Here is a 111,871-nt window from a genome sequence, read left to right as displayed (position 1 = left end):
CGTCGCGATGACCGCGGCGGCGACCGGGGTGGCTTCTCCCGTGACGACCGTGCTCCCCGTCGGGACGACCGTGGTGGCTTCCAGCGTGACGACCGCGGTGGTGACCGTGGTGGCTTCCGTCGCGATGACCGCGGCGGCGACCGGGGTGGCTTCTCCCGTGACGACCGTGCTCCCCGTCGGGACGACCGTGGTGGCTTCCAGCGTGACGACCGTGGCGGTGACCGCGGTGGCTTCCGTCGCGATGACCGTCGCGATGACCGGCCGGCGTTCCGTCGGGACGACCGTGACCGTGACCGGGGGCCGCGTCGCGACGACGACCGTCGCGGTGGCTTCCGCGGTGGCCGCGACGACCGCCGCGACGACCGCGGGCGCGGTGGTTTCCGCGGACGCGACGACCGGCGGGACGACCGCCGCGAGGACCGGCGCGACCGCGAGCCCATCAAGCGGCTGCCCATCCCCGACGACGTCACCGGCGACGAGATCGACAAGGACGTGCGGCAGGAGCTGATGAGCCTGCCCAAGACCCTCGCCGAGGACGTCGCGCGCAACCTCGTCATGGTCGCCAACCTCATCGACGAGGACCCCGAGAAGGCGTACGCCTACTCCCGTATCGCCCTGCGGCTCGCGTCCCGCGTGGCCGCCGTCCGCGAGGCGGCCGGTTTTGCCGCCTACGCGACGCAGAAGTTCGCCGAGGCCCTCGCCGAGTTCCGCGCTGCCCGCCGTATGACCGGGAGCGTCGAACTGTGGCCCGTCATGGCCGACTGCGAGCGCGGCCTCGGCCGTCCCGAGCGGGCGCTCGCCATGGCCGGCGAGCCCGAGGTGCAGAAGCTCGACAAGGCCGGCCAGGTCGAGATGCGGCTCGTCGTCGCCGGTGCCCGCCGCGACATGGGGCAGATCGACGCCGCGATCGTCACCCTCCAGTCGCCCGAGCTGGCCTCCCACTCGGTGCAGCCGTGGACCGCCCGACTTCGGTACGCCTACGCCGACGCGCTCCTCGCCGCCGGACGCGAGGACGAGGCCCGCGAGTGGTTCGCCAAGGCCCTCGAAGCCGACAAGGACGGCAGCACCGACGCCTCCGACCGGCTCGCCGAGCTCGACGGTGTCGAGTTCGTCGACGCCTTCGAGGAGACCGAGGACGCGGAGGAGATCGAGGACGCCGAGGACAGCGGTCGGGTCACCGAGGTCGTCGAGGCCGACGAAGAGGACGAGCCGGTCCCCGCCGACGAGGCCGAGACCGCCGACGAGGCCGACGCCCGGGACGAGGCCGACGTAGAGGACGAGCCGGTCCCCGCCGACGAGGGCGCCACCGCCACCGAGGGGGCCACCGAGGCCCCCGCCGGCGAGCGTGACGGCGACGAGGGCGTGGCCGGGCGCTGACCGCTCGGGTCAATCGGCGAACAGGTCGTACGACACAGGAAGGGCGGCACCCCCACCGGGGGTGCCGCCCTTCCGTGTTCGGTGGGTGCGGTGCTGGACGTCAGTCGAGGGCCAGGCTCCGCAGCACCAGGCCCGTCGCCGGCTTCGGGCCGAACGACGTCGACTTGCGCGGCATCGTCACCCCCTGGCGCGCCAGGTCCCGGACGACCTCCTCGCGCACCGGGTGCATCAGCACCGCCGTCGTGCCGTGCCGCTCCGCCTGCTCGACGACGGCCCCCGCGTCATGGATGTAGCCGATGTGCTCCGGGCCGTCCGGGACGCGCCACACGTGCTCCAGCAGCGTCGCGTGCAGCACCGTCGCGTCGAGCGTGCGCCACGCCTCCGGACGGTCGTCCCGTACCGTGCGGGACAGCAGCTCCGGATCCGGCCGGTCCACCAGGTGGAAGCGGCCGTCGCCCGCGAGCAGGAACGCGTTGCCGTCGGCGACCGCCCCGGCCAGGGCGTCCAGGGCCGCCGGCAGGGGAACGTCCAGGGTCCGTACGCGGAAGGCGCCCTCCAGTGCCGCCACGGCCCGTGCGACCGGCAGGCGGTGCAGCAGCCGGTGGATGGCCCGCACCTGGAGCGGGTAGCGGGCCGTGTCGACCAGCAGCACCAGACCGGAGTCCCACGGGCCCGGCGCCGACCGCTCCTCGCGCAGGCGCAGGTACGTCGCCCAGCGGTGGTGGCCGTCCGCGATCAGCGCCTGGTGGTGCGCCAGGTCGTCGGCGGCGGCTGCCAGCTCCGCAGGGTCCGTCACCGCCCACAGCCGGTGGCCGAAGCCGTCCTCCGTCGTCGTCGCCAGGAGCGGGACGCCGGCCGTGGCACGCTCGATGACGGCCGTCGCGCCCGTCGCGCGGCCGTCGCCCCGGTAGGTCAGGAGCAGCGGCTCCAGGTGCGCGGCCGTGGTGCGCATCAGGTCGGCGCGCTCCTCCACCACGTCCGGCATGACGTCCTCGTGGGGCAGGACCACGCCCTCCGACGGGGCGGACAGCTCCAGGGAGCCGATCAGGCCCCGCTGGAGCAGGTCGCCCTTGCGCTGCTCGTACACGTACAGGGCGGGCTGCGGGTCGGCGGCCAGGACGCCCTCCGCGAGCCAGTCCGCGAGGGTGTCCGCCGCCCGGCGGGGACGCGCGTCCGCGGTGGGGGCCTGCGGCAGGATGAGCCGCACGATGTTGTACGGGTCGGACGACTCCAGATGGTGCAGTCCGTCCGGCCGCACGACGACGTCGTACGGGGGAGAGGTGACCGCCGCGAGGCTGCGCACCTTTTCGGGTACGTACCGCACGCCGCGGAACGGTTTCAGGTGCAGACCCTCTTTGGCCGCAGGACCTCTCGTGTTCATCCTTGCATCGTAAGTGGACGCACGGATGAGCGATGATCGGGGGACGGGATCGTCCGGACGAGTGAGGAGTGCGGTTGATGGGGCAGCAGGGGCGGAACCTGCCGAGTGGCAGCGACACCGCGTTGCACGCGGCGTACGACACGGCGCTGCTGGACCTGGACGGGGTCGTGTACGCGGGCGGCGAGGCCATCCCGTACGCCGTCGAGGCGCTGGGCGCGGCCCGCGACGCGGGGATGCGCCTGGCCTACGTCACCAACAACGCGCTGCGCACCCCGGACGCCGTCGCCGCCCACCTGACCGAGCTGGGCGTGCCCGCGGAGCCGGGCGACGTCGTCACGTCGGCGCAGGCGGTGGCGCGGCTGATGGCCGGGCAGCTGCCGCCGGGTGCGCGGGTCCTCGCCATCGGCGGGGAGGGGCTGCGGGTGGCGCTGTGCGAGCGGGGTCTCGAACCGGTCGAGTCGGCCGACGACGACCCGGCGGCCGTCGTGCAGGGGTACGGCGGGCCCGACCTGCCGTGGGGGCGGTTCGCGGAGGCGTCGTACGCCGTCGCGCGCGGTGTGCCCTGGTTCGCGTCCAACACCGACCTGACGATCCCCGGGGCGCGGGGCATCGCCCCGGGCAACGGGGCGGCGGTGGAGGTCGTGCGGATCGCCACGGGCGCCGAACCGCAGGTGGCGGGGAAGCCGCTGCCGCCCATGCACCGCGAGACGATCCTGCGGACCGGGGCGCGGCGGCCGCTCGTCGTCGGGGACCGGCTCGACACGGACATCGAGGGGGCGTCGAACGGCGGCGTCGACTCGCTGCTCGTGCTCACCGGCGTGACCGACCCGGCGCGGCTCCTCGCGGCCGTGCCGGAGCACCGGCCCACGTACGTCGACGCCGACCTGCGCGGTCTGCTGACGGGGCAGCCGGCGGTGTCCGCCGCGGGCGGCGGGTTCCGCTGCGGGGGCTGGACCGCGTCCGTGGACGGCGGGGCGTTCGTCCTCGACGGGACGGGCGAGCAGATGGACGGGCTCCGGGCGCTGTGCGCGGCGGCCTGGACCGACGCCGGCGCGGGGTCGTGCGGGCGGGACGCGACGGCGGCGCTGGCCGGGCTCGGCTGGTGACACCCTGACGATCATCGCGCGGAGGGTAGGCTAACCTAACCGCGTGTTGGTCGAACGTTCTCCCGAACCGAGCGCGGAGCCCCGGGCTGCCGCCGAGCCCCGGGCTGCCGCCGAGCCCCGGGCCGCCGCGGACCCCCGGTCCGCTGCCGAGCCCCGGGCCGCCGTGCAGCCGTCCGGGCGGCGCCGTACCCTGCGCGCCGCCGGGCTGGTGCTGTCCCTCGGCGTGCTGGCGCTCGTGTGCGTCGCGAGCATCGTCATCGGCGCGAAACCCGTCCCACTGGGCGACGTCTGGCACGGCCTGTTCCAGAACTCCGGCACCGGCCACGACGTCCTCATCGCCGACGTCCGGCTGCCCCGCACCGGGCTCGGACTCCTCGCGGGCGTCGCGCTCGGCCTCTCCGGCGCCGTGATGCAGGCCCTCACCCGCAACCCGCTGGCCGAGCCCGGCCTCATGGGCGTCAACGCGGGCGCGGCGGCCGCCGTCGTCACCGCGACGAGCTTCCTCGGCACCACCTCCTTCATGGGGTACGTCTGGTTCGCCTTCGCGGGCGCCGCCGTCGTCTCCGTCCTCGTGTACGTGCTCGGTGGCGGGCGCGGCGCCACGCCGGTACGGCTCGCGCTCGCCGGCACCGCGGCGACGGCCGCGCTGTACGGGTACGTCAACGCCGTCCAACTGCTCGACTCGGCCGCGCTGGACCGGCTGCGGTTCTGGACCGTCGGCTCGCTCGCCGGCGCCGACGCGGCCACCCTCGGGGCCGTCGCGCCGTTCATCGCGGCCGGCGTCGTCCTCGCCGCGCTGGTCGCCCGCCCGCTCAACGCCATGGAGATGGGCGACGACGCCGCCCGCGCGCTCGGCGCGCACCTCAACCGGACCCGCCTCCTGGCCATGCTCGCCGTGACGCTGCTGTGCGGGGGCGCCACCGCGGCCTGCGGGCCCATCGTGTTCGTCGGGCTGATGGTGCCGTACCTGGTCCGTGCGATCACCGGACCCGACGTGCGGTGGATCCTGCCGTACGCGGCCGTCCTCTCGCCCGTGCTGCTGCTCGGCTCCGACATCGTCGGCCGGGTCGTCGCCCGGCCCTCGGAGCTCCAGGTGGGCATCGTCACGGCCCTCGTCGGCGGGCCCGTCTTCATCCACCTCGTACGCCGCAAGAGGATGGCCCAGCTGTGACCGCGACCCCCGCACCCCCTTCCGCGCCCGCCGCCCCCGCGCCCACTGCCGTCCCCGGTGCGCCGGCCGCCGCGACGCGGACCGTCCGGGCCGTGCGCACCCGCGGCGGGCTGTCCGTGCGCGTCGAGCCGCGCGCCCTGGCCGTCTGCGTCCTGCTGCTCGCCCTGATCCTGGCCGCCGCGGTCGTCCTCATCGGCAGCGGTGACTTCCCCGTCGCCCCCGCCGACGTCGTCGCCACCCTGCTCGGCGACGGCACGCCCGCCCAGGAGTTCGTCGTCCGGGACCTGCGCCTGCCCCGCGCCCTGGTGGCGGTCCTCGTCGGCGCGGGGCTCGCGATCGGCGGCGCGGTCTTCCAGACCATCACCCGCAACCCGCTCGGCAGCCCCGACATGCTCGGCATCAGCCAGGGCTCCATCGTCGGCGCCCTCGGCGTGATCGTGCTCTTCCAGGGCGACGCCACCGCCGTCGCCGCCGGCGGCCTCGTCGGCGGCGTCCTCACCGGCGCCGCCGTGTACCTCTTCGCGTACAAGCGGGGCGTGCACGGCTTCCGCCTGGTGCTGATCGGCATCGGCGCCGCCGCGATGCTCACCGCCGTCATCCACTACCTGATCACCAAGGCGAACCTGGTCGACGCCACCCGCGCCGTGGTGTGGATGACCGGCTCCCTGGAGGGCCGGGACTGGACCCAGTTCTGGCCTCTCCTCGCGGTCAGCGCCGTCCTCGTGCCCGTCGTCCTCGCGTACGGGCGGCCGCTGCGGATGCTGGAGATGGGCGACGACGCGGCGTACGCGCTGGGCGTGCGGGTCGAGCGGGTGCGCATGGTGCTGCTGGTCTCGGCGGTGCTGCTCGTCGCGTCGGCGACGGCCGCGGCCGGTCCGATCGTCTTCGTCGCGCTCAGCGCGCCGCAGCTGGCCCGCCGACTCACCCGGTCGCCCGGCCCCAACCTGGCGGCGTCCGCCCTCATGGGCGCGGCGGTGCTGCTCGTCGCCGACCTCGTCGCGACCAACGCCTTCGGCGAGCGCCGGCTGCCCGTCGGCGTCGTCACCGGCGTCGTCGGCGGCGGCTACCTGCTGTGGCTCCTGGTCTCCGAGCGCCGGGCAGGCCGGATATGACCCCCTCGAACGACCAGAACGCCAGGAGTACCCCCATGGAGCGCCAGCGCCTCAGCGCGGAGTCGGTCACCCTCGCCTACGAGCAGCGGACCATCGCCCGCGACCTGTCCGTCGAGATCCCCGACAACTCCTTCACGGTGATCGTCGGCCCGAACGCCTGCGGCAAGTCCACGCTCCTGCGTGCCCTGGCGCGGATGCTGAAGCCCACCAGCGGGCGGGTGCTGCTGGACGGGCAGGCCATCCACTCCATGCCCGCGAAGAAGGTGGCGCGGACGCTGGGACTGCTCCCGCAGTCGTCGATCGCGCCCGACGGCATCACCGTCGCCGACCTCGTCGCCCGCGGCCGCTACCCGCACCAGGGGTTGCTGCGGCAGTGGTCCCCCGAGGACGAGCGGATCGTCCGCGAGTCGATGGACGCCACCGGCGTGGGCGAGCTGGGCGACCGGTACGTCGACGAGCTGTCCGGCGGGCAGCGCCAGCGCGTGTGGATCGCTATGGCCCTCGCCCAGCAGACGCCGCTGCTGCTGCTGGACGAGCCGACCACCTACCTCGACATCCAGCACCAGATCGACGTCCTCGACCTGTGCGCCGAACTCCACGAGACGCAGGGCCGCACCCTGGTCGCGGTCCTCCACGACCTCAACCACGCCGCCCGGTACGCCACGCACCTCATCGCGGTGCGCGGGGGTGAGGTCGTGGCCGAGGGACCGCCGTCCGAGATCGTCACCGCCGAGCTCGTCGAGCGGGTCTTCGGGCTGCGCTGCCAGGTCATCGACGACCCGGAGACGGGCACGCCCCTCGTGGTGCCGGCGGCCCGCAAGGCGCGGGCACTCGCCCGGAGCTGACTCCGCAGCAGGCCGGGAGCCAGCCGCGGGGTGTGCCCGGGAGCCGGCCGCCCGGCCGGACCCGGAGCGCGCGCCCCACCGGCCGGTGGGGCACCGGCCGGTGGGGCGGGAGCGTCCGCCGGCCCCCGCCACCGGCTGGCTGCCGGCGCTTCGCGGTAGCGTCGGGGCATGGACGACGCCAGTGCCGCCGAGCCGCAGACCCCCGTGGCCCCCGAGCCACCCGCCGGCCCCGGCGGGGAGCCCGCCGGGCCCGCGCCGCTCGGCGTGGGCCGGACCGCCACCGGACACGCGGCGGTGGACGCCCTCCTGGAGCGGCTCGGTGACGCCGACCACCTCCCGGCGGACGGACACCTGGAGGTGTACGAGGATGTACACCGGGGACTGCGCGACACGCTGACCGCGCTGGACGCGCACCCCCGGCCGGGATCGCCGAACGAGCACAGGAGCTGAACCGAACGTGGCAGGAGTGGCACGCCGCCGACTCGACGCCGAGCTTGTGCGCCGCAAGCTCGCCCGCTCGCGCGAACACGCGAGCCAGCTGATCGCCGCGGGGCGGGTGACCGTCGGCGGCGCCACCGCGTCCAAGCCCGCCACCCAGGTCGAGACGGCCGCGGCGATCGTGGTCGCCGCCGACGACTCCGACCCGGAGTACGTGTCCCGCGGCGGCCACAAGCTCGCCGGGGCGTTCGCGGCGTTCGTCCCGCTCGGGCTGCGCGTCGAGGGCCGGCGGGCGCTCGACGCCGGCGCGTCCACCGGCGGCTTCACCGACGTGCTGTTGCGCGCCGGCGCCGCGCACGTCGTCGCCGTCGACGTCGGCTACGGCCAACTCGCCTGGTCCCTCCAGAGCGATGAACGCGTCACCGTCAAGGACCGTACGAACGTGCGGGAGCTGACGCTCGACACGATCGGGGGCGAGGCGGTGGACCTGGTGGTCGGAGACCTGTCCTTCATCCCGCTCGGCCTCGTCCTGCCCGCGCTCGCCGGCGTCAGCGCGCCCGACGCCGACCTCGTCCTGATGGTCAAGCCGCAGTTCGAGGTCGGCAAGGAGCGCCTCGGCAGCGGCGGCGTGGTGCGCAGCCCCGAGCTGCGCGCCGAGGCCGTGCGGAACGTCGCCCGGCAGGCCGCCGGACTCGGGCTCGGCGTCCTCGGCGTCACCGCGAGCCCCCTGCCCGGCCCGTCGGGCAACGTCGAGTACTTCCTGTGGCTGCGGGCCGGCGCGCCCGCGCTCGATCCGGCGGACGTCGACCGCGCCGTGGCGGAGGGACCCCGTTGAACACCCGACCGAACACTCCGCCGAGCACCTCACCGAGCGCCGCGCCCCGCACGGTCTTCCTGCTCGCCCACACCGGCCGCCCGGCCGCCGTGCGCAGCGCGGAGCTCGTCGTCCTGGGCCTCATGCGCAGCGGCATCGACGTGCGGGTGCTGGCCGCCGAGGCGGCCGACCTGCCGCTCCCGCCGTCCGTGGAGACCGTCCCGGAGGCCACCCCCGACGTCCTGGACGGCTGTGAGCTGCTGATCGTCCTCGGCGGTGACGGGACGCTGCTCCGGGGCGCCGAGTTCGCCCGGGCGTCCGGCGTGCCGATGCTCGGCGTCAACCTCGGGCGCGTCGGGTTCCTCGCCGAGGCCGAGCGCGACGACCTCGACAAGGTCGTGGACCGCGTCGTCACCCGCGCCTACGAGGTCGAGGAGCGCATGACCCTCGACGTCGCCGTCTACAACAACGGCGACCTCCTGCACACCAACTGGGCGCTGAACGAGGCCGCCGTCCAGAAGGTCGCGCCCGAGCGGATGCTGGAGGTCGTCCTCGCCATCGACGGGCGTCCCGTCACCGGCTTCGGGTGCGACGGCGTGATCTGCGCGACCCCCACGGGCTCCACGGCGTACGCCTTCTCCGCGGGCGGGCCGGTGATCTGGCCCGAGGTGGAGGCGCTGCTGATGGTCCCGATCGGCGCGCACGCCCTGTTCGCCAAGCCGCTCGTCACGACGCCGGACTCGGTGCTCGCGGTCGAGGTCGAGCCGCACACCCCGGACGGCGTGCTGTGGTGCGACGGGCGGCGCACCGTCACGCTCCCCGCCGGGGCGCGCGTCGAGGTCCGGCGGGGATCCGTGCCGGTGCGGCTCGCCCGCCTCCACCACGCGTCGTTCTCGGACCGGCTCGTCGCCAAGTTCGCCCTGCCCGTCTCCGGCTGGCGCGGGGCCCCGCGCTAGGGCCCGGCGCTCCCTCCCGGTGGCCCCGACGGCCCCGGGCGGCCCCCGGCGGCCCCGCGCCGGGTCAACGCCCCGCCGCCCCCGTGCGGCCCGTCACGCCCCCGCCGACCAGTGGCTTCGCCCGGCCGACCGGGGTGGCGTCGCACGGGACCGGGAAAACCTCGTATGGTCAGGGGCGTGTTGGAGGAGATGCGCATACGGTCGCTCGGGGTCATCGACGACGCGGTGGTCGAGCTGTCGCCCGGGTTCACCGCGGTGACCGGTGAGACGGGCGCGGGCAAGACCATGGTCGTCACGAGCCTCGGGTTGCTGCTCGGCGGCCGCGCCGATCCGGCCCTGGTACGGATCGGCGCCGGGTCCGCCGTCGTCGAGGGACGCGTCGGCGTCGCCCCGGGCACCGCCGTGGCCCGGCGGGCCGAGGAGGCGGGCGCCGAGCTGGACGACGGCGCGCTGCTCATCAGCCGCACCGTGTCGGCCGAGGGCCGCTCCCGGGCGCACCTCGGCGGCCGCAGCGTGCCCGTCGGCCTCCTCGCGGAGCTCGCCGACGACCTCGTCGCCGTCCACGGCCAGACCGACCAGCAGGGACTGCTCAAGCCCGCTCGCCAGCGCGGCGCGCTCGACCGGTACGCCGGGGAGGCCGTCGCCGCCCCGCTCGCCGCGTACACCGGCGCGTACCGGCGGCTGCGGGCCCTCGACGCCGAGCTGGACGAGCTGACCACCCGGGCCCGGGAACGCGCCCAGGAGGCCGACCTGCTGCGGTTCGGGCTCGCCGAGATCGAGGCCGTCGCGCCCCGCCCCGGCGAGGACAGCGAACTCTCCGCCGAGGCCGAGCGCCTCGGACACGCCGAGGCACTCGCCTCCGCGGCCGCGCTCGCGCACCGCGCCCTCGCCGGCGACCCCGAGGACCCGGAGGCGGTCGACGCGACGACCCTCGTCGGTGGTGCGGGGCGCGCCCTGGAGGCCGTGCGCGCCCACGACCCGGCGCTCGCCGCGCTCGCCGACCGGATCGGGGAGATCGCGATCCTCGTCGCCGACGTCGCCGGCGAGCTCGCCGGCTACGCCGACGACCTGGACGCCGACCCGCGGCGGCTGGCCGCCGTCGAGGAGCGGCGCGCCGCGCTGACCGCCCTCACCCGCAAGTACGGCGAGGACGTCGCCGCCGTGCTGACGTGGGCGGAGGAGGGCGCCGCCCGGCTCACCGAGCTGGACGGCGACGACGACCGGATCGGCGAGCTGACGGCCGAGCGGGACGCCCTGCGCGACGAGCTGTCCCGGCTCGCCCAGACCCTCACCGACGCCCGGACGGAGGCGGCCGCGCGGTTCGCCGACGCCGTCACCGCCGAGCTGGCCTCCCTCGCCATGCCGCACGCGCGCGTGTCGTTCGCCATCCGGCAGACCGAGGACCCCGAGGGGATCGAGGTCGGCGGGCGCCGCGTCGCGTACGGGCCGTCCGGCGCCGACGAGGTCGAGCTGCTGCTCGCCCCGCACCCGGGCGCCCCGCCGCGGCCCATCGCCAAGGGCGCCTCGGGCGGTGAGCTGTCCCGGGTCATGCTCGCCGTCGAGGTCGTCTTCGCCGGGACCGACCCGGTGCCGACCTACCTGTTCGACGAGGTCGACGCGGGCGTCGGCGGCAAGGCGGCCGTCGAGATCGGGCGGCGCCTGGCCAAGCTCGCCCGGTCGGCGCAGGTCGTCGTGGTCACCCACCTGCCGCAGGTCGCGGCCTTCGCCGACCGGCAGCTGCTGGTGGAGAAGACCCACGACGGGACGGTCACCCGCTCCGGCGTCACCGTCCTGGAGGGCGAGGACCGGGTGCGCGAGCTGTCGCGGATGCTCGCCGGGCAGGAGGACTCCCAGACGGCCCGGGCCCACGCCGAGGAGCTCCTCGCGACGGCGCGGGCGGACGTCTGACACCCGCCGGCGGACGTCCCGGGTCCCCCGGGGCCCCGAGGGCGGCGGCCCCGTAAGGTGCCGGTCATGATCGGGAACCTCACGAGGGCCGCCGTCGCGTGCGGGACGGCCGCCACCGCGGCCCGGGCCGTCGGTGCGGTGCTGCGGCGCCGGCGCCGGCCCGCCTGGGAGCGGACCAACCACGCCGGCCGCACCGTCGACCTGTACGCCGGTCCCGCCGTGGCCGTCGGCACCGCCCTCGGTGGCGCCCTCGGCGCGGCGACGCGCCGAGAGCGGGGTGCCGTCCTGCTGGCGACACTGGCCGGCGCGGCCTGCGGGGCGTACGACGACGTCCGCGGCGACCACCGGCGCGGGTTCCGCGCCCACCTCGGCGCGCTGCGCGACGGCGAGGTCACCAGCGGGGCCGTCAAATTGTTCGGGATCGGCGCCGCCGGACTCGCCGCGGGCGCGTTGCTGAAGGACCGTCCGTTCGACAAGGTCCTCGCCGGTGTCGTCGTCGCGGGCAGTGCACATCTGGTCAACCTCGTGGACGTCCGCCCCGGGCGGGCCGTGCTCACCGCCATCGCCCTCGGGGCGCCCGGAGTGGCGCGCGGCCTGCCGTTCGCCGCCGCCCCGCTGGGCGCCGCCGCCGCGGTGCTCGCCGACGACCTGGGGGAGCGCACGATGCTCGGGGACGCCGGCGCGCACGCGCTGGGCGCCGCCCTGGGCACGGCCGTGGCCGCCGCCAACGGGCGGTCCGGGCTGGTCCTGCACGCGGCCGCGCTCATCGCGGCCGCTGCCGACGGCGATGCCGTCAGCCGGCGCGCACGCTCACCCATGTGAGTGAACCCGAGGGGCGGGCTCACGCCGTCGTGCGCCGGAAAGTGGCGCGATGCGGCGGGCCCCCTCCGAGCGCCGGTGCCGGAACGTGCGTACGGACTGGCATCCTGGGCGCGTGACACAGCTGCGTACGGTCCAAGTGCTGGGCGGCGGCAGCGCGGGCAGCAGCGCTCATGTCCGATCACTGGCCGCCGGGCTGGTGGCCAGGGGCGTGCGGGTGACCGTGTGCGCCCCCGCGGAGCTGGACCACGACTACGACTTCCTCGGCGCGGGGGCGCACTTCGTCCCCGTGCCGCGCCGCAGCGACCCCCTCGCCGTCGGTGCGCTGCGGGCCGCCTGCGCGGGCGCCGACGTCGTCCACGCGCACGGGGTCCACGCGGCGGTACGGACCGGGATGGCCCTCGCCGCCCAGCCGGTGCCGCTCGTCGTCACCTGGCACTCCCGACCGCGGGCCGAGGGGGCCCGTGCGCAGCTCGTCGGGTTCATGGAACGCAAGGCCGTCCGCGCGGCTGCCGTGGTGCTGGCCACGTCGTCGGAGCTGGTCGACCGGGCGCGGCGCAGGGGCGCCCGCGACGCCCGCCTGGGGCCGGTCACCCTGCCGCCGCCGAGCGGGCTCGCGGACCTGCCGGGGGAGAAGGCGCGGGCCGAACTGGGCGCCCTGGACCGGCCGCTGGTCCTGACCGCCGGGCCGCTGGAGCCGTACCGCGGCCACGACACGCTGTTCGACGCGTCGCGGCGGTGGCTCGGCCACGATCCCGTGCCGCTCGTGGCCGTCGCCGGCGACGGCTCCCGGCGGCCCGCGCTCCAGCGCCGCGTCGACGTGGAGGGCCTGCCCGTGCGGCTCCTCGGCCGCCGCGAGGACGTCACCGCGCTGCTGGCCGGGTCGGACGTCGCCGTACTGGCCGGGCGCTGGGAGGCGCGGGCACCGCTGGCCCAGGAGGCGCTGCGGCTCGGCGTGCCCCTGGTGGCGACGGCGGTGGGCGGCGTACCGGAACTGGTCGGCGACGCGGCGGAACTGGTCCCGTACGCGGACGCCGTGGCGCTCGCCGCGGCCGTGTCCCGCCTGCTCACCGACCCGGCGCGGCACGCCGCGCTCGCGGCGGCGGGCCCCCGCCAGGCCGCGACGTGGCCCACCGAGGACGAGACGATCGCCCAGGTCCTCAGCGTCTACGACGAACTCTGTCCCCGCCGGACGCCCCGCGGACACGGGAGCGGCCACGGCGGCGGCCACGGGTACGGCGACGGCGACGCCTGACCGCCGTACGGGCACACCCCGGGCGGACAGGGCCCTCCGCCCGGGGCAGCCGGGGCCGCCGGGGCAGCGGGCGGCCGGGGCGGCCGGGGCGGCCGGGGCAGCGGGCAGCCGGGGCGGCCGGGGCGGCCGGGGCAGCCGGGGCGGACGGGTCCGGCGAGGCCGGGCCTGGGCCCGGGGCGGCCGGGGGCCGGGGCAGGGTCGGTCAGGGGGCGTGGCGGCGGGCCCGCAGGGCGAGCGAGAGGGCCAGGACGGTCTGCGGGTCGTCCAGGTCCGTACCGAGCAGCTCCGCGATGCGGGCGAGGCGGTTGTACAGCGTCTGGCGGTTCAGGTGCAGTTCCCGTGCCGTCTCCGCCTTGCGCCCGGCGTGCGCCAGGTACGTCTCCAGCGTCGGCAGCAGCGGGCTGCGGGAGCCCGCGTCGTGGGCCCGCAGCGGCCCGATCGCCCGGTCCACGAACGCCGCCAGCGCCGCCCCGTCGTGCCGGTGCAGCCGCCACAGCAGCAGATCGATGTCGAGGCGCCGCGCGTCGTGCCAGGGCCGCTCGGGCAGTCCCTGCGCGGCGGCGGCCGTCTCCGCGGCGTGCCGCAGTCCGGCGGAAGCCGCCGCCCAGCCGCCCGCCACGCCCACCACCACGGCCGGGGGCCGGCCGTCGGAGCGGTCCAGTCCGGCGCGCTCCGCACCGGCGCGCAGCGCGGCGGCCACCCGGTCGGCCACCGCCGTGCGCTCGGCCTCGTCCCGCAGACCCAGCAGCAGCGGCACCCGCCCCTCCACCGGGCGCACCCCCACCAGGACCGGCACCCCGACCTGCGACAGCTCCTCGGTCACCGCCCGGGCCAGCAGCGCCCAGCCACCGGCGGGGGAGTGCCCGGCGGTCAGCCGCATGACGACCGGAAGCAGCGGCCCGTCACCCGGCCGGAACCCGAGCACCCGGGCCTGTGCCGGCGCGTCCTCCGCCGGGACCCGTCCCTCCGCCAGGTCCGTCAGGAAGTCCCCGCGTCCCCGGGCGGCCAGCTCCTCCTCCTGCCGGGCCTGCATCAGCACGACGGCGAGGATGCCCGCCGCGCGCTCCGCCGCCATCCGGTGGACCGGCAGCAGCAGCCCCGCCACGGGCAGCAGCACCAGCCGGGCCCGCACCCCGCCCGGCCCCGGGGCGCCGCCCGGTCCGCCACCCGGCACGTCGACCAGCACCGAACCGGCGGGCAGCTCCCCGCCGCGCTGTCCGCGCAACCCCTCCCACACCTGCAACGGGTCGGCGCACGGCGTGCCCCCGTCGCCCTCGGCGGCGTACAGCAGCCGGCCGTCGGCGGCCTCCAGGAACACCGGGTTGCCCGCGAACGCGGCCAGGATGCGCAGGACGTGCGGTACGCCGCCACCCGCGAGGAGCGCCTCCGTGCAGCGCCGGTGCACCTCCTCGGCCCGCCGCAGCAGCGCGTAGTGGCCGTTGACGATCTCGGTGTGGACCTCCTCCGTCACCGAGACGAACGGCACCTCGCGGTGCAGCTGGACCAGCGGCATCCCGGCCGCCCGCGCGGTCTCCACGACCGCCCCGGGCAGCCGGGGGAAGCGCGCTCCGAGCTCCACGACCAGCGCGGCGATCCCGCGTTCCGCCAGCCGCCGCACGAACGCCCGCTGGTCGGCCGGGCGCGTCCCGATGCCGATGCCGGTCGTCAACAGCAGTTCGCCGCCCTTGAGCAGCGACGCGATGTTCGGCACCTCGCCGGCGTGCACCCACCGGACCGTGCGGTGCAGCCGGTCGGCGCCCGCGACGACCTCGGGGAGCCCGCCGCGCAGCACCGGCAGCTCCAGCGCCCGGCGCACGGTGATACCGCCCTGTTCCTCCATGGGGCCGGACGCTACCCGCGCCCGTGCCGCCACGGCAGCACCGGCGGGTGACGTCCCGTACCGGCCGCGGCAACTCACCGCGGGCGCCCGCCCCTTGACGGGGCCGGCCGGATGTGGCGTACGTCACTCCCGGAGCGTGCCGGCGGCTCGCCCCCGGAGCGGGAACCGCACCGGAGCGGGCCGTGTCCGGAGCGGGCCGGCCGCCGCACGGGCCGGCGCCCCGTCGTACCGTGCGGCGGTCGGCGCCCGCCCTGCCGGCCCCTGGGCGCCCCACGCGTCCGCCGTGCGGGCGCCGTGCGGACCCGTCAGCCGCCGTACGCGCCGCTCGCGGTCAGCCGCAGCGCCGTGTCGATCAGCGGCACGTGGCTGAACGCCTGCGGGAAGTTCCCGACCTGGCGCTGGAGCCGCGGGTCCCACTCCTCCGCGAGCAGCCCGAGGTCGTTGCGCAGGGCGAGCAGCTTCTCGAAGAGCTTGCGGGCCTCGTCGACCCGGCCGATCATCGCCAGGTCGTCCGCCATCCAGAACGAGCAGGCGAGGAACGCGCCCTCGTCGCCCGGCAGGCCGTCCACGCCCTCGTCGGAGCCCTGCGTCGGGTAGCGCAGGATGAAGCCGTCCTCCGTGGACAGCTCCCGCTGGATCGCCTCGATCGTGCCGATGACCCGCTTGTCGTCCGGCGGCAGGAAGCCCACCTGGGGGATGAGCAGCAGCGACGCGTCCAGCTCCTTGGAGCCGTACGACTGGGTGAAGGTGTTGCGCTCCGGGTCGTAGCCCCTCTCGCACACGTCCCGGTGGATCTCGTCGCGCAGCTCGCGCCAGCGGTCCAGCGGCCCGTCGGCGTCGCCCGACTCGATGAGCTTGATCGTGCGGTCGACGGCGACCCACGCCATGACCTTGGAGTGGACGAAGTGGCGGCGCGGGCCGCGCACCTCCCAGATGCCCTCGTCGGGCTCGGTCCAGTGCTTCTCCAGGTAGTTGATCAGCTTCAGCTGAAGGAGCGAGGCGTAGTCGTTGCGGGCCAGGCCGGTCATGTGCGCCAGGTGCAGGGCCTCGGTGACCTCGCCGTACACGTCCAGCTGGAGCTGGGCGGCGGCGCCGTTGCCGACGCGGACCGGGGCGGAGCCCTCGTAGCCGGGCAGCCAGTCCAGCTCGGCCTCGCCGAGCTCCCGCTCGCCCGCGATGCCGTACATGATCTGGAGGTTCTCGGGGTCGCCGGCGACCGCGCGCAGCAGCCACTCGCGCCAGGCGCGGGCCTCCTCGCGGTAGCCGGTGCGCAGCAGCGAGGAGAGCGTGATGGCGGCGTCCCGCAGCCAGGTGTAGCGGTAGTCCCAGTTCCGCACGCCGCCGATGTCCTCCGGCAAGGAGGTCGTCGGCGCCGCGACGATGCCGCCGGTCGGGGCGTACGTCAGGGCCTTCAGCGTGATCAGCGAGCGGATCACGGCCTCGCGGTAGGGGCCGCGGTAGGTGCAGTGGTCGACCCACTCCCGCCAGAAGTCGCTCGTCGCCGCCAGGGCCGCCTCGGGGTCCGGCAGCGGCGGCTGCGCGTGGTGCGAGGGCTGCCAGCTGATGGTGAAGGCGACCCGCTCACCGGGCGTGATGGTGAAGTCGGAGTACGTCGTGAGGTTCTCGCCGTGCGTCTCGCAGGCCGTGTCCAGCCACACCGAGTCCGGGCCGGCGACGGCGACCGTGCGGTTGTCGACCTTGTGGACCCACGGCACGATGCGGCCGTAGCTGAACCGCATCCGCAGCGACGAGCGCATCTTCACGCGGCCGCTGACGCCCTCGACGATCCGCACCAGCTGCGGCGCGCCGTCGCGGGGCGGCATGAAGTCCGTGATGCGGACGGTGCCGCGCGGTGTGTCCCACTCGGACTCGAGGATGAGCGAGTCGCCGCGGTAGTGGCGGCGGTCGGCGGCCGGGGGCTCGGCGCCCTCGGCGGGCACCGGACCGATCCGCCAGAATCCGTGCTCCTCGGTCCCGAGGATTCCTGCGAAGACGGCATGCGAGTCGAAGCGGGGCAGGCACAGCCAGTCGGCCGTGCCGTCCCGGCAGACCAGGGCAGCGGTCTGCATGTCTCCGATGAGTGCGTAGTCCTCGATGCGCCCGGCCACGTGCAATCTCCAGTCGAACGGCCACGTTCGCCCCGCGGGGCGCTTACTGGGGTCAGGGTCAAGGATCGTTGGCGCGAGGGTTCCCGGGCGACGGGCGGGGGTGGTGCCGTATGCGGGCCTGACTCGGCAACGGGTGTCCGAGCAGGATACGACGCGCCCGGGATCTCCGTGTGATCTTCCTGGTTGTGGGTGGTGGGACGGATGCCTGAACGAATGAGCCAGTACCCCGCTGTGCGCATCCATGCGGATCGGCGCGTGTCATCTGGCCGCCATCCGTTCCGCACACACCCGCACCCAGCCGAACGGTACCGAACAATGGCCGGTTCATGGGTGCCGCGTGGCCGGAACGCGGTCCTCCTTCGGCGCTGATACCCTGGTAGCCCGTGGACCGGTGGGCGCCGCAGAACCAATCGGCGGCCCCCGATACCGCAGCGACGGCACCCCCGGAGACCTCGGGTTTCTTCCCTCGGTCCTCCGGATCGGACGCCGGTACGCACCTCCAGACCGCGACCACGGGAGCCCCCTCTTGGCCATGCCGCCCAAATCCACGACGACCAAGCACATCTTCGTCACCGGGGGTGTCGCGTCCTCCCTCGGCAAGGGCCTGACCGCCTCCAGCCTGGGTGCGCTCCTCAAGGCCCGGGGCCTTCGGGTCACGATGCAGAAGCTCGACCCGTACCTCAACGTCGACCCGGGCACGATGAACCCCTTCCAGCACGGTGAGGTGTTCGTCACCAACGACGGCGCCGAGACCGACCTGGACATCGGCCACTACGAGCGGTTCCTCGACGTCGACCTCGACGGCTCGGCCAACGTCACCACCGGCCAGGTCTACAGCCAGGTCATCGCCAAGGAGCGGCGCGGCGAGTACCTCGGCGACACCGTCCAGGTCATCCCGCACATCACCAACGAGATCAAGCACCGCATCCGCCGCATGGCGGCCGACGACGTCGACGTCGTCATCACGGAGGTCGGCGGCACCGTCGGCGACATCGAGTCGCTGCCGTTCCTGGAGACCGTCCGCCAGGTCCGCCACGAGGTCGGCCGGGACAACGTCTTCGTGGTGCACATCTCGCTGCTGCCCTACATCGGCCCCTCGGGCGAGCTGAAGACCAAGCCCACCCAGCACTCCGTGGCCGCCCTGCGCAACATCGGCATCCAGCCCGACGCGATCGTGCTGCGCGCCGACCGCGACGTGCCGACGGCCATCAAGCGCAAGATCTCGCTCATGTGCGACGTCGACGAGGCGGCCGTGGTCGCGGCCATCGACGCCAAGTCGATCTACGACATCCCGAAGGTGCTGCACACCGAGGGCCTCGACGCGTACGTCGTGCGCAAGCTCGACCTGCCGTTCCGCGACGTCGACTGGACGACGTGGGACGACCTGCTGGACCGCGTGCACAACCCGGACCACGAGGTCACGGTCGCGCTCGTCGGCAAGTACATCGACCTGCCCGACGCCTACCTGTCGGTGACGGAGGCCATGCGCGCCGGCGGCTTCGCCAACAAGGCCCGCGTCAAGGTCAAGTGGGTCACCTCCGACGACTGCAAGACCGAGGCCGGCGCCGCCCAGCAGCTCGGCGACGTCGACGCGATCGTCATCCCCGGCGGCTTCGGCGAGCGGGGCGTCAACGGCAAGGTCGGCGCGATCCGGTACGCCCGCGAGAACCGCGTCCCGCTGCTCGGCCTCTGCCTCGGCCTGCAGTGCATCGTCATCGAGGCCGCGCGCAACCTCGCCGGCATCCCCGACGCGAACTCCACCGAGTTCGACGCCGCGACCTCCCACCCCGTCATCTCGACGATGGAGGAGCAGCTGGCGTACGTCGAGGGTGCGGGCGACCTCGGCGGCACCATGCGCCTGGGCCTGTACCCGGCGAAGCTCGCCGAGGGCTCCGTCGTCCGCGAGGCCTACGGCGACCAGCCGTACGTCGACGAGCGCCACCGCCACCGCTACGAGGTGAACAACGCCTACCGCGCGGAGCTGGAGAAGAAGGCCGGCATCGTCTTCTCCGGCACCTCCCCGGACAACAAGCTCGTCGAGTACGTCGAGTACCCGCGCGAGGTGCACCCCTACCTCGTCGCCACGCAGGCCCACCCCGAGCTGCGGTCCCGGCCGACCCGGCCGCACCCGCTCTTCGCGGGCCTGGTGAAGGCGGCCGTGGAGCGCAAGACGGGCAAGTGACGCGCTAGCGATACGGTGACCGGGGTACGGGCCTGATCAGGGCACGTGCCCCGGTTTTTCGTGTACGCCCGTGTAAGAGGGAGGACGTCTTCCATGACCATCCAGGACACGCCCGAGGAGTGGCAGGTCACCGCGACCTCGACCCCCTTCCGGGGGAACAAGACCAGTGTCCGCACCGACGACGTGGTCATGCCGGACGGCACGGTCGTGGGCCGCGACTACCAGGTCCACCCCGGTTCGGTCGCGGTCCTCGCCCTCGACGACGAGGACCGCGTCCTCGTGCTGCGCCAGTACCGCCACCCCGTCCGCCACAAGCTCTGGGAGATCCCGGCGGGCCTGCTGGACGTCCCCGGGGAGAACCCCCTGCACGCCGCCCAGCGCGAGCTGTACGAGGAGGCCCACGTCAAGGCGGAGGAGTGGCACGTCCTCACCGACGTGTACACCACGCCGGGCGGCTGCGACGAGGCGGTACGGATCTTCCTCGCCCGCGGGCTGTCCGAGGCGGAGGGCGTCCGCTTCGAGGTAGCCGAGGAGGAGGCCGACATGGAGCTGGCCCGCGTACCGCTGACCGAGCTCGCGCGCGGGGTGCTCGCGGGCGAACTCCACAACAACTGCCTCGTCGTCGGTGTCCTGTCGGTCCTGGCCGCCCGTGCGGGTGACGGCTTCGAGGCGCTGCGGCCCGCCGAGGCCCCGTGGCCGGCCCGGCCCTTCCCCGCGTGACGCGTGGCACCGGTGTGACGATCAGCTGATCCGATCGGGCGATGTACGGGCCGTGCCCAGCACCGCGGGCGCCCGGCGCTGAACTACGCTCGGAGCACCCGCTCGGGGACCCGGCGGGACCAGCTCGTGCGCAGGCGGACGGGAGCGTGACCCGTGACGGATCAGGCGGTGAACATCGGCGGAGCCGAGCGGCCCGGGAAGGCCGGCGCCACGCCGGCGGACGCCGGACGCCGCGCCCTCCCCGACGCACCGCCCGCCCCCGCGGCCCCCGTGACCCGGGGCGAGCCCGCGCCACGGGCCGACGCCACGGGTCCGTCCGGGTCCACCGGGCCGTCCCGGGCCTCCGGGGCTCCCGGCGTCTCCGGGCCGTCCGGTGCCTCCAGTGCTTCCGGGGTCTCCGGTGCCACGGGCCAGACCGCCCCCTCCGGGCCCACCGGACAGTGTGGTCCCGCAGGTCCCTCCGACCCCACCGACTCCTCCCGGTCCGGGGTCTCCGGTCCAGCCCGCGCCCCCCGTTCCGCCACGCGTGACGTCACCCCCCTCCCCGAGCCGGCCCGCCCCGGCGCCGACCGCCCGGAGCCGGGGCGTCCGGAGTCGGACCGTCCGGAGTCGGCGTCGGGGAGGTCGGGCGCCGGCCGCCCCGATCGGGGCCGTCCCGCCGTGGCACCGGAGCCCGGCCGTCCGGGCAGCGGGCGGCCCGAGGAGGGTCGCCCCGGTACGGCCCTCCCCGAGCCGGGCCGCCCTGTGAAGGGTCGCCCCGAAGCCCCCCGTCCCCGGAACGACCGGTCGGAGCCGCCCCGCCCTGGCGCCGGCCGCTCCGAGTCGGACCGTCCTGGCGCCGGTCGGCGGGAGTCGCCCCGTTCCGGCGCTGACCGCTCCGAGCCGCTCCGTCCCGGCGTCGACCGCCTGGAGTCGGACCGTCCGGGCGCCGATCGCCTGGAGCCGCCCCGTTCCGGCGCCGGCCGCTCCGAGCCGCTCCGTCCCGGCGTCGACCGCCTGGAGTCGGACCGTCCGGGCGCCGATCGCCTGGAGCCGCCCCGCACTGGCGCCGGCCGCTCCGAGCCGGCCCGCCCCGGCGTCGGCCGCCCGGAGCCGGGGCGTCCGGAGTCGGACCGTCCCGACATCGGCCGCTCGGAGTCGGAGCGCTCCGAGAGGGGTCGTCCCCGGGGCGGCCGCGTCGAGTCAGGTGGTTTCGCGGCCGGGCGCTCCGAGCCGGGCCGTCCGGGCGCCGGGGGCTTCGAGCCGTCGCGCCCCGACGGCGGGCCCTGCGAGCCCGGCCGCCCGGGTGCCGGGCCCGCCCCGGCCGGCCCGGCACCCGGGCGGGCCGGGGCGGGGCAGACCGGGGCGCCGCGGTTCCTCGGGCGGGAGCTGGAGATGAAGGCGCTGCGGGCGGACATCTCGCGCGCGGGCCTCGACACGCTGGCCGGGCGCAAGGTGCCCCGCGCCCGGATCCTGCTCATCGCCGGGCGGCCCGGCTCCGGCCGTACCGCGCTCGCCGAGGAGCTGGCGCGGGACCTCGCGCGCGGTTACCCCGACGGCGTCCTGCGGGCCCGGCTGAGCGAGCCGGGCGGGGAGCCCGTGCCGGTGGAGCGCGTCGCCCGGGGCCTGCTGGAGGACGTGGGCGTCGTCGCGCCCGCCGGGGCCGACGAGGACGAGGTCGGGGGCCTGCTGCGGGCGACCCTGAGGGACCGCCGCGTCCTGCTCCTGCTGGACGACGCGGCCGACGCCGAGCAGGTGGACGCGCTGCTGCCGGAGAACCCCCGCTGCCTCGTCGTCGCCGTCGCCCGGGGCCCCCTCACCGGCATCCCGGACGTCCGCCCCTGCACCGTGGGCGGACTGGACGTGAAGGCCGCCGTGGAACTGCTCGACGGGTACGCGGGCTCCGTCCGCATCACCGTCGACCCGCAGGCCGCCGAGACGCTCACCGAGCTGTGCGCGGGCCAGCCCGCCGCCCTCCTCCTGGCGGGCGGCTGGCTCGCCGCCCACCCGGGCGCCTCCGTCGCGGACCTCGCCAAGCGGCTGCGGTCCGTCCCGCACGACGACGGCCGCCCCGTGGCCCTCCGCCCCCTCGCCGGGGCCTTCCGCCTCGCCTACGAGGCGCTGCCCGCGTCGGGTGCCCGCGGCCTGCGCCTGCTCGCCCTGGCGCCGCTGGGCCTGGCCGACCCGCAGACCCTGTCGGCGCTGGCGGGGTGCTCGGTGTCGAGCGCCGCGTCGATGCTGGAGGGGTTCACGGCGCGCGGCCTCGTGCGGCGGGCGCACGACGGGCAGTACGAGCTGCCCGGCTGCCTGGTGCCCTTCCTACGGGAGCGGCTCGACGCCGAGGACCGGCCCGCCGAGGTGCAGCTGGCCCGCGCGCGCATGCTGGAGCGGACCGTACGGCTCCTCCACTCCTGCCGTGCGGTCACCGAGCCGGAGGGGTCGCCCGCCCGCCGCCGCCTTGCCGGGCTGCCCCGCGCCCTGCGCTTCCCCCACCGCGCGGCCGCCGCCGAGTGGCTGGGCCTGCGCGAACCGGTCCTGATGGCCTCCGCGCGCGCCGCCGTCGCCGACGGCGAGCTGGACACCCTGGCCAGGCGCCTGATCGCCGCCCTGGTCCGGGCCCTTGCCGCGCACCGGGGCACCGAGGACGCGGCGCCCCGGCTGTACGGCCTGCACCAGCTGGTCCTGGGGGTGGCCGAGCGGCGGGGCCTGCACCGGGAGCGCGCCGCCGCCCTGCTGAACCTCGCAGACCTGGACGCCGGCACGGGCCGCACCCGGGACGCGCTGGTCCGCTACCGGGAGGCGCTGGACGCCGGCCGGCTGGCGAACGACCCGTACGCGACCGGTCGCGCCATGGAATCCGTAGGCGGCGCCCACCAGGAGCTGGGCGACTGGCAGCGGGCCGCCGACTGGTACGGCCGGGCACTCGCCCAGCGTCTCGCCCGCGACGAGCGGGCCGACCAGGCGCGGCTGTACGGCAGGCTCGGCGCCGTCCACACGTACGCCGGCCGGTACGGCGAGGCGCTGCGCAACTGGCGCGCGGCGGCGGCCGGTTACCGGAGGCTGGGCGATGTCCCGGGCCACGCGCGGGCGTTGAGCGAGGCGGCCAGGGTGCAGGAGTACGCGGGCCGGCCCCAGGAGTCCCTGCGCACCTGCGAGGAGGCGGTGGAGTGGGCGCGCCGCGCCGGCGACGTCCGGCTCCACGCGGCGCTGCGGTTGCGGCTGGCCGACACCCTCGACCGGCTCGGCGACCCGGCCGCGGCCCGGCTGCACCGCACGGCGGCCGAGAGGCTCCTCGGGCCGGGCGGACTCGCCGCCCCGACGGGTCCCGCAGGTCAGGGCGGTCCTGGCAACCTCCGGGAGCCCGCACCCCCAGCCTGCGAAATCCGTAGTCGTTCCGAAAAAAATTAATGCTTTGTAAGGCTAGACACGGGGAAGTCCTTCATTAGACTGGGTCCGCTGCGATTAACCGCGGTGTGCCCCGCTGCGTCCCGGTACGCACGGGTATGTATCGCTGTAGAGCGCTTCACCCCCAATACCCCTGAGTCAAGGACCGTGATCGACGATGAAGGTCGGCATCCCCCGCGAGGTCAAGAACAACGAGTTCCGCGTGGCCATCACCCCCGCCGGCGTGCACGAGCTCGTCCGCAACGGCCATGAGGTCGTCGTCGAGCAGAACGCCGGCGCCGGCTCGTCGATCACGGACGCCGAGTACGTGGCCGCCGGCGCGCGGATCCTCCCCACCGCCGACGAGGTCTGGGCCACCGCCGACCTGCTGCTGAAGGTCAAGGAGCCCATCGCCGAGGAGTACCACCGCCTCCGCAAGGACCAGACCCTCTTCACCTACCTGCACCTCGCCGCGTCCCGCGAGTGCACGGACGCCCTGCTGGAGTCCGGCACCACCGCCATCGCGTACGAGACGGTCGAGCTCGCCAACCGCGCGCTGCCGCTGCTCGCCCCGATGTCCGAGGTCGCGGGCCGGCTGGCCCCGCAGGTCGGCGCCTACCACCTGATGCGCGCGGCCGGGGGCCGCGGTGTGCTGCCGGGCGGCGTCCCGGGCGTCACCCCCGCCAAGGCCGTCGTCATCGGCGGCGGCGTCTCCGGCTGGAACGCCACGCAGATCGCCGTCGGCATGGGCTTCGACGTCACCCTGCTCGACCGCGACATCAACAAGCTGCGCGAGGCCGACAAGATCTTCGGTACGAAGGTCAAGGCCGTGATGTCCAACTCCTTCGAGCTGGAGAAGGCCGTCCTCGACGCCGACCTCGTCATCGGCGCCGTCCTCATCCCGGGCGCCAAGGCCCCGAAGCTGGTCACCAACGAGCTGGTGTCCCGGATGAAGCCCGGAAGTGTCCTTGTCGACATCGCGATCGACCAGGGCGGCTGCTTCGAGGACTCCCGCCCCACCACGCACGCCGAGCCGACCTTCCCGGTGCACGGCTCGGTCTTCTACTGCGTCGCCAACATGCCGGGCGCGGTGCCCAACACCTCCACCAACGCCCTGACGAACGCCACGCTGCCGTACATCGTCTCGCTCGCCAACAACGGCTGGGTCGAGGCGCTGCGCCGCGACCCCGCGCTGGCCAGGGGCCTCAACACCCACGACGGCAAGGTCGTCTACCGGGAGGTCGCCGAGGCGCACGGCCTCGACCACGTCGAGATCGACACCCTCATCGGCTGACGTCCCGCCCGACCGTCCCCGCTGTCCCCGCCGCCCCGCCCGGCGGACCCGGCGCGGCGGGGTCAACGGAGGTCGTCAACCTCACGCACCCGGCCGGACCTCGCCCGACGAGGTCCGGCCGGACGTGTGTCCGCTCGCACGCACGACCCGGTGCAACTCGCCTCGAACGTAACCCTTGAACCGATTCGCGCCCCCGCGAAACGCGCGGATCGGCGGTCGCGCGCCCTTGACAGAAGGGGGTTCGCCCGCCGACACATCCCGCCGCGTCCGGCCGATTGTGTTGCTGCGGAGCGGTGACACGCCATAGAGTCGCCAACCGTCGGCATGGTGCCACGCTGACCTATCGATAAGTTTCCTGGTCACGTCCAAGGAGGTAAGACGACTTGTGAATGAGTCGACATTTACTCCCGGGGCCGCCCAACCAGGGACGCCTGCGGCGGCCCACGGTGGCCCGCCGTCCGGATTCGAGGCCGTCGGCTCCGTCGCTGTCCGAACCTTCGCGACGCACCAGCACATGACGACACCCCACACGATGAAGATGATGGACGGCCAACACGTGAACGCCATGGCCGGCAACGAGAGTGGCCGAGAGTCCACCCACTTCGCCGCCTACGACGAGCTGCCCGAGGGGCACTTCTACGACCCCGACGCCGAGTACGAGCCGGACCCGGAGTACGCGGCCACACTCGCGCCCGACGCCGCCCGGCAGCGCCGCGAGCGGATCGGCCCGACCGGGCGGCCCCTGCCGTACTTCCCGATCCCGGGCCCCCTCACCGAGCACGGCCCCGCGAAGATCATCGCGATGTGCAACCAGAAGGGCGGCGTGGGCAAGACCACGTCGACCATCAACCTGGGCGCAGCGCTGGCGGAGTACGGCCGGCGGGTGCTGCTCGTCGACTTCGACCCGCAGGGCGCGCTCTCGGTCGGCCTCGGGGTCAACCCGATGGAACTCGACCTGACGGTCTACAACCTGCTCATGGAGCGGGGCATGTCGGCGGACGAGGTCCTCCTCAAGACCGCCGTGCCCAACATGGACCTGCTGCCGAGCAACATCGACCTCTCGGCCGCCGAGGTGCAGCTGGTCAGCGAGGTCGCGCGCGAGTCCACGCTCCAGCGCGCCCTGAAGCCGCTGCTCCAGGACTACGACTACATCGTGATCGACTGTCAGCCCTCGCTCGGCCTGCTCACGGTCAACGCGCTGACGGCGGCGCACAAGGTGATAGTGCCGCTCGAGTGCGAGTTCTTCGCGCTGCGCGGCGTCGCGCTGCTGACCGAGACCATCGAGAAGGTCCAGGAGCGCCTGAACCCCGAGTTGGAGCTCGACGGCATCCTCGCCACCATGTACGACTCGCGGACGGTGCACAGCCGCGAGGTCCTCGCGCGGGTGGTGGAGGCCTTCGACGACCACGTCTACCACACCGTCATCGGCCGTACCGTGCGCTTCCCGGAGACCACGGTCGCCGGCGAGCCGATCACCACGTACGCCTCGAACTCGGTCGGCGCGGCCGCCTACCGCCAGCTCGCCAGGGAGGTGCTCGCCCGGTGTCACGCCGAGTGAGTCTTCCCGGTGCCGACGAGCTGTTCCGTACGACCGGGGGCATGGCGCTGCAGGCGTCGACCCCCCGGCGCCAGACCCCGGGGGAGCCCCGGGTGCCCGGCCAGGCCGGCGAGCAGACCCCGCCCTCCGACGAGCACGCCGCGACGGCGGCGGGCGAGCCCGAGCCCGACCGGCCGCCGCGCGCCCGGGCGTCGGCGGACGAGCCGGAGGGCGGCCCCGGAGCCGCGGCCAAGGCGGCGAAGGCCGCGGCCGCGCCGGCCGCCCGGCGGGGGCGCCGCTCCCCGAGCCGCCGGCCGAGCGGGCGGGAACGCCACGACGAGAAGATCACCGTCTACGTCTCCGCCGAGGAACTGATGGACCTGGAGCACGCGCGCCTGGTTTTGCGCGGCGAGCACGGGCTGGCCGTGGACCGCGGGCGCATCGTCCGCGAGGCCGTCGCGGTCGTCCTGGCGGACCTGGAGTCCCGGGGGGACGCGAGCATCCTGGTACGCCGCCTGCGCGGCCGCTGAGCCCCGCCCCGCGCGCGTACGGCGCCGTCCGGCGCCCGCGCCGGGGTAGCCTTCGGGCCGCTGCCCCCGCTCGTCCCTGGACCACGATGCCCCCGAACGATCCGCCCGACGCGCCCCGCCGGCGCCGCCTCCTCGGCCGCGGCCCGGGCGCGCCGCCCCCGGCCGACGCCGCCGGGCCCCTCGCGGGCCCCCGGTCCGGCGCGGGCGGCGCGGGTCCGTCGGGCGCGGACGCGGGGCCTGCCACCGGCCCCGGGGAGGCCGGCGAGGCGGGGGAGGGCTCCACCACGTCGTCCGACACGCCGCAGGGGCCGCCCGTCACTTCCCGGGACACGCCGCCCTCGCGGCCCGTCGCGCCCCGGCCCGCGCCCGACACGCCGCACCACCCCGCCACCCCGCCCCGCAACGCGCCGGGAACGCCCGCAGAGACGCCGGAAACGCCCTCAGGCGCGTCGGAGACGCCCGCAAACGGGCCGGCCGCCCCTGACGGGGTCACGGCCGCTACCGAGGTGCCCACGGCCGCTTCCCGCGCGTCCACCGCGGCTCGGGACGCGTCCACGGGCGCGCCGGGCGCGCCCGTGACAGCCGTTGGTACGTCCGCGACGGCGCCGGGCACGTCCGCGACGGCGCCGGGCACGTCCGCGACGGCGCCGGGTACGTCCGCGGCGGCGCCTCTCGTCTCCTCCGACGCGACCACCGCCCCCACCGCCGCCGCGCCCCTCGACGCCCCCGCCGCACCCCCCGCGTCTTCGGACGCGGCCCCCTCCGACGCGTCCGTCCCGCCCGCCGCGCCCCCGCCCCCCTCCGCGCCCCCCGCGGCGGCGCCCGCCCCGCCCGGCGGGCGCACGGAGGCAGGGGCCGCCGAGGCGGGCGGGCGGTTCACCGTGCGGCTGGCCAACTTCGAGGGGCCCTTCGACCTGCTGCTCCAGCTGATCTCCCGGCACCGGCTGGACGTCACCGAGGTCGCCCTGTCGAAGGTCACCGACGAGTTCATGGCGCACATCCGCGCCATGGGGCCCGACTGGGACCTCGACCAGACCACCGAGTTCCTCGTCGTGGCCGCCACGCTGCTCGACCTCAAGGCCGCCCGGCTGCTGCCCGCCGCCGAGGTGGAGGACGAGGCCGACCTCGCCCTGCTGGAGGCGCGGGACCTGCTCTTCGCGCGCCTCCTCCAGTACCGCGCGTACAAGCGGGTCGCCGAGATCTTCAGCGAGCGGCTGGAGAGCGAGGGGCGGCGGTACCCCCGCACCGTCGGACTGGAGCCGCACCACGCGGAGCTGCTGCCGGAGGTGGTCATCAGCGTGGGCGCCGAGCGGTTCGCCCGGCTGGCCGTCAAGGCGATGCAGCCGAAGCCCAGGCCGCAGGTGTACGTCGAGCACATCCACGCCCCGCTGGTCAGCGTCCGGGAGCAGGCCGGCGTGGTCGTCGCCCGGCTGCGGGAGCGCGGTGAGGTCAGCTTCCGGGAGCTGGCCGAGGACGCCCCGGACACCCTCACCGTCGTCGCCCGGTTCCTCGCCCTGCTGGAGCTGTACCGGGAGAAGGCCGTCGCCCTGGAGCAGGAGGACGCCCTCGGGGAGCTCACCGTGCGGTGGACGGGCGGGGACGGTGTCGCCGTGACCGACGAGTTCGACCAGGAGGAGACGTGACGGAGCTCAAGCCGGCCCTGGAGGCCGTCCTCATGGTCGTGGACGAGCCCGCGACCGAGGAGCACCTCGCGAAGGTGCTGGACCGCCCGCGCCGCGAGGTCGCCGACGCGCTGCGGGAGCTGGCCGACGAGTACGACGTCCAGCGGCGCGGCTTCGAGCTGCGGCTCGTCGCCGGGGGGTGGCGGTACTACACCCGGCCCGAGTACGCGGAGGCCGTCGAGGACTTCGTCCTGGACGGGCAGCAGGCCCGGCTCACCCAGGCCGCGCTGGAGACCCTGGCGGTCGTCGCGTACCGCCAGCCGGTGAGCCGGTCGAGGGTCTCGGCGGTGCGCGGGGTGAACTGCGACGGCGTGATGCGGACCCTCCTCCAGCGGGGCCTGGTCGAGGAGGCGGGCACGGAACCCGAAACAGGTGCGATCCTGTACAGGACGACGAACCACTTCCTGGAGCGGATGGGCCTGCGCGGCCTGGACGAGCTCCCCGAGCTCGCGCCCTTCCTCCCCGAGGCGGACGCGATCGAGGCGGAGACGCAGGAGGGGGTCCCGTCGTTCGATCCGGACGCACCGGACTCCGAGCACGCAGACGACAAGACGGAACTTTGATGCGAAGCAGCAGCGGCAGGAACAGCAGCGGAAACAACGGCGGGAGCCGTGGTGGCAACAGCGGCGGCCGCGGCAGCAGCGGCGGCCGTGGCGCCTCCGGCGGCGGTGGCGGCGGTGGCCGTCCCGGTGGCGGTGGCCGCGGCGGCAGTGGCGGCGGTGGCGGCTACCGGGGTGCCGGTGGCGGCCGCGACGACCGGAGCAAGGGCGCGAGCAACCCCCGCCGCCCCCGCCCCGAGGAGCGGACCTACGACGTGGGCGCCCCCGGCGAGGCCGGCCCCAAGCGCGGGCGCGGCGCGGCGGCCCGGGGCGGCGCCAAGGGCGGCCCGCGCCAGTCGCCGCAGCGCGGTGGCGGCCGCACCGTACCGGCCCGCCCGCGCGAGCTCGACGCGCGGATCGAGGAGCGCAACCGCGAGCGGTACGCGAACAAGCCCCAGATCAAGACGCCCAAGACGTTCGGTGACGAGGAGGGGGAGCGCCTGCAGAAGGTGCTCGCCCGCGCCGGCGTGGGTTCGCGGCGGGCCTGCGAGGAGCTGATCGACGCCGGCCGCGTCGAGGTCAACGGCGAGATCGTCATCGAACAGGGCACGCGCGTCGACCCGGAGAAGGACGAGATCAAGGTCGACGGCCTCACGGTCGCCACCCAGTCGTACCTTTTCTTCGCGCTGAACAAGCCCGCCGGTGTCGTCTCCACGATGGAGGACCCCGACGGCCGGCAGTGCCTCGGCGACTACGTCACCAACCGCGAGACGCGCCTCTTCCACGTCGGGCGGCTCGACACCGAGACCGAGGGCATCATCCTGCTCACCAACCACGGTGAGCTGGCCCACCGCCTCACGCACCCCAAGTACGGCGTGAAGAAGACGTACCTGGCCGCCATCACCGGCCCCCTCCCGCGCGACGTGGGCAAGCGGCTCAAGGACGGCATCCAGCTGGAGGACGGCTACGCCCGCGCCGACCACTTCCGGGTCGTCGAGCAGACCGGCAAGAACTACCTGGTCGAGGTGGTGCTGCACGAGGGCCGCAAGCACATCGTGCGCCGCATGCTCGCCGAGGCGGGCTTCCCGGTCGAGAAGCTGGTGCGGACCGCGTTCGGCCCGATCCAGCTCGGCGACCAGAAGTCGGGCTGGCTGCGCCGTCTGACCAACACCGAGGTCGGCATGCTCATGAAGGAGGTCGGCCTCTGATCCGGTGGCGCCGAGCCACCTGACCCTGCGGTCCACCACCCCGTCGAAGCCCGCGGCCCCCGGCCGCGGGCTTCCGCGTTCCCGTGGCGAGGCGCTTGTGGGCCGCACGCCCACGCTTTATAGTCATGCTGACTCTTAAGGGGTCGGTGGTCACCGCTCCCCCGGGAGTCGGCAGAGCACCACCCGCGCACCCACCCGTCCGGAGCGGAGATGCAGGACCAGCAGCCCGAGGGATACGACCCGCGCGCCTTCGCGCCGTTCGCCGTCACCGTCGACCTCGCCGTCTTCACCGTCCGGGACGGACGGCTCCACGTCCTGCTCGTCCGGCGCGGGCAGGAGCCCCACGCCGGTCGCTGGGCCCTTCCCGGCGGCTTCGTCCTGCCCCACGAGTCCGCCGAGCAGGCCGCCCGACGCGAACTCGCCGAGGAGACCGGGCTGTCCGACGCCACCGCCGCCGGCCTCCACCTGGAACAGCTGGCCACCTACAGCGACCCCCACCGCGACCCCCGGATGCGGGTCGTCTCCGTCGCGTACACCGCCCTCGTCCCCGACCTGCCCGAGCCGCGCGGCGGCGGCGACGCCGCGCACGCCCAGTGGCTGCCCCACGGCGCGCACGGGCCCTCCCCGGCCCCCGGCCCGGTGGACCGCCCGCCGGCCGCGCTCGCCTTCGACCACGACACGATCCTCGCCGACGCCCACCGACGCGTGGGCGCCAAGCTGGAGTACACCTGTCTCGCCACCGCCTTCTGCCCGCCCGAGTTCACCCTCGGCGAGCTGCGGCAGGTGTACGAGACGGTCTGGGGCGTCACGCTCGACCGCCCCAACTTCCGGCGCAAGGTCCTCGCCACCCCCGGCTTCGTCCGGGCCGTGGACGGGCCGCCGCGCCTCACCGGCGGACGGGGGAAGCCGGCCGCCCTCTACCGGGCGGGGCCGGCCACCGTGCTCCACCCGCCACTGCTGCGACCGGAAGGACGGACCGGATGACCACCCCGAGGACCCTCACCAAGCAGGCCGCCACCGGCTCCCTCGTCGGGCTCGCGCTCGGCGACGCGCTGGGCTTCCCGACCGAGTTCGACGACGTCCCCGCGATCCTCGCGACGTACGGCCCCTGGCGGGAGATGGCCCTGCCGGCGCCCGCGTTGGTCACCGACGACACGCAGATGACCCTCGCCGTGGCCCGCGCCGTCCGCACGGCCCTCGACCGCGGCGCGCTCGCCCCGCAGTCGCTGACCGGCCCGCTGCGCGAGGAGTTCGTCACCTGGTACCACGCGCCGGACAACGACCGCGCCCCCGGCCGCACCTGCCTCGTCGCCTGCGAACTGCTCGACGGCGACCGGCCCTGGCAGGAGGCGAGCCGGATCGACTCCAAGGGATGCGGAGCCAACATGCGCGTCGCCCCGATCGGCCTCGTCCCGGGGATCGACGAGGAGCAACGCGCCGGCGCCGCCCAGCTGCAGGCCGCCCTCACCCACGGCCACCCCACCGCGCTCGCCGCCGCCGACCTCACCGCGCACGCCGTGCACCTGCTGTCCCGCGGCACCGAACCACTCGGGCTCGTCGGACGGCTGCGTTCGTACGCGTACGACAACCGCTCCCGCTACCACCACCGGTGGCTCGGCGACCTGTGGACCCGGTCCCGGGACCGGACGCCGCAGGCGTACGCCGAACGCGGCTGGGACGAGTGCCTCGCCGCCCTGACCCGGCTCGACACGGCCCTGCGCGACGCCCATCCCGAGACCGACCCCTGCCTGCTCACCGGCGACGGCTGGATCGCCGAGGAGGCGCTCGCCACCGCCCTGCTGTGCTTCCTGCTCTTCCCCCAGGAGCCGCTCGCCGCCCTGCGCCGCGCCGCCTGCACCCGCGGCGATTCCGACTCCCTCGCCTGCCTGGCGGGCGCCTTCGCCGGCGCGCACCTGGGCGCCGGGGCGTGGCCGCGGGAGTGGGCGGACCGGATCGAGCACGGAAGTGAACTGCTGAGCCTGGGCAGTCTCTGGGACGCTTAGGCCATGACCGATCTCCTGCAACTCCCCGACCTGGCCCCCGTCGTGGCCGAGCAGCCCGACCCGCTGCTCTTCGCCACCGTCTCCGGCGCCCACCTCTACGGATTCCCCTCCCGTGACTCGGACGTGGACCTGCGCGGCGTGCACCTGCTGCCGGTGGACGCGCTGATAGGGCTGCGCGAGCCGGAGGAGACCCGCTCCAGGACCTGGGACCGGGACGGCGTGGAGATGGACCTCGTCACGCACGACCTGCGCAAGTTCGTCCGGCTGATGCTGCGCCGCAACGGCTACGTGCTCGAACAGCTCCTGTCGCCGCTGGTGGTGCACACCACCGCGCTGCACGCCGAACTCGCCGCCCTCGCGCCCGACGTGGTCACCACCCACCACGCCCACCACTACCGGGGCTTCGCCTGCACCCAGTGGCGGCTGTTCGAGAAGAACGCCGAACTCAAACCGTTGCTGTACACCTTCCGCACCCTGCTCACCGGCATCCACCTGATGCGGTCCGGCGAGGTCGTGGCGCACCTGCCCACGCTCCTCGACACGGTGGGGGAGGCCCCCGCCTACCTGCCGGAGCTGATCGCCGCCAAGGCGGAGGCCGAGCACGGGCCGGCGACCGGTGTCGACCAGGCCCGCCTCGCCGAGGACGTCGAGGTGCTCCACGGCGCCCTCGACGCCGCGCAGCGGGCGTCGCGGCTACCGGACTCCCCGTCCGGGGCCCACGACGCGCTGCACGCCCTCGTCGTACGGGCCCGCCTCCACGGCCCGCAGGGCTGAACGCAGCCGCACCCGGTAGAGGAAGTCCCCGATCCGGGCCCGGTCCGGCTCGGGCGGGAGCGGTGACGACGGGAGCGCGGCGTCCGCCTCGCTCCCGAGGCGGGTCATCCACGACTCCACCTCGGGCCAGGGGACCTCGCCGCGCTTCACCGCGAGGAGCCGTTCGCGCAGGTCCCCGGCGTCCACGACGAGCTGACCGGTGCGCAGCAGGTCGCGGCAGCTGCCGAGCAGCCGCAGCAGGTGCATGGCGTGCTTCCAGCGGGGCGCGCCGTGCTGCCGGACGTCCGCGTCGATCTTGCGGCGCTGGGCCAGCGCGTACCGGGCGAAGCTGTCGTACGCCCGCCGGGACAGGAAGGCGTCGCGCAGCGACAGCAGCTCCCGTCCCGTGTCGTCGGCGTACTCGACCAGGGGCGAGTGCAGGCACTCCAGGACGTTGGGGTTGCTGCGCAGGGCGAGCTCGCAGAACCTCTCCAGTTCCCAGCTGAACTGCTCCGGCGCCGGGCCGTCCACGTGCGTGGGCGGCTTGTCCAGGCGCCACTGGAGCGGCGTGGGTGCCACGAACACGCCTCGGCGGTCCGTGTCGCTCCCCGCGGTGGCCAGGCCGAAGGCCCGCGACCCCATGACGCAGGAGTAGACGGTGTGGTCGCGTACCAGTTCTTCCGGCGTGACGGGCTGCCCAGACATGGCCATGACCCTACGGGGTCCCCGCCCGGGGTACCGCCGCCCCGTGGTCAGCCCGGCCGGACGTCGCCCCCGGCCACGGTGATCCGGCGGGCCGGCGGCGGCCGCTTCGCCGGGCCGGCGGCGACGGACCCGTCGGTGACGCGGAACCGGCCGGCGTGGCACGGGCAGACGATCAGCCCGTCGGCCACGGACCCGACCGTGCAGCCCTGGTGGGCGCCGCAGACCGCGGAGAAGGCCCGGAACCCGTCCTCGACCGGCTGCGTCACCACGACCTTCTCGGCCGCGACGACCGTGCCGCCGACGACCGTGCCGCCGCCGACCGGGACGTCGGCGGTCGAGGCGACCACCTTCCCGGCCGGCCCGCCGTCGTCACCGCAGGCCGCCGCGAGGGCGGGGGTCGCCGCCGGGGTGAGCGTGCCGGTGAGGACCGTGCGGCGGCGGAGCGCGGAGGCGCGCGACGGCTCAGGAGGAGAGGGGTGCATACGGGCATCCCGGGACGTACCGCACGGGACCCGGAGCCGACACCCCTACGCCCGGGGAACGAGTTCCCGCGCCTCCCCGTCCGTGCCCCGCCGCACCTCCAGGACCGCCGTGACGGCCGCCCGCTCCAGCGGACCGTACACGTGCGGGAACACACCCGTCCCCGACTCCTCCCAGCGGACCTCGGCCGTCAGCCGCTCCTCGTCGACGGCCAGCGCCAGCAGCGTGCCCGGCACGTCCCGGTAGTGCGCGCCGGCCACGGCCAGCGCCCCGGCGGCGTCGGCGGAGCAGTGCACGAAGCCCTCCCGGGCCAGGGACGCGGGTCGGTACGGCAGGCCGGGGTCGGCGGCCCACTCCGCCAGGGGCACGACGTGGAAGATCATGCGGACAGTCTCGCCCCTCGGCGGGGCCCGGCGGCACCGGACGACCTTGACTAGGCTGAACGCGCAGCCGTCCACGCGACCGTCCCTCCCGCAGCCGTACCCGCGCGGCCCCACCCGGAGCCGCCGCACCCCCGGCGGCTCCGCCGCCGTCGCCCACTCCGTCCCCGCCGCCACCTCCGTCACAAGGACACCGCCCAGTGAGAACCGCAGTCGTCATCGGAACCGGGCTGATCGGCACCTCGGTCGCCCTCGCCCTCACCGACCGGGGCGTGACCGTCCACCTCGTCGACCACGACCCGTCCCGGGCCCGCACCGCGGCCGCCCGCGGCGCGGGTACGGACGCCCCGCCCGAGGGCCCCGTCGACCTCGCCGTGGTGGCCGTGCCGCCGGCCCGCGTGGCGGGCACGCTCGCCGACGCCATGCGCGCCGGCACGGCCCGCGGCTACCTCGACGTGGCCAGCGTCAAGGGCGGCCCGCTGCGCGAGCTGGAGGCCCTGGGCGCCGACCTCTCCGCCTACATCGGGACGCACCCCATGTCCGGCAAGGAGCAGTCCGGTCCGCTGGCCGGCAGCGGCGACCTCTTCGAGGGCCGCCCCTGGGTCCTCACCCCCACCCGGGACACCGACACCGAGGTGCTCAACCTCGCCCTGGAGCTGGTCGCGCTCTGCCGGGCCGTCCCCGTCGTGATGGACGCCGACGCCCACGACCGGGCCGTCGCCCTGGTGTCGCACACGCCGCAGCTGGTCTCCTCGATGGTCGCCGCCCGCCTGGAGGAGGCCGAGGAGACGGCCGTGCGCCTCTGTGGGCAGGGCATCCGCGACGTCACCCGCATCGCCGGGTCCGACCCGCGCATGTGGGTCGACATCCTCTCGGCGAACCCCGGCCCGGTCGCCGACGTCCTCGCGGCGCTCGCCGCCGACCTGGACGGGGCCGTCCGCGCGCTGCGCGCCCTGCAGTCCCCGGACGGCGACGAGCGCCGCAAGGGCGTCACCGGCGTCGAGGACGTCCTGCGCCGGGGCAACACCGGCCGCGACCGCGTCCCCGGCAAGCACGGCACGGCCCCGGCCGCGTACGAGACGGTGGCCGTCCTCATCAGCGACCAGCCCGGCGAGCTGGCCCGCATCTTCGCCGACGCCGGCAAGGCCGGCGTCAACGTCGAGGACGTCCGCATCGAGCACGCCACCGGGCAGCAGGCGGGCGTGGTGCAGCTGATGGTCGCCCCGGCCGCCGCGCCGCCCCTCGCGGCGGCCCTGCGGGAGCGCGGCTGGGCCCTGCGCCAGTAGCGCCGCACGGGGACGGCCCCGCGGCGGCCCCGGCGCCCGGGCCGCCGCGCACGGCCGCCGCAACGTCGCACGGCTCGCGCGGGCCGCCGCGGGGCCGCCGCGGAGGCGGCCGGCAGCGGGTGCGAGGAGTGGCGGGGACAGTCGGTAACCTTGTGGCGGGCCCTCGGCAACCGGCCGGCCCCGCTCCCCGCACCCAGGAAGGTGTCCGACACCGTGGAATCCGTGATCGTCGCCATCGACGGCCCCTCCGGCACGGGCAAGTCGAGCACCTCGAAGGCCGTCGCGGCCAAGCTCGGCCTCAGCTACCTGGACACCGGCGCCCAGTACCGGGCGATCACCTGGTGGATGATCTCCAACGGGATCGACGTGAACGACGCCGCCGCCGTGGCCGACGCCTCCGGCAAGCCGGTCATCCTCTCCGGTACGGACCCGTCGCACCCGACGATCACCGTCGACGGCGTGGACGCCTCGGGCCCGATCCGCACCCAGGAGGTCACCTCGGCCGTGAGCGCCGTGAGCGCCGTCCCCGAGGTGCGCTCCCGGATCACCGAGCTCCAGCGGTCCATCGCGGCCTCCGCCCCCCTCGGCATCGTCGTCGAGGGCCGCGACATCGGCACCACCGTCCTCCCCGACGCCGACCTGAAGATCTTCCTCACCGCGTCCGCGGAGGCCCGCGCGGCCCGCCGCGCCGGCGAGCTGAAGGGCGCGGACGTCGCCGCCACCCGGGAGGCGCTCGTCAGGCGGGACGCCGCCGACTCCAGCCGCAAGACCTCCCCCCTCGCCAAGGCCGACGACGCTGTCGAGGTGGACACCACTGACCTGACGCTCCAGCAGGTCGTCGAGTGCGTCGTCACCCTCGTGGACGAGCGGAGGGCGGGCGCCCAGTGACCCCGTCGGCCAAGGGCGCCGCCGTCGGGCGGGGCATCGGCATCGGCCTGATGTACGGGCTGTGGAAGCCCCGCGTGCTGGGCGCCTGGCGCGTGCCGGCCGCGGGCCCCGTCATCCTCGCCGTCAACCACGCCCACGCCCTCGACGGCCCCATGCTCATGGGCACCGCCCCCCGGCCCGTCCACTTCCTGATCAAGCAGGAGGCGTTCGTCGGGCCGCTCGGCCCGTTCCTGGAGCGCATCGGGCAGCTGAAGGTGGACCGCTCGTCCGCCGACCGCACCGCCATCACCGGCGCCCTGGACGTCCTGGCCGCCGGCGGCGTCCTCGGCATCTTCCCGGAGGGCACCCGCGGCGAGGGGGACTTCGCCTCGCTGCGCGCCGGCCTCGCCTACTTCGCCGTACGCTCCGGAGCGCCGATCGTCCCGGTCGCCGTCCTGGGAAGCAGCGAGCGGCGGGGACGGTTGGTGAAGGGGCTGCCCCCGCTGCGCGGCCGCGTCGACGTCGTCTTCGGCGACCCCTTCGAGGCCGGCGACGGCAGCGGACGCCGCACCCGCCGGGCCCTGGACGAGGCCACCGTACGCATCCAGGATCGGCTCACCGCCCACCTGGAAAACGCCAGGCGCCTCACCGGGCGCCGAGCGACACTCGAGTAGTGAGCCGGGGGCCCACCGCCTCCCCTCACCGACCACCACGAACGCACGAGGAACGGACTTCATGAACGACCAGCACGACCACGGGGCACTTGGCGACGCCGAGTACGCGGAGTTCATGGAGCTCGCCGCCGACGAGGGCTTCGACATCGAGGAGGTCGAGGGCGCGATCGAGGAGGCCGGGCACGGACCGCTGCCCGTCCTCGCCGTCGTCGGCCGGCCGAACGTCGGCAAGTCGACCCTCGTGAACCGGATCATCGGCCGCCGCGAGGCCGTCGTCGAGGACAAGCCCGGCGTCACCCGCGACCGCGTCACGTACGAGGCGGAGTGGGCCGGCCGCCGCTTCAAGGTGGTCGACACCGGCGGTTGGGAGCAGGACGTCCTCGGCATCGACGCCTCCGTCGCCGCGCAGGCCGAGTACGCCATCGAGGCCGCCGACGCGGTCGTCTTCGTCGTGGACGCCACCGTCGGCGCCACCGACACCGACGAGGCCGTCGTCAGGCTGCTGCGCCGCGCCGGCAAGCCCGTCGTCCTCGCCGCGAACAAGGTCGACGGCCCGTCCGCCGAGGCCGACGCCGCCATGCTCTGGTCGCTGGGCCTGGGCGAGCCGTACCCGGTCTCCGCCCTCCACGGCCGCGGCACCGGCGACCTCCTCGACGAGGTGCTCAAGGCCCTGCCCGAGGCCCCGGAGCAGACCTTCGGCACGCCCGTCGGCGGCCCGCGCCGCATCGCGCTCATCGGCCGCCCGAACGTCGGCAAGTCCTCCCTCCTCAACAAGGTCGCCGGCGAGGACCGCGTCGTCGTCAACGAGCTCGCGGGCACCACCCGCGACCCGGTCGACGAGCTGATCGAACTGGGCGGCACCACCTGGAAGTTCGTCGACACGGCGGGCATCCGCAAGAAGGTCCACCTCCAGGAGGGCGCGGACTACTACGCCTCGCTGCGCACCGCCGCCGCCGTCGAGAAGGCGGAGGTGGCCGTCGTCCTCATCGACACCACCGAGTCCATCTCGGTCCAGGACCAGCGGATCATCACCATGGCCGTCGAGGCGGGCCGCGCGCTCGTGATCGCGTACAACAAGTGGGACGAGCTCGACGAGGAGCGCCGCTACTACCTGGAGCGCGAGATCGAGACGGAGATGCAGCAGGTCTCCTGGGCCCCGCGCGTCAACGTCTCCGCCCTCACCGGCCGCCACATGGAGAAGCTGGTCCCGGCGATCGAGACGGCGCTCGCCGGCTGGGAGACCCGTGTGCCGACCGGGCGGCTGAACGCCTTCCTCGGCGAGCTGGTCGCCGCGCACCCGCACCCGATCCGCGGCGGCAAGCAGCCCCGCATCCTCTTCGGCACGCAGGCGGGCACCAAGCCGCCCCGGTTCGTGCTGTTCGCCTCCGGCTTCCTGGAGCACGGCTACCGCCGGTTCGTGGAGCGGCGGCTGCGCGAGGAGTTCGGCTTCGAGGGCACCCCGATCCACATGTCGGTGCGGGTGCGCGAGAAGCGCGGCCGGAAGAAGTGACGCGGGCGCGATGACGGCGGCGGGGGGGGGGGGGGGGGGGGCGCGCCCCCCCCCCCCCCCCCCCGGGCCCCCGCCCGCCCCCCGCCCGCGGGGGCGGGGCTCCCCGGGGGGCCCCACGCCGGGGGGGGGGGGCCGGCGGGGGGGGGGGGGGCCCCACCCCCCCCCCCCCCCCCCCCCCGCCGCCGTCTCACAGTCCTCTGCGGGGCGCCGGCGGCAGCGCCGCCTGCGCGGGGCCACCGTAGGGGCGGGGGGCCGCGTACCCGCCGTACGACGGCGCCTGGGGGCCCTGGCCGTAGCCGTGCGCACCGGCGGCGTGGGCCCCGGTGGCGAGCCCGGTGCCGTGAGACGCCGAGCCGTGCGCCGTGGCCGCCTGTGCCGCGGCGAGCGCGCCGAACCCCTTGAACCCGAGGTCCTCCTCCCCGCTGCGGTCACCGGGGAGCGCCCGGAACGACCGGCGGTACTCGGAGTACAGCGCGTCGTAGATCGGCGTGGTCGAGTAGCCCGACTCCGCGTCCTGCGCGGGGCGCATGGCGGGGATGGGCTGGTACGACGGGCGGGACGGCTCGTATGAGTGCTGCACGTAGGTGCCAACGAACCCGCCGCCCGTCGGATGCGGCCCGTGCGGCGAAATCGCGGGCCGTATGGCGGGGCGCCGGGAGCCGCCCATCAGGAGGTGCCGGCCAGCGGCATGGCGGCGGCGACCAGGCGGCCGTCGGCGGCGGCCTTCTCCAGTGCGTCGCGCAGCAGGTCCTCGCGCGGCTGCTGGCCGATGGAGCCCGCCGGGGCGGCGAAGACCAGCACCGTGTGCGACTTGTTCGCCGCGGCCCGCCACCCCTCGGTGACCTGGAGCGCCTGGTGCGCCTGCCACCAGGCGACCTGCTGGCCGCCGCCCGTGCCGGGCTGGAGGATGGCGTGCAGCTGGCCCATGGCGAGCAGCACGGACCAGCCGCCGAGGAGGGAGGGCTTGCGGTGCAGGTCGGCCACCGGGTGGAAGCCCTGCTCGATGAGGAGCGGCAGGAACTCGTCCGTCGTGCCGGCGGAGCCGGGGCGGGCGATGGGCTCCGTCGGCTCCACGACGAGCGCCGGGTGGAGGTCGCCGTCGATCAGGACCAGCCCGCTCGTCACACCGAGCACGGCCTGCCGGGCGCCGCCCGGCAACTGCGCCGGCACCGGGGCGGGCCGCTCGTCGGCGGTGATCGACCGGACCGCCCCCTGGAGCTGCTCCTCGGCCACCCGGACGACCTGGGAGGGGATGCAGGTGGCGTGGGCGAAGGCGAGGACCGCCGTCTCCTCGCCGACGAACAGCACGGTGCTGGTGTGCTCCTGCTCGGAATCGCCCGGGGTGCGGCAGGAGGTGCAGTCGTAGCTGCCCGGGGCGTTCTCGCCGGCGAGCAGCCGGTCGGCTTCTTCGTCACCGATCTCGGCGCGTACGTCCTCGCTGACGTCGAGCATGCGCGGCACGGGGGGCTCCTCGGACTCGTTCGTACTGTGGTGCCGGGCGTGTCCCGGCACATCCATGACGGGTTCAACGGGTGAGTCACGGCCGGGGTCACGCGCGCGCGGCGCCGAATCGGCGGGCGCGGCCGGTTCGACGGCGGCGCCGCGTCCTCCGGCGCGTGTATGCCGACCGGGTGGGCCGGCCGGTGGGCCGACCGGGTGGCCGTGCGGCGCGGCGGCGGGGCACGCCGTGCGGCACGCGGCCGGGGCGGGGCGGGGCGCCTAGCGTGGCCCGATGCCGATGCCGATGCCGATGCCGATGCCGATGCCGTCGAAGCCGGCGGGGTCCGCTGCCGTCGTCCCACCGCGCGCCCCGGCCGCTGCCCGCTCCGCCCCCGCCATCCGCTCCGCCCCCGTTCTCGGCGGCCTCCTCCTGGGGCTCGTCGCCTTCCTCCTCGGCTTCGCCCCGGCACCGGCGTTCGGCGCGGCGGGGCCCGGCGCGGTGGCCGGTGACGCGGGCGACCCGCCGGTTCCCGGCGGGTCGCCCGCGCCGGGGCCGCCCGCCCCCGGGCCCGAGCAGGGCCACGCCCACGGACACCCGCCCGCCGGGAAGGGCACGCCCGCCGACTGTCCCGGGGACTGGCCCTGGGGGTGCGTCGCGCTCTGCGAGAGCGGCGGGCGCTGGGACGTGAACACCGGCAACGGCTACTACGGCGGGCTGCAGTTCCGCCAGTCGACCTGGGAGGCGTACGGCGGGACGGCGTACGCGCCCCGCGCCGACCTGGCCGGACGTGCGCAGCAGGTGGCCGTCGCGCAGGAGGTGCTGCGCTGGCAGGGCTGGCGCGCCTGGCCCGAGTGCTCCGCGCGGTACGGGCTGTCCGGCCGCGCCCACACCGTGCGGCCGGGCGACACGCTCAGCGCGGTCGCGCGGCTCTTCCGCGTCGAGGGCGGGTGGCGGGCGGTGTACGCGGTGAACCGGGACCTCGTGGGCGACGACCCCGACCTGATCAGACCCGGGGTGATGCTGCGCGTCCCGGAGGGCGCGGCGGGCTCTCCGCCCCCTTCGACGCCCTCGACCCCGGCGCCGGCTCCCACCCCGGCGCCCGTGCCGGCCCCGATCCCGACCGCGGACGCCGGCGTCACCCCGGCCCCGATCCCGACGGCGGCCCCGGCCCCGGACGCGCCGGCGAGCCCGGCCCCGTCCGCGGCCCCGGTCCCGGACGCGCCGGCGAGCCCGGCCCCGTCCGCGGCCCCGGCTCCGGTGGCCACTCCGCCGCCTCCCCGCTGAACACGACGGCGCCCCGCCGCAGTTCGTGGACGAGCGTGCCGGGCGGCAGGCCGCCGGGGAGCCGCTGCTCGGCCGTGACGAGCGCCGCGCCGCCCGCGCACACCCGGCCCAGCAGGGCGTACGTGCGCGTCGCCACCGCCGGGGACATGCCGAGGGCGGGCTCGTCGACGAGGACGACGCGCGCGGGCCGGGACAGCGCCCGCGACACGGCGAGCATCCGCCGCTCGCCGCCCGAGAGGGAGCCGGCGCGACGGGCGAGCAGCGGCCGCAGCTCCGGGTAGGCGTCGAGGGCGGCGGTGAGGTCCCCGCCGTCCGCGGCGAGGCGGAGGTTCTCGGCGACGGTGAGGGTCGCGTGCACGGCGCGCAGGTCCGGTACGAAGCACAGTCCCCGGCGCGCCCGCCGGTGGGCCGGTACGCGCGTCACGTCCTCGCCGCGCCACAGCACCCGGCCGGACGCCGGGCGGACGGTGCCGGCGAACGCGCGCAGCACGGTGGTGCGGCCCGAGCCGTTGCGGCCGAGCAGTACGGTGGCGGTCCCGGCGGGCACGGGCAGGTCGACGCCGTGCAGCGCCTCCAGTGGCCCGTAGCGGACGCGGACGCCGCGCAGCTCCATCTCGACGCTCACGCCACGATCCTCCCGGCCTCCAGCACATGGACGGTGTGCGCGATGCCGGCCACCAGGTCCGGGTCGTGTGCGACGACGAGGACGGCCGTGCCGTCGGCGGCGAGGGCCGCGAGGACACGGGCGAGCGCGGCGGTCTCGGCGTCGTCCAGGCCCGCGGTGGGCTCGTCGAGCAGCAGTGTGTGCGGCCGGCCCGCGAGCGCCCGGCCCAACTCGATCCGGCGCAGGGTGCCCGTCGGCAGTCCGGCGGCGGGCCGGTGTCTGACCGGCCCGTCCAGGCCCAGCAGCCGCAGCGCCTGTTCGGCGGCGGTGCGCGGGGCGTCGCGCACCCGGCCCTGCTCGGCCCCGAGCAGGACGTTCTCCTCGACGGTCAGGGTGGGGAAGACGGCAGGTTCCTGGAACGTCCGGGCGATCCCCAGACGGGCCCGGGCGTGCGCGGGGCGCCGGGTGATGTCGGTGCCGTCGAGCGTGACGCGCCCGGCGGCGGGCCGCACGGCCCCGGCGAGGCAGTGGAACAGGGTGCTCTTCCCGGCACCGTTGGGACCCACGAGCGCCGTGACCCGGCCCGGGCCCGGCGCGAGGTCGACCCCGTCGAGCGCCGTGGCCCCGGCGTACCGCACGGTGAGCCCGTGCGCGCGCAGCCGGGGCGCCGTACCGGACGCGCCCGCCACGGGCGGCCCCGGGGGAGGGGTGCGCCGCCACGGGGCGCGGCGCCGGACGGGGGTCGGCCGGTGCGCCGGGGGAGGACCGTCCGCCCCGGCCCGGGCGTCCGGCGGGGCCGGACCGCGTTTCGGGGCCCGAGCCGAGTCGTGTTGCGGACCCGGGCCGCCGGCACGGGCGGGGGCCGCCTCCCGGCCCGGGATGGCCTCTCGGCCCGGGATGGCCTCTCGGCCCGGGGTGGCCGTGGGGCCCGGGCCGGGTGCCGGGGCCGGGGCGTCCGGTGAGGGCCGGTCGGCGGCCCGGGCCCGTGTCGGTCTGCGGGTGCGGGCCGGCAGCAGGGACGTCAGGGGTGGTACCCGCCCCGCGAAGGCCGCCAGCAGGCCGACGAGGGCGGCCGCCGCGCCACCCCGCGCGCCCGCGTCCAGGCCCACCAGCAGTGCCGCGCCCACCAGGGGCGCCAGCAGGCTGTCGGCGCCCAGCACCACCACGACGGCGAACCACAGCAGCGCCCGCACCGGGTCGAACGCCGCCGCGTCGAAGGCACGCGCCCCCATGCCGAGCAACCCCCCGCCCAGCGCCGCCAGCGCCGCGCCCGCCACGAACGCGAGCAGCTTGAGCCCCGGCACCGGTACGCCCGCCGCGGCAGCGCCCGGTTCGTGGTCGCGCAGCGCCGCCAGGGCCCGTCCCGTACGGCCCCGGCGCAGCGCCCCGACGGCGGCCAGCGCGCCCGCCAGGACGAGCAGCTCCAGGACGTAGAAGCGGCGGTCCGTCAGGAAACCGGCCGGGCGCTCGACGACCAGGCCCGCCGTCGCGTACGGCTGCGCCAGGACGAACCGGCTCACCACGACGCCCACCGCCAGCGTCACGAGGGCGAGGGCGGGCCCGCGCCGCCGGATCGCGGGGCGACCGACCAGCAGCCCCAGCGGTGCGACCAGCAGCACCGCCACGGCCAGCGCGGCCGGTTCGGGCAGACGGGGCAGACCGGGCAGCCGGCCCGCCGCCAGCCAGGCCGTGAAGAGCGCGCCGAGGCCCGCGTACGCCGCCTGCCCGAGGGAGATCTGCCCGGCCCGGCCCGTCACCACGACGAGCGACAGCAGGGCGACCGCGAGGGCCGGCACCTGGACCGCCGTCCGCAGGTCCGGCCCGGCGAGGCCGAGCGGCAGCGCGAACAGCACCGCCACGGCCGGCCACACGGCGGGAGGCACCCGTGTGCCCGCCGCACCGCGCGCCCCGGGGCCGTACCCGCGCGGCCCGTACCCGGTCGGTCCGCGTCCCGCCCCCGCGTACCCGGCCGGTCCGTGGTCCCTCGGTCCACGTCCCGGCGCGTCCGATCCGTCCGGGCCCACCGCGGGCACCACCAGCGCCGCGACCAGCAGCGCCACCGCGAACAGGTTCGCGGCCACCGCCCCCACCAGCGGCCCCGCCCAGCCCTCCGGGTGAAGCCGCGTCAGCTGCGCCTGCGCCACGCCCACCGCGAGGGCCACCGCCACGGCCACCGGCAGGCTGCGCATGCGGGCCGCGACGGCGACCGCGACGACCTCCAGCACGAGCAGCGGCAGCCCGTACGGGTCGAGCCGCACGTACGGGGCGAGCAGCACCCCCGTGAGGCCCGCCGTGAACGAGCCGAACGCCCAGCCCGCCGCCGCCACCCGGTCGGCGGCGATCCCGCCCAGCGACGCCAGCTCCCGGTCGTCCACCACCGCCCGCAACTCCCGCCCCGGCCCGGTCCAGCGGGTCGCGGCGCCCACTGCGAGGGCCACCGCCACGGCCACCGCGGGCCACGTCCACGGGGCGTCACCCAGCAGCACCGGTACGTCCGCCCGCGCGCCACCGCCCCACACGAGCGCGGCGCCGCCCACGAGGAGGACGAACACGCCGATCGACGCCACCAGCGCGCGTGCCGGGTCGTCACCGCCCCCCGACGCCACCGGACGGAACACCGCCCGGTCGAGCAGCAGCCCGATGCCGGGCGCGACGACGAGCAGGGTGAGGCAGGCGGCCGGGCCGAGCGGCCACCCCCACTCGACCGTCAACTGGCGCAGCACGTAGGCGCAGACCATCGCGACCGCCCCGTGGGCGAGGTTCAGCACGCCGGTCGCGCGGTGCGTGACGACCAGCCCGACGCCCGAGAGGGCCGCCGCGCCGCCGACCGCCAGCCCGGCGAGGAGGAGCTCGTACGTCAGGGTGTTCACGGCGGCCCGGCCCCGGGGGCCGCCGTCCCGCCCGCCGACGCGTCGCCGGGCGGCCGGTCGCCGTCCCTCGGGCCCGGTTCGCACACCGGGCAGGGCCGCAGCGGGGCGTCCCCCGCGGGGACCGCCTCGGGCCTGCCCGCCACCAACGGGCAGTCCGGGCGGTGGGCCAGCGTGCCGCGCGGGACCCGCACGGGGGGCGCGTCGGACGACGGGCGGACGGCACCGCCGCCCTCCCCGCCCTCGGCGTCCGGATTCTGGGCGGTGGGGCCCGGGGCGGCCGGGGTACGGGCCGCCGCGGCGATCCACACCGCGCCGACCACGAGGAGCGCCGCCCCGGGGACCGTGCCGGACGCCAGATAGGGGAGCTGCCGTTCCGCGGACCGCTCGCCCGACACGCCGTACCAGCCCAGCACGCACAGCACGGCGCCCGCGGCGAGCGCGGCGGGACCGCCCCACCGCAGCGGTCGCCACCCCGGCAGTCGCGGCATCCGCACCCCTTCGCTCCACTCCGATGGCGACACATGATGATTCCTTGCACTATGCGGTGAACGCCCTTTCCGCGCAGGAACAGACCCCGGTGGTGACCCAGATGGTCCACGCGACCCCCGGCGGGCTCCGCGCCCGCTCCACAGCGCTGGCGGCCGCCGCCGTCCTCACGCTCGTCCCCCTGGCCACGGCGTGCGGCGGGAGCGAGGACGCCAGCGACGCGGCGCAGTCCCCGGCGATCCAGACCACCTCGTCCGCACCCGACCCCACCGGTTCGCCCACGGGCGCCACCGACGCGCCCGCCGACGAGGCGGCCGCCAGGAAGGAGGTCGAGAAGAACTGGACGGCGTTCTTCGACCCGAAGACCCCCACCGACGAGAAGGTCCGGCTCCTGGAGAACGGCGAGCAGATGCGCCCCGTCCTCGACGCCTTCAGCGGCGACGCGAACGCCGCCAAGACCTCCGCGAAGGTCAAGGAGGTCGACTTCGCGTCGGCGACCCAGGCGAACGTCACCTACGACCTCGTCGTGGGCCCGAGCCCCGCCCTCACCGACTCCAAGGGCACCGCCGTCTACCAGGACGGCATCTGGAAGGTCTCCCGCTCCACCCTCTGCGCGCTGGTCAAGATCAGCGGCAATGCGGCCGTCCCGGGCTGCTGACCTCGTCCTCCGGGCGGCGCTCGCGGCGGTCCTCACGCTGAGCGCCGCCTGCGGCAGCCGCCTGCCGGACCGCGACGCCGGCCCGCGGCCGACGGCGGCCACGCCGGGCGCCCCACCGATCCGCGTGGGCGTCATCACCAGCGCGACCAGCCCCGTCGGCGGGGACGCGTTCACCGGGCCGCGCGACGGCGCCCTCGCCTACTTCGCCGCCCTCAACGCCCGCGGCGGCCTCGACGGCCGCCGGGTCGAGGCCGTCACCTGCGACGACGGCGGCAGCGGCGTCGGCAACCACACGTGCGTCACCCGGCTGCTCGACGAGCGGAAGGTGTTCGCCCTCGTCGCCACCACCGCCCTCGACTACGCCGGCGCCGCGCGGGTCTCCGCCGCCGGCGTGCCCGACATCGGCGGCCAGCCCATCGGGCCCGCCTACGACACCCACCCCCACCTGTACGGCATCCACGGCAGTTCGGCGCCCCGCACCGGCGACCGGCCCGGCTGGGACGGCGTCCTGTACGGCGGCACCGAGGTCTACCGCTACTTCAAGCGCGCCCACGGCGCGCGCACCGCCGCCGTCGTCTCCTACAACCAACCCGCCTCCGCCGCCTACGCCCGTCTCCTCACCCTGGGGCTGCGCGCCGAGGGGTACCGCGTCGTCCCCGGGCAGGTCGACTTCGCCCTGCCCAACTTCCGGGCCGTCGCCGCCGACCTGCGCGCCCAGCGCGTCGACCTCGTCCTCGACGCGCTCGACAGCCACGGCAACGCCCGCCTGTGCGAGGCCATGGAAGCCGTCGACGCCGTCCCCGCGGTGAAGGTCACCAACGTCCAGAACTGGACCTCCGAGGTCGCCGAGGACCACCGCCGCTCCCCGCGCTGCCGCAACGCCCTGTGGGCGACCGGCTCCAGCCGCAACCACGACGACCCGTCCCACCCGGCCGTACGGGAGTTCCGCACCGCCATGGACACCCACACGAGGGGCGTCGGCGCCCGCTCCCAGTGGCAGCTGGAGGGCTGGGCCGCCGCCATGTGGTTCACCGACGCGGCCCGCTCCTGCCTCCGCTCCGGCGCCCTCACCCGCGCCTGCGTCGAACGGTTCCTCACCCGCCGCGAGCCGTACACCGCGCGCGGGCTGCTCCTGCCCGTGCGGTTCGAGCGCCTCGCCTCGCCGCCGCGCACCCGCCGCACCTGCCTGTCCGTGGCCCGCTGGCGGGACGGCCGGGGCTGGGTCACCCAGGGCGACATGGACCGCACCTGCGCCACCGTCCCCCAGCTTGGCTACCGCCCGTGACGGCCGAGTACAGTCCACTCGACGACCTATCGACCTGGGGGACCCGGCGGCGCGATGCACATCTCCTTCCTGCTCCACAACGCCTACGGGATCGGCGGCACCATCCGCACGACCTTCAACCTCGCGGAGGCCCTCGCCGCCCGGCACGACGTGGAGATCGTCTCCGTCTTCCGCCACCGCGACGAGCCGACCCTCGGCGCCCCCGCCGGCGTGACCATGAAGCACCTGGTCGACCTGCGCAAGGGCAGCCCCGGGTACGACGGCGACCACCCCGACTACACCCGGCCCGCCCGGGTCTTCCCGCGCGGCGACGGCCGCTGGAAGCAGTACAGCCGGCTCACCGACGCCCGCATCGCCGCGCACCTGCGGACGGTCGGGGCGGACGTCGTCGTCGGCACCCGCCCGGGCCTCAACATGCACATCGCCCGCCAGACCCGGCGCGGCCCGGTCCGGGTCGGCCAGGAGCACCTGACCCTCGACAGCCACGGCTACCGGCTGCGCCGCGAGATCGGCTTCCGCTACCCGCTGCTCGACGCGGTCACCACGGTCACCGAGGCCGACGCCCGCTCGTACCGCACCCGGCTCAAGCTGCCCGGGGTGCGCATCGACGCCGTCCCCAACAGCGTCCCCGCCCCGAGCGTCCCCGCGGCCGACTCCACCGCCAAGTGGGTGGTCGCCGCCGGTCGGCTCACCCAGGTCAAGCGGTACGACCTGCTGGTCGAGGCGTTCGCGAAGGTCGTCGCCGCCCGCCCCGACTGGCGGCTGCGGATCTACGGCTCCGGTGACGCCACCGGCAACGAGCGCACCGCCCTCCGCGCGCTGATCGAACGGCACGGGCTGCACAACCACGTCTTCCTGATGGGCCCGGCCAACCCGCTGGAACCGGAGTGGGTGAAGGGGTCGGTCGCGGCCGTCACCTCACGTCTGGAGTCCTTCGGCATGACCATCGTCGAGGCCATGCGGTGCGGCCTGCCGGTCGTCTCCACCGACTGCCCCCACGGTCCCGGCGAGATCATCGAGGACGGCGTCGACGGGCGGCTCGTCCCCGTCGGAGACGCCGACGCGGTCGCCGACGCGCTGCTCGGCCTCATCCAGGACGACGACCTGCGCCGCCGCGCCGGTCAGGCGGCGCTCGCCGCGTCCCGCCGCTTCGACCCCGCACGGATCGCCGAGCGGCACGAGGCGATCTTCACCGAGCTGGTCGCCCGCGGACCCGGCTCCGGCTCCGGCTCCGGCGGCCGCGGCCGCGCCCGGGACGCGCTCCACCGCGCCCGCGGCGCCGTGCTCGACACCGCGTTCACCGTCCGTTACCAGGCCGCCGACGTACTCCGGAAGGGGAAGCGCGCATGACCGGATCCACGACCGCGCCCCGGGCGCCGCGCGCCGACTGCGTCGCGGACCCGGCGGGCGGCCTCACCTTCCACACCACGGGCCACGACCCGGCCGCGCCCGACCTGGTGCTCCGCCGCACCGGCCCCGGTGGCGCCGAGGAGGTCCGGCTGCCGCTCACCCCGGCCGGCGACGGCCGGTCGCGGGCCGACCTGCCCCCCGGGCTCGAACTCGCCGAGGGCCGCTGGGACGTCCTCCTCGGCGACCGGCCCGTGGAGCCGGGCATCCGCGACGTGCGCGCCCTCGTCGACCGCAGGCCGGAGCCGTCCGGACCGGTGGCGCCGCGCGTCCCCTTCCCCACGCCCGACGGCCGCCTCGGCGTGCGCGCCTGGCTGCGCCCCCGGCACGCCGAGGCCGGGGACATCACCTTCGGCGACGCGGGCTGCACCGTGACGGGCGTGCTGTACGGCGTCCGGCTCGGCGCCGGCGCGACGGCCGAGGCGCGCTCCGACGACCAGGTCCACGAGGTGCCGGCCGAGGGCGGGAAGGACACGTTCGCCTTCACGCTCCCGTACGCGCCGCTCGCCCTGCCGCCCCTGGAGGGCCGGCGGATGTGGCGGCTGTGGCTGCGGCCCGCCGCCGGCGCCGACGCGGTCCGGATCGCCCGCGTCCTCGACGACGTGTGGGACCGCAGGAACGTCTTCGTCTACCCGGAGCACCGGGGCGACGGCTACCGGGCCGCGCCCTGCTACACCGGCGAGAACGAGCTCTGCGTACGCGTCACCCCGTAGGCCCCGGCGGCCCTGCCGCCCCCGCCCCGGCCCCTGCCCCGTGGCCGGGCCGTCGGTTCCGGCCGTCCGCCCGGCCCCGGTTCCGGCCGTCGGCCCGGCTGCGGGCCGGCGCGGCGGCCGTGGGTCGCGGACCGTACCCGTGCGTGGCGATCGGAAGACGCGTCCGCATGTGGGAGACCTCGGCGCGACTGCTGCGCCTGCTGTCCCTGCTCCAGGCGCACCGCGACTGGTCCGGCCCGCCCTCGCCGAACGGCTCGGTGTCACCCCGCGCACGGTCCGCCGCGACGTGGACCGGCTGCGTGAACTCGGCCACCCGGTGCACGCGAGGCCCGGCACCGGCGAGACGTCGCTGCGGGCCCTGGCCAAGCTGGACCAGGTGCCGCCCGGGCGGCTGCGCCGCCGCGTCGGCGCGCTCACCGCGTACACCGGGCCGGCGCTGCGCGCCCCGCAGGAGGGGCAGCAGGTCGACGCCGGCGTCCTCACGGAGCCGGCGGGCGCTGCCGGGACACACCCGGCTGCGGTTCGCCCACCGGGACCACAACGGATCCGCCACGCGCCGCACCGCGGAGCCGCACCGCCTGGTGTGCACGGAGCGCCGCCGGTACCTGGTGGCCTGGGACGTGGACCGCGCCGACTGGCGCACCTTCCGCGTGGACCGGATCACCCCCACGCCGCCCCACGACCCGCGGTTCGCCCCCGGCACCCCGCCCGCGGACGGACCTGGCCGCCTACGTCGCCCGGGGGGCGGCCACGGCGCCGTACGCGGCCCGCGCGGTGGTCCGGCTGCACGCCCCGGCCCACGAGGCCGCGAAGGCGCTCAGCGTGGCCGACGGCGTCCTGGAGGCGGAGGGAGACACCAGCTGACTGCTGCACACCGGGGCGGCCGCCTTCGACGTGCTCGTCATCCCCGTCGTGCTGCTGGGATGCGGGTTCGAGGTGTTGGAGCCCCGGGATCTGGACGACCACATCAGGGCCGTCCGGGACCGTCCGGGCCGCGCGCTCGACCGCTCGGCCGCCCGCCGGACCCCCGCGGCGGACCGCGTGGAACACCCGGTCGAGTGACGCCCCGGGCCTCCCGGCGGGCCGTCCGCCGTAACCGCGGAACCCGTGCGTTCGGCCGCCGGGGAAATGCGGGAAACATGTGGAGAGGCCGTGAATCAAACGTGGCCGACACGGTCGGGTGAAGTGCGGGGAAGGGAATTCGTCCGCCACTGAATAGGCGGGTGCGAAGTGCGGGGGGAATTCGTCGGGAAGGCCCCTCACCAGCCCTCCCGGCGCCCGGGACGGCGCCCGGCCCGCCCGCCGGGTGGCTGTGACACACATGTGACACACCGCGTACGGGCGGATGGCGGGGGCCGTGTACGCACCCCTACGGTGAGGGCATGGCACCGATACCCGCGTCACCCCCCGCGCACCCCGACGACGACCCCGGCCCCTACGTCGGCCTCGACGACCGCGACGCCGAGCGGCGGGCCCGCTCCCGCGGCTGGACGACCGTCCGGGCCGTGCCGCCGGGGTCGATCATCACCCTCGAGTACGTCGCCGGCCGCATCAACTTCGAGGTGCGCGACCACACCGTCATCCGCTGCTGGCTGGGCTGACCCTCCACGGAGAACCCGCACCGAGCGTCCGCCGGGTGGCCCCCGTACGGCGGCCGGTGCGCGCCGGGTGACCGGTGGGCGAGGCGGGGTGGCGCCCCGGTACGCGGAAGGGCCCCGGCGCGTCGGCCGGGGCCCTTCCCTGTACGCGTCCGCGGACCGGCGGTCCGTCAGCCGCCCGTGACCGGCCGGGACCGGGGCGGGCGGCGGCTGCCCGCCGGGGTGACGGGCGTCCGCTCCGAGCGCAGCACCGCGTGGTGGACACGGGGCTGCGACAGCGTCGCGCGGATGCTCCCCGCGTGGAGCCCGGCGGGCTGGGCGCCCACCGGGCCGGGCTGGGCCGGTTCGCGCGCGGGGTCGTCCACCGGGAAGTCCGGCAGTGCCCCGTCCGGGCACTCGGCCACCGACCGCTGCGGCTGCATGGCCGGCACCAGCCCGCCCGGCGGCAGCACCGGCGTGAGGGGCAGCGCGGGGGCCGTGGGACGGCGGCGCTCCCGCAGCCGGTCGCGCAGCCGGTCCCGGGCGGAGAGGATCATCACCTCGGCGCGGGCGATCAGCGGCTCGCACCAGGGCAGCCCCAGCAGGATCAGCAGCCCCGCCGCCCAGCCCAGCAGGACGTCGCTCAGCCAGTGCGTACCGAGGTAGACGGTCGTGAGGCCGACGCCCAGGGCCACCACGGCGGAGAGGGCGGACAGATGGCGGCGCGCCCGCGGCGTGGTGGCCAGGTAGGAGAGGATCCCCCAGGTCACGACGGCGTTGGCGGTGTGGCCCGAAGGGAATATATCGCCGCCCGCGAAGAGCTCGGCCGAGCCGATCTGCGTCGCGTAGTGCGGGCCGAGCCGGCCCAGTCCGATCTTGACGGCGCCGACCGTCACGTTCAGCAGCAGCAGCGCCGTGCCGAGGGCGAGCAGCGGGCGCAGCGTGTGCTGGCGCCAGGACCGCCAGCCGAGCCAGGCGGCCACCATCACGGCCGTCGGGCCGCGCTGGCCGAGCACGACGAAGTAGTCGAGCGGCGCGTGCAGCTCCGGCCACTGCTGGTACGGCCGGAACAGCATGACCTTCCAGTCGATGAGCACCAGCCACGTGGACGCCAGCACGGCGATCACGATGGCCAGGTAGAACACGGACGTCCCGCCGAAGAGGGCGAGACGCGTGCGGCTCATCCGCGGGATCTCCATCTTCGGCGGTTCCGGCTCCCGGTCCAGTCGGGCAAAGATGTCGGTACGCACCCAATCGACGTTACAGCGAGTGAGCGTCGGGCCAGGCCGTTCCGGTCTCTTTGTGATGACGATGTGATGTGGAGTGGGTCTCGGCGCCTGTTTATCCGCCGCTTATCCAAAAGACGCCGGTGCGCCCCCTCCTAATGTCGGACCTGGTTCTTCCGTAAGTGTGTTTGTGTGCCGGAGGAAAAGGAACCGCGCCGGGCGGGGTGACAATTCGTACGCCGTTCGGGGTGCCCGCCGGCGTGTCGCGGCGTGTCGGGGGACCCGCCGGGGCGCGCCCGGGGACGGTCGGCGCGCGCGGCCGCACGTGGCGCACGCCACACCTCCCGGCGTGGACGGGTGAGAGCTGGGCCACGCGCCACCCGCCCCACGTCACGTAGGCTGACCATTCGCTCGCCCTCCCCGACGGGTCGACCGCGCTCGACCGGGGGAATCCCAGGTGCAGGGCAGCCCCGCGGAAGGTCCCCTCCCCGGCCGGCGCCCGCCGAGCGCGAGAGTTCCACGCGGGAGGTACCTACATGTCGGGAACGACCACTGCCGGAGCGCGTCTGCGTGCCGCCGGCGGCGGTACCAACCGCTGGGTCGTCCTGGTCGTCCTCTGTGTGAGCCTGCTGCTGGTCGCGCTCGACGCGACCGTCCTCCACGTCGCCGTCCCGGCGGTCACCGAGGACCTGCGCCCGAGCTCCACCGCCCTGCTCTGGATCGTCGACGCCTACCCCCTCGTCTGCGCCTCGCTGCTGATCCTCTTCGGCACGCTCGGTGACCGGATCGGGCGGCGCCGGGTCCTGCTCGGCGGCTACGCGCTCTTCGGCGCCGCGTCGGCGGTCGCGGCGTTCGCCGACACGCCGGCCGTCCTGATCGTCGCCCGGGCCCTGCTCGGCGTCGGCGGCGCGATGATCATGCCCGCCACGCTCTCCATCCTCCGCGCCGTCTTCCCCGACCGGCGCGAGCGGGCCACCGCCATCGGCGTCTGGACGGCCGTCGCCGCGATCGGCGCCGCCACCGGGCCGGTGCTCGGCGGCTTCCTCGTGGAGCACTACTGGTGGGGCTCGGTCTTCCTGATCAACATCCCGCTGATGGCGCTGATCCTGCCCGCCGGCCGCTGGCTGCTGCCCGAGTCCCGCGGCAGCGGCCAGGGGCCGTGGGACGTGCTCGGCGCGCTGATGGCCGCCGCGGGCGTGCTCGGCGCGGTCATCGGCGTGAAGCGGGCCGGCGCGGGCGACGAGCTCCTCAGCCCGGCGACGCTCGGCCCGCTGCTCCTCGGGGCCGCGCTGCTCGTGCTGTTCGTGCGGCGCCAGCGGCGGCGCGCCCATCCGCTCATCGACATGCGGCTGTTCTCCCGGGCGGCGTTCACCACGTCCGTCGGCTGCATCGTGCTCGCCATGCTGGCGCTGGTCGGGCTGGAGCTCATCGCCGTCCAGTACCTCCAGCTCGTCCTCGGCCTCAGCCCCCTGGAGACGGGGCTGCGGTTGCTGCCGCTGACGTTCGCGGCGATGGCCGCGGGCGCCACCGGCTCGTACACGCTCGCCCGCGTGGGGCCCCGCCGCATGGTCGGCGGCGGGTTCGTGCTCACCGCCGGGTCGGTGCTGCTGCTGGTGCTCATGGGGCAGCACGACCGGCCGCTGCTGCTCACCGTGGGCTTCGTGCTGCTCGGCTTCGGGCTCCAGACGACGCTGTTCGCCGCCTACGAGTCCATGCTCAGCGAGGCCCCCGCCGACAGCGCGGGCGGCGCGGCGGCCATCGGCGAGACGTCCTACCAACTCGGCGCGGGCATGGGCATCGCCCTCCTCGGCAGCGTCATGAACGCCGCGTACGCCCCCGGGCTCGCCCGGGTGCCCGGCGTGCCCGCCGAAGCGGCGGCCGCCGCGTCCAACTCGCTGGGCGAGGCGTACCAGGTGGCCGCCGGGCTCGGCGGCGCCGCGGGCGAGGCGCTGCACACCGCGGCGCGCCACGCCTTCGTGCACGGCCTGCACGTCACCCTGGCCGTCAGCGCGGCCCTGCTGCTCTCCGGGGCGGTGATGGCGCTGCGCCTGCCGCGCGTGATGGAGGCCCCGGCGCAGGAGTCCACCACCGCCGCCGACCACGCCGCCGACCACGCGGACCACGCCGCCGTCGACCGCGCTGCCCCCGGTGTCCCCGCGTCGCGCGGCGCGTCCGGCGCGCACGGGCCGCACGACCGGCACCAGCCCGGTGACGGGACGCGGGTGCCGGCACGGCGGGCCCCCGCCGAGACGGCGGGCTCTGGACGCACGGCACACTGAGCCGTAACGTCGCGCGGGCACCGTGATGATCAGCGATGGTTTCCCCGTCGTCCGCTTGGCGAGCCAGCCGCCGGAGGCCCGTATGCCCACACCCTCGAAGCTCCCGCCGTTCGATCCCGCCGACCCGCTCGGCGTCGACGACCTGCTCGGCCCCGAGGACCTCGCCGTCCGCGACACCGTGCGCGCCTGGGCGGCGGACCGGGTGCTGCCGTACGTCGCCGAGTGGTACGAGAAGGGCGAGCTGCCGGTCATCCGCGAGCTCGCGCGCGAGCTGGGCGGGCTCGGCGCCCTCGGCATGTCGCTGGAGGGCTACGGCTGCGCCGGGGCGAGCGCCGTCCAGTACGGGCTGGCCTGCCTGGAGCTGGAGGCCGCCGACTCCGGCATCCGCTCCCTCGTCTCCGTCCAGGGCTCGCTCGCCATGTACGCGATCCACGCGTACGGCTCGGAGGAGCAGAAGCAGCGTTGGCTGCCGTCGATGGCGGCGGGGGAGACGATCGGCTGCTTCGGTCTGACCGAGCCCGACCACGGCTCCGACCCGGCGGGGATGCGGACGCACGCGAGGAGGGACGGCTCCGACTGGGTCCTCGACGGCCGCAAGATGTGGATCACCAACGGATCGGTCGCCGGCGTCGCCGTCGTGTGGGCACGGACGGACGAGGGCGTGCGCGGCTTCGCCGTGCCGACGGACACCCCCGGCTTCTCGGCGCCCGAGATCAAGCACAAGTGGTCGCTGCGCGCCAGCGTGACCAGCGAGCTCGTCATGGACGGCGTGCGGCTGCCCGCCGACGCGGTCCTGCCGGGCGTCACCGGCCTCAAGGGCCCGCTGAGCTGTCTGTCGCACGCCCGGTACGGCATCGTGTGGGGCGCCATGGGCGCGGCGCGCTCCTCGTTCGAGGCGGCGCTGGAGTACGCGCGGACGCGCGAGCAGTTCGGACGGCCCATCGGCGGCTTCCAACTGACCCAGGCGAAGCTCGCCGACATGGCGGTGGAGCTGCACAAGGGCATCCTGCTCGCCCACCACCTGGGGCGCCGGATGGACGCGGGGGCGCTGCGTCCGGAGCAGGTCAGCTTCGGCAAGCTGAACAACGTGCGGGAGGCGATCGCGATCTGCCGCACGGCGCGGACGATCCTCGGGGCCAACGGGATCTCCCTGGAGTACCCCGTCATGCGGCACGCCACGAACCTGGAGTCGGTGCTCACCTACGAGGGCACCAGCGAGATGCACCAGCTGGTGCTGGGCAAGGCGCTCACCGGCCTCGACGCCTTCCGGTGAGCGGTCCCGCCGTCAGCTCTGGTTGAAGAAGCCGTTCTCGGCGCGGCCCCCGGGCTCCCCGGTGACGATCTGCGTGTCCGCGGGCGTCAGCAGGAAGACCCGGGTGGCCACCCGCTCGATGGAGCCGCGCAGGCCGAAGGTCAGACCGGCCGCGAAGTCGACGACGCGCTTGGCGTCGTCGGGCTCCATGGAGGTGAGGTTCATGATGACCGGCACGCCGTCGCGGAACAGCTCGCCGATCGCCCGGGCGTCGCCGAAGCCGTCGGGGGAGACCGTGGCGATCCGGCGGCCCTCCTCCCGGGCGCTCTCGGAGGCGACCCGGACCCTGGGGTCGGTCACCCAGGCGTCGCCGTTCTCGGCCGGCTCGGCGTACTCGTCGTCGTAGTAGCGCTCGTCGTTGTCCTCGACGAGTCCCAGCCAGGCACTCGCCTTGCGCACCGATCCCATGGACGCCTCCTTTCAACGCGGTCACGTGTGGTTCCGCACCCCTATGGTCGTCCATGATGCGGATCGCGCGCCAAGTGGACAGTCGCCGCGCGAGTGTTTCGTGACGGTACTGGTGCAGAAGTTGTGGCGATTCGTCAGGGTTCTTGCTGCGTATCGGGGTTCTCGTACCTCACATATGAAATTCATACCGGTCGGGTGAGTCGGCGGGCGTACGGGTGAACCGCCGACGCCGATACCATGCCCCGCGCGCACGAGAACAGACACGGGGGATCGATGTTCGGAATAGTCAGGCCATGTTCGCACCGGCTCACGGAGGGCCTCCGGGCCGAGTGGATGGCCCATCTGTGCGGGCTCTGCCTCGCCCTGCGCGCGGACCACGGACAGTTCGCCCGCGTCGCCACGAACTACGACGGGCTCATCGTCTCCGTGTTGACGGAGGCTCAGACGGAGCGCACGGCCGGGGCCCGCCGCACCGCCGGGCCCTGCCCGCTGCGCGCGATGCGCACCGCGCCCGTGGCGAGGGCGCCCGCCTCGCCGCCGCGGTCTCGCTGGTGCTGGCCTCGGCGAAGGTGCGCGACCACGTCACCGACCGGGACGGGCTGCTGGCCCGCCGCCCCGTCGCCGCCGCCGCCCGCCGGGTGGCGCACCGCTGGGACGCGGCGGGCGCCCGGACGGGGCGCGAGCTGGGCTTCGACACGGCGGTCCTGGTAGACGCCGTGGACCGGCAGGCCGGCGTCGAGGCGCTGGCCGGGCCCGGCACCCCCCTCCTGGCCGTGACCGAGCCGACCGAGACGGCCACCGCGGCGGCGTTCGCCCACACCGCCGTCCTGGCGGGCAGGCCGGGCAACGCCGGGCCCCTCGCCGAGGCCGGCCGCCTCTTCGGCCGCCTCGCCCATCTGCTGGACGCCGTGGAGGACCGGGAGGCCGACGCCGCGGCGGGCGCCTGGAACCCCCTCACCGCGACCGGCACCTCCCTCGCCGAGGCGCGGCGCCTCGCCGACGACGCGGCGCACGGCGTGCGCCTCGCGCTGCGGGACGCCGAGTTCGTCGACGACCGGCTGCTGCACCAGCTCCTCGCCCACGAGCTGCGCCGCTCGGTGGACCGGGCCTTCGCCACGACGAGCTGCTCGCACCAGGCGTACGGCGCCCCCGGCGCGCCGCGGCCCCCGCACGGCCACCCCCAGCCGGGCGGCCACCAGGACCCCCACGGCCCGGGTGGCCCGTACGGGCAGGGCGGTCCGTACGGCGTCGGAAGCCCGTACGGCTCCGGGAACCCGTACGGCTCCGGGAACCCGTACGGCGGGGCGCAGCCGGGTGGGCACGGGGGTGGTGGCTTCGGCGGGCCGTCGGGTGGCTCGGGCGGCTCGGGCGGGCCCGGGGGCCCCGGCGGTGGCGGGGCGCCGCGACCCAAGCCGCCGCGCGGCCTGCTGGCGGGCTGTGCCGTCTTCGTCGGTCTCTTCTGCACGTGCCGAATCTGCTGCGCCAAGGAGTACGAGGGCCCGTGGTCCCGCAAGAAGCGCGAGGGCTGCTGCCGCGACTGTGACTGCCCGGACTGCGGCTGCGACTGCTGCTGCCCGTGTGACGGCTGCTGACGCCGTATGACCTCCGCCGGCGCCCGCGCGCCGGCACCCCGCGGGCCCCGTCCGGATCGCCGGGCGGGGGCCCCGCGCGTGTGCGCCCCAAGACGCGGACGCTCTGCCGCCCCCACCGCCCGCCACGCGAACTCCACCCGTCGGGGACCTCCTTGACCGCAACATCTGCGGCGCCCTTCCTCGAAAGCCGCGACCGAAACCCCCGAAGATCAAGACAGGACTAGTCCTCACGTCCTGTCCACCCGGTGGTTGCACGGGGTGTTCGCAATCGGAACCGACCAGTGGTGACCCGGGGTAGCCCGGGGGTGAGGGGGAGTGCTGTGGGGGTCGTGTGCGCGTCCTGAAGTCGACCTTGTGTGCGGGCTGTCGGCCTCGGAATAGTTGGCGGCCCATCCTCCGTGCCAGGCACCCCACGCGCCGGGCACGGCCCCCACAGGAGGTAGATGTTGAAGCACCGACGCATACCCCAGAGGCGTGCGGCCATCGCCGGTGGAGCCGTGGTGGCTCTGCTGGGCGCCGCGGTCACCTTCCAGACTGCGAACGCCAGCGATGATGTACAGCAGTTCGAGGCGAAGGTCCTGTCCGTCCAGGCGGCAGGGAACCTCGCCTCCACCCTCGGTTCGCGGCTCGGCGAGACGGACGCCGCGGGCGCGTACTACGACGCCGACTCCCGCACCCTCGTGGTGAACGTCGTCGACGAGGCCGCGGCCGAAGCCGTCCGTGAGGCGGGCGGCGAGGCGCGGATGGTCGAGCACTCCCTCGCCGAACTCAAGGGCGCCCGGAAGGCCCTGAAGGACCGGGCGACCATCCCCGGCACCTCCTGGGCCGTCGACCCGGTGACCAACAAGGTCGTCGTCACCGCCGACCGCACCGTCAAGGGCGCCTCCTGGGAGAAGCTCACCCAGGTCGTGAAGGGGCTCGGCTCCAAGGCGGAGCTGAAGCGGTCGGCCGGCACCTTCACGCCGTTCGTCGCCGGCGGCGACGCCATCCACACCGGCGGCGGCCGCTGCTCCCTCGGCTTCAACGTCGTCAAGGACGGCCAGCCGCACTTCCTCACCGCCGGCCACTGCGGGGACGCCGGTTCCGCGTGGTCCGACCGGCAGGGCGGGAGCGCGGTCGGCACCATGGTCGACTCGCAGTTCCCCGGTGACGACTTCGCGCTGGTCAAGTACGACCGCGAGGTGGAGCACCCGAGCGCCGTCAACCTGTACGACGGCGGCTCCCAGCAGATCGCCCGCGCCGCCGAGGCGACGGTCGGCATGAAGGTGACCCGCAGCGGTTCCACGACCCAGGTGCACGAGGGCGAGGTCACCGGCCTGGACGCCACCGTCAACTACGGCAACGGGCAGGTCGTCGAGGGGCTCATCCAGACCACCGTCTGCGCCGAGCCCGGCGACAGCGGCGGCTCCCTCTTCTCCGGTGACGCGGCGGTCGGCCTGACCTCCGGCGGCAGCGGGGACTGCACGGCCGGCGGGACGACGTTCTTCCAGCCCGTCACCGAGGCGCTCGCCCGGTACGGCGCGCAGATCGGCTGACGCCTCCAGGAAGCGGGGAAGCCCCCCGGCCCGGGACTCCGGGCCGGGGGGCTCGTGCGTGTGGCCCCGGTCAGGTGCCGACCGGCTCGTCCGGGGTGTCGGCGTCGCGGCGCAGCGACGAGACGACGAGGGTGACCACCGTGCCGAGCACCGCCCAGATCGACAGGACCTGGAGGGCGCCGGAGACGGCGTTGCCCTGGAAGTACGCGATGGACCGCGCCGCCCAGGTGCCCGCGCCCGGCGGCAGGGCGGGGCCGATGGCCCGCCAGAAGTCGGGGAGCATGGGGCTCGGGAAGGCGCCGCCCGCGCTGGGGTTGCCGGCGATGACGATCAGCAGGACGGCCAGTCCGATGCCGACGATGCCGGTGAGCGCCTGGAGGGCGAGGGTGATCGCGCCGACGGCGAAGACGACCAGCGTGCCCAGCCCCCACAGGGCCGCGACGCTGCCGGGCAGCGCGCCCAGGACCGGGCCGACGATGATCGCGCCGCCCAGGCCGCCGAGGACCGCGGAAAGCGCGAGCACGGCGAGCCGGATGACCGCGCGGAGGGTGTTGGCGGGCCGGGAGCCCGCGCTGATCGCCAGGATCGACGCGAGCAGGTAGCCGCCCACGCACCATCCCACGACGAGGTAGAACGCGGAGAGGCCGTCGAAGTCGTCGGGGGAGGCCGGCGCGACGTCCACCGTGCGGACCGTGCGCTGCCCGGGCCGCTCGACCTCGGTGGCGATCCGCTCCAGGGCGGTGGCCAGGACCGTGCCGCCGCCGGAGGCGACGAGCAGGGTGTCGGTGCGGCCCGTCGGGTCGACGACGAGCGCCCCGTCGATCTCCCGCTCCCGGATCTGCCGCCGGGCCTCGGTCTCGTCGGGGAGCACGCGCGGGTCGAGGGGGTCACCGGGCAGTCCGCCCAGACGGTCGGCCGTCCGCTCGGCGGCGGCTCCCGGCGCGACCACCCCGAAGGGGACGTCCGAGGGCTTCGGGTCGTGCAGGGCGCCCACGTAGGAGGCGATGAACAGTAGCTGCAGCGCGAGCACGCCGATGACCAGCAGGGCGGCCCTGGGGGTGACGGCGCTGCGCACCTCGGAGGCGAACGTCATGTGCTCACGCTCCGCCGCGGCCGGCGTTCCCGCAGGTGGGGCGGGGCTGAATGGCTGAGGGGCGGTCGCCGCGGGCCGTCGGGGAGGGAAGGCCGGGACCCTCGCCAACGGAGTCGTACATTCGTTCGAACGTGGTCTATGGTGGTGCTCAGGGGGGTGGTGAGGTTCGGAACGATCCAGGAGGTGCGGATGCCGCGGTTCACGCACCTGCACACCGTCTCCGGCTTCTCCCTGCGGTACGGGGCCTCCCATCCGGAGCGGCTGGCCGCCCGCGCCGCCGAGCGCGGCATGGACGCCGTCGCCCTCACCGACCGCGACACCGTCGCCGGGACCGTGCGGTTCGCCCGGGCCTGCGCCGAGGAGGGCGTGCGCCCGCTCTTCGGAGTGGACCTCGCCCTCGCCGAGCGCGCCGTCCCGGGGTCGCCCACCGAACGCCGCCGCACCCCCGTGCGCGGGGGCGCCTTCGTCGACGAGTCCGCGCCCCGCGCCCTCTTCCTGGCGCGTTCCCGGCGCGGCTGGGCCGCCCTGTGCCGGCTGGTCACCGCCGCCCACGCGGCGGCCGGGGGCCCGGCGGCCCGGGTGACCGGCGCTCCCGTACTGCTGCCCTGGGCCGACAACCACGGCGACGACCTGACCGTCCTGCTCGGCCCCGACTCCGACGTCGGCCGGGCCCTCTCCGCGGGCCGCCCCGACCGGGCCGCCCGGCTCCTCGCCCCCTGGCGCGAGGCGTACGGCGACGCCCTGCGGCTGGAGGTCGTGCACCTCGGCCGCTCCGGCACCGGCCCCGGCTCGCTCCGGCAGGCCGCCCGCACCCTGGGGCTCGCAGCCGAGCACGGCGTACGGCCCGTGCTCAGCAACGCCGTGCGGTACGCCGACCCCGGGCAGGGCCCCGTCGCCGACGTCCTCGACGCCGCGCGCCGGCTCGTCCCCGTCGACCCGCGCAGGGGCCTGGACGGCGGCGAGCGCTGGCTCAAGGACCCCGCCGCCATGGCCGCCGTCGCCGAACGCGTCGCCGAGGCCGCCGGGCTGCGCCGCGACGCGGCGCACCGGCTGCTCGCCCTGACCGAGGAGACGGCGCAGGAGTGCGTCGTCGACCCGGAGGAGGACCTCGGCATCGGCACCGTCCACTTCCCCGAGCCCCACCTGGTCGGCGCCGCCCACCGCACCGCCGACCGGGTGCTGCGCTCCCGCTGCGCCGCCGGCATGGTGCTGCGCGGCCACGACCGGAAGCGGGAGTACTGGGCCCGCCTGGACGACGAGCTGCGCACCGTCGAACGGCTCGGCTTCGCCACGTACTTCCTCACCGTCGCGCAGGTCGTCGACGACGTGCGGGACATGGGCATCCGGGTCGCCGCGCGCGGCTCCGGCGCCGGGTCCCTCGTCAACCACCTGCTCGGCATCGCCCACGCCGACCCGGTCGAACAGGGCCTGCTGATGGAGCGGTTCCTGTCGGTGCGGCGGCCCGCGCTGCCCGACATCGACGTCGACGTGGAGTCCGCCCGCCGCCTGGAGGTCTACCGGGCGATCCTCGACCGCTTCGGCCCCGAGCGGGTCGCCGCCGTCGCCATGCCCGAGACCTACCGCGTCCGCCACGCCGTGCGGGACGTGGGCGCCGCCCTGTCCATGGACCCGGCCGACATCGACCGGATCGCCAAGTCGTTCCCGCACATCCGCGCCCGCGACGCCCGCACCGCCCTGGACGAACTGCCCGAGCTGCGCCGGCTGGCCGGCGAACGGGACCGGTACGGGAGGCTGTGGGAGCTGGTCGAGGCGCTGGACGCGCTGCCGTGCGGCGTCGCCATGCACCCGTGCGGGGTACTGCTCTCCGACGCCTCGCTGCTCTCCCGCACCCCGGTCGTGCCGACCAGCGGGGAGGGCTTCCCGATGTCGCAGTTCGACAAGGACGACGTGGAGGAGCTCGGCCTGCTCAAGCTCGACGTGCTCGGCGTGCGGATGCAGTCGGCGATGGCGCACGCGGTCGCCGAGATCGCGCGCACCACCGGCGAGGAGGTGGACCTCGACGACCCGGAGCAGGTGAGGCCGGGCGACCCCGCGACGTACCGGCTCATCCGGTCCGCCGAGACGCTCGGCTGCTTCCAGATCGAGTCGCCGGGGCAGCGCGACCTGATCGGCCGGCTCCAGCCCGCGACCTTCCACGACCTGGTCGTGGACATCTCGCTGTTCCGGCCCGGCCCGGTCGCGGCCGACATGGTCCGCCCCTTCATCGCCGCCCGGCACGGCAGGGCCCCGGCGCGCTACCCGCACCCGGACCTGACGGAGGCGCTGGAGGAGACGTACGGGGTCGTCGTCTTCCACGAGCAGATCATCAAGATCCTCGACATCATGACCGGCTGCGGCCGGGACGAGGCGGACGCGGTGCGCCGCGGCCTCTCCGACCCCGAGTCGCAGGCCCGCATCCGGGTCTGGTTCGAGCGCAGGGCGACGGAGCGCGGGTACGGGGCGGACGTCGTCGCGCGCACCTGGGGGATCGTCGAGGCGTTCGGCAGCTACGGCTTCTGCAAGGCGCACGCGGTGGCCTTCGCCGTGCCGACCTACCAGTCGGCGTGGCTCAAGGCCCACCACCCGGCGGCCTTCTACGCCGGGCTGCTCACCCACGACCCGGGGATGTACCCCAAGCGGCTGCTGCTGGCCGACGCGCGGCGGCAGGGGGTGCCGGTCCTGCCGCTGGACGTGAACGTGTCCGGCGTCGCCCACCGTATCGAACTGGTGTCCGGTTCGGCGGCGGGGCGCGCGTCCGGTGCGTCCGGTACGCCCGGTACGTGGGGGGTGCGGCTCGCGCTCCTCGACGTCCACGGCATCAGCGAGGCGGAGGCCACCCGCATCGAGGCCGGTCAGCCGTACGCCTCCCTGCTCGACTTCTGGGAGCGCGCCCGGCCCAGCCGTCCCGTCGCCGAACGGCTCGCCCAGGTGGGCGGACTCGACGCGTTCGGCGCCAACCGCCGCGACCTGCTGCTGCACCTCGCCGAACTCCACCGCGCCCAGCGGGGCGGCGGCTCGTACGGCGAGCAGCTCCCGCTCGCCGGTGGCCGCAGGTCGGCCCCCGTCGGGCTGCCCGACCTGACCGACGCCGAACGGCTCAGCGCCGAGCTGGGCGTCCTGTCCATGGACGCCTCCCGCAACCTGATGACCGACCACCGGGCCTTCCTGGAGGAGCTCGGCGTCGTCACCGCCCAGCGGCTGCCCACCGTCCCGCACGGCCGGACCATCCTGGTCGCCGGCGCCAAGGCGGCCACCCAGACCCCGCCCATCCGCTCCGGCAAACGGGTCGTCTTCACCACCCTCGACGACGGCACCGGCCTGGTCGACCTGGCCTTCTTCGACGACAGCCACGAGCGGTGCGCCCACACGGTCTTCCACTCCTGGCTGCTGCTCGTCCGCGGCGTCGTCCAGCGCCGCGGCCCGCGCAGCTTCAGCGTGGTCGGCTCGGCCGCCTGGAACCTCGCCGAACTCGTCGAACTGCGCCGCGACGGCGGCCTGGACGCGGTCGCCGCCCGCCTGGCCGAGCCGCCCGCCGGCGACCCGGCCGGCGCCGGGCCCGCCGGTGGCCCGGCCGGCGCCGGCCCGGCCACCGCCCCGGCGGACACCGGCCGCCGGATCACGATGGCCAACGGCTACGTCATGAACCCCTGGGCCGACCTGCGCCCCGCGGGCGAGGGCGTGGCGGCGCCCGGCCGCAAGCTGTGGCACCAGAGCCAGGGGAGCGCGGGATGACCGGGACGGTCCTGTGCGTACGGTTCGGGCTCGCGCCGGCGGACGAGGCGCTCCTGCCGGACCTCCTCGCGCTGCTCGGCGGGTTCACCCCCGTCGTCCAGGCCGAACCGCCCGACGCCGCCCTCGCCGACCTGGGCGGCGCCGTACGGTACTTCGGCCGCGGCCCCGCCGAACTCGCCGCCGTCATCCGGGTCCGGGCGCTCGCCCTGTACGGCGTGGACTGCGCCATCGGCGCCGGGCCGGGCCCCCGGACCGCCCGCATGGCCGCGCGCCGGGCCGCGCCCGGCACCACCCTGGTCGTCGACGACCCGGCCGCCTTCCTGCGCGACCTGCCCGCCGCCGCGCTGGACGGGGTCGGCCCGGCGACCGCCCGCACCCTCCGCTCGTACGGGCTCGACACCGCCGGCCGGGTGGCCGACGCCCCGCTCGCCGTGGTCCAGCGGATCGTCGGCGCCCGGGCGGGGCGCGACCTGTGGGAGCGGGCGCGGGGCGTCGACCGCACCCGGGTCGTCCCGAACGCCGCGGCCCGCTCCGTCGCCGCAGAACGCTCCTTCCCGCACGACGAACTCGACCGAGACCGGCACCGCAGGGCCCTGCTCTCCGCCGCGCAGGAACTGGGCGCCCGGATGCGGGCCGACGGTCAGGTGTGCCGCGCGCTCACCCTCACCGTGCGGTACGCCGACCGCTCCACCACCACCCGCGAACGCACCCTGCGTGAGCCGACCGCGCACTCCGCGGAGCTCACCTCCGTCGCGTACGCCCTCCACGACGGGCTGGCCCTGCAGCGGGCCAGGGTGCGCGGCGTCACCCTGCGCGCCGAGGGCCTCGCCCCCGCCGAACGGGCCGCGCACCAGCTCTCCCTGGACCCGACCGACGACAAGGCCCGGCGGCTGGAGGCCGTGGCGGACCGCGCCAGGGCCCGGTTCGGTCCGGACGCGATCATCCCCGGCTCGCTCGCGGCCTGAGCCCCCGCGGCGGCGGCCGTGCGGTGCGGTCCGGCGCCGCCCGCCCCCTCTCGGCGACGGCGGCCACCCTCCCGCGATGTCCCCGCGACGGCGGCCGCCCTCCTGCCCGTCCCCCTCGTACGGCGGCCGCCCTCATGCGGCGCCCCCGCGACGGCGGCCGCCCTCCCGGGCGAGGCCCGATACCGCGCGGCGGCGGGGTCCCGGGCAGGTTTTACCGACCCGTAACTTCCCTCCTGCCGCTACCCGTACGTAACTTGGCCTGAGCGCGGCCCCCACGCCGCGCCATCCCCGCCAGTGGTCCGGGCCGCCGGGGCGTACCGCCACCGCCCTTCACCTCCAGCCGCCAGGAGACCACCCGATGCTGCCCCCGCACGCCCCCGCCCGCCTGCGCCGCGCGCTCAGAGCCCTGACCGCCGCCCTCCTCCTGACCGCCGCCGCGGTCCTCGCCCCGGCCGGCGCGGCCCAGGCCGCCGTCCCCGCCCCCACCGCCACCGACCGAGGCTGGAACGACTACGCCTGCAAGCCCTCCGCCGCGCACCCGCGCCCCGTCGTCCTCGTCCACGGCACGCTCGGCAACTCCGTCGACAACTGGCTCGGCCTCGCCCCCTACCTGGTGCGGCGCGGCTACTGCGTCTTCTCCCTCGACTACGGGCAGCTGCCCGGCGTCCCCTTCTTCCACGGCCTCGGCCCCGTCGCCGAGTCCGCCGGGCAGCTCGACGCCTTCGTCGACGGCGTCCTCGCCGCGACCGGCGCCCCCGAGGTCGACCTGGTCGGCCACTCCCAGGGCGGCATGATGCCCCGCCACTACCTGAAGTTCCTCGGCGGCGCCGCCGAGGTGAACGCCCTGGTCGGCCTCGCCCCCGACAACCACGGCACCACCCTGCTCGGCCTCACCGCGCTCCTGCCGCACTTCCCGGGCGCCGCCCACCTGCTGAACGAGAAGACCCCCGCCCTCGCCGACCAGATCGCCGGCTCACCCTTCCTGCGCCGGCTCAACGAGGGCGGCGACACCGTCCCGGGGGTCCGCTACACCGTCATCGCCACCCGGTACGACCAGGTCGTCACCCCGTACCGCTCCCAGTTCCTCGACGGGCCCGGTGTCCGCAACGTGCTCCTCCAGGACCTCTGCCCCGTCGACCTCTCCGAGCACCTGGCGATAGGGCTGGTCGACCGGGTCGCGTTCCACGAGGTCGCCAACGCGCTCGACCCGGCCCGCGCGACACCGACCACCTGCGCGTCGGTCCTCGGCTGACCCGCGTACGACCGGGAGGGGCCTTCCCCCGCGGAGTCCCGCTGCGTCCCGCTGCCCGACCGCCGCCCGTCGGGAGGCGGTCGGGCGTCGCGGACGCGGACACCCGACCACGGTTGATCCGCGACCGGATCGGGTCCGCCCGGTCCTGCCGCCCGGCCGCCACCGCCAGGTCCCGGGGAGCCCCGGAGGACGGCCCGGGGCGACCGGCGGACGGGGACGGGCAGCGGCGCGGCCCCCCGACAGCGCCGACGGCCGGAACCAGCCACCGATGCGCAGCACGCTAACCCCCGCGGAACAGGGAAACGCCTGCTCAGCGCCGTGCAGGCCGATCCTTGAGGCGCACTTGAGGTGGCCTTGAGGAGGCCCTCAGGAAGATCGCCGCCATGGACCGGGCCACCCGTGGGGGAAGCCCCGTGGGGGCCCGGGGGCCCGGGGGCCGGGGGACGCCGACGGTACGGCGGGAGCCCGGCCGCGGCCCGGGCGCGGCTCAGCCCACGGGGCGGTAGCGGCGCTCCGGGCGGCCCGTGCCGCCGTAGCGGAGGGCCACCTCGGCGCGGCCCGTCTCCGCGAAGTACTCCAGGTAGCGGCGGGCACTCACCCGGGACAGCGAGCCCGCCTCCGCGCACTCCGAGGCGGACAGCCCGGCCGGGTGCGCCCGCAGGACCCGCTCCACCAGGTCCGCCGTGTGCGCGGCCAACCCCTTCGGCAGCTCCCGGGCCGCCCGCGGCCGGGTGCCGAAGATCCGGTCGACGTCCTCCTGTCGCGCCTCGTCCAGCGCCGCGAGGCGGGTGCGGACCGACGCGGCGTGCAGCAGCTGCTCGCGCAGCGCCGCCTGGCTGAACGGCTTGATCAGGTAGTGCAGCGCACCCGCCCGCAGGGCCGAGCGGACCGTGGCCGCGTCCCGGGCCGCCGTGATGAACAGCGCGTCCGCGTGGGCGGTACCCCGCCCCGCGCGCTCCTCCTCCGCCCGTACGGCCCGCAGCACCTCGATGCCGTCCATGTCGGGCAGGTACACGTCGAGCAGCAGGAGGTCGGGGCGCAGCTCCCGGGCGGCGCGCAGCGCGTCGGCGCCGCTGTGCGCCACCCCGGCGACCTCGAAGCCGTCCACCGCGGACACGTAGCGGCCGTGCAGCTTGGCGACCATGAAGTCGTCGTCCACCACCAGCACCCTCGTCACGGGAGAACGGTAGGCCGCGACCACAAGGACCACAACGTCCGTTGGTTGCGGAACGGAGACATCTCGTTCACGCGTGGGCAACATGTGGCGCACTCCCCGGAAAACCCAGACCGAAAGGCGGCACCCGTGCGACTGCGCACTCCCCTCGCCCTGCTCGGGGCGGCGCTGCTGGTGCTCGTGGGGCCGCCGCTGCTCGAACCCGGCAGCGGCTCCGAGACCGGCACCCACATCCCCGGCCTGCGGCTCATGGTCCCCAACACCCCCGGCGGCGGCTACGACATCACCGCGCGCACCGCGGCCAGGAACGCCGAGGACGCCGGGCTGACCCGCGACGTCGAGGTCTTCAACCTGCCCGGAGCCGGCGGCACCGTCGGCCTGGCCCACCTCGTCGGCGAACACGGCAACGGCCGGATCGCCATGTCGATGGGGCTCGGCGTCGTCGGGGCCGTCCACACCAACAAGGCCCCCAGGACCCTCGCCGACACCACGCCCATCGCCCGGCTCACCGAGGAGCAGGACATCGTCGTGGTGTCCAAGGACTCCCCGTACCGGACCCTCCGCGACCTCCTCGCCGCCTGGCGGGCGAACCCCGGCAAGCTGCCCGTCGGCGGCGGCTCGTCGCCCGGCGGCCCCGACCACCTCGCACCGATGCTCATGGCGCAGGCCGCCGGGATCGCCCCCCGGTCGGTCAACTACGTGCCCTTCGACGGCGGCGGCGAGCTCCTCGCCTCGATCCTCGGCGACAAGGTCGCCTTCGGCGTCTCCGGCGTCGGCGAGTACCTCGACCAGATCCAGGCGGGCGAGCTCCGGGTCCTGGCCGTCACCGGCGCCGAGCGGGTCCCCGGTCTCGACGCCCCCACCCTCCGCGAGTCCGGGCTCGACACCGAGTTCACCAACTGGCGCGGCATCGTCGCCCCGCCGGGACTGACCGAAGCCGAACGCGACCGGCTCGTCGCCCTCGTCACCGCCCTGCACGCCTCGCCGCAGTGGCGCCGGTCGCTGGAGGAGAACGGCTGGACGGACGCGTTCCTCGCCGGGGACGCCTTCGGCACGTTCCTGGAGCGGCAGGACCAGCGCGTCGCCGACGTACTGAAGGAGCTCGGACTGTGAGCACCCCCACCTCCCGGCCGGGCGGCCCCGCCCCGCACGGCACCCCCGGGCCCCACGGCGGCACCCCCGGCCCGCGGGGCGGCGCCCCCGGGTCCGACGGCGGCGCCCCCGCCGTGCGGAGCCGCCGCGCCTGGCTGCGCGACCACTCCGAGCTCGGCGTCGGCGTCCTGCTGCTGCTCCTCGGCGTCCTCGTCCTCACCGACGCCCTCACCATGAGCGTCGACATCTCCCAGCGCGGCCCCGTCGGCCCCCGCACCGTGCCCCTCGTGGTCGGCGCCGGACTGGTCCTCGTGGCCGTCCTCCTCACCGTCGACGTCCTGCGCGGCGGGCGCGGCGAGGCCGAGGGCGGCGAGGACGTCGACCTGTCCGAACCCGGCGACGCGCGCACGGTGCTGCTGCTCGTCGGCGTGTTCCTCGGCAACGCCGTCCTCATCGAACCGCTCGGCTTCCCGATCTCCGGCGCGCTCCTCTTCTGGGGCTCCGCGTACGCCCTCGGCAGCCGCCGCACCGACCGCGACCCGCTCGTCGCGGCCGTGCTCTCCCTCGTCACCTACGTCGTCTTCGACCACCTGCTCGGCGTCCCGCTCCCCGGCGGCCCCCTCATGGGAGTGATCTGATGGATTCCCTGAACTCCCTCGTCGACGGCTTCGGCACCGCCCTCACCCCCCTCAACCTGCTGTGGGCGGCGGTCGGGGTCCTCCTCGGCACCGCCATCGGCGTCCTGCCCGGCATCGGTCCCGCCATGGCCGTCGCCCTGCTCCTGCCCGTCACCTACGGCCTGGAGCCGACCGGCGCGTTCATCATGTTCGCCGGCATCTACTACGGCGCCATGTTCGGCGGCTCCACCACGTCGATCCTGCTGAACACCCCCGGCGAGAGCGCCGCCGTGGTCGCCGCCATCGAGGGCAACCCCATGGCGAAGTCCGGCCGCGGCGCCCAGGCCCTCGCCGCCGCGGCCGGCGGCCACTTCGCCGGCGGCATGATCGGCACCGTCCTGCTGGTCGCGCTCGCCCCGGCCGTCGCCGCGCTCGCCGTCGACATCGGCGCGCCCGACTACTTCGCGATCATGGTGCTGGCCTTCATCGCCGTCACGTCCGTCCTCGGCTCCTCCCGCATCCGGGGGCTGGCCTCCCTGCTGGTCGGGCTCAGCATCGGCCTCGTCGGCCTGGACCGGATGACCGGCCGGCCCCGGCTCACCTTCGGCTCCCTCCAACTCGCCGACGGCATCGACGTCGTCATCGTGGCGGTCGGCCTCTTCGCCATCGGCGAGGCCCTCTGGGTCGCCGCCCACCTGCGCCGCGGCACCGCCGACGCCCTGCCCGTCGGCCGGCCCTGGCTCGCCCGCTCCGACCTGCGCCGCACCTGGAAGCCGTGGCTGCGCGGCCCCCTCATCGGCTTCCCGTTCGGCGCCATACCCGCCGGCGGCGCCGAGATCCCCACCTTCCTGTCGTACGTCACCGAGAAGCGGCTCTCCCGCCACCGCGACGAGTTCGGGCGCGGCGCCATCGAGGGCGTCGCCGGGCCGGAGTCCGCCGCGTCGGCGTCGGCCGCCGGCACCCTGGTCTCGATGCTGACGCTGGGCCTGCCCACCACGGCCGTCGCCGCCGTCATGCTCGCGGCGTTCCAGCAGTACGGCATCCAGCCCGGGCCGCTGCTCTTCGAACGCGAACCGCAGCTGGTGTGGGGGCTGATCGCCTCCCTCTTCGTCGGCATGGTGCTCCTGCTCGCGCTGAACCTGCCGCTGGCCCCGCTGTGGGCGAGGCTCCTGCGCATCCCCCGCCCCTACCTGTACGCGGGCATCCTCTTCTTCGCCTCCGTCGGCGCCTACGCGGTCGGCGGGGAGGCCCTCGACCTGGTGGTGCTGCTCGTCATCGGCCTGATCGGCTTCGGCATGCGGCGTTACGGCCTGCCGGTGCTGCCCGCCGTCATCGGCGTCATCCTCGGGCCGGCCGCCGAACAGCAGCTGCGCCGCGCCCTCCAGATCAGCGACGGCAGCCTCACGGGCCTCGTCGACACGCCGTTCTCCGTCACCGTCTACTGCGTCGTCGCGCTGCTGCTGACCTGGCCCCTGATCAGCAGGGCACTCGCCCGCCGCCGTAACCTGACGTCGTGACCGACGCCGTTCGCCCCGCCGACCCCACCGACGTCCCCGCCGTACGGGACGTCACCGATGCCGCCTACCGCCACTACATCGCCCGGATCGGTGTCGTCCCGGCGCCGATGGAGGCGGACCACGCGGCGGACGTGGCGGCGGGGCGGGTGTTCGTCACCGGCGCACCGGTCCGGGGGCTGGTCGTCGTGCGGACCGAACCCGACCACCTGTACCTCGACAGCGTCGCCGTCCACCCCGACGCCCGGGGCACGGGCCTCGGCCGCCTCCTCCTCGCCTTCGTCGAGGACCGTGCCCGCGCCCTGGGCCGCCCCGAGGTGCGGCTGCTGACGAACGCCATGATGTGGGAGAACCAGGCGATGTACGAGCGGTACGGCTACGAGGTCGTGGAGCGCCGTGCCGACGGCCCCTACGACCGCGTCCACTACCGCAAGGCGCTGCCCTGACGGGCCATGGCCTCCAGGGCGTCCAGGGCCCGCGCCGCGCGGGCCGCGGCGGCGGGGTCGCGGTCGGCGAGGCCGCTGGCGGCGAACTCGTCCTCGTCCAGCCGCAGCACCCGCGTCCGGTCCGCCGACACCCACAGGTCCAGGTCCAGGTCCTCGACGACCACCTCGGCGGCGGTCACCTCGGCGGGCCGGGTGATGTCGCAGTACCAGCCCTTCAGCGTGCCGTCGGCGGCCCGGACCTCCTTGACGGAGTACCACCGGTCCCGCCCGTAGTGCTCCGTGAAGACGTCGCCCGGCTCGAACCGCACGAACCCGAAGTCCCGCACTCCCTCGCCCGCCCACGCGGCGCGCACCGTCAGCAGCGTGCCGTCGTCGGAGAGGACCTCCGCCGGGTAGCGGATCTTCGTGCGGCCCGCCTTGACGAGCACGACGTCAACCGAGCGTGCGGACATGTCCGACCTCCGTGGCGCAGACGCGGTAGCCGAGCCGCCGGTTGACGGCCAGCATCGGGGCGTTGGTGGAGTCGTTGCTCGTGTACGCCGACCGGAAGCCGGCGGCGCGCGCCCGGCGCAGCGAGTCCGTCTTGGCGAGCGCGGCGAGGCCGCGGCCGCGGTGGGCGCGGCGCGTGCCGGTCATCCCGGAGACGTAGCGGGTGGCGCCGTCGGTGTGGGCGGCGGTGAACGCCGCCACCTCCCCGTCCACGAGCACCACCGTGCTGAGCCGCTGGTCGAGGAGCGGGTCCCCCCAGGTGTCGCGGAGCCAGCCGGCGTAGTCGTCCGACACCACCGGCACATCGGTCGGTTCGTCCGCCACCACCTCGGCGTCCGCCTCGAACAGCGGGCGCGGGTCGGCCGCGAAGTCCGCCGCCGTCCGCAGCTCCACCCCAGGCGCCAGGGCCGCGGCGGGGTCCGGCAGGGCGGCCGCGGCCAGGTCCAGCAGCTGGTAGCGCATGGTGCGGGCGGACAGGTAACCGCGCCGCTCCGCGAACGACCGGCACTCCGGACGGTCCGCCACCCACGTGTGCGCGGCCCGTGCCCCGGCGGCGACCAGGTGCTCCTCGGCGGCCGCCAGCAGCCGACCTCCCACCCCGCGCCCGCGGTGGTCCGGGTGGACCCCCGCGGAGACGTGCCCCTGCCCGGGCTCCGGGCTCTCGTGGGTGATGCCGGCGCCGGCCCAGCCGACGGCCTCGCCGTCCCGCTCGGCCACCAGCAGGCGGTAGCGGCGGGCGGGTGGCGAGGCCACGACGTCGAACAGCACCGACGCGGGCGTCGTCACCACGTACGGCGCGCAGGCCCGGCGCACCCGGGTGACCCCGGGCGCGTCCTCGGGGCGGAACTCACGCACGATCACGCTCATGCCCGGGACGCTACGCGCGCCCCCGCCCGCGCCGCCTCCCGTTTTCCGCCGCGCGGGAGACGGGGTGCCGGGTGGCGGTGGCCTTCGTCGTGGGTGCCGGGCCCGCCGCGGAACCCCCGCCGCGTGGGGGAGGAGTCGCCGGGGTGGGGGAGAATCGGGCCCGTGACGCTGAAGCTCGCCCTCGACCAGGACACGGCCACCCCGCCGTACGAACAACTGCGCGCCCAGATCGCGGAGCAGGCCAGGACCGGTCGGCTCGCGGTCGGCGCGAAGCTGCCGACCGTGCGCGGCCTCGCCCAGGAGCTGGGCCTGGCGGCGAACACCGTCGCCAAGGCGTACCGCGCGCTGGAGGCCGACGGGGTGATCGAGACCCGGGGCCGGGCCGGCACGTTCGTCGCCGCCGCGGGCGACGCCGCCGAGCGCCACGCCGCCGCGGCGGCCGCCACGTACGTCCGGGAGGCCCGGCGGCTGGGCCTGTCGCGGGCCGAGGCGCAGGCGGCGGTGGCGGAGGCCCTGCGCGCCGGCTACGGCGGCTGACCCCGCGGCCCCGGGCCCCTGACGTCCCCCGCCCCTGGCGTCCCCCGCCCCTGGCGCGCGTGGGCGGAGCCGTGCGGGCCGTCCGAGCCGCGCGCCGGCCGTGCGGGCGCGCGCCAGGCGTCGGGCGTCGCCTACAGGTACAACCCGGCCTCGCGGGAGCGTGGTTCCGGCAGGGCCGTCGGGGACGTGCCGCGGCGCAGCGCGTACAGCTCGGCGAGGGTGGCCCCGTCCCGGCCGACCCCCTCCTCGGTCCCCAGCCACCCCACGGCCTCGGCCCGGCTCAGCGGTCCGACCTCGATGCGGGCCAGGCACCGTCCGGGCCGGACCACGGCGGGGTGCAGCCGCTCCAGGTCCTCGTTGGTGGTGACGCCGACCAGGACGTTGCGCCCCTGCCCCAGCAGCCCGTCCGTCAGGTTCAGCAGCCGCGACAGGGCCTGGCCCGCGGTGTGCTTGGCCTCGCCGCGGATCAACTCGTCGCAGTCCTCCAGCAGGAGCAGCCGCCAGCGGCCCTTGCCCGTGCCGTCGTCCTCGCCGATCGCGATGTCCATCAGGTAGCCGGTGTCGCCGAAGAGCCGCTCCGGGTCGAGGACGCAGTCCACCTGGCACCAGTCCCGCCAGGACCGGGCGAGCGTGCGCAGGGCGGAGGTCTTGCCCGTGCCCGGCGGGCCGTGCAGGAGCAGCAGCCGCCCGGTGACGTCGTCGGGCGTGACCTTCATCAGCCGGTCCAGCGCGTCCGCCACCGGGGCGGTGTAGTTGGGCCGCACCTCGTCCCACGCGCCCGCGGCGATCTGCCGCGTCGTGCGGTGCGGGCCGCGCCGGGGCGACAGGTACCAAAAGCCCATGGCGACGTCGTCCGGGCGCGGTTCGGGCTCGTCCTGGGCGTCGCGCGTGGCGTCCGCGAGCACCCGTTCGGCGAGCGCCTCGTCGACCGCGGTGACCGTGACGTCCGCGCCCCGGTTCCAGCGCGAGACCAGCAGCGTCCACCCGTCGCCCTCGGCGAGGACGGCGCTGCGGTCGTCGGCGCGGGCGGAGCGCAGCACCGTGGCACCCGGCGGCAACAGCGTGGACCCGGACCTGACGCGGTCGAGGCTGCGGCTGCGCGAGTGCGGCTGCTCTCCCGTCGCGAACCGGCCGAGGAACAGCGCGTCCACGACGTCGGACGGGGAGTCGCTGTCGTCGACGGTGAGCCGGATCGGCAGGGCGTCCTGAGGGTTGGCTGACATGGGGCCATGATCCGACACGTCCGCGCCCACCGCACCGCCTTTAGGCCACCGCCGTCCCTCCGGCGGGTCGCGTGCCACAGGGGTGTACGGCGTGCGCCGGCGTGGTGACGCGCGCCTCCCCGAGCGGGTGAACTCCCCGGCGTTTTCCGCGTTTTCTCTTGGCATGGACACGGCGCACTGTCACAGTCCAGGCAGAGATCCTGCTGAAGGGGGTTGCATGAAAACGTCCCGCTCCGCCGCCCTGGTGTCCTCGCTCCTCCTGGGAGCCGCACTGACCCTCACCGGGGCGGGGGCCGCGCAGGCCGACTCCTCGGCCGCCGCCGTCGACTACGTGGCCCTCGGCGACTCCTACTCCTCCGGTGTCGGAGCCGGCGCCTACGACGCCACGAGCGGCTCCTGCAAGCGCACCACGCGGGCCTACCCCGCCCTCTGGGCGGCCGCGAACTCACCCTCGTCGTTCGCCTTCACCGCCTGCTCGGGCGCTCGTACGGGTGATGTGACAGCGAATCAGCTCGGTCCGCTCACGAGCGGGACGGACCTCGTCTCCCTCACGATCGGAGGCAACGACGCCGGCTTCGCCGACGTGATGACCACCTGCGTGCTGCAGTCCGAGGCCACCTGCGTCGCGCGCGTCGACGAGGCGAAGCGCTTCGTCGACACGACCCTGCCCGGCCGCCTCGACTCCGTGTACTCCGCCATCCGGGCCAAGGCGCCGTCCGCCCGTGTCGTCGTCCTCGGCTACCCCCGCTTCTACAAGCTCGGCGGGTCCTGCGTGGCGGGGCTCACCGAGAACGAGCGCCGTGCCATCAACGGCGCCGCCGACCACCTCAACACGGCCACCGCCAAGCGCGCCGCCGACCACGGCTTCACCTTCGGAGACGTCGTGCCGACCTTCACCGGCCACGAGATCTGCTCCGGCGCCCCCTGGCTCCACAGCGTCAACTGGGTGAACATCGGAGAGTCGTACCACCCGACGGCCGGCGGGCAGTCGGGTGGCTACCTGCCGGCCTTCCGCAACGCCGTCTGACCCGCCCCGCGCGCGGACCGGGTCCGGGCCACCGCGCCCGGATCCGGCCCGCGCGCCGTCCGGAGCGTGCGGCCCTCCGGCCGCGCGCCCGTCCCCGCCGGTACCGTCCGGCCCGCGCGTCGGGGGCCGCTTCCGTTCCCGCGCCGTCCGGTCCGCGTGCCCGGCCGTGCCGGCGCGGTCCGGCCCGGCCCGCGCGTCGGCTCCCCCGCCCGCCCGCCCGCCCCATCCCGTCCCGACCAGCCCCGCCCCGACCCGTTCTCGTCCGCCCCGCTCCGCCCCGCCCGGTTCCGTCCGGCCCGGCCGCGACCGCCTCCGCCCTACCGCAGGGCGACGTACACCAGCCCGGCCACGACCAGTCCGACGACGACCACCACCAGCCCCACCGCGCTCACGGCCACCGAGGCCCGCCGCCCCGGCACCTCCGCACCGCCCCCGCCCCCCGCCGGTCCGCCCGTCAGCTCCGGCCCCGGTCCCCGGCCCGCGTCCGGCCCCGCGCCGCCCGCCGGGTCGTCCCCGTCGGGCCGTCGCGCGCGTCCGGCCCCCTCCTCCCCGTGCCGCCCGGGGCGGTGCCCCGACGCCCGTACGGTACGGGCCGGGCCGCCCGCGCCCGCCGCGTCCAGCAGCCGCGCCGCCTCCTCCGCCGACGGGCGCACGGCCGGGTCCCGGCGCAGCAGCGCCCCGACCACCGGGGCGAGGCCGCCCGCCCCGCGCGACGACAGCGGCCCGTCCGCGCCGCCCGCACCCTGCGCACCGCTCCCGCCGGCCGCGCCGGTCGCGTCGCCGCCCGCCGGCGGGCGGCCCTCCACCGCCGCGTACAGCAGCGCCCCCAGCGACCACAGGTCGCCCGCGGGCGTGGCGGTCCCTCCCGGCCCGCACTCGGGCGCCCGGTACCCCGGCCCGCCGCCCGGACCCGCGGCCGGCGCGGTCCCGAAGTCCGTCAGGGCCACCCGGCCGTCGTTGCCCAGCAGTACGGCGCCCGGCGCCACCGCGCCGTGCGGCACGCCCGCCGCGTGCGCCGCGCGCAGCGCCTCCAGCACCTCCGCGCCGACGCGCGCCGCCCGGTGCGGCGGCAACGGCCCCTCCGCCTCCAGCGTCTCGGCCAGCGTCAGCCCCCGCACCAGCTCCGTCACGAGCCAGGGCCGGCCGTCCTCCACCACGACGTCGAACACGGCGACCGCGTTCGGGTGCGCGACCCGGGTCGCCTCCCGCGCGTCCCGCTCCACGCCCTCCGCCGCCCGTCCCCCGCCGGCGTCCCCCGCCCCGCGCGGCAGGCGCACCTCACGCACGGCGACGTCGTGGCCCCGCACCTCGTCACGGGCCCGCCACACCACGCCCGCGCCGTCCTCGCGCAGCGGGTCGGCCAGCCGGTACCGCCCGCCCACCAGCCTTGCCCCGTAGGCTTCTTGACTCACGGCGGCCTCCTTCCACGTCGTCGGCGGACACCAGGAGGCTGTCCAACTCGCCGTGGAACCAGACATATTCGGAGCGTGACCGTCAACGCCCGTATCCGAGCCGCGAATCCCCGTACCGGGATACACGACTGCGAGGTGGGGACGATAGGGTTAACGTTGGCCCGGGCCGGGTGCCCTTGTACGGGTGGGGAGTGTCATGGATCAGATAACAGTGCGCAGCAGGCCACGCGTGCCTGCCATCACCTGCGGGAGCAGCGCGACGAGTTCGCGCCTCGACCGCCACCTCGCGGTTCTGGGAGGTCCGGCCATCCCGCAGCGCGAGGCCGCCGAGGCCACCTTGCTCATGCGCGAGCTGACGGCGCGTGATGTTGCGCACAGTCACCGCAGCCGGGGCGCCCGGGTCTCGCTCTTCGCGCCGCTGCGCCGGCTGCGCCGCTCCCTCTTCGGCAACCACGGCTGAGACGGGCGGGGGACCGGTACCGGCCCCGCCCGTCGGGCGCCACGGCGGGGGCCCGACCCGGCAGCTCCCCCGGGGGGCCGTCCCCCGCCCGCCGGCCCCGGCCCGCGTCACCGCCGCGTCACGCGACCACGCCGTCCCGGCGCAGCCGCGCACGCTCCGGCTCGTCCAGCCCGAGTTCGCCCAGGACGGCGTCCGTGTGCTCGCCCAGCGCGGGTACCGCTCCCATCAGCGGTTCCGGCCCGCCCGGCAGGGTGATCGGCGGCAGCAGCGCCCGCAGCGGACCCACCGCCGACTCGACCTCCCGCCACCGGTCCCGCGCCGCGAGCTGCGGGTGCGCCACCACGTCGGCCACCGTGTTGAGCCGCGCGCAGGCGATGCCCGCCGCCTCCAGCCGCTCCACCGCCTCCGCCGTGTCCAGCGCGGCCAGCGCCCCGCCCACCACCGCGTCGGTCCGCTCCCGGTTCGCCACCCGGGCCCCGTTCGTCGCGAACGCCGGGTCGTCGCCCAGCTCCGGGCGGCCCAGTACCCCGCCCGCCAGCCGGCGCCACTCCCGGTCGTTCTGCACCGACAGCAGCACCTGCCCGCCGTCCGCCGTCGGATAGGCGTCGTACGGGGCGATGACGGCGTGCGCGACCCCCGTGCGCGCCGGGGCCTCACCCCCGTGCATCCCGTGGTGCAGCGGATGGCCCATCCACTCGGCCAGCGACTCCAGCATCGAGATCTCCACCGGCCCGCCGAGCCCCGTCGTCGCCCGCCGCAGCAGCGCCGCCAGCACCCCAGAGAACGCGTACATCCCCGCCGCGATGTCGGCCGCGGGGACGCCCGCCTTCACCGGCTGCTCCGGCGTGCCCGTCACCGACACGAGCCCCGCCTCGCACTGCACGAGCATGTCGTACGCCCGCTTGTGCGCGTACGGGCCGCCCGCGCCGTACCCGGAGACGTCGACCGCCACCAGGCGCGGGTGGGCCGCGCAGAGCGTCGCCGCGTCCAGCCCCAGGCGCGCCGCCGCGCCCTGCGCCAGGTTCTGCACGAACACGTCGGCCCGCGCCACGAGTCGGCGCACGAGGGCGATGCCGCGCGGGTCCTTCAGGTCGACGGCGAGGGACTCCTTGCCGCGGTTGCACCAGACGAAGTGGGAGGCGAGTCCGCGCGCGGCGGTGTCGTAGCCGCGCGCGAAGTCGCCGCCGTCCGGCCGCTCGACCTTGATGACCCGGGCGCCGAGGTCGGCGAGCTGACGGGTGGCGAAGGGCGCCGACACCGCCTGCTCGACGGCGACGACCGTGACGCCGTCGAGCGGCAGGGGGAGCGGCCGGGGCCGCTGGTGGGTGCTCATGACAGCCGTGCCTACCGTGTACGGACCACCTTTGTCACCCCTTCGGGTGGGCGTAGCGGCGTACCGCGAGCGGCGCGCAGACCGCGATGACCAGCAGCGACCAGGCGAGGGCGCCCGCCACGGGGTGGGCGACCGGCCACGCCGCGTCCGCGGGGACGGGCGCGTTGCCGCACAAGTGCCGTACCGCCGTGGCGACGGCCGAGATCGGGTTCCACTCGGCGACCGTGCGCAGCCACCCCGGCATGCCGTCGGCGGGGATGTACGCGTTCGACAACAGCGGCAGCATGAAGGTGGCGCTGCCCAGTTGCCCGGCCGCCTCCTCGCTGCGCGACGCGAGCCCCAGCAGGATCCCGACCCATGCGGCCGCGAACCGGAACAGCAGCAGCACCCCGAAGGCGCCGGCGGCCTCCCAGGGGCCGCCCTCGATCCGCCAGCCCATCGCGAGACCCACGAGGAGCAGCGGCACCAGCCCGACGGCCGTGGTCACGAGGTCGGCCGCCGCCTGACCCAGGGGCACCGCCGCCCGGCTCATCGGCAGCGTGCGGAAGCGGTCCATCACGCCCCGGTGGGAGTCCTGGGCCGCGGTGAACATGCCGGTCATGATGCCGTTCGCGGCCGTGGCGACCAGCATCCCCGGCACCAGGAAGGCGCGGTACTCGGCACCCGGCACGGCCAGCGCGCCGCCGAAGACGTAACCGAAGAAGAGCAGGAAGACGATCGGCATCGTCTGCGTCATCACCAGCATCGCCGGGGCGTGCCGGATCCGCTGGAGGTGGCGGCCGAGGACGGCGCCCCCGTCGTGCAGGAGCGCGCTCACGCGGCGACCCCCTCGCGGGCGGTGAGGCGCAGGAACACCTCGTCCAGTGTGGGCGGGCGCAGCGCGGCGTCCACGATCAGCACGCCCGCCGCGTCGAGTTCGCGCACGACGCGCGGGAGGGTGAGCGTCGGGTCCGTGGTGACGGCCCCGACGGTGCGGGCCTCCCCGTCGAGGACGGGCTCGGAGCCGGTCAGCCGGTCGAGGACGGCCGCGGCGGCGTGCAGCCCGGACGGGTCGGCGAGGACCACCTCCGCGTAGCTGCCGATCATCGCCTTGAGTCCGGCCGGTGTGCCGCTGTGCGCGGCCCGGCCCCCGTCGACGAGCACGATGTCGTCGGCCAACTGGTCGGCCTCCTCCAGGTACTGGGTGGTGAGCAGCACGGTCGTGCCCCGGGACGCCAACCCCCGTACGGCGTCCCGAATGGCGTTCCGGCTGCGCGGGTCGAGGCCGGTGGTCGGCTCGTCCAGGAAGAGGACGTCGGGCCGGACGAGCAGGCTCGCGGCCAGGTCCAGGCGCCGGCGCATGCCGCCGGAGTAGGTGCGCGCGGGCCGGTCGGCCGCGCCGGTCAGGCCGAACTCCTCCAGCAGCTCGTCGGCGCGGGCGCGGCCCGCCCGCAGCACCCGGGCGAAGAGGCGGAGGTTCTCGCGGCCCGTGAGGTCCCCGTCGACGGAGGCGTACTGGCCCGTGACGCCGATGCGGCGGCGCACGGCGGCGGGGTCGCGCACCACGTCGTGGCCCGCGACCCGGGCGCTGCCGGAGTCGGGGGCCGTCAGCGTGGTCAGGACCCGTACGGCGGTGGTCTTGCCGGCGCCGTTGGGCCCGAGGATCCCGCAGACGCTGCCCTCCCGGACGGCGAGGTCGAGGCCGCGCAGGGCGTGGACGTCCCCGTAGCGCTTCTCCAGACCCTCACTAAGTACGGCGTACGTAGTTGTCATGGGGAGACCGTACCGCACTACGTACGGTGTACGTAACTACGATGGGGGGCGAGGTGATGATCGATGGCGGGCCGAGCGGCCGTACCCGAAGTGATCTGGGCACGCCCCGAGCGCACGGGCCGGGGTCCCCGACCGGCCCACAGCCGGGCGGACATCGCGGCGGCGGCGGTCCGGATCGCGGACGCCGACGGGATCGACGGCGTGTCGATGCGGCGCGTGGCCGGCGAGCTCGGCTGCGGCACCATGTCGCTCTACAACTACGTGACCGGCAAGGCGGACCTGTACGAGCTGATGGTCGACGCGGTGAGCGGCGAGTACGAGCTGACCGACGAGCCCAGCGGCGACTGGAAGGCCGACATGCTCGGGCTGGGCCGGCAGACCCGGGCCATCCTGTACCGGCACCCCTGGCTGATCCGCGTGATGTCGACGGTGTACGGCTCCAGCCCCAACGCCCTGCGCTACCTGGAGTTCTGCCTCGGCTGCCTGGCCCCGCTCGACGCGCCGGGCGGCACCAAGATGGAGCTGATCGCGATGGTCAACGGCACGGCCATGATGACCGTCGCGAACGAGCTCGCCCTGGCCGAGCGCACGCGCGCCCTGCCGTGGTCGGCGGAGCAGGAACAGGCCGCCCGCGCCGCCTACCTCGCCCGGCAGGTGGCGGGCGGGGCGTACCCGCGCCTCGCCGAGCTGCTCGCCGGGGCGCCGGCGCCCGAGGACCCCGACGGCGCCTTCGACCGCGCCCTGCGGCGGCTGCTGGACTCCTTCGGCTAGCTACAGCAGGGCGAGTTGCCCCTCGGGGCCCTCCTCCGTCCGGTCCAGGACCGAGGCCGGGCGGCGGGCCGCGTCCGGGACGGGCAGGACACCGGCCGCGCGCAGGTCGGCGCGGGTCACCGGCTCCATCCCGGACAGGTCCGGGCGCTCCGCCTCCAGCTCCGACTGGAGGGCCAGCACCGTGATCAGCTCCAGCAGCTCCGACGTCCACTCCGGGGGCCACGCGGCGGGGCCGATCGCCTCCAGCGTGCCCGGCTCGGCGGGAGCGGTGCGGTGCGCGAACCACAGCTCCAGCACCCGCCCCCCGCCCACCCGGTACTCCCACGCCCCGGCCGGCACGGGCGCGATCCGGCCCCCGTCGCCGACGAGCAGCGCCTCGCCCTCCGCGTCGTACACGAGCCCCCGCGGCCGCTCCGGCAGCGCGGCCCGCACGTAGGGGCGCCGCCCACCCGGCAGCCGCGGGCGCGCGCCGCCGCGGGCGCCGCGCGACTGCACCTCCGCCATGCGGCGGCCCAGCGCCACACCGGCCGCCCAGACGGCCGCGTCGGCGGGCAGCGGCACGGTGCACCCGCCGGGGGAGGGGCGGGCGGCGGCCAGCGCCCAGGCCGGCAGCTCCTCGGGGGCCACCGCGCGGCCGTACCGCGCGCCCAGCAGCTCCAGCAGCCCGGGCGCGACGTTCGGTTCGCGCCCGCCCGGCCGCCGGTACAACGGCCTGATGCGGCCCGGACGGCCCGCCGGTGAGCGGCCGTCCGGCAGCGCGGCCGTCACCAGCAGCGCCGGACCCGGCGCCTGCGGCACGTACCCCTGCTCGACGGCGAACAGCTGCCGCCCGTCGGCCACGCGCCACAGCTCCGGACGGGCCGCGTCGAGCAGCCGGTGGTCGGGCAGCAGCCACTGCTCGTCGAACGGCCCGTGCGCGAGCCGCACCGGCTCCGGGCAGGGGCCCGTCTCCCGCGCGAACCGCGCCGTTCCCGTCCGCTGCCCCGGCAGGGCGGCGACCGCACTCGTGAGGGTCCGGGCCCGGCTGGGCCGGAACAGGGTCTCCCGCTCGTCGCCGCCGGCCCGGACCAGCGCGTCCCACCGGGCCCGCAGCGTCCGCGCGTCCGGGGCGACGACCCACGGCCGGCCCAGCCGCAGCGGCGCCACCGACCAGGGCATCAGGTCGTCGAGCAGGGGCACGTCATCCGTCACGGGGCGCATGCTAATGACCGCGCCCCGTCGCTTCCACCGTGGCGGCGGCCACCCGCCGACCGGTCCGGGCCGCCGCGATCTCCGGGCACGCCCCCGACGGCCGCCCCGGCCGCTCCGCGCCCCGGCCGCCGTCGGTGAACCGCCTGTCCCGGGCACCCCGGCCGCCGTCGGGGCGCTGCCCACCCCGGGCACCCCGGCCACCCTCGGGACCCCGCCGACACCGGGCGCGCCGGGCGCCGTCGGGGCGCTGCGGCCCCGGCGCCCCGGCCGCCGCCGTCGGTGCACCGCCCGGCGGCCACCACGGCCCCGCTCAGTCCGCCTCGACGGTGACCGTGAAGGAGAACCGGTCGCCCCGGTACCGGATGCGCGCCACGTCCACCACCCGGCCGTCCTCGTCGTACGTCACGCCCGTGTAGTGCAGGATCGGCGACAGCAACGGCACCTGGAGCAGCTCGGCCGTCGCGGGGTCCGCGAGCCGCGCCTCGACCGTGTCCGTGATCCGGCTGATCCGCACCCCGACCGCGTCCCGCAGCACCTTCGTCATCGGCCACCGCTCCAGGTCGGCCAGGCCGATCGCGGCCGCGACCTCCGGGCGGACCGCGTTCTCCGCCCAGTTCGTCGGCTCGCCCGTCTCCGCGTCCCGGCGCAGCCGCCGGTACGTGACGACCTCCCGCAGGTCCGGGAAGTGCTCGGCCAGCTCGCCGGGGACCGGCTGCGGACCGTGCCCGAGCACCGTCGTCCGCTCACCCGACTGCTGCGCGACGATCGCGTCGATCGAGCCGAGCAGCCGGCGCGGGGCGCTGCGCCGGGCGCCCGGCTCGATGAAGGTGCCGCGCCGCCGGTGCCGGCTGATCAGCCCTTCCTCCTCCAGCTCCTTGAGCGCCTGCCGCATGGTCAGCACGCTCACCCCGTAGTGCGCCGCCAGCTGCTCCTCGGTGGGCAGGCGCAGCGACGCGTCCGGGGAGCGCCCCAGTATCGAGGCGCGCAGGGACTGGGACACCTGGTACCACAGCGGCAGCTTGCGGTTCAGGACCAGGGAGTCGGGGGCGAAGGCGGACACGGCATCTCCGGAGGGCTGGGTGCGGTGTACGACCCACGTGACGTACTACGCGCGGAAGTGGCGCTCCAGACCCTGCCACACGTCGTCGTACCCCCGCTGCAGGTGGTCGGCCCCGGCCGCCTGGGCCGTGGTCGTCAGCGGCCAGCGCGTCTCGAACATGAAGGCCAGGCCGTCGTCGATCCTCTGCGGCGCCAGTTCGGCGGCGCTGGCGCGGTCGAACGTCTCCCGGTCGGGGCCGTGCGCCGACATCATCGTGTGCAGTGAGCCGCCGCCCGGTACGAAGCCCTCGGCCTTGGCGTCGTACGCGCCCTCGATAAGGCCCATGTACTCGCTCATGACGTTGCGGTGGAAGTACGGCGGGCGGAAGGTGTCCTCGCCGACCAGCCAGCGCGGCGCGAAGACGACGAAGTCCACCCCGGCCAGGCCGGGGGTGTCGGACGGCGAGGTGAGGACGGTGAAGATCGACGGGTCCGGGTGGTCGTAGGAGATCGTCCCGATGACGTTGAAGGTACGCAGGTCGTAGACGTACGGGACGTGGTTGCCGTGCCAGGCGACGACGTCCAGCGGGGAGTGGTCGTACGTCGCGGCCCAGAGGTTGCCGCAGTACTTGTTCACCACCTCCACCGCGCCCTCGACGTCCTCGTACGCGGCGACCGGGGCGCGGAAGTCGCGCGGGTTCGCCAGGCCGTTGGCGCCGATCGGGCCCAGGTCGGGGAGCTCGAAGGGCCGGCCGTAGTTCTCGCAGACGTAGCCGCGTGCGGTGTCGTCGAGCAGCTCCACGCGGAAGCGGACCCCGCGCGGGACGAGGGCCACCTCGCCGGGGCGGGCGGCGAGGACGCCGAACTCGGTGCGCAGCAGCAGGCCGCCGCGCTCGGGCACGATCAGCAGCTCGCCGTCGGCGTCGCTGAACACCCGCTCCATGGAGGTGTCGGCGTGGTAGAGGTGCACGGCCACGCCGGTGCGCCGGGTCACGTCGCCGTTGCCGCCGAGGGTCCACAGGCCCGCCAGCCAGTCCGTGCCGGGCGCGGGCGCGGGGAGGGGGTTCCAGCGCAGCCGGTTCGGGTCCGGGACGGTCTCCGTGAAGGGCGCCGAGCGCAGCGCGCCGTTGTCGACGCGGGTGAAGGGCGGGTGCGCGGCGGACGGCCGGATCCGGTACAGCCACGACCGCCGGTTGCGGACCCGCGGCTCGGTGAAGGCGCTGCCGCTCAGCTGCTCCGCGTACAGCCCGAGCGGGGCCCGCTGCGGCGAGTTGCGGCCGTGCGGCAGGGCGCCGGGGACCGCCTCCGACTGGTGCTCGTTGCCGAAGCCGGAGAGGTACTCCAGACCCTCGGCCGTCCTGCGGGCCCGCTCGCGCGCCGGCGGGTCCACCCGTCGGTCCGCCTGCCCGCCCGTCTGCCCCGCCCGTACGGCGCCGCCCATGGTCATCGCCCGCTCCTGCCGCTCAAGAATTCCTCTGTATGACCGTAGGATTCCGCGACCCCCGCCGTCAACGGGGGGCAGGGGGTCCGGTGGCCGGGGGAGTGGGACGACCGGGCGGGCCGGGCGGTTCCCCGAGGGCCGTGCCCCTCGCCGTACGGCCGGGCCGCGCGGGCCCGCCTCGTGGCGCCCGCCCGGCGGCCGGGACGGTGGGGCCCGGTCGGCCGGCGGTGCGGCGCGGGCCGACCGGCCGTGGTCCCGGCGGGGGGCTGTGCGGCCCGCCGCCGCCCATTGCGCCGACCGGGCGAACCGGGTCGGCGCGCCGCCCGTGACGCCGGATACGCCCGAGAGGTAACAGATATTCAGATTATCGGTTGATCCGCCCGACTCCCTCATGGAGGAACCCCTCATGACCGCAGCCCGACCACTCCTGCGCACGGCCGTCGCCGGACTCGTCCTCACCGGCACCGCCCTCGGCGGCGCGCCCGCCGCCGTGGCCGCACCCGGGGACAACGGCGACGTCAAGATCCACAGCAACAGCACCTCGCCGCTCGACCAGCGCAACGAGCCCAAGGTCTGCAGCTTCTACCTCGCCGCGTTCAACTTCGACGGGCTCCAGCAGGTCGGCTACACCATCGCGCCGCAGCCCATGAAGGCCGGCGACCCCAACGTCCAGGGCGCGATCACCCTCTCCCCGACCGGAACCGGCCACACCGACGAGCTCTCGCTCCCCGACGGCATGTACAAGCTCACCTGGACGTTCGTGGGCGCCACCGGTGCCGGCAAGACGAAGGTGTTCCAGGTCGACTGCCCCGACGGCACCGACACGACCGGGGAGGAGGAGACCCCGCGCGGCGCCGTCGGCGCGGGCGGCGGCGGCATGGCGGAGGCGCCGCCGGAGGAGGGTTCGGCGTTCGGCGTCGGAGCGGCGCTCGCGGCCGGCCTGGCGGGCACCGCCGGGCTGATCCTCGTCCGTCGTCGCCGTCGCGCCGATGGCGCCGCGTAGGCCCGGCCACACACGGTTCACCCGCCGGCAGCGGCGCCTGCTCCGCCTCGCCAGGACGGCGGCGGCGACGGCGGCGCTGGTCGCCGGCGGGGTCTGGTGGGCCCAGGACGACGCGCGGTCCGGGGCCCTCCGACCCGTGGCGGCCCCGCAGCAGGCCACGACCCCGGCCGCGCCGGCGCCAGGGGCGGCGGGCGGGGCGGGGCCGCGGGCCGTCCGCCCGCCGCCCGCGCCCACCGCGCGACCGACGCCCACCGCGAAACCGCCGCCCGCCCCCCTCGGCCCGTCGCCCGCCGCGCGGCTCGCCATCCCGGCCATCACCATCGAGGCCCCCGTCATCGGCCTCGGCCTGGACGCCACCGGCCGGCTGCGCTCCCCGCCGGTCGACGACCCACGCCTCGTCGGCTGGTACGACGGCGGGCCCACGCCCGGCGAGAAGGGCACGGCCGTCGCCGTCGGCCACCGCGACACCCGCACGGGGGCCGCCGTCTTCCTCGACCTCCACTCGCTGAAGCGCGGCAACACCGTCCGGGTCACCCGCCTGGACGGGCTGACGGCCGTCTTCACGGTCGACCGCGTGCGGACGTACGGCAAGGAGAAGTTCCCCGACGAGGAGGTGTACGGGTCCACCGGCCGCCCCGAGCTGCGCCTGCTGACCTGCGGCGGGGCCTTCGACCCCAAGAAGGGGTACGCCGCCAACGTCGTCGTCTTCGCCCACCTCACCGACGTCCTCCGGGCGGGCGCCGACCGGGCGTGAACCGGCGGGCCCGCGCCTCCCCGAGGGAGCGCGCGGGTCCGCCGCGCCGTTCACCGGCGCCCGGCCGCGCGGACCGCCGGACGCCGGGCGGGGTCCCTGCCGCCGGGGGACCGGCCCGGCGCCGCCCGTCACCCACCGAGGAGCCCCGCATGTCCGCACCGGCCTCGCCTTCCGCCGCCGTGCCGCCCTCCGCCGCCACGTCCGTCCCGCCTTCCGCCGCCACGCCGGCCCCGGCCCCGGCGGCCGGCCCCGTGCCGGTGCCCGCCCGCGCGCCGGTCGCCCGCGGCGCCCGGGCCCGGGGCCGTACCGCCCTCGCCGCCGCCGCGCTCCTCCTCGCGGCGGGCGCCCCCACCGCGTACGCCGCGCTCGACGACGGCGCGAGTCCCGCCGCGCCCGCCCCCGGCACGCCGGGCGCCACCGTCCCCGCCGGGGCCCGCGCCCACGCCGAGACCCGCCTGCTCTTCGGCACCGAGCGGTCCGACGGCGGCCGCGCGGTGACCGACCGGCAGTTCACGGAGTTCGTCGACCGCGTGGTCACCCCGCTCTTCCCCGCCGGGCTCACCGTCCAGGAGGGGCGCGGCCAGTGGCGCGACGACTCCGGCCGGATCCGGCGGGAGCGCTCGTACGAGCTGGTGCTGCTGTACCCGGCCGCCGACGCGGCCGTCGCCCACCCCCGCGTCGAGCGCGTCCGCGAGAGCTACCGGCGGGCCTTCGGGCAGGAATCCGTCGCGCGCGTCGACGACCGGGTGCGGGTCGACTTCTGAGCGGTCGCGGATGGCAGGATCGTGCCCACCCGCCACCGCCACCCCCTGGCGGCGGAAAACTACCGCCGCTAGTTTGGTCGGCGACGGACGACAGGCACAGCGAGTCAGGCCGAAGGAGACAGCGATGAAGGTCCACGACGGGATGTACATCGACGGCGCGTGGCGGCCCGCCGCCGGTGCCGGCACCATCGCCGTGGTGAACCCGGCGACCGAGGAGGTCATCGCCGAGGTGCCGGCGGGTTCGGCGCAGGACGTGGACGCCGCCGTGCGCGCCGCCCGGGCGGCCTTCCCCGCCTGGTCCGCCACCACCCCCGCCGAGCGCGCCGCCCGCCTCGCCGCCCTGCGCGACGCCCTCGCGGCCCGCCAGGACGAGATCGCGGCGACGGTCACCGCCGAGCTCGGCGCCCCGCCCAAGCTCGCCCACGCGGTCCACGCCGGGCTGCCGGTCACCGTCACCGGGTCGTACGCCGACCTCCTGGCCACGTACCCGTTCGAGGAGAAGGTCGGCAACTCGACCGTGCTGCTGGAGGCGGTGGGCGTCGTCGGCGCCATCACCCCCTGGAACTACCCGCTCCACCAGCTCGTCGCCAAGGTCGCCCCGGCCCTCGCGGCCGGCTGCACGGTCGTCGTCAAGCCGGCCGAGGAGACCCCGCTCACCGCCCGGCTCTTCGCCGAGTGCGTCGACACGGCCGGCTTCCCGCCGGGCGTCCTCAACCTCGTCACCGGCCTCGGCCCCGTCGCCGGCCAGGCGCTCGTCGAGCACGAGGGCGTCGACCTCGTCTCCTTCACCGGCTCCACCGCCGTGGGCCGGCGCATCGGGGCCACGGCCGGCGGCGCGGTCAAGCGGGTCGCCCTCGAACTCGGCGGCAAGTCCGCGAGCGTCATCCTGCCCGGTGCCGACCTGGCCAAGGCGGTCACCACCAGCGTCGCCAGCGTCATGTCCAACTCCGGCCAGCGATGCAACGCCTTCAGCCGCGTCCTCGTCCGCGCGGACCGCTACGAGGAGGCCGTGGCGCTCGCCGCCGAGGCCGTCGCCGCGTACCGGCCGGGCGAGCGCCTCGGCCCGCTGGTCAGCGCCGCGCAGCGGGACCGGGTCGTCGCGTACGTCGAGAAGGGCGTCGCCGAGGGCGCCCGCCTCGTCGCCGGGGGCCCGCGGCCGCCGCTGGACCGGGGCTACTACGTGGCGCCGACCGTCTTCGCCGACGTCACCCCCGACATGACCATCGCCCAGGAGGAGATCTTCGGCCCGGTCGTGGCGTTCCTCCGGTACGAGGACGAGGAGGACGCCCTGCGCATCGCCAACGGCACGGTGTACGGCCTCGCCGGGGCCGTCTGGGGCGAGCCGGAGGCGGCCGTGGCCTTCGCCCGCCGCATGGAGGCGGGTCAGGTCGACATCAACGGCGGCCGCTTCAACCCGCTCGCCCCCTTCGGCGGCTACAAGCAGTCCGGTGTCGGCCGCGAGCTCGGCGCGCACGGCCTCGCCGAGTACCTGCACACCAAGTCCCTCCAGTTCTGATCCCCGGGGCCGGGGCCCGGGCCGCGAGCTCCGACCCCGAGCCCCGGGGCTCCCACCCCGACCCCCGATCCGCCGAGCTCCGGGACTCCGCACCACCCCCGGCGCTCCGAACCCCGACCCGCCGAGCCCGGGTCCTGACCCTGCCAAGCCCCCGAGCCGGGAGAAGCCCATCGTGGTCGTCCGCGCCGCCGTCCTGCCCGCCGTCGGGTCTCCGCTGGAGATAACCGGCATCGAACTCCCCGAGCCCGGCCCCGGCGAGGTGCGGGTCCGCCTCGCCGCCGCCGGGGTCTGCCACTCCGACCTGTCCCTGTCGGACGGCACCATGCGGGTGCCCGTACCCGCCGTCCTCGGCCACGAGGGCGCCGGCACCGTCCTCGCCGTCGGGCCGGACGTCACGCACGTCGCGCCGGGTGACGAGGTCGTCCTCAACTGGGCCCCGTCCTGCGGCTCCTGCCACCACTGCGCGATCGGCGAGGTGTGGCTGTGCGTCGACGCCCTGGCCGGGGTGGGCCGCGTGTACGCCGCCACCGAGGACGGCACCCCGCTCCACCCGGGCCTGAACGTCGCCGCGTTCGCCGAGGAGACGGTCGTGCCCGCCCGGTGCGTCCTGCCCGTGCCCGACGGCGTGCCGCTGACCGACGCCGCCCTGCTCGGCTGCGCGGTGCTCACCGGCTACGGCGCCGTGCGCCACTCCGCCCGCGTCCGCGAGGGCGAGTCGGTCGTCGTCGTCGGGGTCGGCGGGGTCGGGCTGGCCGCCCTCCAGGCGGCCCGCATCGCCGGCGCCGGGCCGATCGTCGCGGTGGACGTCTCGCCGGAGAAGGAGGCCCTGGCGAAGGCCGCCGGGGCCACCGACTTCGTCGTCGCCTCGGACGCCACCGCCCGGGAGGTGCGCGGGCTCACCGGCGGCCGGGGCGCCGACGTGGCCGTCGAGTGCGTCGGCCGGGCCGTCACCATCCGGACCGCCTGGGACTCCACCCGGCGCGGCGGCCGCACCACGGTCGTCGGCATCGGCGGCAAGGACCAGCACGTGACGTTCAACGCCCTGGAGATCTTCCACTGGGGCCGCACGCTGTCCGGCTGCGTCTACGGCAACTGCGACCCCGCCCGCGACCTGCCCGTGCTCGCCGACCACGTCCGCGCCGGCCGCCTCGACCTGGGACTCCTCGTCACCGACCGGATCGGCCTGGCGGACATCCCGGCGGCGTTCGACGCCATGCTGGCGGGGAAGGGCGGGCGCGCCCTGGTCGTCTTCTGACCCACCCGCGGGACACCCCGGCCGCACCGTGCGCGGCCGGGGTGTCCGTGCTGCCCCGATGGGCCGGGACGGCGGTCGTACCCGCAGGTGGGAGGGGGTGTCGGGGGCCGCGTCGCCGCTGCGGAAGCGTTGCGGTCCAGCCCGTTGACTCCATACCAGCCGGTCGGTACGGTCCCGGCAGTCAAGGCGCCGCCCCCCTTCCGTCCCCGCACCCACCGGAGCGTGCTCCCATGGACACGGCACCCCCTTCCGCCCCCGCCGCCGCCCCCACCGACCGCCACCGGCGCAGGGTGGCCACCGCCGCCGCCCTCGCCTCGGCCGTCGAGTGGTACGACTACTTCGTCTTCGGCATCGCCGCCGCCCTCGTGCTCGGCGACCTCTACTTCCCGGCCGCCAGCCCCTCGGCGGGCGTCCTCGCCGCCTTCGCCACCTTCGCCGTCGGCTTCCTCGCCCGCCCCGTCGGCGGCGTCATCGCGGGCCACCTGGGCGACCGGCGCGGCCGCAAGCCGATGCTGGTCCTGGCCCTCACCCTGATGGGCGTCGCCACCGCGGGCATCGGCCTGCTCCCCACGTACGAGACGATCGGCATCGCCGCCCCCGTGCTCCTCGTCCTCCTGCGCATCCTCCAGGGCCTCGCCGTCGGCGCCCAGTGGGGCGGCGCGATGCTCATGGCCACCGAGTACGCCCCCGAGGGCAGACGGGGCCTGTACGGCAGCCTCGTGCAACTGGGCGTGCCGATCGGCGTGGTCACCGCCAACACGGTCTTCCTCGCGGCGGGCGCGCTCACCGGCGACGCGGCGTTCGCCGGCTGGGCCTGGCGGGTGCCGTTCCTCGTGGGCTTCCTCGTCCTGGGCCTCGCCTGGTACATCCACACGCGGGTCGAGGAGACGCCGGAGTTCCGGGCGGCGGAACTGGCCCTCGCCGCGCAGGAGAAGGAGCGGCCCCGATCCCCGCTGCGGACGGTCCTGCGCCACCAGCTCGGCACCGTGCTGCTGGCCGGCGGCTCGTTCGCGGTGAACACCGCGACCTTCTACATCGTCGTCACCGGCGTCCTCGACTACGCCACCCGCGAGCTGGCCATGGAGCGCAGCGCCGTGCTGACGGTCTCCCTCTGCGTGAGCCTCACGCAGCTGGCGCTGATCCCCGCGGCGGCGGCCCTGTCCGACCGCGTCGGCCGGCTGCGGGTGTACGCCTTCGGCGCGGCCGGGCTCCTGGTGTGGGCGGTGCCCATGTTCCTGCTCATCGACACGGCCTCGCTGCTCTGGCTGGCGGCGGGCACCTTCGTCGCCAGCTGCTTCCTCAGCATCATGTACGGCCCGCAGGCGGCGCTCTTCGCCGAGCTCTTCTCGGCGGAGACGCGGTACACCGGCGCCTCGCTCGGCTACCAGATCGCCGCCGTGCTCGGCGGTGGCCTCGCCCCGTTCCTGATGGTGCTGCTCCTGGAGGCGACCGGCACCTCGATGTCCGTGGCCGCCTACATCATGGTGCTGGCGGTGGTCGCGCTGCTCTCGATCAAGGTCCTCGCCTCCCGTGCCGCCGGGGCCGACCGGCGCTGACGCCGCGCCCCGCGCCCGGCGCCGACCCCGGCCCGTACGCCCGCGCCGACCCCGGCCCGTGCGCCGGTCCTCGTACGACCGGCGCCCCCGCGTCCCGGCACGAGCCGGGTCCGTGTCCGTGTCCCCACCCGGGCCGTGACCGGCCGGTGCCGGTGCCGGTGCCGGGGCCGGGGCGCGGACGGGGGCGGCGGGCGCGGGTCAGGCGCGCGCCAGGGCCGCGTACTGCACGGCGAGCCCGTCGAGCAGCGCCCGCAGGCCCGTCTCGAAGGCGCCCTCGTCGACCTTCTCCCGGTGCTCGGCCAGCAGGTGCGCCCGGCCCAGGTGCGGGTAGTCCGCCGGGTCGTAGGCCGTCTCGTCGTCGACGAACCCGCGCGCGAACGAGCCCAGTGCCGAGCCCGTGATGAAGTACCGCATGAGCGCGCCGATGTGCGTCGCCTGCGCGGGCGGCCAGCCCGCGCGGACCATCGCCCCGAAGACCGCGTCCGCGACGCGCAGCCCGGCGGGCCGCCGCCCGGGGCCGCGGGCGAGCACGGGGACGATGTTCGGGTGGTCGGTCAGGGCGGCCCGGTAGGAGACCGCCCAGTCGTGCAGCGCCGTGCGCCAGTCGCGGTCGTCGCCCTCGTCGAACATCGCCAGGTCGACCTGCGCGCTCACCGCGTCCGCGACCGCCTCCAGGATCTCGTCCTTGGTGCGGAAGTGGTTGTACAGCGACGGCCCGCTGACGCCCAGCTCCGCCGCGAGGCGGCGCGTCGAGACCGCCTCCAGACCCTCCGCGTCGATCAGGGCGGCCGCCGCGTCGACGATGCGGGCTCGGCTGAGGAGGGGCTTGCGCGGTCTGGCCATGCGGCACATAGTAGGGCTGCCCGAAAAAAACTAGCGCTGGTAATTAAAGGGGAGTGCGCGTGAACCTGGAGCTCAGCGAGGAGCAGGAGGCCGTCCGCCGGCTCGCCCGGGACTTCGTCCGGCGCGAGGTGGCCCCCCACGCCGCCGCCTGGGACCGGGCCGAGAGCGTCGACCGGGGGATCGTGCGCAAGCTCGGCGCGCTCGGGTTCCTCGGCCTGACCGTCCCCGAGGAGTACGGCGGCTCGGGCGGGGACCACCTCGCGTACTGCCTCGTCACCGAGGAGCTCGGGCGCGGCGACTCCTCCGTGCGCGGCATCGTCTCCGTCTCGCTCGGGCTCGTGGCCAAGACCGTCGCCGCCTGGGGCGACGAGCGGCAGAAGCGCGCCTGGCTGCCCCGGCTCACCTCGGGCGAGGCCCTGGGCTGCTTCGGCCTCACCGAACCGGGCACCGGCTCCGACGCCGCGAACCTCGCCACGCGGGCCGTGCGCGGACCCGGCGGCGACTGGGTGGTCAACGGCTCCAAGATGTTCATCACCAACGGCACCTGGGCCGACGTCGTCCTCCTCTTCGCCCGGACCTCGGACGTGCCCGGCCACCGCGGCGTCTCCGCCTTCCTCGTCCCGGCCGACACGCCCGGCCTCTCCCGCCGCCCCGTCCACGGCAAGCTCGGCCTGCGCGGCCAGTCCACCGCCGAGCTGGTCCTGGAGGACGTCCGGGTCCCCGCCGACGCCCTGCTCGGCCCCGAGGGCAAGGGCTTCGCCGTCGCCATGTCCGCCCTCGCCAAGGGCCGCATGTCCGTCGCCGCCGGCTGCGTCGGCATCGCCCAGGCGTCGCTCGACGCCGCCGTCGGCTACGCGGGGGAGCGCGAGCAGTTCGGCAAGCCCATCGCCGCGTACCAGCTGGTGCAGGAGCTGATCAGCGACATCGCCGTCGACGTCGAGGCCGCCCGGCTGCTCACCTGGCGGGTCGCGGACCTCGTCGACCGCGGGGAGGAGTTCGCCACCGCGGCGTCCCAGGCGAAGCTCTTCGCCTCCGAGGCCGCCGTGCGCTGCGCGGGGAACGCCCTGCAGGTCTTCGGCGGCTACGGCTACATCGACGAGTACCCCGTCGGCAAGCTCCTCCGCGACGCCCGGGTCATGACGCTCTACGAGGGCACGAGCCAGATACAGAAGCTGATCATCGGCAGGGCCCTCACGGGCGTCTCCGCCTTCTGAGGCGCTGAGTACCGGCCTGAGTACCCGCGCGGATGTGTCCCGGGCCACACGGTACGCATCCTCGACGGCATGAGTGACACACCGGTCAAGCAGCAGAACACGGCGGCCTACTACGGACAGGCCGTCGCCTCCTTCGCCATCGCCCTCGCGGCCGTCGCGCTCGGCATCGGCAACCTGGAGGCCGACGTGTGGGTGCGGGCCTTCCTCGGCATCGCCGTCCTGTACCTGACGACCTCCGCCTTCACCCTCGCGAAGGTCGTCCGCGACCGCCAGGAGGCGGGGCACATCGTCAGCCGCGTCGACCAGGCGCGCCTGGAGAAGCTCCTCGCCGAGCACGACCCGTTCCAGAAGCTCTGAGCCGTACACCGCGGGCGCGCTAAGCGCTTGCTCACCCTCGCGGTATGGTGTTCGTCCTTGTGCGTGGGAAGGGGCGAACGATGAGTACGGCGGAGGAGACGGCCGGCGGCGAGGAGCTGCCGTGGGGCGAGGTCACCCCGGACGCGGCCCGGCGACTGCTCGTCGCCGCCGTCGACGCCTTCGCCGAGCGGGGCTACCACGCGACGACCACCCGGGACATCGCTGGCCGCGCCGGCATGAGCCCCGCCGCGCTCTACATCCACTACCGGACCAAGGAAGAGCTCCTCCACCGGATCAGCCGGATCGGCCACGACAAGGCCCTGGCGATCCTGGAGGCGGCGGCGGACGCCCCCGGCACCGCCACCGAGCGGCTCGCGGGCGCCGTCCGGTCCTTCGTCCGCTGGCACGCCGAGCGGCACACCACCGCGCGCGTCGTCCAGTACGAGCTGGACGCCCTCGGCCCCGAGCACCGTGCCGAGATCGTCGCCCTGCGCCGCCGGACCGACGCCGCGGTGCGCCGCATCATCGGCGACGGCGTCGCGGCGGGCGAGTTCGACGTCCCGGACGTGTCCGGGACCACCCTGGCCGTGCTCTCGCTCTGCATCGACGTGGCGCGCTGGTTCAACGCCCAGGGCAGCCGGACGCCCGACGAGGTCGGCGCGCTCTACGCCGACCTCGTGCTGCGCATGGTGAGCGCTCAGAAGTAGAAGCGGGACACCGACTCCGCGACGCACACCGGCTTGTCGCCGCCCTCGCGCTCCACCGTGACCACGGCGGTCACCTGCACGCCGCCGCCCACGTCCTCGACGTCCTTGACGGACGCGGTCGCCCGCACCCGCGAGCCCGCCGGCACGGGCGCGGGGAAACGCACCTTGTTGGTGCCGTAGTTGACGCCCATCCGCACGCCCTCGACCCGCATCACCTGCGGCACCAGGACGGGCAGCAGCGACAGGGTCAGGTAGCCGTGCGCGATGGTCGTCCCGAACGGCCCGGCCGCCGCGCGCTCCCGGTCCACGTGGATCCACTGGTGGTCCTCGGTGGCGTCGGCGAACAGGTCGATCCGCTTCTGGTCCACCTCCAGCCAGTCGCTGTGCCCCAGCTGCTCGCCCGCCGCGGCGCGCAGCTCGTCGGCGGAGGTGAAGATCCTCGGCTCTGCCATCCCTGCTCCCTGTCCAGGTGCGTCCTGCCCGATCTTTCCAAGCGCTTGCTTAGCATGGTGGGGGCGGTTGCCCTTGTCAACGGACCAGTAGGGTTCGGTGGGTGCCGCAGATTCCAGAGAAGATCCACGAGCTCACCGTCGGCCAACTCTCCGCGCGCAGCGGGGCGGCCGTCTCCGCCCTGCACTTCTACGAGGCCAAGGGCCTGATCAACAGCCGCCGCACCAGCGGCAACCAGCGCCGCTACAGCAGGGACGCCCTGCGCCGCGTCGCCTTCGTCCGGGCCGCCCAGCGCGTCGGCATCCCGCTCGCCACCGTGCGGCAGGCCCTCGCCGAGCTGCCCGAGGAGCGGACGCCGACGCACGACGACTGGGCGCGGCTCTCCCGGGCCTGGCGGGCCGAACTGGACACCCGCATCCAGCAGCTCGCCCGGCTGCGCGACCACCTCACCGACTGCATCGGCTGCGGCTGCCTGTCCCTCGAGACCTGCGTGCTGTCCAACCCCGACGACATCTTCGGCGAGCGGCTCACCGGCTCGCGGCTCCTGCCGGAGCGCCCGCGCCGGGACGCCGACGCGGGCTAGGTCCTGTCTGTCGGCTCAGGCCGGACCAGGGCGGAGGGGGTAGTCACTGCGGAGCACGGGCGACCGACGGCGACGCGGCGAGGCGCGGTGCCGGACGCCGCGAGCCCGGCGCGATCCGAAAGACAGGCCCCGGGGGCGCCGTGCCGATCAGGTCCGGCCCACGGCGCCCGGCACCTCCCCCCACGCCCTCCGGGCACGGGAGGCACCCGACCCCGGCGTCGTCGTCGGTCGCCGTGGGCGCGCCGTGACTCGCCCCCCGCGCCGCGCGGCCGCACGCAGCGGACACCGCTCCCGACCCGACCGGCCCGACACCCCCACCGGGGCGCCCGCGCGCCCCGGTGGCCGGGGCGGGCGGGCGCCTCCCGGTGCTACTCGTACTCCGTGCCGCCCTTGCGGGTCAGGTACGCCGGGCTGACCGCCTTCGCGAGGGCGCGCCCGCCCAGCACCGGGCTGTAGCGCTCGGTGGCCGGCCGCACGACCACGCCCTCCCGCAGGTGCAGCGCCCGCCCCGAGACCGCCTCCCGGCCCGTGGCCAGCTCCAGTACCGTCGCGAGGTCGTACGGCCCCGCGTACAGCCGTGGTACCAGCGGCAGTTCGCCGTCCAGCACCTCGTGCAGCTCCCCGGCGTCCAGTCGGCGCACCCGCCCGGCGACCTCGACCGCGACGTCGAAGACGGCGTACCCGAGCCGGCCCGCGCGGGCGTCGGCGCCGTAGGCCAGGTCCTGCACCCCCGCCCCGTACACCTCGGCGAAGACGCCGACCCGGGTGGCGCCGAAGCGCCCGGCCAGCCGCGCGGCCGCCGCGGGCACGCCGTGGCCGCGCACCGCCCGCCAGTAGACGTTGCGCGGGTCCTCGCGCAGGGCGAGCCCCTTCGCGCCGAAGCCCTTCGACGACACCTGCACCCGCCCGTCCCCGGCGTGGTACGTCGTCAGGCAGGCCGTGCCGTGCACCTTCTCGGTCAGCACGACGGGCTCGCCCGGCACGAAGACGTCCGGGTGGCGCCGGAGGTTCTCCACGTCGCCCCACGGCAGCAGGTCAGGCGCGGCCTCGACGTCGCCGCTCATGCTCGTCGGCACCGGCGGCACCCACTTGGTGATGCCGAGTACCTCCGCGAAGTCCGTCCGCTCCGCCGCCGCCCGCACCAGGTCGACGCCGGAGAGGGCGCGCGGCCGGCAGACGATGCCCTGTGACAGCTCCCCGCGCAGCCGCACCGCCTTGACCCGGTTCGCCTCCGCGCCGGCCAGCCGCCCCGTCAGCCCCAGCTCCTCCACGAGCGCGGGCGGCAGCACCGCCTGCTCCGGCACGTACACGGCGGCGTCGCCGTCACGGAAGGCGCCCTTCGCCACCACGGCCCGGAAAAGGCCGACCTGGGCGAGCTCCAGGGCGTCGGCGTTCGGGTGCTCGTGGACGGTCAGCAGTTCGGCGGTCACGCGCAGCGTGGACATCGGGGCCCTGCTCCTCGGGTCGGCGTCGGTTCGGTCCGGCCACTGTGGCCGCGCCGAATCCGGTGGCTCACGCCGTTTTCCGCCTGCTACGGTCACGCGGGTCCCGGTCCGCCCGCCATCCGTCGCTCCGGTCGCCGTCACGCCGCCGCCGCGGGTCGCGCCGGTCGCGACCACCCGTCCGGGGCGCGCTCCGGTCGCCGTCCCGCCGGTCCGGGGCGAGCGGTCACGGCCGCGGCGGCCGGGGGTGCGCCGGAGGATCCGGCCCCACCCCCGTACCGCTCCGCGGCGGTTCACCCCACGGCGGCGAGCTCCCGTACCGCGCGGGCCCGCAGTCCGTCGGCCCGCGCCGTCCGCCCGCGTGCGGCCCACAGCGCCTCGTCGGTCAGCACGGGGGCGGGCACCACCACCCCGCACGCCGTGCACACCGGCCCGCACCCCTGCGCGTCGGCCGCGACCGGCCGCCACGCGAACCGGTCCGCGCCGCACACCGGGCAGCTCCCTCCCGGCTGCGCCTCCAGTGCGGAGACCAGCCGGCGCAGGGCCTCGCCGAGCGGCAACCCGGGGTGCACCGCCGGGTCGACGCACCGCACGACCCCGTTGCCGCCCCAGGTGTGCCGGTGCCAGTCGTCGAGGGCGGGGGGCCGCCGCAGTCCCAGGTGCTTCTCGTGCCGGCGGCGTTCCGCGAACCGCCGTTCGTAGGCGAGCCACACGGCCCGCGCCTCTTCCAACTCGTCGAGCGCGGCCACCAACCGCGCCGGATCGAGATCCCGGTCCTCGGGCCCGAACCTGTGCCTCCGGCACAGGTGGTCCCAGGTCGCCCGGTGCCCGTACGGGGCGAACCGCTCCAGGCACTTGCGCAGCGAGTAGCGCCGCAGCGCCACGTCGCACCCAGGATCACGAACCTGTCTGGCGAGACTCCGGAAACCTGCCATCGCTCCGCCACCTCCGTCGCTGGTACTTCGGCGTCGTTGAAGAGACGTACGGGTGCCCGTTTCGGCTCCATCGAAAATGCGGATGTCGGCCAACACGGGCACGTCCCCCCACTGGTACGCGTGTGCGGGCCGTGCCGTTCGGTGCGCGCGTGGTGGATTGACGGTCCCTCAGCGGCGCGGCCCGCCGGGTCAGCGGTACAGCAGGTACTGCCCGCGCATCGTGCGGAAGGCGGCCAGGCCCCGCTGCCACGCCCCGGCCACCTCGTGCGGGTCGGCGCCCGCGTCGACGAGGGTGCGCACCGTCGTCGAGCCCGTGAGCTTGTCGATCCAGTGGTCGGGCCGCCACGCGAACCCGCTCCAGCTCCGCTTCGCCGTCACGAGCAGGGCGACACCGGTGAGCACGGGATCGAAGGCGGCCGGATCGTGGACGTGCAGCTGCACCCCGCCGACCGTCTTCCCCTGGAACTTGGAGAAGACCGGCGCGAAGTACGCCTCCCTGAACCGCACCCCGGGCAGCTCCAGCGCGTTCGCCGCCCGCGCCCACCGCCGGTCGACGCCCTCGGCGCCGAGCAGTTCGAAGGGCCGGGTCGTGCCCCGGCCCTCGGACAGGTTGGTCCCCTCGAACAGACAGGTCCCCGGGTAGACGAGCGCGGTCTCCGGCGTCGGCATGTTGGGGCTGGGCGGCACCCACGGCAGCCCCGTCGCGCCGAAGAGGTCCCGGCGCCGCCAGCCGGACATCCGGACGGTCTCCAGGGCCACCGGCCGCGTGAGGAACTCCCCGTTGAAGAGGAGCGCCAGCTCCGCCACGGTCATCCCGTGCGCCTGGGCGATCGGCTCGCGGCCCACGAACGTGGCGAACGCCTTGTCCAGCACCGGTCCGAGCGCCGCCCGCGCGCCGAGCGGGTTCGGCCGGTCCAGTACGACGAAACGTTTCCCCGCCAGCTCGGCGGCGACCATGCAGTCGTACATGGTCCAGATGTACGTGTAGAACCGGGCGCCCACGTCCTGGATGTCGAACACCACGGTGTCCACCCCGGACGCGGTGAAGACGTCCGCGAGCGCCCGGCCGCTCTTGCCGTACGTGTCGTAGACCGGCAGCCCCGTGGCCGGATCGTCGTGGCGGCCCTCGGATCCGCCGGCCTGCGCCGTGCCCCGGAACCCGTGTTCCGGACCGAAGACCGCCACCAGGTCCACCCGGTCGTCGGCGTGCATGACGTCCACGACGTGCCGCAGGTCCGCCGTCACGCCGGTCGGGTTGGTCACCACGCCGACGCGCCGGCCGGCCAGCGGCGCGTACCCGTCGGCCGCCAGCCGGTCGAAGCCGGTCAGTACCCGCCGTACGCCCGTACCGCCCCGGCCGTCCCGTCCGGCCGCGGCGGGAGCCGCGACCAGCCCCGCCGCGCCGGCGGCCCCCGTGGCGCCCGCGGCGCCCGCCGCACAGCCCGCCGCCGCCAGCAGACCCCGTCTGGACACGCTCATGGGATCACCTCCGTGATCGTTCCGTCACGCTCCGACATGACCTCGCAGGCTAGCGCGGCGCCCCTTCCGAGCGAACATACCGACCGGTTAGTCTGCTGTCGGTGGCGGTCGGCCGGAAGCCGGCCGCGGGCCGGTCGCGAGTCGGTTCGCGGGCGGCTTCCGGTCGACCGCGCGCCGGACGCAGCTCGGGCACAGGTCGGGCGCGGCCGGGACACGGCAGCGCGCGTGCCGGACGCGGGCCGTACACAGGGCGAACGTGCGTCCGATGCGCGTCGGACGCACGTCGGACGCAGGGAGAGGGGTCGTCGATGAGCACGTTCCAGGGCGCCGGAGTGGTGGTCACGGGGGCCGGCGGCGGCATCGGCGCCGCCCTCGCGCGCAGGTTCGCCGCCGAGGGGGCCCGCGTGGTCGTCAACGACCTGGACCCCGCCCGCGCCGAGCGGGTCGCCGACGCGATCGGCGGCACCGCCGTGCCCGGTGACGCCTCCGCGGTCGTCGCCGAGGCCCGCGACGCCCTGGGCGGCACCGTCGACGTCTACTGCGCCAACGCGGGTCTCGCCTCGCCCGGCGACGCCTTCGCCGACGAGGCCGTCTGGTCCGCGGCCTGGGACGTCAACGTCATGGCGCACGTGCGCGCCGCCCGGGCCCTCCTGCCCGACTGGCTGGAGCGCGGCGAGGGCCGGTTCGTGTCCACCGTCTCGGCCGCCGGCCTCCTCACCATGATCGGGGCCGCCCCCTACAGCGTGTCCAAGCACGGCGCCTACGCCTTCGCCGAATGGCTGTCGCTCACCTACCGCCACCGCGGCCTGAAGGTCCACGCCATCTGCCCGCAGGGTGTCCGCACCGACATGCTCACCGCCGCCGGATCGGCCGGCGAGCTGGTCCTCGCCCCCACGGCCATCGAGCCCGACGACGTCGCGGAGGCCCTCTTCGCGGGCATGGCGGAGGACCGGTTCCTGGTCCTCCCGCACGCCGAGGTCGCCGAGTACTACCGGGCCCGCGCCGCCGAGCCGGAGCGCTGGCTGGGCGGCATGAACCGCGTACAGCGCACCTGGGAGGGAACCGGGAGGTGAACGGCGCCCCGACTAGTGGGAAGATCGGTCCTCGGCCGGGCGACGACGACGGCTGCGGCAGCGACGACGGAGAGAGGTGGCGGCACATGGCCAGGACGACGGACGGGAACGGTGCCACGCCCGTCCCCAGACGGCTGCTGGCCGCCGCCACCCGCCTCTTCGCCGAGCGGGGCTACGACCGCACGTCCGTGCAGGAGATCGTCGAGGCCGCCGGGGTCACCAAGGGCGCCCTCTACCACTACTTCGGCTCCAAGGAGGACCTGCTGCACGAGGTGTACGCGCGCGTGCTGCGCCTCCAGCAGGAGCGGCTCGACGCCCTCGCGGGCGCCGACGCGCCGGTCGACCGGCGGTTGCGCGACGCGGCCGCCGACGTGGTCGTCACCACCATCGAGAACCTCGACGACGCGTCGATCTTCTTCCGCTCGATGCACCACCTGAGCCCGGAGAAGAACAAGCAGGTGCGCGCCGAGCGCCGCCGCTACCACGAGCGGTTCCGCGCCCTGGTCGAGGAAGGGCAGCGGACCGGGGTGTTCTCGACGGCCACGCCGGCGGACCTGGTGGTCGACTACCACTTCGGCTCGGTGCACCACCTGTCGACCTGGTACCGGCCCGACGGCCCGCTCACCCCGCAGCAGGTGGCCGACCACCTCGCCGACCTCCTCCTGCGGGCCCTGCGCCCGTAAGACCCGGGAGCGCCGTCCCGGTCGGGCCCCGGCCCGGTCGAACCGACCCGCCCGGCCGGCGCGGGCCGGCGCGGCCCGGTCGCGACGCCCGCACGGGCCCGGGCCGCCGGACGCCGTCGACGCCCTCGCGGCCCCGTCCGGACGCCCCCGGGCGCCCGCCGCGGGCCCGGGCGTCCGGCCCGTGCCCGCCCGTGCCCGCCCGTGCCCGCTCAGGCGTACCGCTTGAGCTCCCGCCGGGCCAGCGAGCGCTGGTGCACCTCGTCGGGCCCGTCCGCGAGGCGCAGCGTCCGCGCCGACGCCCACAGTTCGGCCAGCGGGAAGTCCTGGCTCACCCCGCCCGCGCCGTGCAGCTGCACCGCCCGGTCGATGACGTCCACCACCGTGCGGGGCGTGGCGATCTTGATGGCCTGGATCTCCGTGTGGGCGCCCTTGTTGCCCACCGTGTCCATCAGCCAGGCGGTCTTCAGCACCAGCAGCCGCAGCTGCTCCACCGCGACCCGGGCGTCCGCGATCCAGGTGTGCACCTGCCCCTGCGCCGCCAGCGGCCGGCCGAACGCCGTGCGGGAGACCGCCCGCCGGCACATCAGCTCGATCGCCCGCTCCGCCATGCCGATCAGCCGCATGCAGTGGTGGATGCGTCCCGGGCCGAGCCGGGCCTGGGCGATGGCGAACCCGCCGCCCTCCTCGCCGATCAGGTGGTCCACCGGCACCCGGGCGCCGTGGAAGACCACCTCGGCGTGCCCGCCGTGGGAGTGGTCCTCGTACCCGTACACCCGCATCGCGCGCCGCACTTCGACGCCCGGGGTGTCGCGCGGCACGAGCAGCATCGACTGCTGGCGGCGGACGTCCTCGCCCTCCGGGTCGGTCTTGCCCATCACGATGAAGATCCGGCAGTCCGGGTTCATCGCCCCGGAGATGTACCACTTGCGGCCCGTGACGACGTACTCGTCGCCGTCCCGCTCGATGCGCGTCTCGATGTTGGTGGCGTCGGACGAGGCGACCTCCGGCTCGGTCATCGCGAACGCCGAGCGGATCTCCCCGGCCAGCAACGGCTCCAGCCACCGCGCGCGCTGGGCCTCGGTGCCGAACTGGGCGAGGACCTCCATGTTGCCGGTGTCCGGGGCGGCGCAGTTCAGCGCAGTCGGCGCCAGGTGCGGCGAGCGGCCGGTGATCTCGGCGAGCGGCGCGTACTGGAGGTTGGTCAGTCCGGCACCGTACTTCGCGTCCGGCAGGAAGAGGTTCCACAGGCCCCGCCGCCGCGCCTCCGCCTTCAGCTCCGCCACGACCGGCGGGGTGTCCCAGGGGGAGGCCAGCGCGGCGCGCTGCTCCTCGGCGACCGGCTCGGCCGGGTACACGTGCTCGGTCATGAAGGCGAGCAGGCGCTCGCGCAGCTCCTCGGTGCGCGCGTCCATCGCGAAGTCCATGGGGTCAGCCCTCCTGCAGGGTGTCGAGGCCGTGCTCGATGAAGACGGGCACCAGGTCGCCGATCCGGTCGAAGCCGGCGCCGACGGTCCGGCCGAGCGTGTAGCGGTAGTGGATGCCCTCGAGGATGACGGCGAGCTTGAACCAGGCGAACGCCGTGTACCAGGCGAGCGACGAGACGTCGCGCCCCGACCGGGCGGCGTACCGCTCGGCCAGCTCGCGCGGGGCGGGGTGGCCGGCGGCCGACGCGGTCGTGCTGATCACGGACCCCGGGACGTCCAGCGGCGTGCTGTACATGACGAGCAGCCCGAGGTCGGTGAGCGGGTCGCCGAGGGTGGACATCTCCCAGTCGAGGACCGCGGTGATCCGGTCGTCGTCCCCGATCAGGACGTTGTCCAGGCGGAAGTCGCCGTGGACGACGGTCGGCGCGGGGGAGTCGGGCAGCGACCGGCCCAGGGCGGCGTGCAGCTCGTCGACTCCGGCGAGCTCGCGGCCGCGCGAGGCGGCCAGCTGCTTGCCCCAGCGGCGCAGCTGCCGGTCGAGGAACCCCTCGGGCCGGCCGAAGTCGCCGAGCCCGACCGCGTCCGGGTCCACCGCGTGCAGGTCGACCAACGTGTCGACCAGTCCCAGCACGGCGCCCCGGGTGCGCTCGGGGCCCAGCGGCGCGAGCTGGTCGGCGGTCCGGTACGGGGTGCCGGGCACGAAGTCCATGACGTAGAACGGCGCTCCGAGCACCGACTCGTCCTGGCACAGCAGCAGCGGCCGGGGCACCGGTACGGCGGTGGGGTGCAGGGCGCTGAGCACCCGGTGCTCCCGGCGCATGTCGTGCGCGGTGGCCAGGACGTGGCCGAGCGGCGGGCGGCGGACGACCCACTGGTGGGCGCCGTCGGAGACCGCGTACGTGAGGTTGGAGCGGCCGCCCTCGATCAGCCGCGCCCGCAGCGGACCGCCGACCAGTCCGGGCCGCTCGCGCTCCAGCAGCGCGCGCAACCGCTCGGGGTCGAGACCTGGCGGCGGGGCAGAGCTCATGATGCGCACCTCCGGGGGCGGGGGACGGCGACGACGGGTACCCGGGCATCATGACCGACCAGTCGGTATGTCGTCCACCCCGCGCCACTGCGGGCCCCCGGGTCCGATGTGCGCCCGGCCCCCGGATCCGGAGGCCGGGATGCGTCCGGCGCCCCGGCCCGGGGCGCGCCCGGCCCGGCACGGCGGGCGTCAGGCGTGGCAGGCGACCGCCCGGCCGCCGTTCATCGCGGCCATGTCCCCGAACACCGCCGCCACGTCCAGCGGCGACCCCTCGGGCAGGCCCTCCAGCTCGGCGTACGCGCGGTGGACGTTGGCCACCAGCCGCTCGCTCTCGCGCAGCCGCCCGAACTCGCCCAGGTCGGCCCGGCGGGCGACCTCCAGCGGCGGTAGCCCCCGGGCGTGGCCGTCCCGTGCCAGCTCCGCCACGAACCGCAGGTACGCCTCCGTCGCGTCGTACACCGACGGGTCCGTGAGCGGCCCGTGCCCCGGCACGACCGTCTCGGCGTCCATCGCCCGCAGCACCTCCACGGCCCGCAGCGACCCGCGCAGCGAGCCCGTCGCCAGGAACGGCGTACCGCCGTTGAAGACGAGGTCGCCGGTGAAGACGACCCCGCGCTCCGGCAGGTGCACGACCGTGTCGCCCACCGTGTGCGCGACGCCCGGGTGGACGAGCCGTACCTCCGTGCCGCCGACGTGCAGCGTCATGCGGTCCCGGTACGTCACCGTGGGCGCCGTGACGCGGATGTCGCCGAAGTCCGTCTGCGGCCAGATCAGGTGGAGTTGCCGCCCCGCCGCGAGGACCTCCCGGCGGCAGGCCTCGTGCCCGACGACGGTCGCCTCCGGCAGGAAGACGGAGTTGCCGTACGTGTGGTCACCGTGGTGGTGGGTGTTGACGACCGTCCGCGGTGGTGCGGCGCCCCGCGCGAGGAGGGCGTCGCGCAGGGCGGTGGCGCGCCGCTCGGTCGCGGTGGTGTCGATCAGGACGGTGTCCGTGCCGTCGCTGACGAAGCCGGCGTTGTTCAGGCACCAGCCGCCGTCCGGCTGGACGTAGGCGTGCACATCAGGAGCGAGTCGGACGGTGTACGGGTCGGTTGCGGGCACCGGTGTCCCCCCGGGTCGTGGCCGAACTGGACAGGCAGAGCCTGCCAGTCGGCGCCGCCGGGGCGGACGCCGGGGTGGGGCACCCGCCGGGCGCGGACGGGGCGGGCGGTCGGGTGTTCGGACCGGAGTCGGCCCGCCCGTCGCGTCCATGCCGTCGCGGCGTCAGTGGTCGTCCCAGTGCCCGTCGTGGGCCGCGTGCCGGTGCCCGTCGTGCGCGTAGTCGACGTGGTCGCCGTGGGCGACGGCCGGGTGCCCGCACCCGTCGCCGTGCTCGTGGGCGTGACCGCTGTGGGCGACGTGCTCGCCCGGCTCGCACTCGTCCCAGTGCCCGGAGTGCTCGCGGTGCAGGTGCCCGTCGTGGACGTAGTCGACGTGGTCGCCGTGGACGACGGACGCGTGGCCGCAGGCGGGGCCGTGGGCGTGGACGTGCGCCGGGTGTTCCTCGTGCCGGACCGTCATGGCAGTACCTCTGTCCGGAGGGCCGCTGACCCTCCCAGGTTATCCCTGTTTGCCCCATTGATCACCTCGGGGGAGGGTCGTTCCATGAAGGCGATCAGCTACCGCCGCTACGGCGAACCCGAGGTCCTGGAGTTCGGCGAGCGCCCGGACCCGAAGGTCGGCCCCGACGACGTGCTGGTGAGGGTGCGGGCGGCGGCCGTCAACCCGGTCGACTGGAAGTGCCAGGCCGGCTACCTGGACCGGGCCCTGGACGCCGTCTTCCCGGTCGTCCCCGGCTGGGACGTGTCCGGCGTGGTCGTGCAGCCCGGTGTCTCCGTGCCGGAGTTCGACGTGGGCGACGAGGTGATGGGCTACGTCCGCGAGGACGTGCTGTGCCACGGCACCTTCGCCGAGTACGTCGCCGCGCCCGTCCGCACCCTCGCCCGCAAGCCGCGCGCCCTCGGCTTCGAGGAGGCGGCGGCGCTGCCGCTGGTGGGCCTCACGGCCTACCAGGCGCTGCGCCGGACGCTGCGGGTCCGTGCCGGTGAGACGGTGCTCGTGCACGCGGCCGGGGGAGGCGTCGGGGCGATGGCCGTGCAGATCGCCCGCCACCTCGGGGCCCGGGTCATCGGCGGGGTCCGCGAGGGCGGCGCCGACGGCGTGCGCGAGCTGGGCGCCGAGCCCGTGGAGTACGGCGACGGCTTCGCCCGCCGGGTCCGCGCGCTCGCCCCGCAGCGGGTGGACGCGGTACTGGACACGGTCGGCGGCGAGGTGCTGAGGACCTCGCCGAACCTGCTGGCACCCGAGGGCCGCCTCGCCTCCATCACCGACGGCGACGTCGTCACCCTCGGCGGGACCTACATGTTCGTGCGCCCCGACGCCGCCGACCTCGCCGCCCTCGCGGACCTGGTCGACGAGGGCGCCCTGACGGTGCGCGTGGCCCGCACGTACCCGTTGGAGGAGGCGGCGCGGGCGCAGCGCGCGGCGATGGCGGGCGGGCTCGGCGGGAAGGTCGTCGTCACCGTCGGCGGGCCGGCCTGAACAGGCCGGCCCCGGCCCCCCGGCAACGGTCGTGCCTCACACCTCGACGGCGGGCCCCGGCCGGTCCTGCCTCACACCACCACGGCCACGGCGAAGCCCGCGAGCGCGAGGGTGCACCCCACGGCGGCCCAGCCCGCACCGATGCCCAGCGCCCGGGGCCGCCCCCGGTCCAGCTCCCCGATCCGCCGGTGCGCCACCGCCAGGAAGGCGATCCACACCAGGAGCGACAGCCCGGCCCCGAGGACCCCGACGGCCGACACCTCGCCGCCGTGCAGCGCCTGCCGGGCGGCCAGGACGGCGGCGACCGTGCACGACAGGGTCGTGCGCCGCCACGCCAGCCGGGTCCGCTCGGGCTGCAACCCGGGGTCGCGGGGCGCCTGCGTCACCCCGCCCACCCGAAGAGCACGACCAGCACCATGGCGACCGCCACGACCCCCACCACGAGGCTCAGCACCGTCGGGAAGCGGCTCACCGGCAGGTCGTCGCCGCGCCGCATCGCCCGTTCGCACCGCACCCAGTGGTTGACCGCCCGCAGCGCGCACAGGGCGCCCGCGCCGAGCAGGAGGAGCGCCATGCCGACGCGCGCCCCGCGCGGCAGGTCCGGCAGGAACTGGTCGACGGCGAACCCGCCGCCCACCAGCGCCAGGCCGGTCCGCAGCCAGGCGAGGAACGTCCGCTCGTTGGCGAGCGAGAAGCGGTAGTCGGGCGTCTCGCCCTCCTCCCGCACCCGCTGCGGCGAGAACCACAGCCGCGCGCTCCGCCCGAAGTCACCCACGCGATCACCCTAACCGGGCCACCCGTGCCCCGGGCGCGTCACCGGGCCGGTCCCGGCCCCGGGCGCGTCACCGGGCCGCCCGCAGCCTCTCCCACGCGGCGAGCCCGTCCGGCACCCACGGCCACTCGCTCAGGCGCTCCGTCAGCTCGGCCTCGGTCAGGAAGGCGTGCCAGGCGACCTCCTCCGGCTGCGGGGAGACCCGAGACGTGCAGCGCACCTCGTACACCCGCGACCACCACGAGCCGCGGCCGCCGGGGCCGTCGTCGTACAGGAACGTCAGCACGGGCTCCGGGCGGGGCAGGCCCCGCACGCCGAGTTCCTCCTCCGCCTCCCGCAGGGCGGCGGCGTCGTACGACTCGCCCGCGCCGACGACGCCGCCGACGAACATGTCGTACAGCGAGGGGAAGGCGAGCTTGGTCGCCGTGCGGCGGTGCACGAAGATCCGGTCGTCGGGGTCCCGCGCCAGCACGAAGACGCAGCGGTGCCGCAGACCGCGCGCGTACACCTCGCCGCGGGGCAGCCGCCCCACGACCTCGTCGTGCTCGTCCACGACGTCCAGCAGTTCGTCCGCGGGGGATGTGTCCATGTCGGGTCCCTTCTTGGTCGTTCCGGGTTCTTCCGAGGCCCTCCGAGGCCCTGCGAGGCCCTCCGCGCCCCTTCGAATTCGAAGGCCCTCCGGATGCTCCGAGGTCCTCCGAAGGTCCTCCGAGGTCCTTGCGGGGCAGAGGGCCGGGCCCCGCGGGTTCGCGGAGGCTCCGACGATCTTCCCCGCCCGCGAGGGTTGACGGGGCACCACCGCGTACCGAGGATCGGACCACTCCGAGCATCCCCGGAAGGGCGGGCCCCATGGCGTACGACGCTGACGTGATCGTGATCGGTGCGGGACTGGCAGGGCTGGTCGCCACCGCCGAGCTCGTCGACGCCGGACGGAGCGTCATCCTGCTGGACCAGGAACCGGAGCGGTCCCTGGGCGGCCAGGCGCACTGGTCCTTCGGCGGCCTCTTCCTCGTCGACTCGCCCGAGCAGCGCCGCATGCGCGTCCGCGACAGCCACGACCTGGCCCTCCAGGACTGGCTCGGCACCGCCGGCTTCGACCGGCCGGAGGACCACTGGCCGCGCCGGTGGGCGGAGGCGTACGTCGACTTCGCGGCGGGCGAGAAGCGCGCCTGGCTGCACCGCCAGGGCGTCCGCTTCTTCCCCGTCGTGGGCTGGGCAGAGCGCGGCGGCTACGAGGCCACCGGACACGGCAACTCCGTCCCCCGCTTCCACATCACCTGGGGCACGGGCCCCGGTCTCGTCGCCCCCTTCGCGCGCCGGGTGCGCGCGGGCGTCGCCCGGGGCCTGGTCCAGCTGCGGTTCCGGCACCGCGTCACCGGCCTCGGTGGGACCGGCGGCGCCGTCGACACCGTCAGCGGGGAGGTCCTGGAGCCGTCCGACGCGGTCCGCGGGGCGGCCAGCAGCCGCGAGGTCGCCGGCGCCTTCGAGTACCGCGCCCAGGCCGTCGTCATCGCCTCCGGCGGCATCGGCGGCAACCACGACCTGGTCCGCGCCCAGTGGCCCGAGCGCCTGGGCACCCCGCCCGAGCGGCTGCTGTCCGGCGTCCCCGCGCACGTCGACGGGCTGATGCTCGGCATCGCGGAGTCCGCCGGCGCCCACCTGGTCAACGGGGACCGCATGTGGCACTACACCGAGGGCATCGAGAACTGGAACCCGATCTGGGCCCGCCACGGCATCCGCATCCTCCCCGGCCCGTCCTCGCTCTGGCTGGACGCCCTCGGCCGCCGCCTGCCCGTGCCGCTCTTCCCCGGCTTCGACACCCTCGGCACGCTGGAGCACATCATGCGGACCGGCCACGAGCACACGTGGTTCGTCCTCGACCAGAAGATCATCGGCAGGGAGTTCGCGCTCTCCGGCAGCGAGCAGAACCCCGACCTCACCGGAAAGTCCGTCCGCGGCGTCCTGGAGCGGGCCCGCGCCGACGTGCCCGCCCCGGTCCGGGCCTTCATGGAGCGGGGCGTCGACTTCGTCGTGGAACGCGACCTGTCCGCGCTGGTCCGCGGCATGAACAAGCTCACCGGCGAGCCGCTCGTCGACGAGGCCGCACTGCGCCGCGAGATCGTCGCCCGCGACCGCGAGATCGCCAACCCCTTCACCAAGGACCTCCAGGTCACCGCCATCCACGGCGCCCGCAGATACCTCGGTGACCGGCTGATCCGCACGGCCGCCCCGCACCGCATCCTCGACCCGAAGGCCGGTCCGCTCATCGCGGTGCGCCTCGGCATCCTCACCCGCAAGTCGCTCGGCGGGCTGGAGACGGACCTGTCGTCGCGCGTCCTGACCGCCGCGGGCGAGCCCCTGCCGGGCGTGTACGCGGCGGGTGAGGCGGCCGGGTTCGGTGGCGGGGGCGTCCACGGCTACCGCGCCCTGGAGGGCACCTTCCTCGGCGGCTGCCTCTTCTCCGGCCGCGCGGCGGGCCGTGCGGCCGCCCGGGCGGTGGCCTGACCCGGCACCGCGCCCGAGCCGGCGGTGCCCTGACCGGGCCCGGCGCGGCGCCGTTCGCCGAGCCCGGCTCGCTGACCCGCGTGTACGCGGCCGTCTCCGGCAGGGCGGTGTCGGCAAGACGTCGGTGACCGCGAACCTCGTCGCCGCGCCGGCCGCCGGCGCGGCGGGCGGCCGAACGGGCCGTCAGGCGCCGTCAGGTCCGCGGGCCTCGGCGCCTCGGGGTCCGCGGGCCCTCGGCTTCTCAGGCCCGCTCGGCCCGCTCGCCGCGCCGGGGGGAGCCCGTCGCCGCCGCGACCAGGCCCGCGGCGCCCAGCACGGCGGCGATCACCGCCGCCGAGCCGCTGGCCGGGCCGTGGATGGACCACGCCCACGTCTCCGGCGTGTTGTCCCAGCCGACCCCCAGCAGCAGCGTCGGCCCGAACATCCCCAGCGGCAGCAGCCAGGCCAGCCCGCTGCCGAAGAAACGGGCGCTGAGCATGGCGAGGCCCAGGTACCCGACGACGTTGCGGACGGCCGCGCCCGTCATCCCGGCGGACGCGCCCGCGACCAGCGGGAGTGCCGCCAGCAGCGCCGCGTAGAGCAGGGTGGCGGCCATGTGCGCGGTACGGAGCAGGCGCATCGGCTGCGCCGCCGTCTCCTCCAGGTCGGCCATGGGGGAGTACAGCGTCGTGGCGAGGACGACCGCGTGCACGACCGGCACCACCGCCGCCAGCGGCACGCTGTAGTCGACGAGGTGGCGCAGGTCGGGCAGCGACACCTGGCTCCCCGCGTACACCGCCGCGACGACGGCCACGCCCAGGCTGACCAGTGCTGCCCGCGGGACGTTGCGGCTGCGGCAGTAGGGCCCCAGCACCACTCCGGCGGCCGTCACGAGGCGGACCCGCGGGCCGTCCCGGCACCGCCCGGGGCGGTCGCCGCGCCCGGCGCCCCGGCCTTCGCCGGCGGGGCGGCGGCCTTCGGCAGCGCGGGCATCGGACGGCAGGCGCGGACCGCGTCGGCGGCGTCCGCGATCCACCGGTCCTGCGCCGGGCGGGGCGCCGCGGTGAACCCCTGCAGCGCCGCGTCGAACCGCTCGCCCCAGAACGGCGCGGGCGAGCCCGCCCGCCCGCGGACGACCGCCTCCAGGAAGAACGTGCCCGGGTAGCCACCGGTCTCCGCCATCAGCGGGAGGTCGCATCCCGACGGCGGCTGCGGCAGGGACGCCGACATCATCTGCTCGGTCATGTCCTGCCGCCCCGTCCCGGGCGACATCACGGGCAGCTCCCCGGCCGTCGCCGGGTCGGCGGGTCGCAGTCCGCGCTCGTAGAAGGTGCGGTTGAGGCCCGGTACGGACGCCAGCGCCGCGTCGACCGCCTCCGTCGCGCTGCGCGCGGCGGGCAGCAGGTGCCGGTCGTCGGGCCACAGGCACGCCGTGGTCCGGCCCGACGTCGTGCAGGCGGGCCGCTCGGGCTGCGGCGTGCGCACGGCCCAGGAGAGCTCCGGCTGCGCGGGCCGGTACGTGACCAGCATCCCGGCGGCGACCGCCGCGACGAGCACCGGCGGGAGGAGCGCCACGAGCCGCGGCCGGGTCGACCGGCGGCGCAGCAGGCCGGGCAGCGCCAGGAGGCACAGCGCGGCGGACAGGCACCAGGCCGTCGCCGTCAGCAGCCGCCCGGTGCGCGGCTGGAAGGCCATGTCCCAGTGCTCGTCGATGGCGGGGACGAGGGCGGCCGGGAAGCCGGTCCCGTCGGCGCCGGACAGGGCGAGGCCGACCAGGCATCCGTACCAGGCGACGCCGACCAGCGGCGCGACGATCCGGGACGGGAGGAGGCTGCCCGCGGCCACCCCGGCGGCGGCCTGCAGCCCGATCACGGCGGCGCCCAGCAGCAGCGGCGACCAGACGGGCGCGGTGACGGCGCTGACCCCGGCGGTCCGGACGTACGCGACCGCCGCGAAGAGGGCGTACGCGCCCAGTACCCACGCCATGGCGGACGCCCACACCACGACGGCCTGGGTCCAGGCGC

At 75.9% G+C, this 111,871-nt stretch carries 99 protein-coding genes and 4 pseudogenes (1 of these 103 running past the window's edge); 64 read left to right on the top strand and 39 right to left on the bottom strand.

What is annotated here, in order from left to right; genetic code table 11:
- Both ACF053_RS24905 and ACF053_RS24900 read left to right on the top strand, forming a co-directional pair.
- A pseudogene (locus ACF053_RS24905) lies at positions 1–508 on the top strand (hypothetical protein); the annotation flags it as partial.
- Positions 493–1,377, top strand: a complete 885-nt coding sequence (locus ACF053_RS24900; protein ID WP_391955993.1) for a tetratricopeptide repeat protein — start codon at positions 493–495, stop codon at positions 1,375–1,377. The pseudogene ACF053_RS24905 and the gene ACF053_RS24900, both read left to right, overlap by 16 nt.
- 100 nt (positions 1,378–1,477) lie before the next feature.
- Here ACF053_RS24900 and ACF053_RS24895 read toward each other — a convergent pair whose 3' ends face one another.
- Positions 1,478–2,758 carry a DUF1015 family protein gene (locus ACF053_RS24895; protein ID WP_391955977.1) on the bottom strand — a complete coding sequence of 427 codons (1,281 nt, stop codon included), beginning with the start codon at positions 2,756–2,758 and terminating at the stop codon, positions 1,478–1,480.
- Between the two features lie 77 nt (positions 2,759–2,835).
- Here ACF053_RS24895 and ACF053_RS24890 point away from each other — a divergent pair, with 77 nt between their 5' ends.
- The 10 genes from ACF053_RS24890 (at position 2,836) to ACF053_RS24845 (ending at position 13,182) form a co-directional block, all read left to right on the top strand.
- A complete protein-coding gene (locus ACF053_RS24890; RefSeq protein WP_391955976.1) occupies positions 2,836–3,864 on the top strand; it encodes an HAD-IIA family hydrolase in 1,029 nt (342 codons plus the stop codon).
- A gap of 163 nt (positions 3,865–4,027) precedes the next feature.
- Positions 4,028–5,035 carry a FecCD family ABC transporter permease gene (locus ACF053_RS24885; protein ID WP_391955992.1) on the top strand — a complete coding sequence of 336 codons (1,008 nt, stop codon included), beginning with the start codon at positions 4,028–4,030 and terminating at the stop codon, positions 5,033–5,035.
- Positions 5,036–5,127: 92 nt separating this feature from the next.
- Positions 5,128–6,147, top strand: a complete 1,020-nt coding sequence (locus ACF053_RS24880; protein WP_391955991.1) for a FecCD family ABC transporter permease — start codon at positions 5,128–5,130, stop codon at positions 6,145–6,147.
- Positions 6,144–6,992 carry an ABC transporter ATP-binding protein gene (locus ACF053_RS24875; RefSeq protein WP_391955975.1) on the top strand — a complete coding sequence of 283 codons (849 nt, stop codon included), beginning with the start codon at positions 6,144–6,146 and terminating at the stop codon, positions 6,990–6,992. The genes ACF053_RS24880 and ACF053_RS24875 overlap by 4 nt, the downstream gene beginning before the upstream one ends.
- 168 nt (positions 6,993–7,160) lie before the next feature.
- Complete coding sequence (locus ACF053_RS24870) at positions 7,161–7,442, top strand: hypothetical protein (RefSeq protein WP_391955974.1); 282 nt, start codon at positions 7,161–7,163, stop codon at positions 7,440–7,442.
- A 7-nt stretch (positions 7,443–7,449) separates the two neighbouring features.
- Positions 7,450–8,265, top strand: a complete 816-nt coding sequence (locus tag ACF053_RS24865; RefSeq protein ID WP_058944424.1) for a TlyA family RNA methyltransferase — start codon at positions 7,450–7,452, stop codon at positions 8,263–8,265.
- Positions 8,262–9,200: an NAD kinase gene (locus tag ACF053_RS24860; protein ID WP_391955973.1), complete on the top strand. Its 939-nt coding sequence runs from the start codon at positions 8,262–8,264 to the stop codon at positions 9,198–9,200. Before ACF053_RS24865 ends, ACF053_RS24860 begins: the two co-directional genes overlap by 4 nt.
- A 165-nt stretch (positions 9,201–9,365) precedes the next feature.
- Positions 9,366–11,108: a DNA repair protein RecN gene (recN, locus tag ACF053_RS24855; RefSeq protein WP_391955972.1), complete on the top strand. Its 1,743-nt coding sequence runs from the start codon at positions 9,366–9,368 to the stop codon at positions 11,106–11,108.
- A gap of 66 nt (positions 11,109–11,174) precedes the next feature.
- The gene (locus ACF053_RS24850) at positions 11,175–11,930 is read left to right on the top strand and encodes a hypothetical protein (RefSeq protein WP_391955971.1); all 756 of its coding nucleotides are present in this window, start codon (positions 11,175–11,177) and stop codon (positions 11,928–11,930) included.
- 112 nt (positions 11,931–12,042) lie between these two features.
- Complete coding sequence (locus ACF053_RS24845) at positions 12,043–13,182, top strand: glycosyltransferase family 4 protein (protein WP_391955970.1); 1,140 nt, start codon at positions 12,043–12,045, stop codon at positions 13,180–13,182.
- A 202-nt stretch (positions 13,183–13,384) separates the two neighbouring features.
- Here the strand turns inward: ACF053_RS24845 and ACF053_RS24840 are convergent, their stop codons facing one another.
- Positions 13,385–15,022, bottom strand: a complete 1,638-nt coding sequence (locus ACF053_RS24840; protein ID WP_391955969.1) for a PucR family transcriptional regulator — start codon at positions 15,020–15,022, stop codon at positions 13,385–13,387.
- 305 nt (positions 15,023–15,327) lie between these two features.
- On the bottom strand, positions 15,328–17,130 hold the full coding sequence (locus tag ACF053_RS24835; RefSeq protein ID WP_391955968.1) for a glycoside hydrolase family 15 protein: 1,803 nt from the start codon (positions 17,128–17,130) through the stop codon (positions 15,328–15,330).
- A 532-nt stretch (positions 17,131–17,662) separates the two neighbouring features.
- On the opposite strand from ACF053_RS24835, the gene ACF053_RS24830 reads away from it, so the two are divergent.
- From ACF053_RS24830 to ACF053_RS24775, 12 genes are all read left to right on the top strand, one after another.
- On the top strand, positions 17,663–19,312 hold the full coding sequence (locus ACF053_RS24830; protein ID WP_391955967.1) for a CTP synthase: 1,650 nt from the start codon (positions 17,663–17,665) through the stop codon (positions 19,310–19,312).
- A 93-nt stretch (positions 19,313–19,405) separates the two neighbouring features.
- Complete coding sequence (locus ACF053_RS24825) at positions 19,406–20,032, top strand: NUDIX domain-containing protein (RefSeq protein ID WP_391955966.1); 627 nt, start codon at positions 19,406–19,408, stop codon at positions 20,030–20,032.
- A 1,374-nt stretch (positions 20,033–21,406) separates the two neighbouring features.
- Positions 21,407–23,419 carry a tetratricopeptide repeat protein gene (locus tag ACF053_RS24820; RefSeq protein ID WP_391955965.1) on the top strand — a complete coding sequence of 671 codons (2,013 nt, stop codon included), beginning with the start codon at positions 21,407–21,409 and terminating at the stop codon, positions 23,417–23,419.
- A 154-nt stretch (positions 23,420–23,573) separates the two neighbouring features.
- A complete protein-coding gene (gene ald / locus ACF053_RS24815; protein ID WP_058944415.1) occupies positions 23,574–24,689 on the top strand; it encodes an alanine dehydrogenase in 1,116 nt (371 codons plus the stop codon).
- A gap of 385 nt (positions 24,690–25,074) precedes the next feature.
- Positions 25,075–26,247 (top strand): ParA family protein, encoded by a 1,173-nt coding sequence (locus tag ACF053_RS24810; protein ID WP_079047396.1) that lies wholly within the window; start codon positions 25,075–25,077, stop codon positions 26,245–26,247.
- Positions 26,232–26,756: a hypothetical protein gene (locus tag ACF053_RS24805; protein WP_391955964.1), complete on the top strand. Its 525-nt coding sequence runs from the start codon at positions 26,232–26,234 to the stop codon at positions 26,754–26,756. The genes ACF053_RS24810 and ACF053_RS24805 overlap by 16 nt, the downstream gene beginning before the upstream one ends.
- Positions 26,757–27,331: 575 nt before the next feature.
- A complete protein-coding gene (locus ACF053_RS24800) occupies positions 27,332–28,399 on the top strand; it encodes a segregation and condensation protein A (RefSeq protein WP_391955963.1) in 1,068 nt (355 codons plus the stop codon).
- A 32-nt stretch (positions 28,400–28,431) separates the two neighbouring features.
- A complete protein-coding gene (gene scpB, locus ACF053_RS24795) occupies positions 28,432–29,001 on the top strand; it encodes an SMC-Scp complex subunit ScpB (protein ID WP_391955990.1) in 570 nt (189 codons plus the stop codon).
- Positions 29,001–30,185: a pseudouridine synthase gene (locus ACF053_RS24790; protein WP_391955962.1), complete on the top strand. Its 1,185-nt coding sequence runs from the start codon at positions 29,001–29,003 to the stop codon at positions 30,183–30,185. The genes scpB and ACF053_RS24790 overlap by 1 nt, the downstream gene beginning before the upstream one ends.
- 210 nt (positions 30,186–30,395) lie before the next feature.
- A complete protein-coding gene (locus ACF053_RS24785) occupies positions 30,396–31,169 on the top strand; it encodes an NUDIX hydrolase (RefSeq protein ID WP_391955961.1) in 774 nt (257 codons plus the stop codon).
- Positions 31,166–32,188, top strand: coding sequence for an ADP-ribosylglycohydrolase family protein (locus ACF053_RS24780; protein WP_391955960.1), 1,023 nt, complete (start codon positions 31,166–31,168; stop codon positions 32,186–32,188). The genes ACF053_RS24785 and ACF053_RS24780 overlap by 4 nt, the downstream gene beginning before the upstream one ends.
- Positions 32,189–32,191: 3 nt before the next feature.
- On the top strand, positions 32,192–32,962 hold the full coding sequence (locus ACF053_RS24775) for a nucleotidyltransferase domain-containing protein (RefSeq protein ID WP_391955959.1): 771 nt from the start codon (positions 32,192–32,194) through the stop codon (positions 32,960–32,962).
- Here the strand turns inward: ACF053_RS24775 and ACF053_RS24770 are convergent.
- From ACF053_RS24770 to ACF053_RS24760, 3 genes are read right to left on the bottom strand one after another with little or no spacing between them, the layout of a single operon-like run.
- Entirely contained in the window at positions 32,882–33,646 is a 765-nt protein-coding gene (locus ACF053_RS24770) for a nucleotidyltransferase domain-containing protein (RefSeq protein WP_391955958.1), read from the bottom strand. The two genes, ACF053_RS24775 and ACF053_RS24770, sit on opposite strands and share 81 nt — an antisense overlap.
- Before the next feature lie 47 nt (positions 33,647–33,693).
- The gene (locus ACF053_RS24765; protein WP_391955957.1) at positions 33,694–34,128 is read right to left on the bottom strand and encodes a Rieske (2Fe-2S) protein; all 435 of its coding nucleotides are present in this window, start codon (positions 34,126–34,128) and stop codon (positions 33,694–33,696) included.
- A 45-nt stretch (positions 34,129–34,173) separates the two neighbouring features.
- Entirely contained in the window at positions 34,174–34,509 is a 336-nt protein-coding gene (locus tag ACF053_RS24760) for a DUF952 domain-containing protein (protein WP_391955956.1), read from the bottom strand.
- A 197-nt stretch (positions 34,510–34,706) separates the two neighbouring features.
- Between ACF053_RS24760 and ACF053_RS24755 the strand changes: the two genes are divergently transcribed.
- From ACF053_RS24755 to der, 4 genes are all read left to right on the top strand, one after another.
- Complete coding sequence (locus tag ACF053_RS24755; RefSeq protein ID WP_391955955.1) at positions 34,707–35,792, top strand: prephenate dehydrogenase; 1,086 nt, start codon at positions 34,707–34,709, stop codon at positions 35,790–35,792.
- Positions 35,793–35,993: 201 nt separating this feature from the next.
- A complete protein-coding gene (cmk, locus tag ACF053_RS24750) occupies positions 35,994–36,680 on the top strand; it encodes a (d)CMP kinase (protein ID WP_391955954.1) in 687 nt (228 codons plus the stop codon).
- On the top strand, positions 36,635–37,333 hold the full coding sequence (locus ACF053_RS24745; protein WP_391955953.1) for a lysophospholipid acyltransferase family protein: 699 nt from the start codon (positions 36,635–36,637) through the stop codon (positions 37,331–37,333). The genes cmk and ACF053_RS24745 overlap by 46 nt, the downstream gene beginning before the upstream one ends.
- Before the next feature lie 61 nt (positions 37,334–37,394).
- On the top strand, positions 37,395–38,843 hold the full coding sequence (gene der / locus ACF053_RS24740; protein ID WP_058943470.1) for a ribosome biogenesis GTPase Der: 1,449 nt from the start codon (positions 37,395–37,397) through the stop codon (positions 38,841–38,843).
- A 187-nt stretch (positions 38,844–39,030) separates the two neighbouring features.
- On the opposite strand, the gene ACF053_RS24735 is transcribed toward der, so the two are convergent.
- Together ACF053_RS24735 and ACF053_RS24730 are read right to left on the bottom strand one after the other, a co-directional pair.
- On the bottom strand, positions 39,031–39,423 hold the full coding sequence (locus ACF053_RS24735; RefSeq protein WP_391955952.1) for a hypothetical protein: 393 nt from the start codon (positions 39,421–39,423) through the stop codon (positions 39,031–39,033).
- Positions 39,424–39,509: 86 nt separating this feature from the next.
- Complete coding sequence (locus ACF053_RS24730) at positions 39,510–40,304, bottom strand: hypothetical protein (RefSeq protein WP_391955951.1); 795 nt, start codon at positions 40,302–40,304, stop codon at positions 39,510–39,512.
- Positions 40,305–40,575: 271 nt separating this feature from the next.
- Here ACF053_RS24730 and ACF053_RS24725 point away from each other — a divergent pair, with 271 nt between their 5' ends.
- Positions 40,576–41,568 (top strand): transglycosylase family protein, encoded by a 993-nt coding sequence (locus tag ACF053_RS24725; RefSeq protein ID WP_391955950.1) that lies wholly within the window; start codon positions 40,576–40,578, stop codon positions 41,566–41,568.
- Here ACF053_RS24725 and ACF053_RS24720 read toward each other — a convergent pair.
- The 3 genes and pseudogenes from ACF053_RS24720 to ACF053_RS24710 all read right to left on the bottom strand — a co-directional run.
- Positions 41,525–42,193 (bottom strand): annotated as a pseudogene (locus ACF053_RS24720) (ATP-binding cassette domain-containing protein); the annotation flags it as partial. The gene ACF053_RS24725 and the pseudogene ACF053_RS24720 sit on opposite strands and share 44 nt — an antisense overlap.
- On the bottom strand, positions 42,190–45,042 hold the full coding sequence (locus ACF053_RS24715; RefSeq protein ID WP_391955949.1) for an ABC transporter permease subunit: 2,853 nt from the start codon (positions 45,040–45,042) through the stop codon (positions 42,190–42,192). The pseudogene ACF053_RS24720 and the gene ACF053_RS24715, both read right to left, overlap by 4 nt.
- A complete protein-coding gene (locus tag ACF053_RS24710) occupies positions 45,039–45,563 on the bottom strand; it encodes a hypothetical protein (protein WP_391955948.1) in 525 nt (174 codons plus the stop codon). Before ACF053_RS24710 ends, ACF053_RS24715 begins: the two co-directional genes overlap by 4 nt.
- 11 nt (positions 45,564–45,574) lie before the next feature.
- Here ACF053_RS24710 and ACF053_RS24705 point away from each other — a divergent pair, with 11 nt between their 5' ends.
- The 6 genes and pseudogenes from ACF053_RS24705 to ACF053_RS24680 all read left to right on the top strand — a co-directional run bounded on the left by ACF053_RS24705 (position 45,575) and on the right by ACF053_RS24680 (position 51,192).
- On the top strand, positions 45,575–46,186 hold the full coding sequence (locus ACF053_RS24705; RefSeq protein ID WP_391955947.1) for a hypothetical protein: 612 nt from the start codon (positions 45,575–45,577) through the stop codon (positions 46,184–46,186).
- Positions 46,164–47,471: an ABC transporter substrate-binding protein gene (locus ACF053_RS24700; RefSeq protein WP_391955946.1), complete on the top strand. Its 1,308-nt coding sequence runs from the start codon at positions 46,164–46,166 to the stop codon at positions 47,469–47,471. Before ACF053_RS24705 ends, ACF053_RS24700 begins: the two co-directional genes overlap by 23 nt.
- A gap of 54 nt (positions 47,472–47,525) precedes the next feature.
- Positions 47,526–48,821, top strand: a complete 1,296-nt coding sequence (locus ACF053_RS24695) for a glycosyltransferase family 4 protein (RefSeq protein ID WP_391955945.1) — start codon at positions 47,526–47,528, stop codon at positions 48,819–48,821.
- Positions 48,818–49,591 carry a hypothetical protein gene (locus ACF053_RS24690; RefSeq protein WP_391955944.1) on the top strand — a complete coding sequence of 258 codons (774 nt, stop codon included), beginning with the start codon at positions 48,818–48,820 and terminating at the stop codon, positions 49,589–49,591. Before ACF053_RS24695 ends, ACF053_RS24690 begins: the two co-directional genes overlap by 4 nt.
- 167 nt (positions 49,592–49,758) lie before the next feature.
- Positions 49,759–50,653 (top strand): annotated as a pseudogene (locus tag ACF053_RS24685) (helix-turn-helix transcriptional regulator).
- A 320-nt stretch (positions 50,654–50,973) separates the two neighbouring features.
- Positions 50,974–51,192 (top strand): I78 family peptidase inhibitor, encoded by a 219-nt coding sequence (locus ACF053_RS24680; RefSeq protein ID WP_391955943.1) that lies wholly within the window; start codon positions 50,974–50,976, stop codon positions 51,190–51,192.
- Positions 51,193–51,359: 167 nt separating this feature from the next.
- Here ACF053_RS24680 and ACF053_RS24675 read toward each other — a convergent pair whose 3' ends face one another.
- Positions 51,360–52,418, bottom strand: coding sequence for a phosphatase PAP2 family protein (locus ACF053_RS24675; protein WP_391955942.1), 1,059 nt, complete (start codon positions 52,416–52,418; stop codon positions 51,360–51,362).
- A gap of 512 nt (positions 52,419–52,930) precedes the next feature.
- Here ACF053_RS24675 and ACF053_RS24670 point away from each other — a divergent pair.
- Positions 52,931–54,673 (top strand): MFS transporter, encoded by a 1,743-nt coding sequence (locus ACF053_RS24670; protein WP_391955941.1) that lies wholly within the window; start codon positions 52,931–52,933, stop codon positions 54,671–54,673.
- Positions 54,674–54,755: 82 nt separating this feature from the next.
- Positions 54,756–55,946, top strand: coding sequence for an acyl-CoA dehydrogenase family protein (locus ACF053_RS24665; protein WP_391955940.1), 1,191 nt, complete (start codon positions 54,756–54,758; stop codon positions 55,944–55,946).
- Between the two features lie 12 nt (positions 55,947–55,958).
- Here ACF053_RS24665 and ACF053_RS24660 read toward each other — a convergent pair whose 3' ends face one another.
- A complete protein-coding gene (locus tag ACF053_RS24660) occupies positions 55,959–56,393 on the bottom strand; it encodes a cell division protein SepF (RefSeq protein ID WP_058943456.1) in 435 nt (144 codons plus the stop codon).
- 273 nt (positions 56,394–56,666) lie between these two features.
- On the opposite strand from ACF053_RS24660, the pseudogene ACF053_RS24655 reads away from it, so the two are divergent.
- Positions 56,667–57,985 (top strand): annotated as a pseudogene (locus ACF053_RS24655) (DUF5685 family protein).
- A gap of 446 nt (positions 57,986–58,431) precedes the next feature.
- Entirely contained in the window at positions 58,432–59,520 is a 1,089-nt protein-coding gene (locus ACF053_RS24650; protein WP_391955989.1) for a S1 family peptidase, read from the top strand.
- 70 nt (positions 59,521–59,590) lie between these two features.
- On the opposite strand, the gene ACF053_RS24645 is transcribed toward ACF053_RS24650, so the two are convergent.
- A complete protein-coding gene (locus ACF053_RS24645; RefSeq protein WP_391955939.1) occupies positions 59,591–60,613 on the bottom strand; it encodes a DUF3533 domain-containing protein in 1,023 nt (340 codons plus the stop codon).
- A 189-nt stretch (positions 60,614–60,802) separates the two neighbouring features.
- Here ACF053_RS24645 and ACF053_RS24640 point away from each other — a divergent pair, with 189 nt between their 5' ends.
- The 3 genes from ACF053_RS24640 (at position 60,803) to ACF053_RS24630 (ending at position 66,562) form a co-directional block, all read left to right on the top strand.
- Positions 60,803–64,345: a DNA polymerase III subunit alpha gene (locus ACF053_RS24640; RefSeq protein WP_391955988.1), complete on the top strand. Its 3,543-nt coding sequence runs from the start codon at positions 60,803–60,805 to the stop codon at positions 64,343–64,345.
- Positions 64,342–65,310 (top strand): DNA polymerase Y family protein, encoded by a 969-nt coding sequence (locus ACF053_RS24635; RefSeq protein WP_058943454.1) that lies wholly within the window; start codon positions 64,342–64,344, stop codon positions 65,308–65,310. Before ACF053_RS24640 ends, ACF053_RS24635 begins: the two co-directional genes overlap by 4 nt.
- A 358-nt stretch (positions 65,311–65,668) precedes the next feature.
- Positions 65,669–66,562 (top strand): esterase/lipase family protein, encoded by an 894-nt coding sequence (locus tag ACF053_RS24630; protein ID WP_391955938.1) that lies wholly within the window; start codon positions 65,669–65,671, stop codon positions 66,560–66,562.
- 487 nt (positions 66,563–67,049) lie between these two features.
- Here ACF053_RS24630 and ACF053_RS24625 read toward each other — a convergent pair whose 3' ends face one another.
- Complete coding sequence (locus tag ACF053_RS24625) at positions 67,050–67,739, bottom strand: response regulator (protein ID WP_198549398.1); 690 nt, start codon at positions 67,737–67,739, stop codon at positions 67,050–67,052.
- A gap of 126 nt (positions 67,740–67,865) precedes the next feature.
- On the opposite strand from ACF053_RS24625, the gene ACF053_RS24620 reads away from it, so the two are divergent.
- The 4 genes from ACF053_RS24620 (at position 67,866) to ACF053_RS24605 (ending at position 71,405) form a co-directional block, all read left to right on the top strand.
- Positions 67,866–68,849: a Bug family tripartite tricarboxylate transporter substrate binding protein gene (locus ACF053_RS24620; RefSeq protein WP_391955937.1), complete on the top strand. Its 984-nt coding sequence runs from the start codon at positions 67,866–67,868 to the stop codon at positions 68,847–68,849.
- A gap of 113 nt (positions 68,850–68,962) precedes the next feature.
- Positions 68,963–69,466 (top strand): tripartite tricarboxylate transporter TctB family protein, encoded by a 504-nt coding sequence (locus ACF053_RS24615; protein ID WP_391955987.1) that lies wholly within the window; start codon positions 68,963–68,965, stop codon positions 69,464–69,466.
- Complete coding sequence (locus tag ACF053_RS24610) at positions 69,466–70,962, top strand: tripartite tricarboxylate transporter permease (protein WP_391955936.1); 1,497 nt, start codon at positions 69,466–69,468, stop codon at positions 70,960–70,962. Before ACF053_RS24615 ends, ACF053_RS24610 begins: the two co-directional genes overlap by 1 nt.
- Positions 70,959–71,405: a GNAT family N-acetyltransferase gene (locus ACF053_RS24605; protein ID WP_391955935.1), complete on the top strand. Its 447-nt coding sequence runs from the start codon at positions 70,959–70,961 to the stop codon at positions 71,403–71,405. The genes ACF053_RS24610 and ACF053_RS24605 overlap by 4 nt, the downstream gene beginning before the upstream one ends.
- Here ACF053_RS24605 and ACF053_RS24600 read toward each other — a convergent pair.
- Together ACF053_RS24600 and ACF053_RS24595 are read right to left on the bottom strand one after the other, a co-directional pair.
- Entirely contained in the window at positions 71,384–71,857 is a 474-nt protein-coding gene (locus ACF053_RS24600) for a DUF402 domain-containing protein (RefSeq protein ID WP_391955934.1), read from the bottom strand. The genes ACF053_RS24605 and ACF053_RS24600 overlap by 22 nt on opposite strands.
- Positions 71,838–72,761 (bottom strand): GNAT family N-acetyltransferase, encoded by a 924-nt coding sequence (locus ACF053_RS24595; protein ID WP_391955933.1) that lies wholly within the window; start codon positions 72,759–72,761, stop codon positions 71,838–71,840. The genes ACF053_RS24600 and ACF053_RS24595 overlap by 20 nt, the downstream gene beginning before the upstream one ends.
- 162 nt (positions 72,762–72,923) lie before the next feature.
- Between ACF053_RS24595 and ACF053_RS24590 the strand changes: the two genes are divergently transcribed.
- The gene (locus tag ACF053_RS24590) at positions 72,924–73,298 is read left to right on the top strand and encodes a GntR family transcriptional regulator (protein ID WP_391955932.1); all 375 of its coding nucleotides are present in this window, start codon (positions 72,924–72,926) and stop codon (positions 73,296–73,298) included.
- 131 nt (positions 73,299–73,429) lie between these two features.
- Here the strand turns inward: ACF053_RS24590 and ACF053_RS24585 are convergent, their stop codons facing one another.
- On the bottom strand, positions 73,430–74,521 hold the full coding sequence (locus tag ACF053_RS24585; protein ID WP_391955931.1) for a DUF5925 domain-containing protein: 1,092 nt from the start codon (positions 74,519–74,521) through the stop codon (positions 73,430–73,432).
- Between the two features lie 217 nt (positions 74,522–74,738).
- Here ACF053_RS24585 and ACF053_RS24580 point away from each other — a divergent pair, with 217 nt between their 5' ends.
- Positions 74,739–75,548: an SGNH/GDSL hydrolase family protein gene (locus tag ACF053_RS24580; RefSeq protein WP_391955930.1), complete on the top strand. Its 810-nt coding sequence runs from the start codon at positions 74,739–74,741 to the stop codon at positions 75,546–75,548.
- 317 nt (positions 75,549–75,865) lie between these two features.
- Here the strand turns inward: ACF053_RS24580 and ACF053_RS24575 are convergent, their stop codons facing one another.
- On the bottom strand, positions 75,866–76,960 hold the full coding sequence (locus tag ACF053_RS24575; RefSeq protein WP_391955929.1) for a serine/threonine-protein kinase: 1,095 nt from the start codon (positions 76,958–76,960) through the stop codon (positions 75,866–75,868).
- 196 nt (positions 76,961–77,156) lie between these two features.
- Between ACF053_RS24575 and ACF053_RS24570 the strand changes: the two genes are divergently transcribed.
- Complete coding sequence (locus ACF053_RS24570) at positions 77,157–77,420, top strand: hypothetical protein (RefSeq protein ID WP_079047556.1); 264 nt, start codon at positions 77,157–77,159, stop codon at positions 77,418–77,420.
- A 118-nt stretch (positions 77,421–77,538) separates the two neighbouring features.
- On the opposite strand, the gene ACF053_RS24565 is transcribed toward ACF053_RS24570, so the two are convergent.
- From ACF053_RS24565 to ACF053_RS24555, 3 genes are read right to left on the bottom strand one after another with little or no spacing between them, the layout of a single operon-like run.
- Positions 77,539–78,753 carry a CaiB/BaiF CoA transferase family protein gene (locus ACF053_RS24565; protein WP_391955928.1) on the bottom strand — a complete coding sequence of 405 codons (1,215 nt, stop codon included), beginning with the start codon at positions 78,751–78,753 and terminating at the stop codon, positions 77,539–77,541.
- Positions 78,754–78,787: 34 nt separating this feature from the next.
- Complete coding sequence (locus tag ACF053_RS24560; protein ID WP_391955927.1) at positions 78,788–79,570, bottom strand: ABC transporter permease; 783 nt, start codon at positions 79,568–79,570, stop codon at positions 78,788–78,790.
- Positions 79,567–80,505 (bottom strand): ATP-binding cassette domain-containing protein, encoded by a 939-nt coding sequence (locus ACF053_RS24555; RefSeq protein ID WP_391955926.1) that lies wholly within the window; start codon positions 80,503–80,505, stop codon positions 79,567–79,569. Before ACF053_RS24555 ends, ACF053_RS24560 begins: the two co-directional genes overlap by 4 nt.
- Positions 80,506–80,568: 63 nt before the next feature.
- Between ACF053_RS24555 and ACF053_RS24550 the strand changes: the two genes are divergently transcribed.
- A complete protein-coding gene (locus tag ACF053_RS24550; protein ID WP_391955925.1) occupies positions 80,569–81,276 on the top strand; it encodes a TetR/AcrR family transcriptional regulator in 708 nt (235 codons plus the stop codon).
- On the opposite strand, the gene ACF053_RS24545 is transcribed toward ACF053_RS24550, so the two are convergent.
- The 3 genes from ACF053_RS24545 to hmgA form a co-directional block, all read right to left on the bottom strand.
- Positions 81,277–82,476: a type ISP restriction/modification enzyme gene (locus tag ACF053_RS24545; protein ID WP_391955924.1), complete on the bottom strand. Its 1,200-nt coding sequence runs from the start codon at positions 82,474–82,476 to the stop codon at positions 81,277–81,279.
- A 301-nt stretch (positions 82,477–82,777) separates the two neighbouring features.
- Positions 82,778–83,527: a GntR family transcriptional regulator gene (locus tag ACF053_RS24540; protein WP_391955923.1), complete on the bottom strand. Its 750-nt coding sequence runs from the start codon at positions 83,525–83,527 to the stop codon at positions 82,778–82,780.
- A 45-nt stretch (positions 83,528–83,572) separates the two neighbouring features.
- Complete coding sequence (gene hmgA / locus ACF053_RS24535) at positions 83,573–84,946, bottom strand: homogentisate 1,2-dioxygenase (RefSeq protein WP_391955986.1); 1,374 nt, start codon at positions 84,944–84,946, stop codon at positions 83,573–83,575.
- 406 nt (positions 84,947–85,352) lie between these two features.
- On the opposite strand from hmgA, the gene ACF053_RS24530 reads away from it, so the two are divergent.
- The 6 genes from ACF053_RS24530 (at position 85,353) to ACF053_RS24505 (ending at position 91,794) form a co-directional block, all read left to right on the top strand.
- A complete protein-coding gene (locus ACF053_RS24530) occupies positions 85,353–85,949 on the top strand; it encodes a hypothetical protein (protein WP_391955922.1) in 597 nt (198 codons plus the stop codon).
- On the top strand, positions 85,936–86,703 hold the full coding sequence (locus ACF053_RS24525) for a class F sortase (RefSeq protein ID WP_391955921.1): 768 nt from the start codon (positions 85,936–85,938) through the stop codon (positions 86,701–86,703). Before ACF053_RS24530 ends, ACF053_RS24525 begins: the two co-directional genes overlap by 14 nt.
- Positions 86,704–86,954: 251 nt before the next feature.
- The gene (locus tag ACF053_RS24520) at positions 86,955–87,467 is read left to right on the top strand and encodes a DUF3574 domain-containing protein (protein ID WP_391955985.1); all 513 of its coding nucleotides are present in this window, start codon (positions 86,955–86,957) and stop codon (positions 87,465–87,467) included.
- Between the two features lie 124 nt (positions 87,468–87,591).
- On the top strand, positions 87,592–88,983 hold the full coding sequence (locus tag ACF053_RS24515) for an aldehyde dehydrogenase family protein (protein WP_391955920.1): 1,392 nt from the start codon (positions 87,592–87,594) through the stop codon (positions 88,981–88,983).
- Positions 88,984–89,155: 172 nt separating this feature from the next.
- Positions 89,156–90,238, top strand: a complete 1,083-nt coding sequence (locus ACF053_RS24510; protein WP_391955919.1) for a Zn-dependent alcohol dehydrogenase — start codon at positions 89,156–89,158, stop codon at positions 90,236–90,238.
- Positions 90,239–90,468: 230 nt separating this feature from the next.
- Positions 90,469–91,794, top strand: a complete 1,326-nt coding sequence (locus ACF053_RS24505) for an MFS transporter (protein WP_391955918.1) — start codon at positions 90,469–90,471, stop codon at positions 91,792–91,794.
- A gap of 198 nt (positions 91,795–91,992) precedes the next feature.
- Here the strand turns inward: ACF053_RS24505 and ACF053_RS24500 are convergent, their stop codons facing one another.
- Positions 91,993–92,637, bottom strand: coding sequence for a TetR/AcrR family transcriptional regulator (locus ACF053_RS24500; protein ID WP_391955917.1), 645 nt, complete (start codon positions 92,635–92,637; stop codon positions 91,993–91,995).
- A gap of 59 nt (positions 92,638–92,696) precedes the next feature.
- Here ACF053_RS24500 and ACF053_RS24495 point away from each other — a divergent pair, with 59 nt between their 5' ends.
- The 3 genes from ACF053_RS24495 to ACF053_RS24485 all read left to right on the top strand — a co-directional run bounded on the left by ACF053_RS24495 (position 92,697) and on the right by ACF053_RS24485 (position 94,915).
- Positions 92,697–93,851 (top strand): acyl-CoA dehydrogenase family protein, encoded by a 1,155-nt coding sequence (locus ACF053_RS24495; RefSeq protein ID WP_391955916.1) that lies wholly within the window; start codon positions 92,697–92,699, stop codon positions 93,849–93,851.
- 69 nt (positions 93,852–93,920) lie between these two features.
- Positions 93,921–94,208, top strand: coding sequence for a YiaA/YiaB family inner membrane protein (locus ACF053_RS24490; RefSeq protein ID WP_058944696.1), 288 nt, complete (start codon positions 93,921–93,923; stop codon positions 94,206–94,208).
- A gap of 80 nt (positions 94,209–94,288) precedes the next feature.
- Positions 94,289–94,915 (top strand): TetR/AcrR family transcriptional regulator, encoded by a 627-nt coding sequence (locus ACF053_RS24485; RefSeq protein ID WP_391955915.1) that lies wholly within the window; start codon positions 94,289–94,291, stop codon positions 94,913–94,915.
- Here the strand turns inward: ACF053_RS24485 and ACF053_RS24480 are convergent.
- Entirely contained in the window at positions 94,906–95,367 is a 462-nt protein-coding gene (locus tag ACF053_RS24480) for a MaoC family dehydratase (protein ID WP_058944688.1), read from the bottom strand. The genes ACF053_RS24485 and ACF053_RS24480 overlap by 10 nt on opposite strands.
- A gap of 101 nt (positions 95,368–95,468) precedes the next feature.
- Here ACF053_RS24480 and soxR point away from each other — a divergent pair, with 101 nt between their 5' ends.
- A complete protein-coding gene (gene soxR, locus ACF053_RS24475) occupies positions 95,469–95,948 on the top strand; it encodes a redox-sensitive transcriptional activator SoxR (protein ID WP_391955914.1) in 480 nt (159 codons plus the stop codon).
- A 368-nt stretch (positions 95,949–96,316) separates the two neighbouring features.
- On the opposite strand, the gene ACF053_RS24470 is transcribed toward soxR, so the two are convergent.
- The 3 genes from ACF053_RS24470 to ACF053_RS24460 all read right to left on the bottom strand — a co-directional run bounded on the left by ACF053_RS24470 (position 96,317) and on the right by ACF053_RS24460 (position 99,804).
- The gene (locus ACF053_RS24470) at positions 96,317–97,393 is read right to left on the bottom strand and encodes an RNA ligase (ATP) (RefSeq protein ID WP_391955913.1); all 1,077 of its coding nucleotides are present in this window, start codon (positions 97,391–97,393) and stop codon (positions 96,317–96,319) included.
- A 290-nt stretch (positions 97,394–97,683) separates the two neighbouring features.
- A complete protein-coding gene (locus ACF053_RS24465) occupies positions 97,684–98,325 on the bottom strand; it encodes a hypothetical protein (RefSeq protein ID WP_391955912.1) in 642 nt (213 codons plus the stop codon).
- 189 nt (positions 98,326–98,514) lie between these two features.
- The gene (locus ACF053_RS24460) at positions 98,515–99,804 is read right to left on the bottom strand and encodes an exo-beta-N-acetylmuramidase NamZ family protein (RefSeq protein WP_391955911.1); all 1,290 of its coding nucleotides are present in this window, start codon (positions 99,802–99,804) and stop codon (positions 98,515–98,517) included.
- A 308-nt stretch (positions 99,805–100,112) separates the two neighbouring features.
- Between ACF053_RS24460 and ACF053_RS24455 the strand changes: the two genes are divergently transcribed.
- The gene (locus ACF053_RS24455) at positions 100,113–100,877 is read left to right on the top strand and encodes an SDR family oxidoreductase (protein WP_391955910.1); all 765 of its coding nucleotides are present in this window, start codon (positions 100,113–100,115) and stop codon (positions 100,875–100,877) included.
- An 86-nt stretch (positions 100,878–100,963) separates the two neighbouring features.
- Positions 100,964–101,560 carry a TetR/AcrR family transcriptional regulator gene (locus ACF053_RS24450; RefSeq protein WP_228981647.1) on the top strand — a complete coding sequence of 199 codons (597 nt, stop codon included), beginning with the start codon at positions 100,964–100,966 and terminating at the stop codon, positions 101,558–101,560.
- A gap of 209 nt (positions 101,561–101,769) precedes the next feature.
- On the opposite strand, the gene ACF053_RS24445 is transcribed toward ACF053_RS24450, so the two are convergent.
- From ACF053_RS24445 to ACF053_RS24430, 4 genes are all read right to left on the bottom strand, one after another.
- Positions 101,770–102,984 carry an acyl-CoA dehydrogenase family protein gene (locus ACF053_RS24445; protein ID WP_391955909.1) on the bottom strand — a complete coding sequence of 405 codons (1,215 nt, stop codon included), beginning with the start codon at positions 102,982–102,984 and terminating at the stop codon, positions 101,770–101,772.
- Between the two features lie 4 nt (positions 102,985–102,988).
- Positions 102,989–104,011 carry a phosphotransferase family protein gene (locus ACF053_RS24440; RefSeq protein ID WP_391955908.1) on the bottom strand — a complete coding sequence of 341 codons (1,023 nt, stop codon included), beginning with the start codon at positions 104,009–104,011 and terminating at the stop codon, positions 102,989–102,991.
- Positions 104,012–104,200: 189 nt separating this feature from the next.
- A complete protein-coding gene (locus tag ACF053_RS24435; protein WP_391955907.1) occupies positions 104,201–105,112 on the bottom strand; it encodes an MBL fold metallo-hydrolase in 912 nt (303 codons plus the stop codon).
- 162 nt (positions 105,113–105,274) lie between these two features.
- Positions 105,275–105,571 carry a hypothetical protein gene (locus ACF053_RS24430; RefSeq protein ID WP_391955906.1) on the bottom strand — a complete coding sequence of 99 codons (297 nt, stop codon included), beginning with the start codon at positions 105,569–105,571 and terminating at the stop codon, positions 105,275–105,277.
- 84 nt (positions 105,572–105,655) lie between these two features.
- Here ACF053_RS24430 and ACF053_RS24425 point away from each other — a divergent pair, with 84 nt between their 5' ends.
- Positions 105,656–106,591, top strand: a complete 936-nt coding sequence (locus ACF053_RS24425) for an NADP-dependent oxidoreductase (protein WP_391955905.1) — start codon at positions 105,656–105,658, stop codon at positions 106,589–106,591.
- 71 nt (positions 106,592–106,662) lie between these two features.
- On the opposite strand, the gene ACF053_RS24420 is transcribed toward ACF053_RS24425, so the two are convergent.
- From ACF053_RS24420 to ACF053_RS24410, 3 genes are all read right to left on the bottom strand, one after another.
- A complete protein-coding gene (locus ACF053_RS24420) occupies positions 106,663–106,977 on the bottom strand; it encodes a DUF202 domain-containing protein (protein WP_391955904.1) in 315 nt (104 codons plus the stop codon).
- A complete protein-coding gene (locus tag ACF053_RS24415; protein WP_391955903.1) occupies positions 106,974–107,366 on the bottom strand; it encodes a YidH family protein in 393 nt (130 codons plus the stop codon). The genes ACF053_RS24420 and ACF053_RS24415 overlap by 4 nt, the downstream gene beginning before the upstream one ends.
- A 67-nt stretch (positions 107,367–107,433) precedes the next feature.
- Positions 107,434–107,952, bottom strand: coding sequence for an NUDIX domain-containing protein (locus ACF053_RS24410; protein ID WP_391955902.1), 519 nt, complete (start codon positions 107,950–107,952; stop codon positions 107,434–107,436).
- Positions 107,953–108,212: 260 nt separating this feature from the next.
- Between ACF053_RS24410 and ACF053_RS24405 the strand changes: the two genes are divergently transcribed.
- A complete protein-coding gene (locus ACF053_RS24405) occupies positions 108,213–109,868 on the top strand; it encodes an FAD-binding dehydrogenase (protein WP_391955901.1) in 1,656 nt (551 codons plus the stop codon).
- A gap of 241 nt (positions 109,869–110,109) precedes the next feature.
- On the opposite strand, the gene ACF053_RS24400 is transcribed toward ACF053_RS24405, so the two are convergent.
- Complete coding sequence (locus ACF053_RS24400) at positions 110,110–110,739, bottom strand: hypothetical protein (protein WP_391955900.1); 630 nt, start codon at positions 110,737–110,739, stop codon at positions 110,110–110,112.
- Positions 110,736–111,871 carry the 3' portion of a hypothetical protein gene (locus ACF053_RS24395; RefSeq protein WP_391955899.1) on the bottom strand. The gene runs 262 nt beyond the window's last position, so 1,136 of the gene's 1,398 nt are visible here — the last part of the coding sequence; the start codon falls outside the window, past its right edge — the gene reads right to left on this strand; it ends in the stop codon at positions 110,736–110,738. Before ACF053_RS24395 ends, ACF053_RS24400 begins: the two co-directional genes overlap by 4 nt.

The organism is Streptomyces kanasensis (genome assembly GCF_043077165.1).
In the GTDB taxonomy this organism is placed as follows: Bacteria; Actinomycetota; Actinomycetes; order Streptomycetales; family Streptomycetaceae; genus Streptomyces; species Streptomyces changanensis.
Note: the sequence above shows the minus strand (reverse complement) of the source record. Positions and strands in the feature narration are given on the sequence as shown.

Excerpts from the sequence above, each read along its gene's own strand:
- ACF053_RS24895 (WP_391955977.1), bottom strand. The coding sequence starts at position 2,758 with ATGAACACGAGAGGTCCTGCGGCCAAAGAGGGTCTGCACCTGAAACCG.
- ACF053_RS24890 (WP_391955976.1), top strand. The coding sequence starts at position 2,836 with ATGGGGCAGCAGGGGCGGAACCTGCCGAGTGGCAGCGACACCGCGTTG.
- ACF053_RS24875 (WP_391955975.1), top strand. The coding sequence starts at position 6,144 with ATGACCCCCTCGAACGACCAGAACGCCAGGAGTACCCCCATGGAGCGC.
- ACF053_RS24870 (WP_391955974.1), top strand. The coding sequence starts at position 7,161 with ATGGACGACGCCAGTGCCGCCGAGCCGCAGACCCCCGTGGCCCCCGAG.
- recN (WP_391955972.1), top strand. The coding sequence starts at position 9,366 with ATGGTCAGGGGCGTGTTGGAGGAGATGCGCATACGGTCGCTCGGGGTC.
- ACF053_RS24850 (WP_391955971.1), top strand. The coding sequence starts at position 11,175 with ATGATCGGGAACCTCACGAGGGCCGCCGTCGCGTGCGGGACGGCCGCC.
- ACF053_RS24840 (WP_391955969.1), bottom strand. The coding sequence starts at position 15,022 with ATGGAGGAACAGGGCGGTATCACCGTGCGCCGGGCGCTGGAGCTGCCG.
- ACF053_RS24830 (WP_391955967.1), top strand. The coding sequence starts at position 17,663 with ATGCCGCCCAAATCCACGACGACCAAGCACATCTTCGTCACCGGGGGT.
- ACF053_RS24825 (WP_391955966.1), top strand. The coding sequence starts at position 19,406 with ATGACCATCCAGGACACGCCCGAGGAGTGGCAGGTCACCGCGACCTCG.
- ACF053_RS24820 (WP_391955965.1), top strand. The coding sequence starts at position 21,407 with ATGAAGGCGCTGCGGGCGGACATCTCGCGCGCGGGCCTCGACACGCTG.
- ald (WP_058944415.1), top strand. The coding sequence starts at position 23,574 with ATGAAGGTCGGCATCCCCCGCGAGGTCAAGAACAACGAGTTCCGCGTG.
- scpB (WP_391955990.1), top strand. The coding sequence starts at position 28,432 with ATGGTCGTGGACGAGCCCGCGACCGAGGAGCACCTCGCGAAGGTGCTG.
- ACF053_RS24790 (WP_391955962.1), top strand. The coding sequence starts at position 29,001 with ATGCGAAGCAGCAGCGGCAGGAACAGCAGCGGAAACAACGGCGGGAGC.
- ACF053_RS24785 (WP_391955961.1), top strand. The coding sequence starts at position 30,396 with ATGCAGGACCAGCAGCCCGAGGGATACGACCCGCGCGCCTTCGCGCCG.
- ACF053_RS24780 (WP_391955960.1), top strand. The coding sequence starts at position 31,166 with ATGACCACCCCGAGGACCCTCACCAAGCAGGCCGCCACCGGCTCCCTC.
- ACF053_RS24775 (WP_391955959.1), top strand. The coding sequence starts at position 32,192 with ATGACCGATCTCCTGCAACTCCCCGACCTGGCCCCCGTCGTGGCCGAG.
- ACF053_RS24770 (WP_391955958.1), bottom strand. The coding sequence starts at position 33,646 with ATGTCTGGGCAGCCCGTCACGCCGGAAGAACTGGTACGCGACCACACC.
- ACF053_RS24765 (WP_391955957.1), bottom strand. The coding sequence starts at position 34,128 with ATGCACCCCTCTCCTCCTGAGCCGTCGCGCGCCTCCGCGCTCCGCCGC.
- ACF053_RS24760 (WP_391955956.1), bottom strand. The coding sequence starts at position 34,509 with ATGATCTTCCACGTCGTGCCCCTGGCGGAGTGGGCCGCCGACCCCGGC.
- der (WP_058943470.1), top strand. The coding sequence starts at position 37,395 with ATGAACGACCAGCACGACCACGGGGCACTTGGCGACGCCGAGTACGCG.
- ACF053_RS24725 (WP_391955950.1), top strand. The coding sequence starts at position 40,576 with ATGCCGATGCCGATGCCGATGCCGATGCCGATGCCGTCGAAGCCGGCG.
- ACF053_RS24700 (WP_391955946.1), top strand. The coding sequence starts at position 46,164 with ATGCGGCCGTCCCGGGCTGCTGACCTCGTCCTCCGGGCGGCGCTCGCG.
- ACF053_RS24695 (WP_391955945.1), top strand. The coding sequence starts at position 47,526 with ATGCACATCTCCTTCCTGCTCCACAACGCCTACGGGATCGGCGGCACC.
- ACF053_RS24690 (WP_391955944.1), top strand. The coding sequence starts at position 48,818 with ATGACCGGATCCACGACCGCGCCCCGGGCGCCGCGCGCCGACTGCGTC.
- ACF053_RS24680 (WP_391955943.1), top strand. The coding sequence starts at position 50,974 with ATGGCACCGATACCCGCGTCACCCCCCGCGCACCCCGACGACGACCCC.
- ACF053_RS24670 (WP_391955941.1), top strand. The coding sequence starts at position 52,931 with ATGTCGGGAACGACCACTGCCGGAGCGCGTCTGCGTGCCGCCGGCGGC.
- ACF053_RS24665 (WP_391955940.1), top strand. The coding sequence starts at position 54,756 with ATGCCCACACCCTCGAAGCTCCCGCCGTTCGATCCCGCCGACCCGCTC.
- ACF053_RS24660 (WP_058943456.1), bottom strand. The coding sequence starts at position 56,393 with ATGGGATCGGTGCGCAAGGCGAGTGCCTGGCTGGGACTCGTCGAGGAC.
- ACF053_RS24645 (WP_391955939.1), bottom strand. The coding sequence starts at position 60,613 with ATGACGTTCGCCTCCGAGGTGCGCAGCGCCGTCACCCCCAGGGCCGCC.
- ACF053_RS24640 (WP_391955988.1), top strand. The coding sequence starts at position 60,803 with ATGCCGCGGTTCACGCACCTGCACACCGTCTCCGGCTTCTCCCTGCGG.
- ACF053_RS24635 (WP_058943454.1), top strand. The coding sequence starts at position 64,342 with ATGACCGGGACGGTCCTGTGCGTACGGTTCGGGCTCGCGCCGGCGGAC.
- ACF053_RS24630 (WP_391955938.1), top strand. The coding sequence starts at position 65,669 with ATGCTGCCCCCGCACGCCCCCGCCCGCCTGCGCCGCGCGCTCAGAGCC.
- ACF053_RS24610 (WP_391955936.1), top strand. The coding sequence starts at position 69,466 with ATGGATTCCCTGAACTCCCTCGTCGACGGCTTCGGCACCGCCCTCACC.
- ACF053_RS24600 (WP_391955934.1), bottom strand. The coding sequence starts at position 71,857 with ATGTCCGCACGCTCGGTTGACGTCGTGCTCGTCAAGGCGGGCCGCACG.
- ACF053_RS24595 (WP_391955933.1), bottom strand. The coding sequence starts at position 72,761 with ATGAGCGTGATCGTGCGTGAGTTCCGCCCCGAGGACGCGCCCGGGGTC.
- ACF053_RS24585 (WP_391955931.1), bottom strand. The coding sequence starts at position 74,521 with ATGTCAGCCAACCCTCAGGACGCCCTGCCGATCCGGCTCACCGTCGAC.
- ACF053_RS24580 (WP_391955930.1), top strand. The coding sequence starts at position 74,739 with ATGAAAACGTCCCGCTCCGCCGCCCTGGTGTCCTCGCTCCTCCTGGGA.
- ACF053_RS24570 (WP_079047556.1), top strand. The coding sequence starts at position 77,157 with ATGGATCAGATAACAGTGCGCAGCAGGCCACGCGTGCCTGCCATCACC.
- ACF053_RS24565 (WP_391955928.1), bottom strand. The coding sequence starts at position 78,753 with ATGAGCACCCACCAGCGGCCCCGGCCGCTCCCCCTGCCGCTCGACGGC.
- ACF053_RS24555 (WP_391955926.1), bottom strand. The coding sequence starts at position 80,505 with ATGACAACTACGTACGCCGTACTTAGTGAGGGTCTGGAGAAGCGCTAC.
- ACF053_RS24550 (WP_391955925.1), top strand. The coding sequence starts at position 80,569 with ATGGCGGGCCGAGCGGCCGTACCCGAAGTGATCTGGGCACGCCCCGAG.
- ACF053_RS24545 (WP_391955924.1), bottom strand. The coding sequence starts at position 82,476 with ATGCGCCCCGTGACGGATGACGTGCCCCTGCTCGACGACCTGATGCCC.
- hmgA (WP_391955986.1), bottom strand. The coding sequence starts at position 84,946 with ATGGGCGGCGCCGTACGGGCGGGGCAGACGGGCGGGCAGGCGGACCGA.
- ACF053_RS24530 (WP_391955922.1), top strand. The coding sequence starts at position 85,353 with ATGACCGCAGCCCGACCACTCCTGCGCACGGCCGTCGCCGGACTCGTC.
- ACF053_RS24525 (WP_391955921.1), top strand. The coding sequence starts at position 85,936 with ATGGCGCCGCGTAGGCCCGGCCACACACGGTTCACCCGCCGGCAGCGG.
- ACF053_RS24515 (WP_391955920.1), top strand. The coding sequence starts at position 87,592 with ATGAAGGTCCACGACGGGATGTACATCGACGGCGCGTGGCGGCCCGCC.
- ACF053_RS24505 (WP_391955918.1), top strand. The coding sequence starts at position 90,469 with ATGGACACGGCACCCCCTTCCGCCCCCGCCGCCGCCCCCACCGACCGC.
- ACF053_RS24500 (WP_391955917.1), bottom strand. The coding sequence starts at position 92,637 with ATGGCCAGACCGCGCAAGCCCCTCCTCAGCCGAGCCCGCATCGTCGAC.
- ACF053_RS24490 (WP_058944696.1), top strand. The coding sequence starts at position 93,921 with ATGAGTGACACACCGGTCAAGCAGCAGAACACGGCGGCCTACTACGGA.
- ACF053_RS24485 (WP_391955915.1), top strand. The coding sequence starts at position 94,289 with ATGAGTACGGCGGAGGAGACGGCCGGCGGCGAGGAGCTGCCGTGGGGC.
- ACF053_RS24480 (WP_058944688.1), bottom strand. The coding sequence starts at position 95,367 with ATGGCAGAGCCGAGGATCTTCACCTCCGCCGACGAGCTGCGCGCCGCG.
- ACF053_RS24470 (WP_391955913.1), bottom strand. The coding sequence starts at position 97,393 with ATGTCCACGCTGCGCGTGACCGCCGAACTGCTGACCGTCCACGAGCAC.
- ACF053_RS24465 (WP_391955912.1), bottom strand. The coding sequence starts at position 98,325 with ATGGCAGGTTTCCGGAGTCTCGCCAGACAGGTTCGTGATCCTGGGTGC.
- ACF053_RS24460 (WP_391955911.1), bottom strand. The coding sequence starts at position 99,804 with ATGAGCGTGTCCAGACGGGGTCTGCTGGCGGCGGCGGGCTGTGCGGCG.
- ACF053_RS24455 (WP_391955910.1), top strand. The coding sequence starts at position 100,113 with ATGAGCACGTTCCAGGGCGCCGGAGTGGTGGTCACGGGGGCCGGCGGC.
- ACF053_RS24450 (WP_228981647.1), top strand. The coding sequence starts at position 100,964 with ATGGCCAGGACGACGGACGGGAACGGTGCCACGCCCGTCCCCAGACGG.
- ACF053_RS24445 (WP_391955909.1), bottom strand. The coding sequence starts at position 102,984 with ATGGACTTCGCGATGGACGCGCGCACCGAGGAGCTGCGCGAGCGCCTG.
- ACF053_RS24440 (WP_391955908.1), bottom strand. The coding sequence starts at position 104,011 with ATGAGCTCTGCCCCGCCGCCAGGTCTCGACCCCGAGCGGTTGCGCGCG.
- ACF053_RS24430 (WP_391955906.1), bottom strand. The coding sequence starts at position 105,571 with ATGACGGTCCGGCACGAGGAACACCCGGCGCACGTCCACGCCCACGGC.
- ACF053_RS24425 (WP_391955905.1), top strand. The coding sequence starts at position 105,656 with ATGAAGGCGATCAGCTACCGCCGCTACGGCGAACCCGAGGTCCTGGAG.
- ACF053_RS24410 (WP_391955902.1), bottom strand. The coding sequence starts at position 107,952 with ATGGACACATCCCCCGCGGACGAACTGCTGGACGTCGTGGACGAGCAC.
- ACF053_RS24405 (WP_391955901.1), top strand. The coding sequence starts at position 108,213 with ATGGCGTACGACGCTGACGTGATCGTGATCGGTGCGGGACTGGCAGGG.